Source organism: Alishewanella sp. HH-ZS (assembly GCF_001704375.1).
Taxonomy (GTDB): domain Bacteria; phylum Pseudomonadota; class Gammaproteobacteria; order Enterobacterales; family Alteromonadaceae; genus Alishewanella; species Alishewanella aestuarii.
The window spans coordinates 1-115,343 of record NZ_LZEJ01000002.1; the positions used below are offsets into that span (position 1 = coordinate 1).

The following is a 115,343-nucleotide window of genomic DNA, read 5'->3' on the forward strand; positions in this document are numbered from 1 at the left end:
TGTACTAGCTCAGACTTGATCTGACAGTTACCAGTTTTTCACGGTGTCTGTCAGATTAGATTTGAGTCAGATTTTTCTGCACCCAAACCTGCTTTCCATCCAGCAAAGTATCCATTGGCGTTCTGCCATTGCACATCTTGCCTTGATGAGTTCGTTCATTGTTGTAATAAACCAGCCATTCGTCCAGATCTTTTTGTAGCTCGGCTAGGTCTCCATAGAGCTTTTTACGGAACGTAACCTGATAGAACTCCTGCAATATCGTCTTGTGGAACCGTTCGCAGATCCCGTTAGTTTGCGGCGACATGGCCTTGGTTTTGGTGTGGTCGATGTCGTTAATCGCCAGATATAGCTGATAATCGTGCTGTTCTACTTTGCCGCAGTATTCTGTACCCCGGTCAGTCAGAATGCGCAGCACAGGCAAGCCCTGAGCCTCATAGAATGGCAGTACTTTGTCGTTGAGTAAGTCTGCTGCAGTGATCGGCGTCTTGGTGGTATACAGCTTACAATGCGCGACTTTACAGTAGGTATCGACGTAAGTTTGCTGGTAAATCCGGCCAACACCCTTCAGGTTGCCAACGTAAAACGTATCTTGTGACCCCAGGTAGCCAGGATGGGCAGTCTCAATCTCACCACAGGCTTCATCGTCGTGTTTTTTCTTCTCAAGGGCGGCAATTTGCGCATCTGTCAGGAGTATACCTTCATCGGCAACCTTGGCTTCCAGCGCCTTCAAACGCTTCTTAAAGTTCTCCAGATCGTGTCGTAGCCAGATAGAACGAACACCGCTGCCAGAGACAAACACGCCTTGTTTACGCAGCTCATTACTGGTGCGGTGCTGGCCATGAGCAGGATACTCGATAGCATAATCAATAACCGCCTTTTCTATGGTTTCATCCACACGGTTTTTGAGGTTTGGTGCTCTACGGCTTTTATCGATAAGAGCATCGACACCACCTTCAGCGACAAGCTCCTGATAGCGGTAAAACGTGTCACGTGACACGCCCATAACCTTGCAGGCTTTTGATACGTTATTAAGCTCCTGAGCTAAATTCAGCAGCCCAGCCTTGTGTTTAATTATCGGATTGTTAGTATGCAGCATGAGAGTTACCTTTTGTTTTTGATTACGGATTCGACACCCATATCAAAACTGGTAACTCTCATCTTTTCAAGTAGATGTGTCAGATTAAGTCGAGACTAATTCACATCAGGAATCAGTGGCCGCGCAGTTTGCGGCCCGCTTCCTTTCTACGACCTCACTTTTTTCGCCCCAGCTTGTTTCGCTCCAGCTTTTTAAACCCAAATATACGCTAGTATTTTTTTCAGCTAATACCAGATACCTTTCTGGCCGTTTCGTTTTCGCCTGCCTTTGCACACCCGTGCCTGGCGCAACAGTTCCGCTGACAGATAAAAAAACCCCGCAGCTTTCACCACGGGGCGTCAAATTCAGACAAAGGACAAGGATAGACGTGTTTAGGTGGTTCAGGTTTAGTGGGGATTGCCGGTTAGCGGTGCTAACAGGGTTTCGCCCACAGGCTCCCGCAACGTGCCACCTGCACGCTGCGGGCTGCTTACTTTACCGAGGCGACAAATTCAGGATAGGCTTCGATACCACACTCTGAGCTGTCGACACCCTCGTATTCGGCTTCTTCACTAACCCGGATGCCGATTACTAATTTCAGGACAAACCACACCAGTAAACTGGTGGCAAATACCCAGCCGAAGATGGTCAGGGCACCAATGATCTGGCCGCTAAAGCTGCTATCACCATTGGTAATAGGCACTAATAACAAACCATATAAGCCCACTACGCCGTGCACTGAAATCGCACCGACCGGATCATCGATTTTAATTTTATCCAGCGCAAGGATAGAGGCGACCACTAACACACCGGCAATAGCGCCAAACAGTGATGCTTGCAGCGGTGTTGGTGTAGCAGGTTCTGCGGTAATAGCAACCAGACCGGCTAAGGCACCGTTTAGCGCCATGGTAAGATCAGCTTTACGGAACAGGATCACCGAGGTAATCAGGGCGGCGACCACGCCTGAAGCGGCGGCAGCGTTGGTATTCAGAAACACCACAGCGACACTATGCGCATTGGCAATATCACCCAGCTTTAATACCGAGCCGCCGTTAAAGCCAAACCAGCCCATCCACAGGATCAAAGTACCCAAAGCTGCCAGCGGCATATTGGCACCCGGGATCGCATTGACTTTACCGTCTTTACCATATTTGCCTTTGCGGGCGCCTAACAATAACACCCCGGCTAACGCTGCAGCGGCACCAGCCATATGCACTATGCCTGAGCCGGCAAAGTCCGAGAAACCCAGATCGCCTAAGTTATACAAGCCAAACACTTCTTTACCGCCCCAGGTCCAGCCACCTTGGATTGGATAGATAAAGCCGGTCATTACCACGGCAAAGGCTAAAAAGGCCCACAACTTCATCCGCTCCGCTACAGCACCAGAGACAATCGACATCGCTGTTGCCACGAAAACGACCTGGAAGAAGAAGTCTGACGCACCGGAATAGACGGCGTCACCGGTAAAATCATTCTGTTCTGCAAAGGAGGCTAAAGTGGCATCAACGTCAATTTCAGCAATACCTTGCAGGAAAATACCGCCATCGTACATAAAGTAGTAACCACAGATTAAATACATTATGCAGGCAATCGAGTAGAGCGCGATATTCTTGGTCAGAATTTCTGTGGTGTTCTTGGCCCGCACCAAACCGGCTTCCAGCATCGAAAAGCCCGCCGCCATCCACATCACTAACACCCCACACATCAGGAAGTAGAAGGTGTCCATCGCAAACTGTAAATGATAAATTTGTTCTTGCATGGCAAGGCTCCTTAAATCGCTTCAGCGTCAGTTTCGCCGGTACGGATCCGCACCGCCTGCTCCAGGTCGTAGACAAAGATCTTGCCGTCACCAATGCGGCCGGTATAAGCCGCTTTCTGGATCGCTTCCAGTAAGCGTTCTACCTGATCGTCCTGGGTCGCAATTTCCAATTTTACTTTCGGCAGGAAATCAACCTGATACTCGGCTCCGCGATAGAGCTCGGTGTGGCCTTTCTGGCGGCCAAAACCCTTTACTTCGGTAACCGTTAAACCTTCTACCCCAATGTCCGCAATCGCTTCCCGGACATCATCCAGTTTGAACGGCTTGATGATGGCACATACAAGCTTCATGATGGTTTTCCTTATCGACTAATTATGCTGTTCGCTTAAAAAGATAAGAAAACCTTGTGCCAAGATTTTTATTTGATATAAAACACAGACTTAGGCTTGGCAGCTTACAGTTGGCGAAAAAAAACGCACCAGTTTAGTGCGTTTCTCCCCGCCTGAGTGCAAGCCAGTATCCGCGCCGGCGACCCGAAAAGCATCATATCGGCATGACGTTATGTATCAGATTATTCCGGCAGAAATTCCTGCCAGGCTTGCAGCAACAGCAGCAAGTCTGCCAGCCCGCATTCGCTACTAAGCCCGCTTTCATCCAGCTGTAAATCGTCGTCAAGCTCCTCCGGCAGCGCTTGTCTGGCCAACGCGCTACTCTCCGTTGCCAACAAACTATTATGGCAAACCCACACTTCCTGCTGCTGCACCAGTAAGCTAAATTCACGCCCCTGATACTGCCAGTCCTGATAAGGCTTTAGTGTCTGCAGCTGGCTTAGCAGCGGCTGGTAAGCACTGGCCCGGTGAGCAAACTCATCCAGCAAAAACTGCTGTAGGGCGGCTTGCTCGGTCGCCAGCTTTAACCGGTAACGCCGGCTGTCGCGATCATAGATAAAGTCGTATTCCATCTTTGCCAACTGTTTGCTTTATTACGGCGGTAAAAACAACAACGCCTGCATAAGGCAGGCGTTGTTAGTCGTTACTAAGTGCTTACACCGCTTGCTGGATAATCACATTATCCGCTTTTTTGGTGTACTGCGGCATCTTATGGAAGTTCAGGTAGCGATAGGTATCGGCTGCCGTGGCATCGATTTGCTTCGCATATTCCATATATTCTGCCACTGTCGGTAATCTTCCGATAATTGAAGATACCGCAGCCAGCTCCGCTGACGCCAGATACACGTTAGCACCCTGACCTAAACGGTTCGGGAAGTTACGGGTAGAAGTAGACACTACCGTTGACTTCTCAGCCACCCGCGCCTGGTTACCCATACAAAGTGAACAGCCTGGCATCTCGGTGCGGGCACCCACTTTGCCGTAAATACCGTAGTAACCTTCTTCGGTCAGCTGGGCCTGGTCCATCTTAGTCGGTGGCGCGATCCATAACCGGGTTGGTAACTGACCTTTGAACTTATCCAGTAACTTACCGGCAGCACGGAAGTGACCAATGTTAGTCATACAAGAACCGATAAACACTTCATCAATCTTGTCGCCGGCAACTTCAGACAGTAAACGGGCATCGTCCGGATCATTTGGCGCACACAGCACTGGCTCTTTAATGTCGGCCAGATCGATTTCGATCACTTCAGTGTATTCCGCATCGGCATCGGCTTCCATCAGCTGTGGATCTTTCAGCCAGGCCTGCATCGCATTGATACGGCGCTCGATAGTGCGCACATCACCGTAACCTTCAGCGATCATCCACTTCAGCATCACGATATTCGATTCCAGATATTCGGCAATCGACTCTTTTGACAGCTTGATGGTACAACCGGCTGCTGAACGCTCCGCAGAGGCATCAGATAATTCAAACGCCTGCTCTACGGTCAGATTCGGTAAACCTTCGATTTCCAGAATGCGGCCAGAGAAGATGTTCTTCTTGCCTTTTTTATCAACAGTCAGCAAGCCTTTCTGAATGGCAACATAAGGAATGGCATGCACTAAGTCGCGCAGTGTAATACCAGGCTGCATTTCACCTTTAAAGCGCACCAGTACCGACTCTGGCATATCCAGTGGCATTACACCAGTCGCTGCGGCGAACGCCACTAAACCTGAACCTGCCGGGAACGAAATACCAATCGGGAAACGGGTGTGAGAGTCACCACCGGTACCCACAGTATCTGGCAGCAACATGCGGTTTAACCAGCTGTGGATAATACCATCGCCCGGACGCAGTGAGACACCGCCACGGTTCATAATAAAGTCTGGCAGAGTATGATGCGTATCCACGTCAACCGGCTTCGGATAAGCGGCAGTGTGACAGAACGACTGCATCGTCAGATCGGCAGAGAAACCTAAACAGGCTAAGTCTTTTAACTCGTCACGGGTCATAGGGCCAGTGGTGTCTTGCGAACCTACGGTAGTCATCTTCGGCTCACAGTAAGTACCCGGACGTACACCTTTCACGCCGCAAGCTTTACCGACCATTTTCTGCGCCAGCGTAAAGCCTTTGCCAGTATCAGCTTTGGCTTGTGGACGACGGAATTTGTCAGAGGCCGCTAAACCTAAGAACTCACGGGCACGGTCAGTTAAACCACGGCCGATAATCAGTGGAATACGGCCACCGGCACGCACTTCATCAATTAATACGTCAGTTGCCAGGCTGAATTCAGCCAGCACTTCGCCACTGCCATGACGCACGATTTTGCCTTCGTACGGCAGAATGTCGATCACATCGCCCATCTCGAGCTTGCTGACATCAACCTCAATTGGCAGTGCACCTGAGTCTTCCATGGTATTGAAGAAAATCGGCGCAATTTTACCGCCTAACACAAAGCCGCCACCGCGCTTGTTCGGTACGTATGGAATATCGTCGCCCATAAACCACAGCACTGAGTTAGTCGCTGATTTACGTGATGAACCGGTACCGACTACGTCACCGACATAAGCCAGTGGGAAACCTTTTTGTTTCAGCTGTTCCAACTGCTTGATCGGGCCAACAGTACCAGGCTGATCCGGCTCGATACCTTCACGGCTGTTTTTCAGCATGGCTAACGCATGCAGCGGGATGTCAGGACGTGACCAGGCATCCGGTGCAGGTGATAAATCGTCAGTGTTGGTTTCACCGGCGACTTTAAATACGGTAACAGTAATTTTCTGCGCCAGCTCTGGCTTGGCTTCAAACCATTCGGCGTCAGCCCAGCTTTGCAGTACTTGCTTGGCGTACTGATTACCGGCTTCGGCTTTCTCAGTGATATCGTGGAAAGCATCAAAAATCAGTAAGGTGTGTGACAGCGCCTTGGCGGCAACTGGCGCCAGCTTGGCATCGTCCAGCAGGCTGATCAGTGGCTCAATATTGTAACCACCCATCATGGTGCCTAACAGCTCAACGGCGCGCTCGGCGCTGATTAACGGGCTCTTCGCTTCGCCTTTGGCGACTGCCGCCAGGAAACCGGCTTTAACATAAGCGGCTTCGTCTACACCAGGCGGTACCCGGTTGACCAGCAGATCTAATATAACCTCTTCCTCGCCTTTTGGCGGGTTCTTTAATAATTCAACTAAGGCAGCAACTTGCTCAGCATTTAAGGGCTTAGCCGGGATACCCTGGGCGGCGCGTTCCGCCACGTGTTCACGATATTCTTGTAACACAGTTATGTCCTCTTGGTCGTTGCTTGCAGTCTGGTCACTGCAACGTCATTCCGGTGAATGAATGGGCTCAATTATAAGAAAGATCAGAGCAAAAGCATATTAACACTAATGCACACACACTTATAATGGTTATAAATTTGCTGAATACAAAGCGTCAGGCAGGTAATTTTAATTTATAGTGGTCTGACCAAGGCAGCAAAAAGCCGTGGCACCTTGCGATTTCCAAGCAAGGTAACCACGGCTTGATTATAGTGACAGCGTGCTATGGATTACCAGATCTTAACGCGCTGCTCGACCGGTAAATACATCGCATCACCTTCTTTAATATCAAAGGCGGTATAAAACTCCGGCATATTGGGCAGCACACCAATGACCCGATAATGGGCTGGCGAGTGCGGGCCAGTGCTAAGCTGGCGACGCAGCGCTTCTTCGCGGAACTTGGTGCGCCAGATTTGGGCCCAGCTGATAAAGAAGCGTTGTTCACCGGTAAAACCATCCATCACCGGTGCTTGCTGACCATTTAGTGATAACTGATAGGCTTTCAGGGCTACCGTCATCCCGCCGAGATCACCGATATTCTCACCCAGTGCCACAGCGCCGTTTACATTAACGCCTGGCAGCGGCTCAAAGCGATTGTACTGACCAATCAGCTTGGCACCGCGGGCCTGGAACTGAGCCTTATCTTGCTCGGTCCACCAGTTACGCAGGTTACCGTCACCATCGTATTTAGCGCCCTGATCGTCAAAGCCATGGCCGATCTCATGGCCAATTACTGCACCGATACCACCGTAGTTTACCGCATCATCGGCCGCCATATTAAAGAACGGTGGCTGTAAAATCGCGGCCGGAAACACGATTTCGTTGTTTACCGGGTTATAGTAGGCATTGACCGTTTGCGGCGTCATAAACCATTCGTCTTTATCGATTGGTTTGCCCAGCTTGCTGACCATCTCATCATAGCCCCAGTGACTGGCACGGACAAAGTTACCCACTAAATCGTCGGCTTTGATCTCCAGCGCAGAGTAATCTTTCCACTTGTTCGGATAACCAATTTTCGGCGTAAACTTGCTCAGTTTTTCCAACGCCGCCACCTTGGTGTCTTCGCTCATCCACTCCAGTTCTTTGATCGACACCTCATAGGCTTTAATCAGGTTAGCGACCAACTCTTCCATCCGTGCTTTGGCGGCAGGGCTGAAATGACGCTCGACATACAGCTTACCAGTCAGCTCACCCAGTACCTGATCGGCAGCATCGACAGCGCGCTTCCAGCGCGGTTGTTGCTCCTGGATACCGCTTAGGGTAGTGCCATAGAACGCAAAACGACGATCAGCAAAGGCACTGCTCAGCTTATCGGCGTAGCTGTTAACCGTTTTAATGGTCAGGTAATCCTGCCAGCTTTGTAGATCGCTACCGGCAATCACCTGGCCTAAACCAGCAAAGTAACTTGGCTGACGCACAATAATATCGCTGACCTGAGCCAGTTTTACGCCCTCAGCATAGGCTGCCCAATCAAAAGCGCCCAGGCTATTATTCAGCTCTGTACTGCTGAGTTTATTGTAGGTCTTATCGGCATTACGGCTATCGAGACGAGTCCAGTGATGTTCTGCCAGCGCTTTTTCCAGCTGATACACCCGCTCTGCCGCGGCAGCCGCATCGCTATGGCCAGCCAGCGCAAACATATCCTGCAGATAGGCTTTATATTCACTGATAATTTTCAGTGAGGCTTCATCATCTTTAAAGTAGTAATCGCGATCCGGTAACCCCAGGCCGCCCTGATTTAAATACACCGCATACTGGGTAGAGTTTTTCGCATCGTTATTAACAAACCAGCTAAATGGAATGGCAATGCCATCGCGTTGCAAACGCGCGAACAGCGCAGGTAACTGGCCTTTATCAGTCAGACCCTTAATTGCCTCAAGCTGCGGTTGTAGTGGCGTTAAACCACGCTGTTCAATCGTCGCTTCATCCATAAAGCTGTTAAAGAAATGCCCCAACTTCTGCTCATCCGAACCTGCGGCTAAGTTAGTTTTCGCTGCCACTTCGTCAATAATGGCTTTTACCGCCTGCTGCGATTGATCAGCCAGAATATGGAAAGAGCCATAAGTGGCTTTGTCGGCAGGAATTTCAGTTTCAGCCAGCCATTTGCCATTTACCGCCAGGAAGAAATCCTGACCAAAGGCCACGCTTGAGTCAAAGTACTGGGTATCAATACCTGATACCAGAGCAGCCTGTTGCTGGGTAACTGCAGGTTTGGCCGCCGCACTTTGCTCGGGGGCATTTTGCTTACCACAGGCACTCAGGCCAAGAGCCAGGGCTACTGCACTGGCCACTAAGGTGATTTTTTTCATTGTAATATCCTGTTATACGCGGGGAAAAAAGTTAACGCTTCATCTTACGCCCTCTGTCTGGCCTTGCCAATTTGTGCCAGGCATAAAGTTGTAACAAAGTATGAGAAAGGCCTTAACTGCCGCGTTCCAGCGTAAAACCATGCTCGTCCTGCTCAAAAATGACATTGGCCCGCCCCACCAGCAGCGGATCGGGGATCCCTATCGCCGCCGCATCTTTGTTCTCGTATGGCAGGCGCTGTAACACGTAACGCATCGCATTAAGGCGGGCACGTTTTTTACAATCGGATTTAATCACCGTCCAGGGCGCATAGCTGGTATCAGTTGCAGCAAACATCGCTTCTTTGGCCTGAGTGTAGTGATCCCATTTATCCAAGGATGCCAGATCGATTGGGCTTAACTTCCACTGCTTTAACGGATGCGCTTCACGCTCAGTAAAGCGGCGCCGCTGCTCGTCGCGACTGACCGAAAACCAGAGCTTAATCAGATGAATGCCGCTACGCACCAGTTGGCGCTCAAAGTCTGGCGCTTGCCGCATAAATTCCTGATACTCCTCATCACTGCAAAAACCCATTACCCGTTCAACCCCTGCTCTGTTGTACCAGGAGCGGTCAAATAATACGATTTCCCCCCGGGTGGGTAGCTGTGCCACATAACGCTGAAAATACCACTGCCCCTGCTCAACCGTAGTCGGCTTCTCGAGCGCGACCACACGGGCGCCACGCGGATTAAGATGCTCCATAAAGCGCTTGATGGTACCGCCTTTGCCTGCCGCATCCCGCCCCTCAAACAGGATCACCAGCCGCTGGCCGCTGGCTTTAACCCAGTGCTGTAACTTTAATAGTTCGACTTGCAGCTGATATTTCTGCTGTTCGTAGCTTTTGCGACTTAAGCGGTTTTGGTAAGGGTAGCCGCCACTGCGCCAATCAGCGGCCAATTGCAGGTCGGCTTTCAGACGGCGTTTTTCTGACTGCGCGGATTCGCCCTTAAGTAATGCCTTACTCAGCTGAGTCAGATCGTCAGGTGACAAGCCTTCCAACATCGCCAGTAAATGCTCGGATAACTGGTGCAAATCGCCAGCCGCACGGGCGGCAATAATGTCTTCAAGCGCCACTGCCTTGGCCTGCTGACTGGCGCTAAGCCTTTGTGTCACCCGTTCAGTTTGCGGATCCTGCACTGTCGTCTCAGCCTGGACTTTCTCGGTCATCATATCTCCTACGCGCTGTGTTAAGTGGCAACCTCGCATTGATAACAACTGGGTGAGCGCGGGCAGCTGCCGCCCCGGGCGCAAATCAGTTGTGCGGGTTTATTCATGCTACGGCTAACCCAGTTGATATTCAGAATATTGGCCACCCGCTTCAAGGTGGTTTGAATATTTTGCGGCACAGTAGCAGCGCCACCATAACTGATACAACGCGCCTTCATCTCCTGCGCCAGCGCATCGGCATCCAGCCCCTGGGCCGCCAAAGCCGGATTCAAATCAATACCAGCACATAATACATGGTCATTACCGGCCAAATCTTTGACCTTGGTCGACTCACAGCAATAAATTCTTGGTTGTCCCTGCACATCCAGTAAAGATAGCTGCGCCGCACTCCCCGACTCTTTTACCTCAAACATCCGGAATACCGCCCAGTGTTGGCAGGGGTCCTGGACCTGTCGCATATTGCCCCAGGGCAGCGGGATACCATTGCCGCGATACACTGCCTTTAACTTACCGGGGCTGTAAGCATCAAAATAGTGCCAGTGCGGATAGGGTGACACCGCCGTCATTCGCCGCATCGCCACCGAAGCCGACACTTCAGCCTGCAAGTGACTGGCAATTTCGTAGCCACGCCGCTCCAGCAACTGCCGGAATGGCTGTTTCGGGCACAGCAGCGCACCGGCAAAAAAGCTCGACTCAAAGTCGCGCCAGGCATGCAAAATGTCCTGCGGTGCCATGCTACTGCTGTCAGCAAACACATCGTCATGCGCCCCGCCGACTGCCATGGAGCTTTTCACGCCATCTTTGTTATGCAGTACCGCATGGCCAATGTGCACCGCCAGTTCATATTTTAGCCGGGTTGGCCATTGCTGCAGGATGCGGTGCAAATGCAAACTCTGCGGTGGCACAAAAAACGAGGTCTGAATATTATTCGAGCGGACGCCCAATTCGTCGATTAGCTCACGCGGCGCTTCATCAAACCAGTGAATACTCAGGCCCAGTTGTTTGACAATGGCCAGCAATTCGTCAACCGATAACGGTAGCCGCTTTAAACCCACTTCTTCAGCGGCCCGCTCCAGCTCAGGAAAGTGATTCTGGTGATGCTCCTGATGAGCACGAATTAGTAACTGTGCAAACTGCCGGCCACTGGTGCCGGTTTGCGACAACAACTCTGGAATGGCAATTTGCAGAATATCGCCGCTAAACAAGAAGCCTGGCTCCAACGGCATACCATTTAAGCCACCTTTGCTTTGCTTCGGTAGCACCAGATCCTGCTCCTCCGCTTCGCCATCCAAAAACCAGTGCAGCTCTTTTTGAAACACCTGCGCAATAACTTCCAACATCTCGACGGCCGGTACCCGCTTACCACGTTCGATCATCGATAAATAAGACACCGAGGGCGCCGCCTCCGGATTCAGCCGCACACAACGGGTCGATAGGTCTTCAATAGTTAAGTTATTGCGTTTACGCAAGTTTCTTATTTTAGTGCCCAAAAAATGGGACTTACGCAGCAGGCTTTTGTTGATTTTCATTTTGTAAAATTCACAGTGTAAAATTTTTATTGTGAAATTATGCTTAAAACTAATCTAGACTAGATTTCAAGCAATAGCAAAAGCTAGTGCCAAAACTAAGCCTTATCAGAGGCAAAATACCGACCCTACCCGATGAGGAACACAAGATGACAACTTTAGCTAACCCACTGCAGCAGGAGCTGCATATCCAGCAGCAAATCCAATTGATCACCGAGCTGAACCAACAGCATGTGCGCCAGGTCATGGATTACTCAAAAGGTTTTCTGGACAAAACCTTCCCACTGGCCCGGGGTTCGCATAAAGATGTCGCCAGCTATGTGGTGTACTACCAGCAACTACTGGCGTTTTTTCAGGATGGCAGTACCAGCGGTTTAAAAGAACCGGCACAATTTATTGCCCTGATTGGTCACCGCGAAGCACCGGAAGCGCTGTTGCTGCAGAATGAAGAGCGCCATGTTGAATTGATCCTGAACCGGCGCGGGCTACAGGGTAGCCAGGATCCGGCTGGCATTGACGATATTCAGCTGCAAACCACCACGCCGGACTGCAATTGGTTCAGCCTGATCAGTGGTCGGCAGATCAGCTGCCGCAGCCGGGCGGAAAAAAGCTTTACCGCCAAAGACGGTCAACCCTTTCAACTTTAAGCTGCTCCGGCAACCTGCGGCGGTTGCCGGCGTCTTACTCCGGGGTTAAGCTGTGTGCATCTGCTTGACGTGAGATCTGGCCTAACCCTGAATGCTTGAACTTAAACACCTGAAAACACTAACAACACTGGCAAAAACCGGTAGTTTACAGGCGGCGGCGTTGGACCTCTGTGTTACCCAATCCGCCCTCTCCCATCAACTAGGACAGTTAGAGCAACGGCTTGGACAGACGTTATTTCAGCGTAAAAGTCAGCCGCTGCAGTTTACGGCCAGCGGCCAGGCATTACTGGAATTGGCACAACGGGTGCTGCCTGATGTGGCAAACACACTCAGACAGTTACAGCAGCCTGGCGACACAAACGCCACTTTAGTACTAAGTGTGGAGTGTCATGCCTGTTTTCACTGGATCCTGCCGGCACTGCGTCTGTATCGCCAGCAAAATCCGGCACTGACCATCACCCTAAGCCATGAAATTGAGCATGATGCTGTCTCCAGTTTATTAACTGGCGAGCTGGATATTGTGCTAACCACCGATCTGCGCCAAGCCGACAAGTTACAGGTTTATCCGTTATTTGAGTTGGAGTTAGTGTTGTTGGTGAGCCCGGATCATCCGTTGGCTCAGGCAGAGCAGATTACACCGGCGCTGCTGCAGCACGAGGTGATCCTAAGCTATCCGATCCCGGCTGAGCGGCAGGACTTATTCCGCTGTTTTATGCCGGATCTCAGCTTTAAAGGTCAACTCAAAGCTGTCGCCCAAGGCAGCCAAATTGTGCAATTGGTCGCAGCGGGCCAGGGCATTGCTGCCCTGCCGCGCTGGATGGCAGAACCCTTTGCCAGTCAGGGCCTGTTGGTAAGTAAAACCCTGGGTACTGCCGGCTTATGGCGCCCGATGTATTTGCTGCACCGACCTAATCAGGCCCCTGCCAGCGCACTTGCTGCTCTGGCAGAGGTGCTGCGGCAAGCCGCACCAGAGTCAACCCGCCCGGTGCAACTCCCAATATAATTCAGGCTCCCGCAGGAGCCTGATTGCTGAGCCGGTTATCACAACAGGTGTTATTCCGCAGCCTGCTGCGCAACCTGAGTTGACGCAATACCATTGATGCTCATGGTCAGGCGTTGCAGATTTGCCACCGTCAGCTCTGAATTGTCCAGCTTAACCGCCAGCATCAGATCCTGCAGCGCAGCCACTTTGTCACCGGCCATCAGGTTCATTACGGCTCTGTTATTCAGTGCCAGTGCCCGCATCTCGCGTTTAGCGGAGCGCGGCACGGCCTGCAAGGTACCGGCACGCTGCACGGCTTCAGTACAGGCTGCCTCGGCTGATGCGAAGTCAGCTGTGCGGCTGTACGCGACACACAGGCTTAACTGGCGGAAGAACGGATCCGTATCGGCCTGACGGGGGCTCACCGCCTGTTCGATCCCCGCTTTAAACTGCCCGGCTTTAATTAACTCGGCGCCCGGTGCTTCTTCCGGCAATCCCATCTGGTACGCATTACCCGCCGCAGAAGCGAGCAATGGACTTGACGACAACATTACTACCGCCAAACCGGCTAATAATTTACGCGTTGAAAAAGTCATGTCTGGTCTCTCCTGCAAAATTGATTTAAGTGCCTGCTTAGTGGCACGTAATAAAATTACAAGATCACGCTATTTCTGACAAACGAGAAGAACTAAACGAATAGGTTAGAAAATTTAACTTATCAGACCACTTGGCGCAAAAGCAACAAAGGCAAACAACAACAACACAAGAAAATCAAATGCATATGGCACTTCAGCCCAGAAAGAATGGATATACAGCACGCTAAACAAAGCAATACAAACTGTAATTTTATTACAAAAATAATAGTAGCAAGCGTCAGTGATGGCGCTCAGACGCTTGGTCAGGTTGCTTTTACTGGCTACTCTGCTATGGTATGCGCAAGCTGGCACTCTGCCAGCTGTACTTTAACGGAGTATCGTCTTGTTCAGGCCCATCCGGTCGTCTTTAAAGAGTTTTAGTACCGCCTTCCAGCTTTAAGCCGGGTGCGCGCTGTCGCGCCCGGATCCAATACCAGCTTGTTAGCCCATACCCTTATTCGCCAACAAATTTGATCTATGGAGAGCCCGATGACAGGTCGTGCCACCCTGAAGAATTTTCCATTATCCCGCCTGGAACGCTATTTACTCAGTGCCAGCTGGTTCCCGCTGCACAAAGCACGTAAACCAACCACTCTGTTGCGGACACTGGGTACACCTCAGGTGCCACGCGGTATTAAAGGTCAGCTTAGCGCCGCACCCGGCCATTCAATACAACTGATCGCGCTACCAGAAGGCGAAAGTTGCTGGCTAACACTCAGCACAGAGCATACGGCCAGCTCAGATGATAACCCGCTGTCGATTTGGTCGCCACTCGGGCAGGCCCTACTGGGCAAAACCTGTGGTGACCTGGTGCAGGTAAAAGTATTTCGCCGTACTTTAACGTTTATCGTCGGCGACATTCTGAGAGTCAAGCAAACCGATCGAGGTTAAGATTGGGGGGCGGCTGCCTGGAGGCAGCCTGGCTTTAATCCAACAATAGTTGCAGCTCTGGTGGTAAAAACGGCTTACCGGCTGAATTAACGGCGGTACCGGTAATAAAGGCATCCAGCATCAGCTTCTGATCGCGACTGCGCCACACTTGTTGCTTAAAACCAAAGCGTAAGCGCGATACCGGCTGATACTGAGTAGTGATATAAAATTGATCGCCACTGGTCAACGACGCCTTATAGTCCAGTTCGGCACGCACCACTACTAAATTGACCTCGGCTTTGGCCAAGGCCGCAAAATCAATCTGCCGGCTGGCTAAAAACTCATGCCTGGCATGCTCCAGATAATTAAAATAGACGGCATTATTCACTATGCCCTGCATATCGCATTCGTAATCGCGGACTTTAAACTCGGTTTTATGCATCAGCAGCTCCCTGGTTGCAAAAGCTGCATGCTAACAGCCAACCGCACAATCTCCAAGTCAGGCCAGTTTGGGTGACAAGCCAACCGGCGCCACCGGCAGAAACAGCTGCGGTAATTTACGTGGCACTATATCCAATGCCGTTTTATAGCCCTGCAGATACAGCAACTGCTTCTGTGCCACCGTCAATTCAAAGTTCACCGCTGATACCTCACCGGTATTTACCACCACTGTATTGTGCCAGTATTCGGCATGAACATATTCACGTGACACGGCATTCATAAAGGTTTGGATCAGCATCTGCATATAGGACACGACCGGCAGGTAGCGGCTGGTGTGGATCGGCCGGGTTTCAGATTCACTTTTCAGCCGGAAACAAACCAGTGGCAGCCCCTGCCCCGACCAATCGCGGTGTAGCGCATCCTCAGACAGGATCACGCCATCAGTCAGCACCTTGTCCCGATAACTTTTAAACGAGAAAAACAGCGGGATCGACATCGAATAGCGGATTGCGGCCGATACTCTGACCTCCGGCGTCAACTGGCGGTTAAAAATCACCGGTCCACCGCCACTGATATCCGTTGCCAGCACATGCAAATCCAGCTCCAGATCGGCAAAGGTACGCTGCTCTAAACGGGTATCCAGCCACTGCTCAAAGCGGTTGCCATTACAGAGGCCGCCGGTGCGTAATAAGGTAGTAAGCGAGATCCCTTTGAAGTAACGAAAGTCCGTATCCAATGCCAGCTGTTCAATCCGCTTTAACGGCCAGCCGGCGGCATAAAAAGCCGCCACGATACTGCCACCCGATACGCCGACTAAATGCCGGTAACTGAGATTCAGTTCATTCAAGGCTTGCAGAATACCGATATGGCAACTCAGGCGGGTACCACCACCAGACAAAATAGGAACAATTTCTGACGCGTTCAGCACTGACATCAAAGCCACCTTAGCAGCAGTATTTCCTCAAGTATGGTGAAACATTGAAAGCTGTCCAGTAACAGATATTTTTGCAGCCACTAAACCTTTTCCTTAAGGCGGACGACTAAGCAAGAAACCCATAATTAGTAACAGGCATGCCTGCAACAGAACAAACGTTATTACAACGAGCTCAACGAGGCGACCAAAACGCCTTCGCTCAACTCTACCAGCAGAGCGTTGGCCGGGTTTATGCGATCGCCTGGCGTTTACTGGCAAACCGCGCCCGGGCAGAAGAGGCGGTGCAGGAAACCTTTTTAAGGGTCTGGCAACAATTACCTGGCTTTCGGGGCGAGAGTGCTTTTAGCAGTTGGCTACACCGCCTGGCCGTCGGGACCAGTATCGATCTGTGGCGCAAGGATAAAGGCTTAAGGCTGGAAGACGGCGAGTCGCTGCCGGAGCTCGGTTATTGCCCCGCCGAACAAGGTGAGCAGCAACAGCAATTGGAAAGTGCGATTCAACGTTTACCAGCTCAGGCCAGAGCCGTTTTTGTGTTGTACGCATTGGAGGGTTATCCCCATCAGGAGATTGCCACCTTAATGAATATTGCCGAAGGCAGCAGTAAAGCCCACTACCACCGCGCCCGGCAATTATTGCAGGAGTATCTGAATGAGCACTAAGCAACTCGATGATTTGCTTGCCACTCTGCCACATGAGCGGCAACCCGAACGGGATCTGTGGCCTGAAATAGCCGCCAGGCTTGCACCACGGCGACAGTCGCGTCACTTCGGCAAACTGGCAATAGCCGCGTCGGTACTGCTGATGCTGCTCTTTAGCTGGCAATGGTCAGAGCGCACCGAGCCTGTGCTGGCCTGGCAGCAGCAGGAACAGCAATGGCAACAGGCGCTAAGCCAACAACTGGCAGAGCTGCAACAGGTCAATCCGGCCTTTGGCGACTGGCAATGGCAGCTGCAGCTGTGGCAACAAGCCATTAATCAGGTGAAAGTGGCACTGAATTTTTACCCGGACGATCCCGGTTTGCAACACAAACTGGCCTCACTCTATCAACAACAGCTGTCTTATGTTGACTGGCTGGCCTCGACATCTTACTAAAGGAGCACACCATGAAATTAATACAACTCGGCGCAGGCCTTTGTTTACTATTAGCCAGTAGCCTAAGCCTGGCCGACGGCCGGCAAAGTATCAACGAAGTCCGCACCGTCAGCCCGAATGAGCAGATCAGCCTGGAGGTAATGCGCGGCAAGGTTGAGATCCGTGGCACCAATAGCAACCAGTTCCGGGTGTCCGGTAAGCTGGATGAAAAAGCGGAAGGCTTTACCCTCGATTCCAAGGGCGGCTTTACCGGCTTTATCGTGCAGATGCCCCGGCAGTTACGGGAGCAATATCAAGAAAAAGCCCAGGGTTCAGAGCTTGTTATCGAATTACCGCTGGGCAGCTCCGTATCCTTTAAAGGCGTGAATGTCGATGTCAGCCTGACCCAGGTGAACGGCGGCGTGGAAATCAATACCGTCAATGGCGATATTACAGCAGCGCAATTGGATGGCCGGGTCGAGTTGGCGACCGTAAACGGTGCCATTAAAAGCCAGGCATTAAATGGTCAACTGCGCCTGCGGTCGGTAAACGGTAAAATTAGCGATCAAGGCGCGACCGGGCGTCTGAGTGTGGAATCCGTAAACGGCGAAATAACGCTCAAGAGCAAACCACAAGAGCTGATGGTAACCGTCGTGAATGGCGAAGTGGATTTGGAATTAACCGATACCGCGCAACTGGAGATCTCTTCGGTAAACGGTAACGTCGAATTGGAGCTAAAAAACCAGAATGCGCCGCGTATTAAAGGCTCTTCAGTTAGTGGCAAATTCGAGCTGAAGCTAGCCGCCAATCTGGATGCCGCAGTCAGCCTGAAAACATCTGCTGGCGGCAGTATTAAAAACAGCCTGACCGCCGATCAACCGAGTCGCGCGAAGTACGGTCCAGCCAGCAACTTACAGTTTACCAGTGGTAAGGGCCAGGGCGTGATTGATATTAATACCGTCAGTGGCCGGATTGAGCTAAAGAAAAACTAAGTTCGTTTAGTATTTCTAACGCCCACTAAACATCTTTCTTGCAGGCCTAACCCAAAACGGTTAGGCCTGTTATGACAATCATCCTACGACAACAATACTTTTTAAAACATTTTAGAAATAAGATATAACTTTTAGCTATATGTAAAAACTGTACAGCTAAAGTGACATCGCTTATTACAGCGAGGTTAGCGGCTGATGATGCTTTTTTGAGCGGAATGAAAAAAACCTTTTTCAGAAACGCTGTGCCGATCATGGTACTAAACAGCCCACCATGCTAAGTCTTTATCCATTTACAGCCCACCACCTTTTCTCTTAAAACTAGTAACAGATGTTGCTGTGGTTTTACAGCATGTGGTCATCCGTCCAGGGAACTCATAACAAGAAACAAGGTAATACTATGCCGAAGAAATATTTCAAACTAAATGCGTTTGCACTGCTGTGCCTACCCGCAGCATTGTTAACAAATGCCGCAAACGCAGACGATAACAACCAATATCAGGATGGCCCGGTTACCCGGGTTATTGTTAAGTATAAAGAAAGCCAGACCGATAATCTGACACGCAGTCTGCCGGCAGCCGTCGCTCAACAGCGCCGGGCTGAGCGGATGCAGGCCAAAGCTGAGCGTTTTAGTCAGCGTGCCGGCAAGTCAGTGAAGTTTGTGCGGGAAACCGCATTGGAACGCCATGCGGTATTTAGCGCCGATCGTCGCCTGTCGGCCAAGGAAACAGCGGCACTGCTCAGTCAACTGGCAGCAGATGATGAAGTAGAATTAGTCGAAGAGGATGTGCTGCTACAAGCAGCTCTGACTCCAAACGATACCCAGTATGCCAACCAATGGCATTACTATGAGAATACCGGCGGTATTCGCGCCCCGGCAGCCTGGGACAGAGCCACAGGTCAAGGTGTAGTCGTGGCGGTACTGGATACCGGCTACCGGCCACATGCGGATCTGAATGCCAATATTCTGCCTGGCTACGATATGATCTCCGATACTTTTATCGCCAATGATGGCGGCGGCCGTGACAGCGATGCCCGCGATCCGGGAGACTGGACCAATGCCGGCGAGTGTGGCGGCGGTCAACCAACCTCCTTCCGCGCTTCCAGCTGGCACGGTACGCACGTGGCCGGTACCATTGCAGCTGTTACCAACAATAACACCGGGGTTGCCGGCGTTGCTTATAACGCCAAGATCGTACCGGTGCGGGTATTAGGTAAGTGCGGTGGTTATACCTCTGATATTGCTGACGGTATTATCTGGGCAGCCGGTGGCACTGTGTCGGGCGTACCGGCTAACGCGAATCCAGCCAGTGTCATCAATATGAGTCTGGGTGGCTCTGGTAGCTGCTCCAGCACCACTCAGAATGCGATTAACCAGGCGCGCAGCCGTGGTGCTGTCGTTGTTGTTGCCGCCGGTAACAGCAACTCAAATGCGAATAACTTTAACCCGGGTAACTGTGCCGGCGTGGTTAACGTCGCCGCAACCAACCGTCAGGGCGGTCGCGCCAACTACTCTAATACCGGTACCAGCGTTGATGTTGCGGCCCCGGGTGGTCAGATGACCTCAGCCAATGACCCAAATGGCGTACTGTCTACCTATAACTCTGGCAGCACTACACCGGGCAACGACAGTTACGGCTACAGTCAGGGTACCTCTATGGCCGCGCCACACGTTGCCGGTGTTGCTGCACTGATTAAGCAGGTGAAACCCTCCGCCACTCCGGATGAAATTGAAACCATCCTGAAAAATACCGCCCGTAGCTTCCCGGCAACCTGCAGTGGCTGTGGTACCGGCATTGTCGATGCCAATGCCGCTGTACAAGCTGCTCAGGGGTCTGGCGGCTCCGGCGGTGGCGGTACTGTGCCCAATCTGTCTGCCACCACCAATAACTGGCTACACTACACTGTCACGGTACCTGCTGGTATGCGGACGCTCACCGCCAGTATTTCCGGTGGTACCGGCGATGCTGATCTCTATGTTCGTCGCGGCGCCAGACCGACTACCACGACTTACGATTGCCGGCCCTATCTGCAAGGAAACAATGAAACTTGCAATATAAGTAACCCAGCTGCTGACGTATGGCACGTTAGTATCCGTGCTTACAGCAGTTTCAGCGGTGTGACCCTGACAGTGAGTTACAATCCGTAACTTAAGTCAGTACCAGATAAGTACGTGACAACGGTAGCGCAAGCTACCGTTGTTTTTTAAAGCAAAGGTAAAGGCTCCCTAGTCAGCAAAGCTGATTTTACCCATAGTAATGGCTGGCATCGCACGACTGGTCGCGGTAAAGGTGTCAGAGCTTCCGGCAACACTTTCATTCGCCAGCAAGGCAAATAACACGGCTTCTTTGGCGTCAGGCAAAATCGCCAGTTCAGCAGTGGTTCGCAGCGGAAACTGTGGCAGTTGCTGCTGTATTTGCCGCATTAACAGCGGGTTATGGATACCGCCGCCACTGGCGTAAATAACTGTAGGCGCTGTTGATGCCGATAGCTGCTGTACTAAACGCACAATGGCTGTCGCACTAAAGCAGTTTAACGTGGCCAGCACATCTGCCGGGCTTAGAGCAACACAGCCACTTTGTTGCTGCGCGCACTGCAGGTACTGCAAATTAAACACTTCAGGCCCGGTGGTTTTAGGCAAACTCAGGCTGAAAAACGGATGCTGCAGTAGCGCCGCTAATAATGCCGGCGCCACCTTACCACTGCTGGCGATTCTGGCATCGGCATCATATTGCAAGGCAGGGTAATGCTGCCGGACATAGGCATCCATTATGGTATTTCCCGGTCCGAGATCCGTACTAAATACTTTGTTCAGATCGGCATCTGCCGGCAAATAGGTAAGATTAGCAATACCACCGATATTCAGCAGAATACGGTTTTCCTGTGCCGAGCCAAAGAGTAAATAATCACCATAGGCCGCCAGCGGTGCGCCTTCGCCGCCAGCCGCGATATGCTTTTGCCGAAAGTCACTGACGGTAATAATGCCGGTATGCACCGCGAGATGATCACCATCTCCCAGTTGCAAGGTAGCATTGCCCCACTCCGGGTCCTGATGCTGCCGCAACGGGCAGTGATAGACGGTCTGACCGTGACTGGCGATCAGGTCCACCTCTGATGCCGGTATCTGCCAGTCGCGTAACGCCTGATTGATCATAGCCGCATGCTGCAGGGCAATCCACGGATGTAATAGCGTCAGTTGCTGTAAATCAACCTGCCGTTTGGCGAATACCGCCTGCACCCGGCTGCGAAATTCATCCTGATAAGGCACGGTGATAAACTGCTCGACGGTGACGCTGGTATGCTGGCCGCTACCACTAATTAAGCACAGCGCAATATCCAGCCCATCTAACGAAGTCCCACTCATTAAACCGATAATGCGGCGGCTGGGTTTGGCGGCCAGTTGATATAACTTGGTTATGTGACTATGCATGCGTAGCGCATCCTTAATTTTTTTCTAAAACAACAACACCAGGCGCCGCTTTCGTTCGTATACTTACGCCGTACACTGTTATCACTCAGTGCTAACCCATACTACCCCAGAACCATGAACGGAGAAAATGATGATTAGTTATGTAACCTTAGGTGTCAGTGATATTGCTGCAGCCCGCAAGTTTTATGGTGATTTACTGGGTGAGCTTGGGGCCAAAACCTTGTTGAATATGGATCGAATCACTTTTTTTGGTAAGAGCATGAAAGAACCCATGCTGGCTGTCTGTATTCCGTTCAATCAGCAAGCCGCAACGCCAGGTAATGGCAATATGGTGTCTTTGGCTCCAGGCTCAAAAGCAGCGGTTGATCAGCTGTATCATAAAGCCATTGCGCTGGGTGCCACTTGCGATGGTGCACCGGGTCAACGCATTCCAAATACCTTCTACGGTGCCTATGTAAAGGATGCCGATGGTAATAAACTTTGCTTTTGCCATTTCGGTTAAGCATGCAGATTAACGCCGATTTTAGTGCCCGGGTAGTGCTGTTGCCGGGCCAACAACAGTTTGTGCCATCCCCTCTGCCCGGTGTAAGCCGGGTGATGTTAGACCGTGCTGGTGACGAAGTCGCACGCGCTACCAGCCTGGTACGTTATGCAGCAGGCTCAGGTTATAGCAGCCACCGCCATGATGGCGGTGAAGAAATATTGGTGCTGGACGGCATCTTTTCAGATGAACACGGCCACTATCCGGCTGGCAGCTACCTGCGCAATCCGCCTGGCAGTAACCACCAGCCCTACTCTGAGCAGGGGTGTCTGCTGCTGGTAAAACTCTGGCAATTTGCCGCTGACGATCACACTAAGCTGGTCATTGATACCAATAATAGGAGCTGGCTCCCCGGTTTAGTGCCTGGGCTAAGTGTACTGCCTTTACATGAGCATAACGGTGTTAACACCGCCTTAGTGCGCTGGGCCGCCAATACCCAATTTAACCGCCACACCCATCCCGGTGGCGAGGAAATCCTGGTGCTGGACGGTGTTTTCCGCGATGAGTTTGCGGAATATCCCAAGGGTACTTGGTTGCGCAATCCCCGCTATAGCAGCCATACCCCTTTTACTGGCGAGACTGGCGCCCTGATCTATGTTAAAACCGGACACTTAGGCGCCAATTTACTGGGTGACAAATTTATCGCTGCCTTTAGTTAAGGTCGTGATTGCCAGCTGTTGCTTTTTTGTGCTAGATTTTGCGCCCTTTTCTGATAAAGCTAGCCTGTGATGGATTTGTTAACACTCACTATTGTCAATGCCTTTATCGCGCTGGTGGCAACCGCCGTGCTGGTATTGCAGGATAGTGCAGATCGGCAATTCCGTTACCAGCGCTATTTTGTGTTGGCCGGCCTGTGCATGCTGCTAAACGCCAGTTTCAGCGCCTTGCGCTATGCCGGTTACCCCCTGCCGTACTGGTTGTTTCCAGCCCTGACCAACAGCCTGAGTGTTGGCGCCAGCCTGGCATTGGCTGCAGGTATTCACCGCCATTTGCAAAAACCCGGTAAACGCTTTGGTTTATTGCTGGTGTTTATGCTGATTTATGCCCTGCATTTTGTCGACTATATCAGCAACAACCTTGGGTACCGGATGCTTCTCAATATCCCGATAGTACTGCTGGTTAATTTCTGGTGTATTGCCATGCTTTGGCAGGCCCGGCATTCAGAACTGGGTAAGGTCTATCTGGCGTTTATGGCGACCTTTATCTTTAATATCCTGCAATTTGGAGGGCGATCTACTTACCTGCTACTGGAGCAAACCCAGGTTCTTAATACAAACTATAGCGCTCTGGTGCATAGCATAGGTTTTTTCTGCCTGACGGTTTTCGCCATTCTGATTTTTTGCTGCATTATTATGCTTAGCCACCGACAACAAAAACTGATGTTACAGCAACTATCTGAGCGCGATGCGCTAACCGGCTTATTAAACCGCCGCACCCTGGACCTCAGGCTGGCAGCCGAATTTAATCGTTGTCAGCGCAAGGGCAGCAGCTTAAGTTTGCTGTTGCTGGATGCTGATCACTTCAAGAAAATTAACGATACCCTTGGCCATGCTGCCGGCGATCAGGCAGTACAGCATATCGCGCGGATCGCCGATCAACAGCTACGCGATTATGATCTGTTGTTTCGCTTTGGTGGCGAAGAGTTCTTACTTTGCTTACCGGATACCGACCATTCTACAGCGCTACAGATCGCTGAGCGGCTGCGTCACAGCATCGAAAAGCAAGCAGTGCAGGCAACAGAGCCCTTTACGCTCACCGTGAGTATTGGCGTGGCCAGTAGCCCGGGAACGGCAGATTGGCAAAGCTTGCTAAAGCATGCCGATCAAGCGCTTTATATGGCAAAGTTCCGCGGCCGCAATCAGGTACAAAGCTTTTCCGCCGTCAAATTAGAACATGCCACTGCTATCTCGGACTAATCACAGCCAAAATCCAGCAGCAAATGTTTCTTTTTTAGAAAAATGAGCTAAGATACCTCTTATTAAGCACAGCATTAATTATCTTATTCTGTTAGTCTTGGATTGATCTAACAGGGGTACTACGTATATGGACATACTCACCCTCGCCATGGTGAACCTTTTTATCGGCCTGGCCGCCGCCGGCAGCTTGCTGCTGTTGTGTTACCAATATCCTGCCGCACGCTATATCCGTTATTGGTTTTGCGCCGCCTGTTGCCTGGTTAGCAGTGCACTGTTAGGTAGTCTGCTGCAATTAGGCGTGGCTGTACCGTACTGGCTGCTCCCGGCTGCCAATAATGTCGCTGTTGCTGGCATCCATTTATTTATACTGGCCGGACTGGCCAAGCTGCTGCATTTAAGACTACCCCTATTTGTTGTGCTGTCGGTTTGCGCAGCCTACTATTTGTTTCATTTCAGTCTGTTCGCCCAAGCGGCTCTGAGCAATCGGTTGCTGGTCGCATTTCCGCTAATTATAAGCGTGAACCTTGCAGCGCTTTGGGTGATTTATCGCCGTTTTGATACGAGTCTAAAACTACCATTAACGCTTTTTACTGTCGCTTTGGTATTTAACATCGTCCAAATCAGTATCCGGTATTCGCTATTACTGGCAGAACCATTGCAGCTGCCCTTACCCTTCTCTACTCAGCACATTCATAGTCTGGGCTTTTTTGCCCTGACAACTTTTGCACTACTTAGCTTCAGTGCTAGCTTACTTACTGTGTACCGTAAACAACAACTACTGTTAGAGTACTATTCAGATCATGATGCTCTGACCGGCTTACTTAACCGTCACCATATGGAGCAGCGACTAAAGGGTGAAATTCAGCGCTGCGTTCGCGCTAAGGATCGCTGTAGCTTTTTACTGTTCGATATCGATTTCTTCAAACAGGTAAACGATACCTACGGCCACCTGACAGGTGATACGGTGTTGCGCCATGTGGCGGCCCTGGCCAAAAGTCATTTACGCCCTTATGACAGCCTGTTTCGTTATGGTGGCGAGGAGTTTTTACTCTGTTTACCGGGCACTGCCGCCGACGAGGCACTAAAAGTCGCAGAGCGTTTGCGCCAACATATCGACAATAGCATTATTGACGAGGTACCAGCGCTCAAACTCACCGTCAGTATTGGCATTAGCACCCTGGTTTCAGGGCAAAATTTCCACGAGCTGGTACAACAGGCAGATCAGGCTCTATATAGCGCCAAGCAACAGGGGCGTAATCAGAGCCTGCACTTTCAGGCAGCAAACAGTGATTAATCGCAAAGAACGGCAACAGGGTGGCGTACGGCCGCCTGAATTAAAGTTGACCGCAAGACAATTTAGGTTAATTATTAGGCAACGCGCACTGTGCCGCGCCCCTCTTATCAGGCGGATAACTATGCAAAAATACGCCTTACTTGCGCTGTTGCTATTATGTCGGCCCGTCTTTGCTCATTCCCCTTTGCTGCTCTGTTATGAATTACAGGAAAAATCGACCGTAGAAACCAGCCTGGGGATTGGACTAGAACAGATTTTTGAGTTTCAGGCTAAGGTTGTGGCTGATGCCTTACAAAGCCTGGCCGTGCCCTATCAATTACAACGACTGCCCTGGCGCCGCTGTCTGGCGGCGGCAAGCCGCGGTGAGCTAGATGGCGTGATCGGTGTCGGCTGGACTGCAGAACGCGATCTGGCATACCACTTCCCAAGATCAGAGCTGGGCCTGGACCCAAGCAAGCAATTACTGCATCTGAATTATTCTATCTATACCCGCACTGACAGCGTTCTGCAGTGGGACGGCCAGCAACTCACCGGAGTAGAACATGGCTTAGCAGCTCCCAAAGGTTATGTGGCAGAGCTGCGCCTGCAGCAGCTGGGGGTTTTGCGAGAGCTGGATGCAGCTCTGGAATCCGGCATTGATTTGGTTTTAAAGCACCGGCTGGATGGTTATGTCCTGCCGGATGAGGTGGCGGTAACGCAACTCAAAGGCCATCCCGAGGCCGACAAGATCCGTAAGCTCGAACCGCGGTTTATGGCACAGCCGCTTTTTTTGGCGTTAAGCCGCGAAAGTAGCAAGCTTAACGCAGAGCGACGCGCCCAGCTCTGGCAACAAATTGAATTGTCGCGGGAAAAGTTACTCAGTCAGGAATCGCAGTAGGCTGCAGCTGACACAAGTAGTGCCAGCCGCTAGCGACTGCGCAACCAAAGCCCCAGCGCTGTACTGTAGCCCAAGGATTTCGCCGTGACCTGCCCCTGAGCATCCAGCACATAGTAGGTTGGAAATGCCTGGATCTGATAATCGACCGCTAGTTGTTGATTACCCAACAATACCGGCACCTGTAAATCCAGATCGGCGACAAAGTCTGCCACCTGCTCTGCCGAATCATACTGTAAGGCAATGGCATAAACGGCCAGTCCGTCGTTATCGGCCTGCAGGTACTTCAGGTTAGGCATACTTAAGCGGCAGATGCCGCACCAGGGCGCAAAAAAATATAACAGGGTTTGCTTACCCTCCAGCTCAGCAGAGCGGAACAAAGCGCCGTCGGCCGCAATGGCAATAAAGGCTGGCGCGGGCGTACCGCTGGCTAATAATGGCCGCTCTTTATACCAGCTTAGGCCAAAAAAAATCGCCAGCGCTAATACGATACTTAGAATCCAGGATTTCATGCACAACTCTGCCAGACAACAATCATAGGCAGACTGTAGCCTGCTTTGCTGATCAAGATCCAGCCTGCCCCTGACAATTGGCTGAAGGCAATAGCAGTGCGACATATTGTCGCACCCGCTGGCTCATCACTTGTCAGGGTGCCGCTTTATCGCTACCGTAGGCAGGATATGGCTTACTCTATCAAGGACCTGTTATGCGTTTTCTGCCCGCTTTGATCTTGCTGCTTGGTTTCACGTCACCCCTTGTTGCCGCCGCACCCTTAGTATTAAAACAGGGCGAAGTACGGCTGCCGATGCCGGGCAGAACCGTCACCGCCGGTTACTTTACCGCAGAAAACAGTGCCAGCCATGAAGTGGAGCTGGTTAAGGCCAGCAGCCCGGCCTTTGCCCGGGTGGAATTGCACCAACATATCCGCCAGGACGACGTGATGCGGATGGTGGAAGTCGAGTCGATTAGTCTCGAGCCCGGTGCTACCCTGGTGTTTCAACCCGGTGGTTTGCATCTGATGCTATTCGAACCTCAGGTCGAACTGCGCCTCGGCGACAGCGTCCGGGTTTCGCTGTACTTCGCCGATGGCAGCAGCCAGGACTTTGAGCTGCCGCTGGCCGAAATGCCGCGCCGCTAGACATTTTAACGCCCAAGGCCCTCTTTCGCGCCGCAGGATGCCGCATGCTTAAAATTTGCCGTTGGCTACATAACTGGCTGGGCCTAATCCTGGTCATTCAGATTATCTGCTGGTTTTTGAGCGGCCTGGTGATGGCCATTATGCCGATTGAACAGGTGCGGGGTGAACATCTGCGCCAAACCCTGGCCAGCGACTGGCAAAGCGCTGCACTGGCTCCCGCCGCTGTGTTGGCGAAACATCAGGCCGGTGCCGGCCTGACGCTGAGCCAACGACTTATACTGCAGGAGCAGCAACTCGCCGCTATACCCGTCTATCTGGTGGCAGATCAGGGACAGTTATATCGCTATCACGCGGCCACAGGTGCCATGCTGGAACCATTAACCGAGCCGCAGATCCGGCAATTGGCAGCCGCCCAATATCTTGGCGCTGGCCAGTTACGACAAAGCCATTTTCTATCGCAGCTGCCAGCAGAAGTGAAAAATCTGACACCACCGCTGTGGCAGGTACAGTTTAGCGATGCCGACCACACCACCTTTTACCTGGATCCGGCAACCGGCCTAGTGCAGCGGGTCAGAACCCAGGGCTGGCGCATCTTCGACTTTTTCTGGATGCTGCATATTATGGATTACCGCGACCGCAGTAATTTTAATAACCCGCTGTTAATTAGCAGCGCGGCCGCAGCTTTGCTATTTACCCTCACCGGTCTGGTACTACTCTGGCAGCGGCTGCGCCCAAGACGGCGCTATACCGCATAGCACCCGGGCGTTTTACCGGCACCAGTGCGCTTATCCGGGCTGATAAATATACTTCTCGTCTTTCAAAATGCACGGGTGTTGGCTGCGTTCGTGAACTGGAGCGCCAGCCCGGCCCAATCACTTAGTATGGCTAAGCTCATGGGGATTCACGGCCTTGCCGCCTACGTGCATTTTGAAATCCATTGAGTATAGGCTTGAGTGCGCTGCCGGCATTGCCTACAATGCCGCATCGCAATTTTAACGGCAGAATCAAGATGACCGACAGCAGCACCCGCCCGACCTTACCAGACCGTTTATCAGTAAATCCACGCAGCAAATTCTATGATGCGGCAATTTTTGAGCATGAAGTCGGCATTAAGCTCAACGGTAAAGAGCGTTTTGACGTGGAAGAATATTGCATCAGCGAAGGCTGGGTAAAGGTCGCCTCCGCCAAGGCACTGGATCGCCGTGGCCAGCCATTATTACTGACCGTAAAAGGTACCGTAGAAGCCTTTTACCGCTAACCAGCTGTTGCTAACTGCTGCGCCAGCTCCTCCGGGCGCAGCGTTAATACCTCTACCCCGTTTTCTGTTACCGCCACGGTATGCTCCCACTGTGCCGATAATTTCTTATCGCGTGTGACCACAGTCCAGCCATCTTTTTTGGTTTTCACCTTGGCGCTGCCCTGATTAAGCATCGGCTCAATCGTAAATACCATGCCGGGCTTTAACAGCATACCGCTGCCGGCGGCACCATAATGCAACACCTGCGGCGCTTCGTGCATCTCGCGGCCAATGCCATGCCCACAGTATTCCCGCACCACGCTATAGCCGCGGCTTACGGCAAACTGTTCAATGGCAAAACCAATATCCCCCAGCCGGGCGCCTGGCTTAACCGCTTTAATACCCAGCCACAGCGCCTGATAACAGTCGGCCACCAACTGCCGGGCCGCCGGTGCCACCTCGCCAATCAGATACATCTTGCTGGAATCGGCAATAAAGCCATGTTTTTCCAGCGTAATATCGACGTTGATAATATCGCCGTTTTTTAAGCGTTGACTGGCCGACGGCACGCCGTGACACACCACCTCATTCACCGAGGTATTTAGCACATAGGCAAAGCCATACTGGCCCTTGCTGGCCGGGCGGGCTTGTAACTCATCGACGATATAGCGCTCAGCCAGTTCATTAATTTGCAGGGTTGAAATTCCGGCCGTGATCGCAGTATCCAGCATCGCAAACACCCGGGTTAACAACCGGCCAGCCTCACGCTGTAATGCCAGCTCGGCTGCCGTTTTAAGCTGAACGCCGCTCATCCAGGCCCCCCGCCCATTTCACATCAGCCTGCTGTAACAACATCACCACCAATTGCTGATAATTAAGGGTCGGATGCAGCTCAGCCAGCATGCCCATTTTTAGCCAAAACTCCGCCTGCGCATTAATCGAGCGCGACATAGCGCCACTGGCTTTGCGGATTTCTTCGTGTAGCTCATCGGCAATTTTTACAATACCCAAGTTCCTGACTCCTGCAGTTCGCAATATACGAATTATATATGAAGTATATATTCATTCCTAGCGCAATAATCGCAAGCGCCTTAAGCCGCGATCCAACCGGATACAGATCCGCGCTGCCTGCGCCAAAAGTCGCTATTATGATGTAAAGGCCGCTCTGACATCGCGCGGTCAGCCTGGGCCAGAAAAATCGTCGCCGTTATAGGTAAAGACTAAGGAGCCAGGATGCGGCCACTAAAGCGCAAAGTAGTTATGCGCAAAGTAGTTATGCATAAAATAGTTATGCACAAAATACTTATGGGGAGAGCATTGATGCAGAACGTTTTGATACAAAGAGTGTTGATACTGTTAATTTGCTTACCCTTGCTGCTAGTAAGCGGCTGCAGCGCCACCATTAGCTTGCCGGCACAGGTGGCAGAGCCGCGTGAAGTGCAGTTACTGCTGCATGGTCGCCACAGCTCTATTCTGCTGACCGCCGCCGATCAAAGCCGGCTGCGTTATTCCTTTGGTGACTGGGCCTGGTATGTTGCGAACGAGCAAAGCCTGGCCAGTGGCAGCCGGGCGTTATTTCTGGATAGCAAAGGCGCACTGGGCCGGCAACAGATCGCCCCGGCCAGCACCGGAGAAAACCTTGAAGCGCAAATCGGCGTTGGTATTAGCCAGCGCTGGCAATTTCAAGTTGAAGCCGCCAAAGTCGATGCCCTGATCCAAACCCTGGAGCAACAATTTCAGCGTAGTCAGATCGCGCCTTTTTATAGCCCTGAGCGCCATCTTAGTTTTATCCCCAGCGATAAGCCCTATACCATGCACTATAACTCCAACCATCAGGCCGCCGACTGGTTAAGAGCGCTGGGGCTTAAGGTAAAGGGTAACCCGGTATGGGGCAATTGGCAGGTTAAGAATGCGGAACCTACACAGCGTTAGCCGTTATCGTAACGCTGCACTGGCGAGCTGAATAAACTGAAAGACCTGTAAAAATTGCCGCTGCACTAATACCCGCTGCAATACATCGACGCTAAAATTTAAATAATCGTGCACCAGCGCACTTAACCAAAGTGCCTCTTATGGTAAAGATAATCAATTTCCCACTTTGACAGCGTGCGGCGTTCAAACTCCAGCCGGGCAAAATCATCGCGGCAATACAGTAAGGTATTGTCGCTTACTACAGTAAAAGCCAGTGGTAGTGGCACTTGCTGCACATCAAGCACAGATAATTGAATATCCGGTAGCTCGCTTTGCCAATCCAACGCCAGTAACTCCGGCGCCAAACGACGCTCAACCGGATCGTTTTGATAGTCAGCAAACAGTACCGCCAAATCGTAGTCACTGGCGTCACCAGCAGTGCCCCGCGCACGCGAGCCGTATAGCCACAATGCCGCTATCTGAGAATTGGCGGCTGCCAGCGATACTAAACGATTAAGCACAGCGGCTTGCTGCATAAAAACACCTTAAAAATCACGCATCAGGTTTATGTATAAGTTAACATACTTTCAGCAAAATGGTGAGCAAGGCCCCAGCGAGCTAAGGCAAGGACAACCGCTATGAAATATCTGATTAAACAAAAACTGCTTAGCCTAAGCGATAGCTTTAGCATTGAAGATGAGCGCGGCCGTGCGGCCTACATGGTAAAAGGTAAAGTCTTTAGCTTTAGCAGCAGCCAAACGCTATTTAATGCCAGCGCCCAGCCACTACTAAAGATCCGCCGCAAATACCTGACGCTGTTACCCGCCTGCCGGATTGTTAATAACGATGGCAGCGAATGGCTGGTGCGCAAGCGGCTCTGGGCGTTGTTAAAAAGCCGCTTTGTGGTGGAAACGCCGCACGGGCAACTAGAGATGACCGGCAATTTCTGGCAACACGAATACGAAATCCGCCAACAGGGCCAGCTGATTGCCAGTATTTCAAAAAAATGGTTTAGCTGGTCTGATACCTATGCGGTGCAGATCCTAAAACCGGAGTGGACAGCGCAACTCTTGGCCGTAGTAATAGTGATTGACCGCTTGCAGCATAGTGATCGTAATTCGGGTGTGGGGGATTAAGAGTTTGGCGAATCCCCACTGACACATTTGACTGCGCAAGCCTGAATGCTACAATTTGTGTTAATTAATCATACAGGAGCTACTCATGGCCAGAACAACCAGTGTGACTATTGGCACGCAGCTAGACGACTTTATTAGCGAATTGATTGCCACAGGTCGTTACGGTTCTACCAGTGAGGTAGTTCGCTCTGCGCTAAGGTTGCTGGAGCGTCAGGAAAAACAAATGGTCGCGCTACGGCAGGCTGTTTTGGCCGGCGAACAAAGCGGGGCAAGTGATTTAACACTTAGCCAGATCGCCGCTCAGGTAAAACAAAAACACAATGTATAAGCTCTCGCGGCTGGCCGCTGCACGTCCTTCGCATACTGCACCAGCAAATGGCAGCCACACAGCATTTGTTTGAATAGCCAAAATAGGATCCTCGATACAGCGCTTCGGTATCTGCCCCCGGTCAAAGGTCAGGTTAATCCAAATCCCATAACTCATCATCAGCCGCCCACAACGCCAACAACTGCGCCTGACGACTAAGTTGTTTCGCCTTGGCGGCCAAATCGCCGCTAAGCTCCGGGCTGCCTTGCCAGCCTATACCTTTATTGGCGGCTGCGGCGAGCGTGGTCCATTTACGCGCAAAAGCAGCCATCGCATCACGGGGTTCGGGTAAATCGGTGGCGCTAAGATGATCAAATGGCACGGGTTGGGGCTGTGCGCCGGTGCTATCGCCGGCTAGGATCCAGTGCCCAACAAACCCCGGATCCTCTGGGTTTTCTACTGCCCATAACCCAACATAAGGCGCGGTATACCATTCCGGCCAGTCGCAAATCATACCATGCGGGATTTGCTGGGTTTTTACGTAAGTTTCAATGGCCGCAAACTGGCTGTCACACCAGGCCCAGTCTTGCGCATCGTCTAAATCCATCTTCAAGCTCCAGCATTGAATACAGTTGTTACCTATGGCTATGGTAACAACTTCTGCCAAACTTTACTGCGCAAGCTAACGATGTCTGGAGCGCATTTCGCCTAATTGGACAAGTTACCCTGGGTTACAGCTATTCCAGCATTTTGCTGTGGGTTTCTTGGATGTATGAGCCGAACCACAGGTGCCCAGTTTAGAGGCCTTGGTATCTGGCTCCGAAGGTCCCATCTTTTTTGCATACAACCATTCACAAAACTATGTACATAGTTATGGTGGTTCAAATTCCAGATTGCCAGAAATGAGGTTATCGAAAACACTAAAGTGATGACAAAAGAAAGAAAATAAGCGAGCATATTCGATGTTAATAGCTGCAGATAACTTTAAGCTAAGAGATGACAAATCTTAAATTTTTCCTATACTTTTGATTTTCAAGTGTTTATGAGTCTATTTGCATCAATCAGCGATATTAGGCTTGGAACCCCTAGCAGAGGTTAAAGCTCTCGGCTACCGCAATAGTCTTCCAAAACAATAAGGTTTAATAAGTATGAGCAAACATGACTCTAGAGAAATTCAATTTATTGATTTGTCTAAACTTACTTTTGATCCCGAAAATCCAAGATTTTCACGATTATTCGGTGATGAGAAGCAGCCTCTAGCAGAAGTTCTCGAACGAATGGTCACCAATGAAAATGTTCAGGAATTAATGGGGTCTATCGGGGAGCAAGATTACTTTCATGGGGAACCTTTACTAGTCGCTGAGGGTGAGAATGGTGAATACACAGTCGTTGAAGGTAATCGTCGATTAGCAGCATTGAAACTACTTAATGGTGATTTTGGTGATGGACAATTACCTTCTATCCAAGCACTAAGAGAAAGCGCTACACACAAACCTCAACAGATTCCATGTATTGTCTTTCACAAACGTCGAGACATATTACGTTATCTAGGATATCGTCATATTACTGGTGCAAAAAAATGGGATTCTCTATCAAAAGCTCGTTACATCGAACAGTTAAAAAATGAATTTTTTAATTCAACTGATGACGAGACTATGCTCCGTGCAATAGCAAAAGAAATTGGTAGTAGAAGAGATTACGTTGCGCAGATGCTTACAGGTTTGGCTGTTTATGATGATGCGAAAAATAAGTCTTTTTATGGCCTGCAGCATGTTAGCGATGAAGATGTAGATTTTAGCTTACTCACTACGGCACTCTCCTATTCAGATATTTCGACTTATATAGGATTAGAGAGTAGAACTGATATAAATATCAAAGGTCTCCAAGAAGATAAAGCAAGAGATATATTTAGTTGGATTTATGCTCAGGATCAACAAGGAAACACAATTTTAGGAGAGTCTAGGCATCTTAAAAAACTTGCAGCAGTCGTACGGAGTCCAGAATCTGTTATTGTTTTGAAAAAGGAGTCTAATCTAGACCTTGCATACATATATAGCGAGGGCCCATCTGTCGCTTTTACAAAAGCTCTGGTTGATGTTGAAAGAAAGATCAAGGCGGCGTACCAGATATTTCCTGAAGTCCCCATTATAGAAAATTCACATGCTGACCAAGTCGCCAAAATTTTAGACATATCTGAAGACTTACTCTCATCAATCAGAAGAGCGCTTCGTCGCAAAATCAGCGAGTGAATATATGGGCAATAATTCTGATTTTTTAATCAAACTTGGTGACCCTCCAAGAATGAGCAATATTCATGTCTGGGCTGATTATATAGAACTTCTGGCTCTGACCAATGAAGATAAGCTTTATTCTGCAGGAGCATTAGAAGATGTTTTAGGTGAAATTGAAGATTTAGCCATTGACCAAGAAGAATTGGATGATGGACCACTTGATGATGCTATCAGTAGAAGATGGGCGGATATTAAAAACTGCTTGATATCGAGAAAACATCGCTTCGGCGATAGTTGGCCATTTGAGATACATGATACTGTATTAAAATGTAGGTTGGATAAAACACCTGATAATTACAAGTTTAAACTTTATATTGCTTTACTGATTGCATCATGCCTGCGCTATGTTGAAAAAAAGGCTTATCCTGAAATAACATCTAATCTTGAACTCATAGGATATCATATTTTCAGGAAAATGATGCCGGAGCCATGGATAATCAAGCCTTTCGGTGCTAACCAACAGATCGGCGACGGATATAAAGGTATTTTATTTGAAAAATTCAAATCACTTTCTAAGGACTTGAATGCGGATCTAATTTTGAAAGAAGGCGAGTTACGTCCAGGAGACTCAGGTGACGGCGGTATAGATCTTGTGGCGTGGCACCCTATGGGAGATACACTAGGAAATATACCGATTGCATTCGCTCAATGTGGAGCATCGCTAACAGATTTATTCCATAAGCAATTTGAAGCACATCCTGCTAATTTGAGTAATAAAATTTTACCACAACACCCCGGTATGAATTATTATTTTGCTCCTCATGACATAAGAAGAGCTAACGGCATCTGGGACAAAAAGCCTGCGCAAGTTATTATGATTGATCGAGCTCGCATAATAGGATTAGCGGGAAGGTACAATCTAAACGAAAAAGATATTGTTGAGGCGCCTCACATAAGTTACTTAATCAATATGCGGCGCGAAAATGTTTAGACTATTTTGATATAAAGTTACCAAATGTCGGGTAAAGCAGAAGCAACCACTTTAAAAAGCGGTGGCGGCACTGCATTACCTATAACAGTATACTTGTTATTTAAGGAACTATTTTTAGTTTCTGGAAATACCAAATTTTTATCAAATCCTTGTAGCCTAGATGCTTCTTTATAACTAAATCGTCTAGCGGGAGAATCATTTTCAAAACGCCAGACATTATGCTCAACTTTTATAAGTTTGGGGCTAATTGGGTGAAGCGGCATATGACGAGCATTACTAACGATAGTTTTAGATGGCTCGTCCCAGCCTCTGCGTCTATCTCTTGACAAATAATACCAGTGAAACTCTCTGTCATAAAACTCTCCAGCAGGCCAAGCTGGCAACCCTTCAAGGGCTTCTTTGATAGTCGTAAATTCTAATTCATTTCCTGGTCCATGAGTAGGCTGAGGAAACTCGAACTCCACTCCAAAATCTTTTCTGATGCCTACAATAAAAATACGTTTTCTTTCTTGTGCTACACCAAAATTTGCCGCATTCAGTACACTTACCTTGACGTTATATCCAGCCTCACTAAAAGTTCTAATTTGATCATCTAAAAGATGCTTGAAATTAGACCTAATCATCCCGGACACATTTTCAACAATAAAAGCCTTTGGCATAATTGAACGTAGTGCTCTCGCAAATTCAAGATACAAATAATTTATTGTTCGACTAGCCTCTCTAACTCCTCCTTGACTGAAACCTTGGCATGGGTAACATCCGATCAAAAGATCGGACGAAGGAAAATGCTCGATTTTTCTTATATCCTCAAGAACGTAATCTGTCTCTGGATGGTTGGCAAAATAGACATCTTTGGCATATGGAATAATGTCATTAGCCATAATGACATCAAAGCCAGCACCTATAACCCCTGCGTCTGAGCCACCACAACCAGAAAAAAGTGAAACAACATTTGGCATAATAATCTCCATCTGGACGCGATTATAACTGAAAAAACAATGTGTGGCCATCCTAGTTGTCAAGCAACCTCACCTTCTGATTTTTAAATTCGCTTAATGACTGTCAACAGAGGGGCTTTGGTTAGAACAACTAAAACTTATTTTTTTCTGTATTTTGAGGATGACTGAGCCGTTTTATTCTGTTGTTAGCTAAGACAAAGGCCGCATTTGCGGCCTTTGTTTCAAACACTCAACTCAGAAAAATTACTTCTTCTTCGCTTTTGGATTTGGCAGGTCGGTGATTGAACCTTCGTAGATCTCTGCTGCTAAGCCGATAGACTCGTTTAGCGTTGGGTGAGCGTGGATGGTTAATGCGATGTCTTCAGCGTCGGCACCCATTTCTACTGCTAAGCAGATTTCACCCAGCATTTCACCGGCGTTAATACCAACAATGGCGCCACCTAAAATACGGTGAGTTTCTTTGTCGAAGATTAACTTAGTGAAGCCTTCAGTGCGGGCTGACGCGATAGCGCGGCCAGAGGCGGCCCATGGGAAGGTGGCAGTTTCTACTGCGATGCCTTTCTCTTTTGCTTCTTTCTCGGTTACACCCACCCAAGCCATTTCTGGATCGGTATAGGCGACTGATGGAATGCAGCGTGGATCGAAGAAGTGCTTTAAGCCAGAGATCACTTCAGCCGCTACGTGGCCTTCGTGTACCGCTTTGTGCGCTAACATTGGCTGACCGATCACGTCACCGATAGCATAGATATGCGGTACGTTGGTGCGCAGTTGCTTATCAACATTGATAAAGCCACGCTCATCGACGTTAACACCGGCTTTCGCCGCGTCTAACAGGTTGCCGTTTGGCTTACGGCCAACCGCAACTAAGATCTTGTCGTAACGTACCGGGTTAGCCGGGGCGTTTTTGCCTTCAAACGTCACATATAAACCATCTTTCTTGGCTTCTACTGCTGTTACCTTGGTTGACAGCATAATATTGAAGTTTTTGCTGTTGTACTTGGTGTAGGCTTTAACGATATCGGCATCAGCGGCTGGTACTAACTGATCAGCAAATTCTACTACTGATACTTTAGAACCCAGCGCACGGTATACAGTACCCATTTCCAGGCCGATAATACCACCACCTAATACCAGCATTTCGCCTGGGATATCTTTTAATTCCAGCGCGCCGGTAGAGTCGATTACGCGGTCATCTTTTGGAATAAATGGCAGCGCCACTGGCTCTGAACCGGCTGCAATAATAGCGTGTTCGAAGGTAATGGTAGTATCGCCAACCTGTAAGGTGTTCGCGCCGGTAAATTTACCGTAGCCGTTAACTACCTTAACTTTACGCATTTTCGCCATGCCGCCCAGGCCGTTGGTCAGCTGACCAATTACCTTGTCTTTCCAGGCACGGATTTTATCTAAATCAATTTCCGGTGCGCCAAAGGTTACGCCGTGTGAGGCCATTTCTTTGGCATCGTCGATCACTTTTGCAACGTGCAGCAGTGCTTTAGATGGGATACAACCCACGTTTAAGCACACGCCACCTAAGGTGCTGCGTGCTTCAACCAGTGTTACTTCTAAGCCTAAGTCTGCGGCACGGAAGGCTGCAGAGTAACCGCCAGGGCCTGCGCCCAGCACTACCACTTGGGTTTTGATTTCGTTGCTCATCATTTTACCTTTTATCATCAGTAAATTTTTCCAACAGCCAAGTGTAGGGCAAGGGCTGTCAGGCGAAAAAATTGGCGGAATTTTAACATCAGAGCCGCCGCTCTGTAACCATAGATTGCATGGCTGAGTGAAAATTACGCCACTTTTCGTGGCGTAATGGCTTTTTTACATAATAATTTGCCGGATGTCGGCCAGATAACTGGCTAAGGTGGCAGTAAAGCGCGCCGCCAGAGCACCGTCAATTACCCTATGGTCGTAGGATACCGATAACGGCAGCATCAGCTTAGGCTCAAACTCTTTGCCATTCCATTTTGGTTTGATGTCAGATTTCGAGACACCCAAAATGGCCACTTCCGGCGCGTTAACAATAGGGGTAAAAGCAGTACCGCCGATGCCACCCAGGCTGGAGATAGTAAAGCAGCCGCCCTGCATATCGCTGGCAGTCAGTTTACCTTCGCGCGCCTTCACCGAAATGTCCTGCAGCTCGCGGGATAATTCGATAATGCCTTTTTTGTTAACATCCCGTACTACCGGCACCACCAGGCCATTTGGCGTATCAACGGCAATGCCTAAATGCACATACTTTTTCAGGATCAGGCTGGCGCCATCTTCTGATAAAGAGCTGTTAAAGGTTGGGAACTCTTCCAGCGCCTTGGCCACCGCTTTCATAATAAAGACCAGCGGGGTGTATTTAACGCCCATCTTTTTCTTATCCGCCAGCGCATTCTGCTCTTTGCGGAAGTCTTCCAGGCCAGTGATATCGGCTTCGTCAAACTGGGTGACATGCGGAATGCGTACCCAGTTGCGATGCAGATTGGCACCAGAGATTTTCTGGATCCGTGACAGCGGTTTCTCTTCTACGGCACCAAACTTGGCAAAATCGACTTTTGGCCAGGCCAGTAAGTCAAAGCCCATATTGTTACCACCGGTAGAGGCTGAGGCAGCAGCCGGTGCCGCACCGCTTTCTACCTGCTTCACTAACTGCTTCACGTAGTTTTGCACGTCTTCTTTCACGATGCGGCCTTTACGGCCAGTGCCTGTTACCTTGGCCAGGTTAATGCCAAACTCACGCGCTAAGCGGCGGATCACCGGCGAAGCATGAGCATAGGCACTATTGGCCACAAAGCCATCAGCCGCTGCCGTTGTTGCTGGCGCAGCCGCTGGGCTGGCGCTAGCTGTTGGTGCGGTAGCAGTGGTAGCAGCTGCACTGGCAGCGGCAGGCGCGGCCGCTTTGGCGGCACCAGCCACTTCGAATACCATAATCAGGCTGCCGGTTTTCACCTTGCTACCGGTTTGTACCTTAATTTCTTTTACCACACCGGCGAACGGCGCTGGCACTTCCATTGAGGCCTTGTCACCTTCAACGCTAAGCAGTGACTGATCAGCCGCAACGGTATCGCCCACCTTGACCATAATCTCGGTCACTTCAACTTCGTCGCCACCGATATCCGGTACCTTAACGTCTTTTTGCTCTGTGCTGGCAGCAGCCGGCGCAGCCGCAGCTGGTGCACTGGCTGGCGCCGCAGCGGCCGGTGCTTTGCCGCTGCCGGCAACGTCGAACAGCATGATCAGGCTGCCGGTTTTCACCTTACTGCCGGCCTGTACTTTGATTTCTTTTACCACACCGGCGAACGGCGCTGGCACTTCCATCGAGGCCTTGTCACCTTCGACGCTGAGCAGTGACTGATCGGCCGTGACGCTATCGCCAACTTTAACCATAATTTCGGTGACTTCGACTTCATCGCCACCGATATCCGGCACCTGCACTTCTTTTACCTCGGCGCTTGTAACCTCGGCACTGGCCGCTGCTGCGGGAGCCGGGGCGGCTGGCGCTGGTGCCGCCTTGGCTTCGGTTTTGGCCTCGGCACCAGCACCATCACCGGCAAAGACCATAATCAGGCTACCGGTTTTAACTTTATCGCCTACCTTAACCTTAATTTCCTGCACTGTGCCGGCCACGGCAGCAGGTACTTCCATTGAAGCCTTGTCACCTTCTACGCTTAACAGCGACTGGTCGGCAGCAACAACGTCACCCACCTTTACCAGGATCTCGGTCACTTCTACTTCATCGGTACCAATATCTGGTACTTTAATTTCAATCGTCATGACAAATCCTCTTATGCGTACAGCGGGTTGGTTTTGTCGGCGTCAATGCCAAACTTCTTAATCGCTTCGGCCACTACCGCTTTTTTCAGCTCGCCTTGCTTCGCCAGTTCGTTCAGCGCTGCTACCACGATATAGCCGGCGTTAACTTCAAAATGGCGACGCAGGTTTTCGCGGCTATCCGAGCGACCGTAACCGTCGGTACCCAGTACCTTGTAGCTATTGGCCGGGATAAAGGCACGGATCTGTTCGGCGTAGTTTTTCATATAGTCGGTGGCGGCAATCGCCGGCGCTTTGTTCAGCACCTGCGCCACAAATGGCACCTTCTCGGCCGCTTCCGGATGCAGCATATTGAAACGCTCGCAATCCTGACCATCGCGCGCCAGCTCGTTAAAGGAAGTCACAGAGTAAACATCTGAGGCAACATCGTAGTCTTTACTCAGAATGTCGGCTGCTTTACGCACTTCGTTCAGGATGGTACCTGAACCCAGTAACTGCACCTTACCGCGACCACCGTTGTACGACTCCAGCTTGTAGATACCCTTGCGGATGCCCTCTTCGGCGCCTTTTGGCATGGCCGGATGATGGTAGCTTTCGTTCATTACGGTAATGTAGTAATAGATATTTTCCTGCTCCGGACCATACATGCGACGGATACCGTCTTGCAGAATCACCGCCAGCTCGTAAGCATAGGTCGGATCATAAGAAATACAGTTCGGTACTGTGCCGGCCAGAATATGGCTGTGACCATCTTCGTGCTGTAAGCCTTCACCGTTTAGCGTAGTACGACCGGCAGTGGCACCTAGCAGGAAACCACGCGCCTGCTGATCACCGGCCAGCCAGGCCATATCGCCAACCCGCTGGAAGCCGAACATCGAATAGTAGATATAGAAAGGGATCATCGGCAGATCATTGGTGCTGTAAGACGTCGCCGCCGCTACCCAGGACGACATCGCACCCAGTTCGTTAATACCTTCTTGCAGTACCTGACCCGCGGTATCTTCTTTGTAGTAAGACACCACCGAGCGGTCTTCCGGCGTATAGTTCTGACCATGCGGGTTATAGATACCGATCTGACGGAATAAGCCTTCCATACCAAAGGTACGGGCTTCGTCGGCAATAATTGGCACGATGCGCTGACCAATATGCTGATCTTTTAGCAGGATATTCAGTGCCCGCACATAAGCCAGCGTAGTGGAGATTTCGCGCTTTTGCTCTTCCAACAGTGAATTAAAGGCTGGCAGCTCTGGCAGCGTCAGGGTTTCGCTGAACTTCGGCAAGCGCACTGGCGTGTAGCCATGTAAGGCTTTACGGCGATCATGCAGGTATTGCAGTTCCGGCGAGCCTTCCGGCAGCTTGATATAAGGTAAATCGGCAACCTGCTCTTCGCTGATATAGTCTTCTAAACCCAGGCGGGTACGCAGCTGTTTAACATGCGTCAGGTCCATTTTCTTGACCTGGTGCGCAATGTTCTTACCTTCGGCGGCGTCACCCATCCCGTAACCTTTAACGGTTTTCGCCAGAATAACCGTTGGCTTATCGGTACAGGCCTGGGCTGCTTTAAAGGCCGCAAACAGCTTCGAGGGTTCATGACCGCCGCGTTTTAAGGCGAAGATCTCTTCGTCAGTCATGTCGGCAACCAGTGCCGCCGTTTCCGGGTAACGGCCAAAGAAGTGCTCGCGCACATAGGCGCCATCTTTGGCTTTATAAGTCTGGTAGTCACCGTCTACGGTTTCATTCATCAGCTGCAGTAACTTACCGGTGGTATCCTTGGCCAGCAGCTTGTCCCAACCACGGCCCCACACCACTTTGATCACGTTCCAGCCGGCGCCGCGGAATAACCCTTCCAGCTCCTGGATAATCTTACCGTTACCCATTACCGGGCCATCCAGGCGCTGCAGGTTACAGTTGACCAGGAAGCACAGGTTGCCCAGTTTTTCACGGGCAGCAAACGAAATGGCGCCGCGTGATTCCGGCTCGTCCATCTCACCGTCACCGAGGAAGGCATAAACGCGCTGCGCGCTGGTGTCTTTTAAACCACGGCCATTTAAGTACTTTAAGAAACGCGCCTGATAAATGGCGGTAATTGGGCCTAAACCCATCGATACGGTCGGGAATTGCCAGAATTCCGGCATCAGTTTCGGGTGCGGGTAGCTCGACAGGCCCTTGCCATCCACTTCCTGACGGAAGTTATCCAGCTGCTCTGCAGTTAAACGGCCTTCAACAAAGGCACGGGCATAGATACCCGGTGAAATATGACCCTGATAGTACACCAGATCGCCGCCGTCTTTTTCGTTCGGCGCGCGGAAGAAGTGGTTAAAGCAGGTTTCATAGAAGGCGGCAGAAGACTGGAACGACGCCATATGGCCACCCAGTTCCAAATCTTTTTTCGAACCACGCAGCACGATCATAATGGCGTTCCAGCGGATCACCGAGCGAATACGCCGCTCCAGGTTCACATCGCCCGGATAGGCCGGCTCTTGTTGCGGTGGAATAGTATTGATGTAGTTGGTGGTGACACCGGTCGGCATATCGACGCCTTCCAGCCGGGCCTGCTCCAGTACCTGCTCCAGCAAAAACTGCGCCCGCTCTACCCCTTCGGTACGCACCACCGACTCCAACGCTTCCAGCCACTCTTTGGTTTCCAGAGCGTCGATGTCAACCTTACTGACTTCAGACATATCGAGGTTTCCTTTGGTTAATCACGCTAAGGCGTGCTGCAAAAATAATTATGCCTGCTGCGACCGTCGCAACGAGCGCTCAATACGGGAGCGCTCTTTGCTCACTTCCAGCAAAGCTTCTTCTATATAAGCTAAATGCCCGTTACTGGCCTGACGGGCCAGTTCGGGCTCCCTGCTAATTACCGCCTGCATTAACCGGCGCCGATGCTCATTTAATTTGTCGGCGTAGCCGTCACGCTGTTGCAAGGCGGCTAAGTTTAAGCGGATATTCTGTTCGGTCAGCGGCGTCAGGCTTCTGACCAAATGTAACAACACGATATTGTGTGACGCTTCCGCCACCGCCAGGTAAAACTGGGTCACGGCTTTGGCTTCGGCATCACTGTCCTGCAACTGCTGCTGCAGGCAGATATCCTCATACGAGGCTTTAATCTTTTTATGATCGGCTTCAGTGCCGCGAAGCGCCGCATAATAGGCGCAAATACCTTCCAGCGCGTGGCGAAATTCCAGAAAGTCGAACTGCGAGTCCGGATATTGCGCCAGTAGCATAAACAGCGGATCAGTCAGCTGTTTGACCATATTGTCGCAAACGTAAGTGCCACCGCCCTGGCGCCGGTTGACTAAGCCCTTGGCTTCCAGCTTTTGGATAGCTTCCCGCAGCGATGGACGCGATACCGCAAAGCGCTCAGCCAGCTCGCGCTCCGAAGGTAGCTTCTGGCCAGGCTTAAAGCTGCCCTCCAGCAGTAAATGTTCCAGCTGCGCCACTATCTGGTCGGATAATTTGGCAGGCTTAATTTTTAAATCAGCCATAATGGGTGGCAGAGATCCTTAATTTGCATATCAGGCTAGTGGCCATTTTGCCCAGGTAAATTGGTCTTACCAATTTCATGAATTTGGGCAGCAGGCTAGCATTTTCTGCACAGCTTGTAAATAAAGCAGAATTTTTCGGGGCTGGCAAGCGCGATTTTGTTAGAGTAATTACTCAGGAATTGGCGAATGTTTCAATACTGAAATAAATTGGTCTGACCAATTATAATGAATACTTATCTACTGACTGCTGCTAACCAATGCAGTTCTTTACGCCAGCGGCAATAAAAAAGGCGCCAAACGGCGCCTTAAGCAAGAGATAACACTGAGGAGCTACAGTAAACCCGCCAAATTAACCGAGCCAGCCGCTCAGCGTTAAGATCGCGGTAAAGGCCAGGAAGAACAGCATATTGCGTTTGGCCAGTTGTACCATGCTGCTGGTATCTTCAATACCGTTAACGACTTCTTCCGGTAAGGGTTCAGCGGCGCGCGCCACATCCTTTACCACCTGCTCGTTGCTGGCGGTAAAATCCAAAAAGTAACCGAGCAAGGCATTCGAGGCGCGGGAGAAATGCCCCACCAGCGCAAAACCCAAACCAAATAACCGTGCCGGGAACCAGTCCGCCCAATGCAGCATGCAGTTAAGTGCATCCCGGGCGGCAGGCGCTGACACTGGCTCAGCACTCAGGCTCTCGGTATCGCTGTCGATGGCAGCATCCATAGTGACCGGCTCAGCACTGTTATCGGCGCCACTGTTCTCAGCACTAATGTCATCGCTAATGTCATCGGCAGTGCTGTAGTCAGCTTGGCTGTAATCCGCACTGTAGCCCGCAGCAGTTTCACTTTCTGCCAGCGGATCGCTATGCTCGTCTACCACCTTAGCCGCTGCCGCTTGTTCGGTTGCGGTTTGTTCATTCAGATGCCGGAGCAAGGCATAGGTAATGACCCCAAAGGCGCCCAGAATTAAGAACCAGAACACCACAGCGGCATAATAGCGGAAGTTTAACCAAACCAGGGTTAGCCCCTGACTGCTGTCTACCGTGCTGCGGCTATCCTGACTGATCTGCTGCATGGCCAGGTGCGCCGCCTCGGCATCGCCGCGCTCCTGCGCATTTAAATACTGTTTATACAACTGCCGGTAATGCCAGCAACCAATCCCCACCAGCAGTACCAGTGTATTCACTACTAATGTCAGCAGGCGGTTATCCAGCAGATGCAGTAATACGGCCACCAGCAGGCCGGGCAGCAGGATCCACAGGTAACGGCCATATTGATGCTCAGCCAGTTGTTTCAGGCCGGAACCAGCGGTCAGTTTCAGATAGGCCTGACAATAAGGGCGGGCTTGCCAGGCGTCACTACGCACCGCTAGTCGCTCAATAATTAATGCCAGTAACATACTTATCAGGGTCATGCCTTGTTCTCCTTTAGCGCCGTTTTATAGCGGGCCCAATCAAAAGCCGGGCCGGGGTCAGTTTTGCGACCGGGCGCGATATCGCAATGGCCAACAATCCGCTCCGCGGTGATGGCAGGGTACTGCGCCAACAAATAACGGCTTAGCTGAAGCAAGCTGCTATATTGTTGTTCAGTATAGGGTATATTGTCGGTGCCCTCTAACTCAATACCGATCGAAAAGTCATTACAGCGTTCGCGACCAGCAAACTGGCTGACACCGGCATGCCAGGCGCGTTTTTCAAACGGCACATACTGGAAGATCTGACCATCGCGCCAGATCACACAATGCGCCGCGACTCTGAGGTTGGCTAAGTCACTAAAACTCGGATGCGCGCTGCAATCCAGCTGGCCGCAAAATAGCGCATCAACATAACTCTGCTCCGGGCGGGCCGCAAATTCACCGGCGGGTAAACTGATATTGTGGATCACCAGTAAACTGATATCGGTGGGATCAGGGCGCTCATCAAAATGCGCACTGGGGCGAAGGATCAGCGGTGGCTTGGCTGCAATCATCGGGAATTTTGCCGTAGCGCTCTGGTCTTAGTACACTGTAAGCCTATTGTCGATGCTGGGGATCTTTTATGCAAGCACCTGAAGTCAGTTCTTCCTTTGGTCGGATCTTTCATATCCTGGCCTGGATAGTGCTGGTTGTCGTGCTGTTCTGGTTCTTTCAGGATTATCTGGGCAAGCAGCAAAACCCGAATCAGCAACTGCAAAGCAGCCGCGGTAATGGCGAAATTATTACCCAGCTAACCCGCAATCGGGCTGGCCATTATCTCGGCGTAGCGCTGATTAACGGTCAGCGCGCCGAGTTTTTACTGGATACCGGCGCCACCACAGTCGCGGTCTCAGAGCGCAGTGCGGCCTTACTCGGCATGCAAAAGGGCCAGCCAATTCGGGTCGCCACTGCCAATGGCATCAGTAACGCCTGGCGCAGTGAAATCGCCGAGCTGCAGCTGGGCGATATTGTGCTGTATCAGGTACCGGCCAGCATAGTGCCAAATTTAGGCGGCACTGAGATTTTGTTAGGTATGAGTGCCCTAAAACAGTTAGAATTTCGCCAGCAAGGAAATCAGTTAACGCTGATCCAACGTTTGTAGCCGCGTCGCATTGCTCAAGTCAGATTGTTCAAGTCGCATTCAGCTTCGGCGTTGTATACCCTTTTCTAAACCGGATAGTGACCTAAACCATGAGTAACCCTGTTACCCCTTTTCAGCATCCTTTGTTAGCCGATGAGCTGCGCCGCGCTGTTGCGGCTGCCCTGGCTGAAGATCTTGGCCAGCAAAACGCTGAACTTGGCGATATTACCGCTTCTCTGATCCCGGCCAGCCAGCAGGCGGTGGCAACCATTATTACCCGCGAAGACTGTGTGCTGTGCGGCAGCGGCTTTGTTAATGAAGTCTTTCTGCAGCTGGGTAATCAGGTCAGTATTCAGTGGCACGCCACTGATGGCGATCGCTTAAGCGCGAATAGTGTGATCTGTACCCTGCAAGGACCGGCAAGAGCGCTGCTCACCGGTGAGCGTACCGCACTGAATTTTCTGCAACTATTAAGCGGCACAGCTACCACCACCGCTCATTATGTGCGCTACCTGGAAGGCAGCAACACCCGGCTGCTGGATACCCGTAAAACCCTGCCCGGCTTGCGCTTTGCCCAGAAATATGCCGTTAGCTGTGGCGGTGGCCTGAATCATCGTTTTGGCCTGTTTGACGCCTTTTTAATTAAAGAAAATCATATCGCAGCGGCCGGCTCAATCAGTCAGGCGGTGCAGCAGGCGCGGCAAAACTTTCCCGGCAAGCCGGTCGAGGTGGAAGTGGAAAACCTGGACGAGCTGAAACAGGCACTGACTGCCGGCGCCGATATTATTATGCTGGATAACTTCGCTACGCCGGAGATCCGTCAGGCGGTACTGCTAAATCAGGGCCGGGCTAAGCTGGAAGTATCGGGCAATATTACCAGTGAGCGGCTTAGTGAACTGGCGGCGACCGGCGTCGATTTTATCTCCAGTGGCGCCCTGACCAAGCATGTCCAGGCCATCGATTTATCGATGCGCTTACAGCAAAGAGGCTAAATATGTACCAACGCTCTGCTACACTTAAACCTTGGGTGCACCGGGAGTGTAGCAGATGCAGCTGACGGGTAAGGTCGTATTCTGGCAGGATAAAAAGGGCTTCGGCTTTTTGCTGTGTCAGCAAACTGAGCAGAAGCTGTTTTTTCATATCCGGGATTTTACCGACAGTAAAAGCCGCCCGGCCGAAGGCGATGAGCTACAGTTTAGTATTGGCACCGATAAACAGGGCCGGCCTATTGCCACTCAGCTGAAGATCCTAAGCGCCAACCCGGCGGCCCGGCAACACCCTTTACCACGGCTTAGCAGCGTTGATTTGGATTATACCCAGGATGTGGCACTGTATTTTCGCGCCGCCTTTTTGATGCTGGTGATTATTGCGCTGCTATTCGGTACCCTGCCCTACCTGTTACCTATCTTATATCTGGAAGCCAGCCTCTTTACCTACTGGTTGTATCAGGCCGATAAAAATGCCGCTGTGGCCCGGCAAACCCAACGCCTGCCGGAAGAAAGTCTGCAAATGTTTAGTCTGATTGGCGGCTGGCCCGGCGCTCTGGTGGCGCAGAAAAAACTGGCGCATAAGCGCAGTAAAGCTTTGTTTCAACGGGAGTTCTGGTTAGTGGTACTGGGTAACTGCCTGTTACTGTTATGGCTGATGTCGCAACACGGCCAGCAGTTTTTAAGCCGGCTGGCCTTATTCAGTTAGCTGCTACACCTTAAAAATCCAGCCGCGACGATAGCAATAAAGCATACCGATATAAGACAACAGCAAAAAGCAGATGGCGTAAGCTAACGAGCCGTTATAGTCACCAAACAGTGGCTGGAAAGCACTGCGGTACAGCCAGTTTCCCAGCGTGGTGCCGGCAACTGGTACCATCGATAACACCCGCGCCGCCACCCCGGCCAGCATAAAGAATAAAATGGCATTAACACCAAATACCAGCAGCGGCGCCGTCCAGAGCCGGTAGCGCTTCATTTCCGTTAACCACAGAAACAGCGCCAGCATTAACGCAGTGAAACCGCTACTAAGCAGCACAAAGGTTGGCGTCCACAACATCTTATTAATCGGCAAGGCCGGATGTGCCAGCTCAGCAACCCAGATTGCCGCTAAACCCGCTAAAAATAATACCCGCAGCTTAAATGCCAGCTCCGCCTTACTCTGTAGCAGCTGCGCCATCAGTACCCCGCTTAAACAGCTGGCGATGGCCGGCAGGGTGCTCAGAATGCCCTCAGGATCGAAGGCAAAGGGGGTGGCGCTACGAAAGAACACATGGTTTGGGCCCAGCAAATGATGATCAAGCCAGGCCGCCAGATTATTGCCATGCTCCCACAAGCCAACAAAGGTATGGCCGTAGTTATCGCGGTAGGGCACAAACTGCATCAGCAAAAAATAAAACAGGCATAACCCGCTTAACCACAGCACACGGCCACGGGTACCGCTGTACAGCACAATCAATAAGGTACAGAAATACACGATACCAATGCGTTGTAGTACACCGGACCAGCGCACTGTCAGCAGTTTCTGTTGCAGGTAGCTGTAATTGGGGTCACGGAAATTATAGTAAAACAGCACCAGAAACAGCCCCAGCAGATACAGCTTCAAAGCGCGAATGGCACCCTGGCGGATCAGCTCCGCTTTGGGTAGCATCTGCCGGCCTGCCAGGCTGTAGGGGATCGCCATCCCCACCATCACCAGAAAAGCCGGGAAAATCAGATCGGTGGGCGTCCAACCATGCCACTCGGCATGTAATAACGGCGGGTAGACATACTGCCAGCTGCCCGGATTATTCACCAGTATCATCGCCAGGATCGCCAGCCCGCGCAGCGCATCCAGCGCCAGCATGCGGTTGGCCGGTTGTTTGGCTAAGATCTGCTGACAGTGTTGCAATAGCATCTCAGTTTTCCGGTTGCGTCACCAGCGTCACCGGTAAGCGGCCGGTTGCTTTACTCTGACCTAATAACACCTCGGCTAATGCCTGATACACCGGGCTAACCCAGTTACCTTTTTCATCCTGCCAGCCGTGATAGGCGTAGGTTGCCAGTGTCCGCTCTGCATAGGGAGCATACAGGCTGATCTCATAAGGCGAGCGCAGACTGACAAAGGTTTGCGGTTTCTTCAGCGCCGCACCGTACTGCAGCAGTTGTAAAAAATACTGCTGCTGTTGTTGATAAGCCTCGCCCAGATTGCGAATGCCGGATAAATCATCCATACCACCAATTTCTGCTAAAGATTGCATTGGCGAGATAAAACCGGCAATCACCTGATCGGCGGCGGCAATTTGCTGCTTCGCCTGATCCAAATTTAGTCGTTGCAGACTAATCAGCTCAATGTTACCGGCATTGGGAGCGAGCTGCTTAAGGTAATTTTTCAGCAAGGTGCCCTTGCTCAGATCCGGCATCAGCAGCACTGTGGTTTTGTTGGTTAAATTCAGCGGCAGGCTGGATTCGCCTTTCACCACGGTCACGGCGGCCCGCGCCAATGCCAGTTCACTGGCCCGGTGTAACGGATTAGCCAACACAGTGCGGGCCAAACGGGCATCCGGCCTGGCCTGGCTTTGCAGCGGCTGCTTGGTAGCGACTATCCGCTGATAGGAGGCGTACAGTTCGCGCTGCGACAACTTGCCGCTTTGTACCGCCGCCTCCAGCTCGTCCAGTAACGCCGCCAGATTGGCCAGCTCCGCCGGGCTTTGCAGCTTTACCGGCATCAGGGCAATATCCGCCCCGGCAGCGAAGGTTTCAATCACCGCCTGTGGCACAGTAAAGAAATGGCTGATCCCGGCCATATCCAGTGCATCGGTCACAATCAGGCCCTGATAATTCAGCTGTTCGCGCAGTACGCCGGTCAGGATGCTGCGCGACAAGGTTGCCGGCTTGACCATCTGTTCGCCGTTTTTGCTGCTAAAGGTACTGCTATCCAGCGCCGGGAACTGAATATGCGCGGTCATAATCATCGCCGGCGCAGCTTCTTTGATAATCTGGGCAAAAGGCAGTAAGTCGACGCGGGCGATCTGCTCTTTACTGTGATCGACCCGCGGCAAACCGAGATGACTATCAACATGGGTATCGCCGTGGCCGGGGAAATGTTTCAGTGATACCAGCAAGCCTTTTTGCTGCATGGCTTTGGTCATGGCGCTGCCCAGTACCGCGACCTTATGCGGCTCTTCACCAAAGGAGCGCACATTAATTACCGGGTTCTGTGGATTCACGTTGACATCAACAGTGGGCGCAAAGTTAACGTTAATGCCCAGGCTCAGCAATTCTGTGGCTAGGATTTGCCCCACCTCAGTGGCAAAGCGGTTGCCGTGCTGGGCAAAGGTTGCGCCTATTGCCATATTGCCGCTAAAGGAGGTGGATTGTTGCCGTGGTAAGCGGGCTACCCGGCCCCCTTCCTGATCAATCCCAATAAATAACGGCAAAACGCCGGCTTTGGCGGCAGCCTGCTGTAATTCCAGATTCAGTTTAACGATTTGCTCCGGATCCTGCAGATTCTCAGCAAACAGGATCACCCCGCCGATATGATGTTGCGTAATCAACTCTGCCAGCGCTGGCGGTAACTGGGTTAGCGGGGTGCGACAGGCTCCGGGCGCCACCGGCTGCTCGCAATAATAACGCAGATCCAGCATTAATTTCTGGCCCAGCATCTGCCGCACTGGCGGCGTTTTTTGTTTGGCAGCGGCCTCTGTCAGACTACTGGCGCCAAGACTACAGATCATCATTACACTCCCCAGCCATTTACCTAAGCCAGCTTTGCTTACTACCGCCACAGTTATGCTCCCTGTGTAGAAAGTTGAACGCCGTCCAACATAATTTATTCATGAATTTTTCGCAAACACGAATAGTTTACACTGTTCATCGCTTAGCAGTTATGCTTTACTGCTGCTTAAAAAACTGCCCCTCAGCCGACGGGGCCCGGTAAAACCACGGACTTGCCGCTTATGCAGCTCACCTTAGTAGATTGGCTGGTCTTTTGCAGCTATTTTTTTGTGCTCGCCCTGCTTGCCTGGTGGGTTAATCAAAAGCGGGCGCAAAATAGCAGCGATTACTTTCTGGGTGCCAACACCATGCCTGCCGCCCTGGTGGCCATTTCAGTGCTGGCGACCTCACAATCTGCCGCGACCTTTCTGGGCGGCCCGGATCTGGGCTTTCGCGGCAACCTGAGTTATCTGGCCTCGAATATCGGCGCCGTGCTGGCAGCGTTCTTTGTGATGCGCTTTCTGATCCCGCGTTATTACGCCCTGAAAGTCACTACCGTCTATGAATTGCTGGAACAGCGCTTTAGTGCCAGTGCCAAAAGTCATGCCGGTCAGATGTACTTATTCGGCCGGGTCTTTGCCAGCGGTGCCCGCTTATTTATGGCGGCGCTGGCGGTCTCTATGCTGCTATTTAACCATATCGACGCCAGTGGTGTAATGATCTCGGTGGCGCTGCTGGCTGGCATTGGCCTGCTGTGTACCATGGCGGGTGGTATCCGCTCGGTGATCTATACCGATGCGCTGCAATGTTTGGTCTATGTTACTGCTGCGCTGGTGGTGCTGGTATATCTGTACAGCAGTTTAAGCCTGCCCTGGCCGGTATTACTGGAGGCCCTGCGTCATCCGCTGGAGCAGGACGGTTCGAAATTATTGCTGTTGGATTTTTCGGTCGATTTTAGCAGTAGTGGCGTCTTTAATATCTGGTCGGCACTGACCGGCTTTGTGCTGCTGAATATTGCCGCCTTTGGTCTGGATCAGGATATGACGCAGCGGGTGCTAACCTGCAAAACCCCGCAGCAAGGTGCTAAGGCGCTGCTCTCTTCCGCCTTGCTGGTGATCCCGGTGATGCTGGTCTTTATCTTAATTGGCTTTTTGCTGTATATCTTTTATCAGCGCGCCGATCTGCATCAGGGCAGCGCCCTGTTAGCCGACAGCTTTCAGGGCGAGAAGGTTACGGTCTTTATGTACTATGTGCTGAACGAACTGCCCTCCGGCCTGCGCGGTCTGGTCGTAGTGGGCGTGATAGCGGCAGCACTGTCGACCATTACCTCGGGCTTAAACTCCATGGCCTCGGTACTGGTGGCGGATCTTTATGCCCCCTGGTGGCGCAAACGGCAAAGTACGGGCGTTGCACAGCAAAGCGCTGGCAGTGAGCGGCATCTGGTGCGGGCCGGGCAGCTGGCAATGTTGCTCACCGCCCTGGCGCTGTCGCTGATGGCGGTGCTGTGTTACTACTGGCAGCAATATTCCGATATGCCGCTGCTGGCCTTTGCGTTAAGCGTGATGGTGTTTTCCTACAGCGGTTTACTTGGCGTGTTCTTTACTGCGCTCTTTACCCGTCGCGGCAATAGCCGTTCGGTAACTGCGGCGCTGCTAACCGGCTTTGGCGTGACCTTGTTGCTACAACCTTATGTGTTGCAGCAAATCAGCCCAACGCTGGCTGCGCTGGATCTCGGCTTTACCTGGCAACTCTGCCTCGGTAGTCTGGTCGCCTTTTTAGTTTGTGTCAGTGGTTCGCCCGCCAAAGTGGCGGCGGATGCGCTGACAACCTCCCGTTAAGAGGAATCTGTATGTCGTATCTTCTGGCCATCGATGGCGGTGGTACCAAAACAGCCGGTGTGCTGCAAGCTGTAGTTAGTGGTCAACGCTGGCAAGCCGTCAGTGGCCCGGCTCAGTTGACCAATGATTTACAACAAGCGCTGATAAATGTGCGCTCACTGGTGCAGGATCTGTGTCGTCAGGCCGGCATCAGCCCGGCCGCGATCACGGCGGTAATTGGTCTGGCCGGTGCCGGCAATCCGGCACTGCATAAAGCCTTTAGTCAACAACTGGCCTTACCCTTTGCCAGATGGCAGCTCACCACCGATGCCCGTACCTCATTGTATGGCGCTAATCAGGGCAAGCCTGTAGCGGTGGTCGCTATCGGTACCGGTTCAGTGGCGATGCGCTTAGAAGCCGATGGCACTGAACTGCAGGTAGGTGGCTGGGGTTTTAATATCGGTGACGAAGGCGGCGGCGCCTGGCTGGGCCGGGAATTGGTGCGGGAACTGTTATGGCAACTGGATTGGCAAAAGCCGTTCACTCCGCTGTTCTCGGCAGTAGCCGCGCGCTGCGGCAAAGATGCTGCCAGCCTGCTGCCCTGGCTGAAACAAGCGACGGCCAGTGACTTTGCTGCCCTGGCGCCGCTGGTATACCAATATGCCAGTGAGCCGGCAGCCCAACGCCTGCAGGCCCGTCAGGCCGATGCCATTAATCAGCTGGCATTATGTTGCCTGGCTGGCCAGGACTTGCCCCTGGTGTTGCTGGGCGGGCTGGCAACCGCCTGCACGGCGCAGCTGTCACCCTTATTACAACAGCGGTTACACGCCGCCAGCGGCGATGCCCTGACCGGCGGCCTGGTGCTGGCACAAGCCTTAGCAACTGCACCTTCGGAGGCCTGATGAGTACCAGTACCTTGCTTGCCCAATTAGCCACAATGAGCACAGAAGCCCGCAATGCCGCAAGTCGGAACCTGGATCAGCTCAGTAGCCTGCAGCTGGTTCAACTGATTAATCAGGCGGATCAACAAGTAGCCAACAGCATTACACCGGCACTACCGCAGATCGCTCAGGCGGTAGAACAGATAGTGCAGGCCTTTGCCAAAGGTGGCCGGTTGATTTATCTGGGGGCCGGCACCAGCGGCCGGCTCGGCATTCTGGATGCCGTTGAATGTCCGCCGACCTACAGCGTGCCAGACTCCCAGGTCATTGGCCTGATCGCCGGTGGCGCCAATGCCATTTATAAAGCGGTCGAAGGTGCCGAAGATAATCCGCAACTGGCGGAGCAGGATCTGCAGCAGATCAGCTTTCAGCCGCAGGATATTCTGGTTGGTATCGCAGCCAGTGGCCGCACACCTTATGTGATGGGCGGCCTGGCCTACGCCCGCCGCTGTGGTGCGGTAACCGTTGCCATCAGCTGCAATGCCGGTGCGCCTATTCTGGCTGCCGCTGATATCGCGATCTGTGCCGAAGTCGGCCCGGAAGTGGTGACCGGCTCTACCCGGATGAAAGCCGGCAGCGCCCAGAAAATGATTTTAAATATGCTCAGCACCGCTGCTATGGTGTTAAGCGGCAAGGTCTATCAGAATTTGATGGTTGATCTGCACGCCAGTAATCAAAAACTGGTGGCGCGCGCCGTGCGCATTGTGATGCAGGCCACCGACTGCGATCAGCCAACTGCCGAGCAGGCACTGGCGCGTTGTGAACAGAGTGCTAAGCTGGCGATATTGCATTTACTCAGCGGCCAGCCGGTCGAGGCCTGTCGGGCACAACTGCTGGCAGAGGGAGGTTTTGTGCGTAAAGCTCTGGAGGCGCTGCAATGAAACAGCTGCTATTGGTCCTGTTATGGTTAGTGCTATGTAGTGGCCAGCCGGCGCTGGCTGACAGTGCAGCCATTCGCACCGGTGCCGAGCAACCGGAGCGCTATTTGCCGCTGCTGGCCGGTAAAAAAGTGGGCTTACTGGTTAATCAAACCTCCAGAGTCGGCGAACAGCATCTGGTCGATTTCCTGTTACAGCAACAAGTGCAGGTGGTCGGCATCTTTGCACCTGAACATGGTTTTCGCGGCGATTACGACGCCGGCGCCCGTGTCGGTGATAGCCGCGATCCCCGCACCGGCCTGCCGATCTGGTCGATGTATGGCGCCAGTAAAAAACCGGATCTGAGTTTACTGCAGCAACTGGACCTGGTGATCTTTGATATTCAGGATGTCGGGGTGCGCTATTACACCTACATCAGCTCAATGCACTATATGATGGAGGCTGCCGCCGCTGCCGGGGTTGCGATGCTGATCCTGGATCGGCCAAACCCGAATGGTGCTTATCTGGACGGCCCGGTGCTGGATTTGAAATTTCAGTCCTTTGTTGGCATGCACCCGATCCCGCTGTTACATGGCATGACGGTTGGCGAGCTGGCACTGATGATCAAAGGTGAGCAGTGGATTGCCAATGCGGAAAAGCTGCAGTTAACGGTGATCCCAAATGCAAACTATCAGCGCGATCTGCCATACGAATTACCAATCCCACCCAGCCCGAATTTACCCAATGCCCAGGCGGTCCGGCTCTACCCTTCGCTGGGCTTTTTTGAAGCCACACCCCTGTCGGTCGGGCGCGGTACCCCCTTTCCGTTTCAGGTGCTGGGTTATGATCAGTTTGCCAGCGACGAATTTAGCTTTGTACCGGTAAGCACGCCGGGTGCAGCATTAAATCCGCCGTTAAAAGATAAAAAAGTCTATGGTGAAGATCTGCGTCAGGTCAGCACAGACGGCTTAACCCTGAGCTATCTGATGCGCTGGCAACAGTTGTTTGCCAGCTACGCCAAAGTGATGTTCACGGCACCGGACTTTATGGATAAGTTGGCCGGCACCGATCAGTTGCGGTTACAAATTGAACGTGGTGACAGTGAACCACAGATCCGTGATAGCTGGCAAAGTGCGTTGCAGCAGTTCAGGCTGCAACGCCAGCCATATTTGCTGTATCCGGAATGATTATTCCGCCGCCGCTGTTAAGCTAAAGCGTGCCAGCGGCGCCATCCGGGCTTTGTTCAGGCTCAGCTCGCCATTTGCCAGCGAATAATTATCTGCCAGCGCCAGCTGCGCTAAAAACGCCTGCTCCAGTGCCATTTTATCTTCGGCACAGGCCATCATAGTACCGGCAAGCTGCCCCACTTGGATCCGATAGGCTGACCCCTGCCAACTGCCACTAAAGCGGTTACAACCAGAGCGGCCCCAGACTTTGCCATCGGCCGTAAAATGGATAAAGGCGCCACTATCGGCAGCCACTGCCTGCCCCTGCAGCTCTGTCAGTTGCCAATCGCGGTCAAGCAAATCTGGCTGCACGGCTTCACCGGCCGTCACCGCTGCCACCTCTGTCGCGACCTTAGCCAAACGATAATGCTCGGCCAGGTCGCCAGTAATCAGCTCACCCTGCTGATCCAACTGCCGCACCGCATTTTCTTCAACCCGAAACCAGCGATTTTCCTGACTTTCGCTCTCCAGCCGGATTTTGCCGCCACTGGTATCCCAGCTAAAACGCCCCGTTTCGTTAAATTCATTATCCGGCTCTTCACCAAGATAAATACTTTGCAGCTGGAATTGACCATCGGCGCTTAGCGTCAGCGTGGTTTTAATCCCTTCACAACTGGCGCAGGGTAAGATCCCCTGATAGCTGCCGGCCCAGTCCAGCGAGTCACGGCTATTACTGCTCAGTTGCATGCTGCCGGCTCCCGGTTGCGGGGCGGTGTTGACCGGCTCAGGTGAACAGGCCGTCAGAAGTACCAGGCTGCTGGCAAGTAACAGTGGTAAATACAGGTATGGTTTGCGCATAGTAAGTTCCTTTTTTGGCTAGTTAACGCCCTAGGTCCCCAGAGGATTCTTTAATTCCAGGTTGGCTAAGTGTAGCAGCTGGCCGTTTAACAGTACCTGAACCACCTCACCCTGGCTATTCAGTAGTAAAAAGGTCGCACCTTGCCGCAACTGTGGCGAACTTTGCGTTGGCCGCAGCGGATTAACCAGTACCGGTAACCGGGTTTGTCGCTGCAGCAATTTGGCGTCACCGCTAAAGTGGGTATAACCTTGCCGTAATAGCTGCTGATAACGCTGATCGTCCAACAGTAATGGCTCGCTCAGCGGATAGGCACGGCCTTGCTGATAACGCAGCCCCGTCACGTCGAACAGGTGGTAGGCGCCGTAGCCACTCAGATCGCCCAGCTCATGGATCCGGGCATAGCTATCGCCTTCGGTATGAAAATTCACGCCGATATCCAGCACCGCCTCAGTGTCCGCAACCCGGACCTGCAGATTTTTCAGGATCAAATCTTTTAAGCCACCACTGCGGTTAAAGGGGATCGCTTCATAATCACTGAGTGGGGCCGCACGATAACTGCCGCTGGCAATCGCATTTAACCAGGCCACATACAACTGGAAATTCAGCCGCCGTGCCACCTGGCGATTATCGTCGGCACGATGGCCTCCGGCCTCGACTAACACCGTACTGATGCCCATACCGGCAAAGGTATCGCCAAAGGAGCGTGGCGACCAGGTATCGTTATAGCGGCCCAGATGTTCCGGGATCTGAGTATCCAACCAGGGTTTGATATGCGCAATCAGCTGCATCGCACGCCGGCGGCTGTCGTTAATGTCGCGAGCTGCGTTATAGGCCGGTGCCAGCAGTGAAATGGTTGCCGGGTTCGGAGCCTCACCGGCGGCATGAAAGCGGTTCTGGTCATGCAAGTTAAAGCCATAATCTGGCTGGATTTGCCGCGCCAGCTGCATCAGCAGGCGGCCTTCCGGACTCTGTAGCGCCAGCGCATCACGGTTAATATCTATGCCCTGGGCATTGACCCGGCTGTTCCGGGCGGCACCATCAGGGTTCAGCATGGGCACCAGATACAGGGTGATTTCGGAAAACCACTGCTCGCGCCAGGCCTGTTGCTCTGGTGCCAGCGTATAGCGCAATAAATCAAATAAGGCAGCGGTTGCGGTATGTTCATCGCCATGCATCTGCGACCAGGCCAGCACGCGTTTTTTGCCTTGCCCGAGCTTAAGTAAATAGATTGGCCGGTTTTCCACCGAGCGGCCCAGCTCGGTCACCGTTACTGCCGGATCGCTGGCATACTGCTTAATTAAAGGTTCAATATCAGCCAGTTGCAATCTGGGCTTATCGAAGCCTGGTTGCAGGTAAGGTTGATAATGTTCAAGTGTCGTTGCCTGTGCCATCGTCATGCCAGCCACCCAGAGTAAGATCAGTAACCATTTATTCATAATAAACCCCTTGCCGCTGCAATACTTATTCAGGCACAAATACAAAAGGTTGTAAAGACAATAACCTGGCAGCACCAAATGTCTGACAGACAAGCCTTGCAGCGCCGTCGTTTCCCCTGTATAAAATCTTAACAAAAGAAACTGTCAGCGCCAGGGTACCCTACCCCACTATCGGCTCAGTACCCCGGCAAATAAGGCAGACCGACCCCGCCAACGGAGGATTTCGTGTCAGACTGGCTTACCCTGTTACCGGCAATCGTCGCTATTGCCGTGGTGTTGTGGCGCAAGGAAGTGATCCTGGCGCTGTTGTTGTCGCTTTGTACTGCCGAATTGCTGATCTTTATCCAGCAGGGCCAGGGACTGGGCGCCAGTTTACTGTTAAACGGCAGTATCCAGACTCTGGAGCGGATTGTCGAGGTTACGGCGGATGCCGGTAATGCCCGTATTCTGATGTTCTCGTTGCTGGTCGGCGGCTTACTGGCCTATTTACGCTATTCCGGTGGCGTAACGGCGACGGTGGAGCTGTTGATCCGCAAAGGGGTAGCCCGCACCGGACGCCAGGCCGGTTTGCTGACCTTTGGCATCAGCTTCTTTACCTTTATTGAATCGAATTTAAGCTCGCTGACCAAGGGGATCAGTACCCGTGGCCTGTTTGATAAATTTGGCATGAGCCGGGCCCGGCTGGCTTATATTATCGACAGTACCAGCTCGCCAATTTGTATCATTATTTTGCTCAATGGCTGGGGCGCCTATGTACTGGGGCTGCTTAGCACCTATGAATTATCGGTGCCGGCTGTGTCTGTACTGCTGGGCACTATTCCACTGAACTTTTATGCGCTGTTTACGCTGGCAGTGGTGCTGTACACCATTATTAGCGGTAAGGTGTATGGCCCACTGCGCCGCGCCGAAAAACAGCAAAACCGGCTGGCCGATCATACCGAAATTGACACCCCCGCCAGTCACCCGTCTTATATGTTGGTGCCGTTATTAACACTGGTGTTTTCGATGGTCGCCTTTATGCTGCTAACCGGTAACGGTAATCTGGTGCAAGGCTCAGGTTCCAAATCGGTGCTGTATGCGACTGTGCTGGCGTGTCTGGTAGCATATAGCATGATGCTGTTTAGCCGGCGCTTTCAGCACCAGCAGTTGGTGAATATCGGTTTTAAAGGCATCTCAGAGCTATTACCTGTGGTTACCATAGTACTGCTGTCAATGGCGCTGGGTACCAGTTTAAAGATGCTGGGCACCGGCGCCGTGATCGCTGGCATGGTTGATCAGAGTGTGCCGCATTTTCTGATCCCGGCATTGCTGTTCCTGGCCGGTTCACTGATCTCCGTCACTACCGGCACCAGCTGGGGGACCTTTGCGATCCTGGTACCCATTGGTATGCCAATGGTGACCCTGCTGGAGTTACCACCCCAGTTGGTGTTAGCGGCCATTTTAAGCGGCGGCATTTTCGGCGACCACTGCTCGCCAATCTCCGACAGTACCGCAGTCAGCTCGGTTGCTGCCGGCTGTGATCTGCTGGAGCATGTAAAAACCCAGCTGCCTTATGCGCTGTTTTGTGGTCTGCTGGCCCTGCTCGCCTTTACCCTGACCGGCTGGATGATGATCTAAGCTGTGCCGCGCCCCGGTATTAGTGTCCGCCACGACAACGTGCTACACTGCCGGGGCCGTTGTTAAAAAGTCAAGAAGTCCTGTCTATGGCCCGTAAAACCAAAGCTGAAGCCGAAGCCACCCGCGAACTGATTCTGGATGCGGCTGAACAGTTGTTTTTTCAGCATGGCGTATCCCGTACCACGCTGGAAAAAATTGCCGCCGCTGCCGGCGTTACCCGCGGTGCTATTTACTGGCATTTTGAGAATAAATCAGCACTGTTCAGCGCTATGCTGGAGCGGATCCGGCTGCCCTTTCAGCAAATGCTCGGCCAGCTCGATATGCTGCAGCAGGGCGATCCGCTGGCACAACTGCGCGATTTTCTGATCCAATCGTTAACGTTGATCAGCAGCAGTGAACGACACTTCCGGGTCTTATCGATCGTATTCTTACGCTGTGAATATATTGATGAGCTAAATCCCGCGGTGTCGCGCCAGGAGGAGCTGGACAAAACAGCCAATGCCATTATCAGCCGCGCCTTACAACGTGCCCGGAGTGCTGGCATGTTGCAAGCCGATGTCGATCCTGATCTGGCGGCCTGTGCCATTCATGCCTATCTGGGTGGTCTGATCCGTAAATATCTGCTGAAACCCGATTTCTGCGATCTGAAGCAGGCTGCGGCCTTTATCGATCTGATGCTAAACGGCATAAAAAAGCCAGTCTGAAAGCTGGGAATCCTTCCCGCTAAACAGACTGGCAAAGGTACAAACCTTTAAGTCGTGACACGCTTTACGCGAGACGCGGCTTAGCCGCAAAGAAGCGCATCACCACGTAGTAAAATATCGGCACCAGAAACACCGCCAACACAGTCGCAGAGATCATACCGCCGAGTACACCGGTACCAATCGCATTGCGACTGGCAGAGCCGGCGCCACTACTGATCACCAACGGCAGTACCCCTAATGAGAACGCCATTGACGTCATAATAATGGGCCTTAAGCGTAAGCGGACAGCTTCGATAATGGCGGCTTTTAGTTCACGGCCCTGTTGCTGCAGCTCGCGGGCAAACTCGACAATCAGAATGGCGTTTTTCGAGGCCAGCCCCATAGTGGTTAATAACCCGACCTGAAAATAGACATCATTGCCCAGACCACGCAAATAGGCGGCACAGAGCGCACCGAAAATCCCCAGCGGTACCACCAGAACAACGGCGAAAGGCACCGACCAACTCTCATACAGCGCCGCCAGACAGAGGAAGACCACCAGGATCGACAGCGCATATAAGGCCGGTGCCTGCGAACCAGACAGCTTTTCCTGATACGAGGTTGCAGTCCATTCAAAGTCGATACCGGCCGGCAGTTGCCGCACCAGTTGCGCCATGGTCGCCATCGCATCGCCTGAGCTGACGCCAGGCGCCGGCTCACCCTGAATTTCCATGGCGCTGACCCCGTTATAGCGTTCCAGACGCTGCGGACCATACTCCCAACGGCTGCTGGCAAAGGAGCTGAAGTTCACCATCTGGCCCTGCTTATTGCGGACATACCATTTGTTCAGATCTTCCGGCGTCATCCGGAATTCCGGATCGGCCTGTACATAGACCTTTTTCACCCGGCCGCGGTCGACGAAATCATTGATATAGGCCGAGCCCCAGCCAATAGCCAGCGTTTGGTTGATTTCACTTAGCGATACACCCAACGCCTGAGCTTTTAGCTGATCCACGTCAATTTGTAACTGGGCCGCATCTTCCATACCATTTGGCCGCACCTGCATTAACGTCGGCTCTTTTGCCGCCATGCCCAATAACTGATTACGGGCATTAAGCAGCGCTTCATGGCCAAGGCCACCACGGTCCTGCAGGTACAGGTTAAAACCGGTCGCCCGCCCTAACTCTGAGATCGGTGGTAAGTTAAAGGCAAACACCTGCGCCTCTTTAATGGTGCTGAAAAAACCGTAGGCTCGCCCTATTACTGCCTGCACACTATCTTCCGGCCCACGTTCTGACCAGTCTTTTAACCGTACGAAGGCTAAACCAACGTTCTGCCCCCGGCCGGCGAAACTAAAGCCGCTGACGGTAAAGGCAGAAATAACGGCCGGATCCTGCTGATAGTGTTGGCTGATTTTGTCCATTACCGCCTCGGTGCGCTCCAGGCTGGCACCTGTAGGTAACTGCACTATGCTAAGAAAAATGCCCTGATCTTCCTCCGGCAAGAAGGAGGTAGGTAAGCGTATAAACATTACCGCCATAATGGCCACAATGGCGCCATATACCAGCATCGAGCGACCGGGCCGCTGTAACATGCCAGCCACGCCGCGCTGATAGCCTTTGTTACTGCGTTCAAAGTTGCGGTTAAACCAACCGAAGAACCCCTTACTGGGTGGTAAATGGCCGGCTTTGAGCATGGTCGCGCACAGCGCCGGGGTAAAGATCAACGCTACTAGTACCGACAGCGCCATTGCCGTCACTATGGTAATGGAGAACTGCTTATAGATAGCGCCGGTGGCGCCACCAAAGAACGCCATCGGCACGAAAACTGCCGACAATACCAGACCAATGCCAATCAATGCGCCGGTGATCTGCCCCATCGATTTACGGGTTGCTTCTTCCGGTGGCAAACCTTCTTCAGTCATTACCCGCTCAACGTTTTCCACCACCACGATTGCATCATCAACCAGCAAGCCGATGGCCAACACCATACCAAACATGGTCAGGGTATTAATCGAAAAGCCAAAGGCGGCCATCACGCCAAAGGTGCCGAGTAACACCACCGGCACTGCCAGGGTTGGGATCAGGGTCGCGCGGAAATTCTGCAGGAACAGATACATCACCAGGAATACCAGGATCACCGCTTCAATCAGGGTTTGTACCACTGAGGTAATGGAAATTTCGACAAAGGGCGTAGTGTCATACGGAATTTCGGTGACCAGGCCAGCCGGAAAGTAAGGTTTTAACTCTTCCAACCGCTGCCGCACGGCTGCTGCCGTATCAAGGGCGTTAGCGCCGGTGGCCAGCTCAATCGCAATACCGGTGGCTTCCTGACCGTTAAAACGGCCCATGACAGCGTAGTTCTCGCCACCCAGCTCAACCCGGGCCACATCACCAAGTTTCACGGTGGAGCCATCAGCATTCACCCGCAGCAGAATATCGGCAAATTCTTCGGCTGAGGTTAAGCGGGTTTGCGCCAATATTGGGGCATTAAACTGCTGACCGGGCAATGCCGGTGCACCGCCTAACTGGCCGGCAGTGACCTGATTATTTTGCACCCTCACCGCCGCCGTAACATCAGCCGGTGTCAGATTAAACTGGTTTAACTTAGCGGCATCCAGCCAAATCCGCATCGCATACTGGCTACCAAATACCGTGACATTACCGACGCCCGGGGTACGGCTGAGCGGATCCCGCACGTTAGCGACCACATAGTCGGCAATATCATCGCGGCTTAAACTGCCGTCAGCCGAGATAAAGGCCACCACCATCAAGAAGGCGCCATTGGATTTAGCGACCCGCACCCCTTGTTGCTGTACTTCCTGTGGCAGTAACGGAATAGCCTGCTGTAACTTGTTTTGTACCTGCACCTGCGCGATATCGGCGTTGGTACCGGTTTCAAAGGTCAGAGTTAAACTGATATTGCCGGACGAATCACTTTGCGCCGACATATACATCAGGTTATCTAAACCGGTCATCGACTGCTCGATGACCTGGGTCACCGCATCTTCTGCTGTTTGTGCCGAAGCACCTGGATAGCTGGCAGAAATGGTTACCGCAGGCGGCGCAATACGCGGGTATTGCTCTACCGGCAGCTGCATAATCGACAAGGCACCGGCCAGCATAATAACGATGGCGATAACCCAGGCAAAAATCGGCCGGCTAATAAAGAAATTCGCCATCTGTTACTCCTGTACCGCTACAGCATTAACCTGCGCACCCGGCTGCACTTTTTGCAGGCCGGCAACGATTACCCGTTCACCGGCGGCCAGCCCATCCTGTACTACCCAGTACTGCTGATAACTGCGGCCAAGGGTAACTTGTCTGGCTTCAACCTGTTGCTGATTATTCACCACTAATACCTGAGTTGCACCCTTAGGCAAACGCTTTACTGCCGCTTGCGGTACCAGTACCGCATTCGTCTGCCCGGCCTGTGCCAGACTGGCGCGGACAAACATGCCGGGTAATAGCAGCCCATCCGGATTGGGGAATACTGCCCTTAAGGTCACCATACCGCTGCTGGGATCGACACTAGCTTCGGAGAACTGCAATTCGCCCTGTGCCGGATATTGACTACCATCTTCCAGCTCCAGGCTTACGCTGACAATCTGCTGCCCGTGATGCTGAATTTGTCGCCGCAATTGCAGCAGTTCACTACTTGATTGCGTTAAATCAACGTAGATAGGCTCAAGTTGTCGGATAGTAGCTAATACTTCGCTCTGATTTGCCGTTAACAGCGCGCCCTCGGTGACCAGCGAGCGACCAATTTGACCGGCAATAGGCGCAGTAATGCGGGTGTAGTTCAGGTTAATCTGTGCCACCTGCCGCTGCGCTGTTGCGGCTTGCACTTCGGCCGCAGCTTGCAATAAGGTGGCGCGCGCATCATCGACATCCTGCTGACTGACCACTTGCGAAGCGAGCAGCCCCTGTAACCGTTTCAGACGCTGCTCAGCGTTGGTTGCTGCCGCCTGTGCCCGGCTTAAATTAGCCTCTGCGGTGGCAAGTGCCGCCTGATAAGGCGCCGGATCAATCTGATATAACAGTTCACCGGCAGCCACCTGCTGGCCCTCTGTAAAGTGCCGTTTTTGCAGAATACCGCTGACCTGCGGCCGGATTTCTGCCTGTCGGAAGTCGGTGGTACGGCCGGGTAATTCCGTAACTTGCGCTAATGACTGCGATTGAACCTGATAGACCCCAACCTCCGGTAACCCGGGAGCGGTTAGCGCTTGCGGAGCCGGTTCACTGCAACCAGTTAACAGGCCAATTAGGATCGCGAAAACGCTGCTGTTGCGCAGAATAACTTGAAATTGCCGCATGCTTGCCCTTGCAGATGGAAGAATTAATCAATGGTAGGTTTTACCTGCCCTGGTTTGCTTAACAATATACATACAGGCTTGTATGTTTTCAAGCGCAGAAAATCCGTGCTGCGTTTAATGGCGTTAAGTGCGGGATAAAGTGTAGCAGCGAGTCTGTTGACCCGCTGTACGACCTTAGGCCAATGAACTGACTAAGCGGCGTTGCTCCGCCAATCCCATGCTAATGACAAAGGGGGATTCTGCCTGCTGCGCCAGACTAAAATCGGCTTTGCTTTGCCAGTTGTGCCAGTTAACCGCAATCAGACTTTGTGCGACGGCGCTACCAAGGCTACTGCCAGGGCCCAGTAAGATCAGGTGATCCGGCGCAAACTCTTTTACTGCTACCTCAATAGCCTTACTAAAGTGATAGGTCTGACAGACCTGATCGCCAAGGGTATAGGCTTTTAGTGCCGCGGCCTGGGCTAAACCAGCCGGCCAAATCTGGCCGCGGCCATCAATCAGCGGGAGTTGCGGTGGGTGAAACAGTTGCTCGGCAAAGCGACTCATCGCCTGATCTGAGGCCGGTTGCATCAGGGGGCTATGAAAGGCGGCATGGCCGGGTAATAACAGCGGAAAACGCTCATCACAGGGCGGCAGGGCCTGCATCGCGGCATGCACCGCCTGCTGTGTGCCGGCCAGCACCGCATAACCGCCATACACAATCGACATAAAGAGCGCACCCTGATGTTGCCATAGCTGCTCTGCTACAGCGCGTTGCTTTGCGGCATCGGGCTGCCAGTCGCTATTAACCAGCGGATAGATAAACTGCGCCCCGGCCGCCTCGGCCGTCAGCTGCGCCATACCGGTGACCAGCTGCATCTGACTGTCACCCTGCCAGACACCGGCACAGCCAAGCGCAGTATACCAACCCATAGAATTGCCGGTTACCGCCACGATCTCCACATGTTCGCGATCAATGGCCGCAAAATCAGCGATACCACAGCTATAAATCAGCGCTGCCGCATTCTCGGCTTTTAAATGCTCGCGACTACTAAAGGCCGGCGCCTGATCCAGTGCCGTTACCGTGCTTAACCCGAGCTGCTCCCGCACCGCATCAAATTGCTTAAGCCAGCTACTGTCGGCGGCGACCTGCTTCAGATAGCCCAGCTCAGTGCGGTTATAGCTGCCACGACCGGGGCAAACGACGACGGCGGTTTTTTTACCACTCATACTAACACCTCCGCAGTGAGTAACTGCTGCATGGCAGCGCTGATTTGCGCTTTCGATGGCAGTACCTGATAGGCGGCTGCCCCCAGTGGAATAAAGCTGTCTTCAGCGGTAATACGCTGGATCTGATACAACCCGGGCCGCGCTTCATGTAGCAGTGTAAACAGCTCTTCGCTGAGTGAACCGCGCCGGCGGCATTCATCCACCAGCAGAATTTTGCGACAAGGGCCAAGCGCCTGAATAATGGCATCGATATGCAGCGGCACCAGACAGCGCAGGTCAAGTAAACGGATGTCCGCTGTTTGCTGCGGTAATTCCGCTAACGCCTGGCGACTTAAGTAATAACCATTGGCATAGCTAATGACCGCCAGCTGCTCCCCCTCACCATACACTGCCGGCTCGCCGAGCGCAGGCAACGGCTGATCTGGCTCTGGGTATTGGCAAAGCCATAAGCCATCGCCCGGGTTTAGCAGATCCCGCGTCATATAGAGCGCGATCGGCTCAAGCAGGATCACCAATCGCTTTTGCTGGTAGGCCAGCTGAACCGCCTGGCGCAGCAGCAGCACCGCATCAGCGCCGTTAGACGGACAGAGCAGAATAATGCCCGGAATGTCGCGAAACACAGCAAAGGAATTATCATTGTGAAAGTGACCACCAAAGCCGCGCTGATAGGCCAGACCCGCTATGCGGATCACCATCGCATTATGGTACTGGCCATTGGAGAAAAACGGCAGCGTTGCCGCTTCACCACGGATCTGATCCTCGGCATTATGCACATAGGCCAGAAACTGAATTTCCGGAATCGGCAAAAAGCCTTGCTGCGCCAGACCAATCGCCAGCCCGAGAATACTTTGCTCATCGAGCAGAGTATTAATCACCCTGTTGGCGCCAAATGCATGGACCAAATGCTGTGATACGCCATAAACACCGCCTTTTTTGCCGACATCTTCGCCAAATAGCAGAGTTTGTGGATATTGCGCAAAGAGATCGTGCAGCGCCCAGTTTAACAGCTTGGCTAAATGCTGGCCTTTACCCAGGTTATGCTGATCATAGGCAAACAACGCCTGTCGCACAGCTGGCAGCGGCAATGGCGGTGTCGGTAAAGCGGGATAACTCGGCGCAATCGAGGCCATTACGGCGGCAGCGCTGGTCAGTTTGGGCCGGCTACTGGCCACAGCAGCCACGCGGGCAATTTGCGCCGCCAACTGCTGCACACTTTGTAACAGCGCGGCCTGCGATAAGATACCACGACTGAGTAGCATGCCGCTGCTGGCTAATAACGGGTCCTGCTCCAGCTCGGTTTCAATTTGCTGTTTGCTGCGATAGGCCACTTCCGCATCGGCGCCGGCATGACCAAATAAGCGTACCGTCGATAGATGCAGCAGCGCCGGTGCGCGTTTGCTGCGGACATAGTGTGCGGCCGCCTTGGCGACGCGCAGTGTTTCGGCTAAATCACTGCCATCAGCAGCAAAGTAGCGCAGCTCTGGCCGCTCAGCCAGGCTTTGTTCGATCCAGCCTTGCGGTGTCGGGGTGGAAATCCCCAGGCCATTGTCTTCACAGACCAGCAAAATCGGCAGCGGCACATGCTGATAGGCCGCCCAACAGGCTGAGTTAATGGCGCCCTGTGCCGTCGAGTGGTTGGCCGAAGCATCACCAAAGCTACAAACCACTATCGCATCTTCCGGCCAGTTACCGGGCTGGCCAAGCCGCTTACTAAGATCAATGGCAAAGGCAGTGCCGACCGCTTTCGGTAATTGCGAAGCAATGGTACTGGTTTGCGGCGGAATATTCAGTGCCAGGCTACCCAGCACCTTATGCCGGCCGCCGGAGATCGGGTCTTCACTGGAAGCACAAAACGACAATAACATATCGTACAGCGGCGTACTGCCAGATAGCTGCTTGCTACGCTCAATAAAAAAGGCGCCGCTACGGTAATGTAAAAATGCCGGATCGCTCAGGCGCAGCGCAGCGGCCACCGCAGCATTAGCCTCATGGCCCGCACTGCCAATGGTATAAAAACTTTGGCCTTTGGCTTGCAGTAAGCGCGACTGTAAATCCAGCAGCCGGCTACAAAGCTGGCTGTGCCACAGCCGGTACAGATCGCTATCGCTCAGGCTGTCCGGCCAGTGTGGTGTGGGTAAGGCGCCTTGTTCGATGCGCGCCAAAAACCCCTGCAACCAGGGGTGCAAGGCTTCGGTCATGCTGGCCTCCGGCTTAGCTAAAGGCTTGCAAGCCGGTCTGGGCACGGCCCAGAATCAGCGCATGCACATCATGGGTACCTTCGTAGGTATTCACCGCCTCGAGGTTCATCACATGGCGAATAACATGGTATTCATCGGCAATGCCATTACCGCCGTGCATATCGCGGGCGATGCGGGCAATCTCCAGTGCCTTACCACAGGAATTACGTTTAATCAGCGAAATGGTCTCGGGTGGCAGCAAACCGGCATCCATTAAGCGACCAGCCTGTAAGCAGGCCAGTAAGCCAATGCTAATCTCGGTTTGCATATCGGCCAGTTTCTTTTGTACTAATTGGGTTTGCGCCAGTGGCCGGCCAAACTGGATCCGATCCAGCGTATATTGCCGCGCCGCATGCCAGCAGAACTCGGCCGCACCCAGCGCCCCCCAGGCAATGCCATAACGGGCTTTGTTCAAACAGCCAAAGGGGCCTTTCAGGCCACTGACATTGGGTAATAAAGCCTCTTCCGGCACGGCGACATTATCCATCACGATTTCACCGGTAATGGAGGCGCGCAATGAGAACTTGCCTTCAATTTTTGGTGCCGACAAACCGGCCATGCCTTTTTCCAGCACAAAGCCGCGAATTTCACCGTCCAGCTTAGCCCAAACCACAAACACATCGGCGATCGGGCTATTGGTGATCCACATCTTGCTGCCGTTAAGCAGATAACCGCCGTCAATCCGTTTGGCGGTAGTGCGCATACTGGCCGGATCGGAGCCGGCATCCGGTTCGGTTAAACCAAAGCAGCCGACCCACTCACCGGTCGCTAACTTGGGCAGATATTTCATGCGCTGTGCTTCGGTACCGTATTCATGAATGGGATGCATCACCAGCGAGGATTGCACACTCATGGCACTGCGATAACCGCTGTCCACCCGCTCCACTTCGCGCGCGACCAGGCCATAGCTGACGTAGTTAACAGCTGAGCAGCCATATTTTTCCGGTAAGGTCGCGCCAAGCAAGCCGAGTTCGCCCAGCTCATTCATAATTTCACGGTGAAAATGTTCTTCGCGGTTGGCCATTAACACCCGGGTTTGTAAGCGTTCCTGACAATACTGATGGGCGGTATCACGAATGAGCCGCTCTTCTTCGGTTAACAGTTGGGAGAATTGAAACGGATCTTGCCAATCAAATTGTGGACGCGCCATCTTACACCTCATTATGTCATGGGAAACGCCTGACATTCGCTGTAATAACCGACAGTTAACGCCAAAACGTCTTACTCTGTTGCTCACTCTACTGCGGCCTGATATAAAGTTAAAATATATTAATTCTGTAGATGCTATAGCTTTTAACTATGGATATTCGCCAACTCAAATACTTTGTTGCGGTCTATGAACAGCGCAGCATCAGCGCCGCGGCGCGCCAATGCTGTGTCGCCCAACCTTCGTTATCGGCGGCCCTGTTGCAGTTAGAGCAGGAGCTGGGAGTGAGTTTATTTCTGCGCCTGCCCAAAGGGGTTACGCCAACGGAGGAAGGCGATAAGCTGTATGGCCATGCCGGTAAGTTACTGGCGCAGCTAGCCTCGCTAAAAGCCTCGTTTCAGGCCCCGGCCGCGAAGGTGCGTTTTCGCCTCGGTTTAATTCGCGCCTTAGGCGTCGAACGAATGAGTGCGCTGCTGCGTGAGTTTAGCCAGCAGGTACCGGGGCTGGAGCTGCACCTGGTCGAGCCGGATGCGCCTTGCGACGCACGGATTATTACCCCGGCGCAGCAACAAGGGGGGGAGGTATTACAACCGATCTGGCGCGACCGCTATTTATTGGCATTGCCACCGGCCTGGCCGCTCAGCCTGCAATCGCAGCTGACGCTGGACGATTTTCAGGACCTGCCACTGATTAAACGTACGCCCTGTGATGCCTGGGATCTACTGTATCCGCAGCTAAGCCGGCGCAATATTCAGCCGGCGATCCGTGCTGATATTCAAACCATAGAGTATGCGCTGGGCCTGGTGTCGGCCGGCGTGGGGTGTGCGCTGGTACCGGATTTTGACAGCTTACTGCAGCGTAGTGATGTGGCGTTAAAACCGATTGCCGGCCTGCAGCTGGAGCGCACCATTGCCCTGGCCTATCGCAGTGACAACGCCCATCCGGCCTTGCCGGTACTGCAGCAGCTTTGTAGCCAGAGTAGTGCGCTTTAAAAATAACTTAACTTCGGTAAGGCGTTAAGCAGTGGTCTTTGCAGCAAGAGGCTTTAACCAACGCTCAGCAAACTGATCGGCCGGTACCGGTTTACCAAAATGGTAGCCCTGTGCACGGGCACAGCCGAGTTGCAACAGATAAGCCGCCTGCTCTGCCGTTTCCACCCCTTCGGCAATGGTCAGCATATCCAGACTTTTTGCCATCGCCAGAATGGTTTTTACCACCATATTATGATGGTGATCACCGGGGATATTATTGATAAAGGCTCGGTCAATCTTTAGCGTGGAGGCACGAAAACGGGTCAGATAAGCCAGCGAAGAGTAGCCAGTACCAAAATCATCAATGGCCCAGCTAAAGCCCATCGCTTCCAGCTCGGCCATTTGCCGCAGTGACTGCTCCGGATTACGCATAATCAACGATTCTGTCACTTCCAGTTCAATCTGGGTGGGCGCAATACCGCTGCTACAGACTGCAAAGTCACTGACTAATTGCTCATTATCGAGCTGGCGGGCCGAGACGTTGACCGATAACCGGCCCGGCAAACGATAGCCTTTTTGCTGCCACAGATTCAGCTGTCGGCAGGCAGTTTGCATTACCCAATTTCCCAACTCCGGCATCAGGCCACGCTCTTCGGCCAGCGGAATAAAGGTATCCGGACTGACCCAACCCCATTCATCGTCGTACCAACGGCAGAGTGCTTCTGCGCCTGACAACTGGCCGCTCGCCAAATCCAGTTGTGGTTGATAGTTTAAACTGAGCTTACCACTGCGTAGCGCCAGCATAAACTTTTCTAATACCTTTTGCCGTTCGCTAAGCGCCTGGCTCATTGAAGGCTCGAACACCTTTAAGCCACTACCACTGCTTTTTGCCTCGGCCAGTGCAATACTGGCAAAACGCAGCAATTCCGGGCCATTCAGCTCTTCGGCAGTGACCAGGGCGCAGCCCAGATTCACATTCAGCGCGAAATCTCTGCCGGCACAATGAAAGGGCCACATAAACAGCTTTTGTACCTGCCGGCACAGTTGCTCCAGCTCACGGACTGAATACACCGGGCTTAAGAGCGCAAATTGATCGGCAGAATAGCGCGCCAGGTAGCAGCTCTCTGGTAAATCATCGCGCATCCGCTTGGCGGCAGCAGTCAGGATTTCATCGCCCACTTTAAAACTAAAGAGATCGTTTAATTCCTTAAACCGGCTGATATCAATCAGCGCTATGCCCAAACCGGCTCTGTTGCCATCGACTCTCGGCCAATTTTGCAACTTTTCCAGCAAATGGGCACGATTTGGCAACTGGGTGACCGCATCACGATAGGTAAGTTTGCGAATAAAGCGCTCACTCTGGCTGCGCTCCAGCTCGGCACCGACCTGAGCTGCAGCGATACGCAATACCTCACGGCTGATATCCGGCCGCGGCAAAGCCTTGGCCGCCATAATGCTTAAGATACCCAGCTTTTGGCCACTGGTATTCAGAATAGGCATGCCAAGGTAACTTTCAACCCCCAGGTCTACCAGCAACTTATCGTCCGGAAACGCCTGACATACGCCCTGCTGATACAAACAGGGCTCGCGCTCCGGCACGGTTTCGCAGGGCGTGCCTTTCAGCGGGTAGGTGATATTATCGAGCAGTTGGCCCTGGCCCCACAGCGCTATGGTGCGGGCTTCGGTTGAGGTCGCTGAGGCTTCGGCAATCAGGCAGTATTCAACGTCAAGAATTTCGGCCAGCCGCTGTACCAAGGTGGGTAAAAAATCCGGATAGCCGCTCTGTGTTAACACATCGGCTAATTGCCGGAAAATTTCCTCGGTACTAAAGCGTGCTTGCATGGTTTGGCTAACTGCTGCCTGTTGATTACCACATATTAGACATCGCACTACACCAATGCAAGCACAGTGTTAACTGACTATTTCGATGCAATCAATCGGGCAAACTTCAATACAGGTCGGTTTGTCGTAAAACCCAACGCACTCGGTGCAGCGCGATGGTTCCACCTGATAATGCAACGGCCCCATGCTAATGGCCTCGTTTGGACACTCCGGCACACACATATCGCAATTAATGCAACTTACCTCGATAACGGCCGTCATCTCAGACAATCTCTGTTGCTAAACCGGCTGCTGCCGCACTAGTAACGGGTAGCTGTTTTAGCAACATCGCATGCTGCAATAGAACCTGTGCCGGCAGCTTTACCTTTAGCTGATAACAGGCACCGGGCGCAAGCAGCAGATCCTGATCCTGCTGATTACGCAATGCTTCAAGTCGGAACGGCTGATTGCCCCGTGGCGTCATTAAAATCAGCTGATCACCAACCGCAAATTGGTTTTTCACCTCAAGTAACGCAAAGCCCTCGCTATCTTGCTCACCAATAAACTCGCCAACCAGTAACTGCTCACCCACGCTGTGACTGGTAGCATAATTTTGCGTCTCCTGTGGCTTATGGCGACGTAAAAAGCCCTCCGTAAAACCACGATTAGCCATGCCTTGCAATTCACTTAACAGCTTGCTATCAAAAGCCTTGCCGGCCACCGCATCATCAATCGCCTTGCGATACACCTGAGCGGTACGGGCAACATAATAAGGTGACTTGGTGCGGCCCTCAATTTTCAGGGAATGCACGCCCATAGCGGTTAACGCCTGCACATGCTCAACCGCGCGTAAGTCTTTTGAGTTCAGAATATAGGTGCCATGCAGATCTTCGTCGATGGTCATCAGTTCACCGGGCCGCCCTTGCTCTTCCAGCAGCGCCGGGGTACTGATCGGCTTAAATTGCCCGACCTCATCTTCTACTGCGGCATGCACCTGATAGGGCCAGCGGCAGGAGTTAGTACAGGTGCCCTGATTCGGATCCCGCTTATTGATATAACCCGAGAGCAAACAACGCCCGGAATAGGCCATACAGAGCGCGCCATGCACAAAGACCTCCAGCTCCATTTCCGGCACTTCACGGCGGATTTCAGCAATTTCCTCGACAGATAATTCGCGTGACAGAATCACCCGCTCCACCCCCTGCGTTTGCCAGAACTTTACCGCCGCCCAGTTAACAGTATTGGCCTGCACCGATAAATGTAGCGGCTGCTCCGGAAAATGCTGCCGCAGCAAATAAATCACGCCAGGATCAGACACAATCAGCGCATCCGGCTTTAACGCCACCACCGGCTGCATATCGCGGACAAAGGTGGTCAACTTGCTATTATGTGGTGCGATATTCACGACCACATAAAAGCGCTTACCCAAGGCATGGGCTTCGTTGATCCCTGTCTCCAGCGCCGCTAAATCAAACTCATTATTGCGTACCCGCAAGCTGTAACGTGGCTGGCCGGCATAAACGGCATCGGCACCATAGGCAAAGGCCAGCCGCATTGCTTTTAAACTGCCGGCGGGTGATAAGAGTTCAGGTTTAAACATCAATAGGGTCTCAGTCAGGATCAGGGCGCCGATTTTAACCGGCTATTTTCACCTTGCATTGATCCAGCGCAAGCTTCACCAGCTGACTAAATCACTCTTTCTTCATATACTGGTCAGTCCAATCTCTGTGTTCACTTCTTAAGCAGCCTTGTTCCAGATCAATAACCCTTAAACTGATACTTTTATACTACCGCCATCTTACTGCTACATTGAGCAATCTATGTCTGAGCTGTTATTAGGTACTGAAAATACCGACGCCGAGCCGACCATCGCTGAGCTGATTAAAAAGCCCTTGCTAACCTGCCCGCCACAAACCAGCCTGCAACAAGCGGCAAAGCTGATGCGCAGCCATGGCGTCAGCTGTATTTTGGTAGAAGAGCAAGGTCAGATCACTGGCATCTGGTCCGAAGCTGACACCCGGAAACTAGACTTTGCCGGCAGCAAACCGTCAGAGATCAAGGTTGGCTCAGTGATGTCATCACCGGTGATCAGTGCCAGTGGTTTGACCCGGGTTAGCGGTGCAGCCAGTTTAATGCTGAATCATAATATCCGCCGCTTGCTGGTAGTGGACCCACAACAACGGCCGATAGGGTTACTGACGCAAAGCGATATTATCCGCCAGCAAAAAATTGAATTTTATCTGCGCTTTCGGGACGTTGGCAGCTGTGTTGACAAGGCACCGCTGCATTTGGCTGCCGCCTTGCCTTTGGCTGAAGCAGTGGCGGAAATGCGCCATCACCGCGCTGACGCCGCCATTATTTGCTTTGGCGCTGATGATTACGGGTTGGTCACTGAACGCGATTTGGTGCGTTTACTGGCAGAGAACTGTGACGTGTCATCAATAGGCGAGCTGGCCAGCCGACCACTACTAACGGTAGCGCCGGAATTGACGCTGCTGCAAGCGGTAGAACAGTTAACCGAGCATGGCATTCGTCATCTTGGCGTCACCAAAGATGACAATATTTGTGGTTTACTGTCTTTTAGTGCCATTCTGCGCAATGTTGAATATGCCTATATTGAACAGCTAAAAACGGAGCTACGCGATCGCGATAACGCACTACGTACTTCGGCCGACTATTTACGGCTGGCACATAAAGTGATTGATGCGTCGATGGACGGCATTATGATCACCGATCAGCATGGCTTTATTCAGTCGGTGAATCCCAGCTTTACTAAGCTGACCGGCTACAGCAAGGAAGAGGCAATGGGTCAAACCCCACGCTTGCTCAGCTCCGGTTTGCATACTACCGATTTTTACCGCCGCATGTGGCAGACTCTGCTCGAGCAAGGCCACTGGCAAGGTGAAATCTGGAATAAGCGTAAAAATGGCGAGCTTTATCCACAGTGGCTCAGCATTACGGCCATTCGCGCCGAAGATGGCCAGATTACGCAATATGCGTCAATTTTTAGCGATATTACCGAGCGCAAACAGCAGGAAGAAAAAATTCACCAACTGGCCTATATGGATGAGCTTACCGGCTTGGCGAACCGGCGGATGTTTTTCGATCGGCTACAACTGGCACTGGCCAATGCCCATCGCCATCAACACACGCTGGCGGTGATGTTTCTCGATTTAGATTTATTTAAACGGATTAACGATACGCTGGGGCATCTGGCCGGCGATCAGGCATTAAAAGAAGTAGCAAGGCGCTTACAGGCCACGGTGCGCGAAGGAGAATCGGTGGCGCGTATTGGTGGTGATGAATTTACTATTTTGATCCCGGAAGTCAGTTGTGTGAAATCGCTGGAGCGGCTGGCACAGCGACTGATTTCGCAGTTTGAACGGCCGGTGCAGTTGCTGGAACAAGAGTTTTTCTTAACCACCAGTATTGGCATCAGCGTTTATCCGAAAGATGGTCATAATGCCGAGCTGTTAGTCAAACATGCTGATGTTGCCATGTATCAGGCAAAAAGTGCCGGCCGTAATCAGTTTAGTTTTTATCAGGCCAGTAGCGGCTTACAAAATGAAGAAGAACTAAAACTGGAGCAAGCCCTGCGCCTGGCACTGCGTCAGCAACTGCTACAGGTCTATTATCAGCCCAAATTTGCGTTACAGAGTGGCGATATTATCGGCCTGGAAGCGCTGGTGCGCTGGCAGGATGCGGAGCTGGGGATGATTTCACCAGCGCTGTTTATTCCACTGGCGGAAAAACTTGGGCTAATTCATCAATTGGGCGAACAGGTATTACGTCAGGTTTGTCATCAACTGAGGCGCTGGGGTGAGCGGGCGCTGCCGGTGGCAGTTAATATTTCGGCATTACAGCTGGCTGAAAGCGATTTTCTGCCCCGGCTACGGGCAATTTTGCAGCAAAGTGATATCAACGCGTCCCTGCTGGAGCTGGAGCTAACCGAAAGCTGCTTAATTCCGGAGCACGCCGACTATACCTTAAGTGTATTGACGGAACTCAAAGCCCTGGGCTTGCGGCTGTCGATTGATGACTTTGGTACCGGCTACTCGTCATTATCTTATCTGCGCCGCTTACCGCTGGATGCGCTAAAAATTGATCGCAGCTTTATCCGCGATTTACCGCAAAGTGAAAGTGATAGTCAGATCACCCTGGCCATTATCGCTATGGCCAAGGCATTGGGCTTAGAAGTCATTGCCGAGGGTATCGAGCAGCAGGCGCAGCGCGACTTTCTGCTGGCGGCCGGCTGCGACACCGGTCAGGGCTTTCTGGTTTCACCGGCGGTGCCGGCGACAGAGCTGGCACCATTACTAGCGCAGAGCAGCCAGCTCGCGGCAAGCTAATCCGCTACCCCCAAAGGGGTAGCCAAACGCTCCTTCATGGCAATAACAAAAGCTGCTTCACTACTTTAAGCTTACTACACAACGCCGAAGCCACCGGCTCTAACCCTGCCTGCAGGTATGAACGGTGTGCCGTGGTAATAATACCACCGGGTGTGGCGGGAAACGGCCTCACCTCCCAACCTGGAAAGGTGTCATTAGTATGCTTATTGATGCGTATCAGCGCCGTTTTACCTATTTACGGCTCTCCGTAACCGAAAGCTGTAACTTTCGCTGCACTTACTGCCTGCCCGATGGCACTGATTGCGACTCCCGGGCCGGCGAGCTGACACTGCCGGAAATCCGCCGCCTGGTTACTGCCTTTGCCCGCCTCGGCACCCGCAAAGTGCGGATCACCGGTGGTGAACCTTCGCTCCGTAAAGATTTAACGGAAATTATCGCCACCTGTAAGGCCGTACCCGGCATCGAAAAAGTCGCCCTGACGACTAATGGTTATCGCTTAAAACGTGATGCCGCCGCCTGGCAAGCTGCAGGGTTGGATGCAGTTAATGTCAGTATCGATAGCCTGGACGCGGCAACCTTTCATCTGGTTACAGGCCAGGACAAACTGGCCGACATCCTGGCCGGTGTCGCCACAGCCAAAGCCGTTGGCATTCAGCAAGTCAAAATCAATACGGTGCTGTTAAAGCAGCATAATGCGTTGGCGTTGCCGGATTTTCTTAGTTTTGTAAAACAGCAGGACGTGTCGCTGCGCTTTATCGAGCTGATGCGCACCAATGACAACCTCAACTTCTATCAGCGACAGCATTTAAGCGGCGCCAGCATTCAGCAGCAGTTGGAAACCCAAGGCTGGCAGTTACTGCCAAAAGGCCTGAGTGATGGCCCGGCGCTGGAATATGCTCATCCGCACTATCAGGGCCGCATAGGCCTGATTATGCCCTACAGCAAAGATTTCTGTGCCGATTGCAATCGCCTGCGGGTGTCCAGCAAAGGCCAGTTATATCTGTGCCTGTTTACCGACAGCTATCAGGATCTACGCAGCTTACTGCAAAGTGAGCACAGTGCGCCCTTGGAGCGCTTTCTGCAGCAAGCAGTAGCCGGTAAAGCCGAGAGCCATCAACTGCAACAGCAGCACAGTGGCAGCACCCGGCATTTAGCGCAAATTGGCGGCTAACACGCGTTTTTGACACTAGACTAGCGGAGTAACTGATGTCATTTAGCGCCCTGATTTTAGCCGGAGGCCAATCCCGTCGTATGGGACAGGATAAAGCCGAGCTGCGCCTGGGTAAGCTCAGCTTGCTACAACATATGCAGCAACTGGCACTGCAAGCCGGCGCCAGGCAAATTCTGCTTAGCCGCAATCAGCCCGGCACCACTTATATTCAGGATCTCCGGCCTGGTCAGGGACCGCTGGCCGGTATCGCTGCCGCCCTGCCTTACTGTACGGAGCCGGTGTTGCTGGTACTGCCGATTGATTTACCGCTGCTTAGCGCCAGCAGCCTGCAACTATTAATGCCCGGCGACAACGAACAAGCAGTTTGCTTTCGCGATTGGCCGCTGCCACTGGCGCTGCGCCCCGCCCCCAAGCTGGCGCTCCTGATCGAACAGCAACTGGATGCCGGTGAACGCTCAGTTAAAGCACTGCTGGCAAAACTGCACTGCACAGTACGTCCGGCGCCCGCGGCTGAACTATTTAATACCAATACCCCGGCAGAGTGGCAGCAGTGCCTGAGCGCACTGCTGCAGGCTGCCGTTTTGGAGGAACCATGTCATGACTAAAATTGCCCGGCAATTTTATCCGCTACAACTGGCGGTATTGACCGTCTCCGACAGCCGTACAGCGGAAAATGACAGCAGCGGCGATCTGCTGTGTCAGCTGTTAACTCAGGCCGGTCATCAACTGGTAGAGCGTGCGGTACTGCCGAATAACCTCTATCAGCTGCGCGCCCTGCTCAGCCGCTGGATCGCCAGTGCTGAGGTACAGGCTATTCTGATTAATGGCGGTACCGGTTACGCCGCCGATAATTGCACCGTTGCTGCTGTCACACCGTTATTGGATCAAACGGTACCGGGCTTTGGCGAGCTGTTCCGGCAATTATCCTGGCAGCAACTCAGCTCGGCGGCAATGCAATCCGGCGCTTTAGCTGGGCTGGCTAATGGCACCTTAGTATTTGCGATGCCGGGCTCAGGCTCCGCCTGCACCCTGGCGATGCAACAACTGATTTTGCCACAGCTGGATGGCCATACCGGCCCCTGTAATTTTATTCCACACCTGAAAAACAGCCCGGCCAGCGGCTGTACTACTGCGGAGACCGGCGCATGAATACCCTAACCCATCTCGATCAACAAGGTGCGGCGGCGATGGTTGATATTAGCACTAAAGCCGACAGCCAACGCCTGGCCCGCGCCGGCGCCCTGGTGCAAACCCGCCCCGAGGTAATTCTGCTGATTGAACAGGCACTGCTAAAAAAAGGCGATGTGCTGGCCACTGCGCGCATTGCCGGCATTATGGCGGCCAAAAAAACCAGCGACCTGATCCCGCTCTGTCATCCGCTGCTGTTAAGCAAAGTCAGTGTCGATTTTCAGCTGGATGCGGCCGCCGGTCAGATCCGTATCGAAGCCTGCTGTCAGCTTAGCGGCAGTACCGGTGTCGAGATGGAAGCCCTGACCGCCGCCAGTGTCGCCGCCTTGACGATTTACGATATGTGTAAAGCGGTAGATAAAACAATGACCATTAGCGATTTACGTTTGCTGGAAAAAACCGGCGGTAAATCCGGTCACTATCAATATCAACCTGAGTTGCAGCAGAACCAATCTGCATGGGAGAGCGCCGATGCTTAAAATTTTGTTTTTTGCCGCGCTGCGCGAACGTTTAGCTTGCGCCAGCACCACACTGGATATCACTGGGCAGCACCTGACCGCGCGCGAGGTGCTGAACAAACTCGCCAGTCAATCTGCGCACTGGCAGCAACATCTAGCCAACGCCGAGCTGCTGTGTGCCGTTAACCAACAATTGGTCGATTTATCACACCCGGTTGCTGCCTGCGATGAACTGGCCTTCTTTCCGCCGGTGACCGGAGGCTAGCATGACGCTGCGAATACAGGTACAACAACAGGACTTTTCGGTTGCCAGCGAATACGAGCTGCTGCGGCAAGATGCCCGCTGCGGCGCCGTCGTCACTTTTACGGGTCTGGTAAGGGAGTTGGCAGAGGCAGAGCTGCTAAGCATGACACTGGAACATTATCCGGGCATGACCGAGCAGGCGTTAACCCAGATCGCAACCGAGGCACAGCAGCGCTGGCAACTGGGCGCGGTTACCATTATCCATCGGGTCGGCACCCTGTTACCCAACGAGCAAATCGTGTTTGTCGGCGTCGCCAGTGCGCATCGGGCCGCAGGCTTTGCGGCTGGCGAATTTATTATGGATTACCTGAAAAACCGCGCACCGTTCTGGAAAAAAGAACACACGTCCAGCGGCGAATACTGGGTTGCAGCGAAAGTCAGCGATCAGGCCGCATTAAAGCGCTGGCAATAAGCTGTATGCTAAAACCATGACGAGGGCAAACTGATGCAGCTGATGTTCCGCTTTATCCTAACCCTGCTCTGCTGGATATGGGCAACCCCTGTCAGCGCGGCAGAGCAGCCAACTACAGAACCACTGCGTATCGCCGTGGCGGCTAACTTTCACGGCACTTTGCAGCAACTGATTAGCCGCTATCAGCAACAACAGCCACAGACCTTTTTACTCAGCGCCGGCTCCTCCGGCGCGCTCTACACCCAAATCCGGCAGGATGCGCCCTTTCATCTGTTTTTTTCAGCAGATAGTGAGCGGCCGGCAAGCCTGGAACAGGCCGGGCTCACCCGGTCCGGCTCACGTTTTACTTATGCCGAAGGCGTGCTGGTACTCTGGTCTGCCGATCCGACACTGATCGATGCCAGGGCCAATATCCTGTTTAGTCAGCACTTCCGGCATCTGAGCATGGCAGAACCGCGCCACGCGCCCTATGGTCTGGCGGCACAACAAGTGCTGACTGCACTGGAACTGTGGCAACCGCTGGCACAACAACAAAAATTGGTGCGGGCCCAGTCGATTGCTCAAGCCTATGGTCAGATTGCCTCTGGTGCCGCAACGTTGGGGTTTGTCGCGCTGGCGCAGCTTAAAGACAGTGCCGGTCAAATCAGCGGCTCTTATTGGTTGCCGCCGGCAGAACTATACCAACCGATAATCCAACAAGCGGTGATCCTGAACCGTGCAGCAGCCGATCCACAACTGCTGGCCGCCGCCGAACACTTTGTTACCTGGCTACAAAGCGTTGAAGCCGTTGCCATTATCGAAGCTGCCGGCTACCGTGTTACTAAAACGGCACACTAACGCTTCGGGGAGTAACCAATGCTATCAGCCGATGATCTCAGTGCTTTATGGGTTACCTTTAAACTGGCACTGATCAGCACCGGCCTGTTGTTAGCGCTCTGTACGCCGCTGGCCTGGTGGCTGGCGCACACCCGCTGGCGGGGTCGCAGCATCATTGAAGCGATGATTATGCTGCCGCTGGTGCTGCCACCGACAGTATTGGGCTTTTATCTGTTGTTGCTACTTGGCCCCCATGGCTGGGTTGGCGGCAGCTTGCAAGCCATGGGCTTTAACCATCTGGCTTTTACCTTCAGCGGGCTGGTCATCGGGTCGATGATCTATTCACTGCCATTTGTGATGCAGCCGCTGACTGCAGCGTTTCAGGCAGCAGGTGGCCGGATGCTGGAAGTGGCCGCCACCTTAAGGGCATCTCCGCTGGATCGCTTTCTATACGTGGTGTTGCCATTATCACGGCGGGGGTTTCTCACCGCTGCCGTGTTATCCTTTGCCCATTCCCTCGGAGAATTTGGCGTCATTATTATGATTGGCGGTAATATTCCGGGTCAGACTCAGGTTGCTTCTATTGCCATCTACAACCATGTTGAGGCGATGGACTACGCCGCCGCCCATACTCTGGCTGCCATTCTGGTGGCATTGTCCTTTGCTTTGCTGCTGCTGGTATACGGGCTTAACCGTAAATTTAAAGTGGTGAGTATCGCATGAGTATTGAAGCCAGGCTGCAACTGCAACAGGGCAATTTTGAACTGGACGTGACGCTTGATCTGCCCGGCAGCGGTGTGAGTGCGCTGTTTGGCCGTTCCGGCTCCGGCAAAACGACTATTCTGCGATGTCTGGCCGGGCTGGAACGGCATGCCGGCATCGAGCTGCGGGTCAATGGAGAAATCTGGCAAAGTCAGCAACACTTTGTGCCGGTACATCAGCGCCCGCTGGGTTATGTCTTTCAGGAAGCCAGTTTATTTCCGCATCTGACGGTCGCTAAAAATCTTGAGTTTGGCTATCGCCGCCTGCCCCCCGCCCAGCGCAAGGTCGCACTGGACGAAACCATCAGCCTGATGGGGCTGGAAACACTGCTCGCACGCTACCCGCAACAACTGTCAGGCGGACAACGGCAACGGGTAGCGATGGCGCGTGCCCTGCTAACCAGCCCACGCTTACTGCTGATGGATGAACCGATGGCGGCTCTGGATCAGCGCAGCAAAGCGGAAATTCTGCCTTATCTGGAACGTCTGCACCAGCATCTGGCTATTCCAATCATTTATGTCAGCCACGCCATCCATGAAGTCTGCCGGCTGGCCGATTATCTGGTGTTACTGGAACAAGGCAAGGTTCAGGCGCAGGGGCCATTGCAACAACTGCTGACCCAACCCGACTTACCACTGGCGCAGGATGCCGATGCCGCCTCGATGCTACTTGCCACCGTATTGCAGCATACCGATGATGAAATGAGTGAATTACAGCTGCCTGATGGCCAGCGGCTCCTGATTTCACGCTTGCAACTGGCCGAGGGCCAAAATGTCCGTACCCGGATCCTGGCCCGTGACGTGGCAATCAGTCTGGTACAACCGCAATTTTCCAGCGTGAATAATTGCTTAAGGGTAGAACTGGAACAGATTGAGGCCGATCCTCATCCGGGGCATCAACTGTTAGTACTGCGTTTGGCCGGGCAACCCTTATTGGCCAGGTTAAGCCGCCGCTCCGTCAGTCGCCTGCAATTACAACCCGGCCAACAGCTGTTTGCCCAAATTAAAGCGGTGGCGCTGGATTAAGCACTATTGCAGCAGCTTCCCAAAAGGCTGAATAGTCACCATTTCGCCGCTGGCGATACTGCCACTCTGTTGCGGCAGCACGATATAGCAATTGGCATTGGCGATGGAGCTAAGCATACCTGAGCTTTGGCTGCCCAAGGTTTTTACAAACAGCCCCTCGGCAGTGGCCCAATAGTAACCACGCTGATAATCCGCGCGACCTGGCTGTTTTTTTAAGGTCACAGTCGTCACTGCTGTGAGTTGGTTAGCTGGCGAGACCGTAGCACCGGCCAGCTTTTGTAGCACCGGCTGAACCAGTTGATCCAGCGTCACCACAGCCGCCACCGGATTACCGGGCAAACCAAAAAACCAACAGTTTTCCAATTTACCAAAGGCAAAAGGTTTGCCGGGTTTAATCGCCACTTTCCAGAAATTCACCTGGCCCAGTTCAGACAGCATTTGCCGCGTATAGTCGGCATCGCCAACCGAGACGCCGGCACTGGTAATCAGCGCATCCGCTTCCCGCATTGCCCTTTGAAAGGCCTGGCGGATCGCCTCTGGCTGATCCGGCAATAAGCCCAGATCCAACACCTCGACCCCAAGGCGTTGCAGCATGGCGCGCAATACTACCCGGTTGCTGTCATAGATATGACCTTCCGGTAAAGGCTGTCCCGGTAACACCAGCTCATCACCCGTGGAGAAGATCGCAATCTTAAGCTTACGCCTGACCGTCACTTCGGCAATACCCAGCGACGCCAATAGGCCTAATTGTGGCGCAGTTAACCGGCAACCAGCACTAAGCACCTGCTGCCCATTTTTTAGATCTTCGCCAGCTTTCCGTACATTTTCACCCACTTTCGGCACAAAATCTGCGATAACTTTGCCATCTTGCAGCCGTACCTGCTCCTGCATAATGACCGTATCGGCACCCGCCGGCAGTACGGCACCGGTCATAATCCGCACGCAGCTTTGTGGCGCTAACGCAGCAGCAAAGGCATGGCCAGCCAGCGCCGAACCTTGCAGTGTTAACGCTTGCCCGGCTTTGACCTCAGCCGCCCGCACCGCATAGCCATCCATCGCTGAGTTGTCGTAGCCCGGCACATCAAAACTGGCCAGTACCGGCTCTGCCAGTACCCGATCCAGTGCCTGCGCCAGTGGCACCTGCTCAGTCTCACTGACAGTGCTGACCTGTGCCAACATCTGCGCCAGGGCATCTGCCACCGGCAGCAAAACGCTTGCTGTCATAGCTTGCCGCCCTGCTGGTTAACCATCCAGACGGCGGCCTCAACCCGTGAGCGTAAGCCCAGCTTTTTCAGCAGATGTTTAACATGTACCTTCACGGTACCATCAGAGATATTCAGTTCGCGGGCAATCACTTTATTGCTCATACCTTTGGCAATCAGATGCAAAATCTCATATTCGCGGTTGGTCAAACTGTTTAACTCAGCCGGCGTTTTCGCCTGTGGCCGACGCAAGGCGGTGGCCAGCACCTGGGTAATGGCTTCACTTAATACCATCTTACCTTCCAGTGCTTTTTTAATTTGATCCAGTAACACTTCCGGATCGGTATCTTTTAATAAATAGCCATCGGCGCCATTACTGATGGCTTTGACAATATCTTCATCGGCATCTGATACCGTCAGCATCACAATGCGTGACGTCACGCCCTCATCGCGCATCCGCTTCAGGGTTTCCAGCCCATCCATACCTTGCATATTCAGATCAAGAATAATCAGGTCCGGATCCAGTTCTGCCGCCAGTTTAATTGCATCCTGACCATTACTGGCTTCCGCTATCACCTCTAATTCGTCTTCTAACGCCAGCAACTGCTTTAAGCCTTTGCGTAATAAAGGGTGATCATCAACCAGCATTACGCTGGAAATTTGCTCTGACATAACTAGCTCCTGACTGCCGGCCCTGCGGCTCTACCCATATTAGCCTAGATCCAACGGCTTGATACTTTGATGTACATCATACTAATGGCGGCTACCACCTGTAGCCAAGGTTGGTACTAGTGGAGTAGCCCCTGGCAAAACTCTATCTATATTATTGTTTTTAATCAGATAACTGTATTGATTTTCACCGCACTACCACTTTTGAGGTACCCCCATTAAGCTGGCACAGCTGCCTGGCTAACTCCTTAGGCACATTGTGTCAGTCGCCGTCGCCAATCACACTTGCAACAGTAAGCACTCTGCCGAAAAACAGGAGTTAACTGATGTCAGATTTAAAAAGGTGGCAACCGGAAGATGAAAACTTCTGGCAACAAAGCGGGCGTGGCATCGCTACCCGCAATCTATGGATCTCTATACCCAGCCTGCTCTGCGGGTTCGCGGTCTGGATGATGTGGAGCATCATTAGTGTTCAGATGCTAAATCTTGGGTTTCCGTATTCCGCCTCGGAGCTCTTTACCCTGGCAGCAATCGCTGGCTTAAGTGGCGCGACCTTGCGCATTCCTGCCAGCTTCTTTGTCCGGCTCTGTGGTGGGCGCTATACCATTTTCCTTACCACCAGCTTATTGATGATCCCAGCGTTTGGCACCGGCATCGCATTACAGGATCCCAATACACCGTTCTGGGTGTTTCAGTTGATGGCCTTATTGTCCGGCATCGGTGGTGGTAACTTTGCCGCTTCAATGTCGAATATCAGCTTCTTCTTCCCGAAAAAACAGCAAGGTTTAGCGCTGGGCATGAATGCCGGCTTGGGTAACTTTGGTGTCACCACCATGCAGATCCTGATCCCGCTATTTATGACCTTTGGTGCCTTTACCCTGGTCGGTGGCGGTGAGCCAATGATCCTGCAAAAGGCCAGTGGTACCCTGATTGGGAGTATCCCGGCTGGAAGTGAAACCTGGATCCAGAATGGCGGTTTCTTATGGCTATTGCTGTTAATCCCGCTGGCCTTTGCCATCTGGTTTGGCATGAATAATATCAATACTGAAGAGGTAACACCTAAGCTACCGAGCGCCGTCGGTTCCTTCTCCATTCAGCTGGCGATGTATGGCATTGGCTTGATCGCCTCGGTAATTGGTTTATGGCTGATTCTACCGGCCAGTGCCAATGGCTCTGGCTTTAGTATTCCGAAAGAACTGGTATTAGTGCTGGTGCCAATGGCCACAGTACTGGCGCTGAAAGTATTGCCGGGCGCCATCCGTGCCAGTCTGGACCGGCAGTATAAGATTTTCAATAATAAGCACACCTGGGTCATGAGCATTCTGTATGTTATGACCTTTGGTTCCTTTATCGGTTTTGCCGCCGCGCTGCCGTTGTCGATCCAGGTGATCTTTGGCTACAGCCACCTGATGGTAGATGGCGTGATGACCCACAACACTCCGAATCCGAATGGTCCCAGCGCCCTGACCTATGCCTGGATCGCCCCCTTTATCGGCGCCTTAATCCGGCCGGTGGGTGGTTGGATCTCAGACCGTTTAGGTGGTGCTCTGGTTACCCAGATCTGTGCCGTGGTGATGGTACTGGCAGCCTTAGGTGCCGCCTTCTTTATGCAGCAGGCTTATCAATCGGCAACACCAGAGCAGTACTTTATGCCGTTTTTCCTGATCTTCCTGCTGTTATTCGCCGCCAGCGGCATTGGTAATGCATCAACCTTTAAAACCATTGCCGTGGTGTTTCCAAAAGAACAAGCCGGGCCGGTGCTGGGCTGGACCTCTGCCGTCGCCGCCTACGGTGCTTTCTATATTCCACAGGTATTTGGTGAGCAGATCAAAGCCGCAACCCCAGAATATGCGATGATCGGCTTTGCCATCTTCTATGCGCTGTGTCTGGTATTAAACTGGTTCTTCTACCTGCGGAAAAGCGGCGAGTTTTATAACCCTTAAGCTTGTCTGCGAGCATGCAAGGCGCAGCCCTCAACAGGGCTGCGCTTTTTTTCAGGCTGTTTTCGGTTGCTGCAGGTATTCCGGTAAGAAGCGGAAGTATACCCCAGTGCCGCCCTCTGACCGGCGTCGGATACTGATCTCGCCGGCCAGATGTTTGCTTCGTTCCTGAATAATGGCTAAACCATAATGATTAAGTTTTTCGGCTTTATCCGGGATCCCGACACCATCATCCTCCACCGCCAGTAAAATATACTTTTGCCCATCCTGCTGCAGGCTAATGGTCAGGTTCTGCCCCTGACTGTGGTGCACCGCATTCTGGCTGGCTTCGCGGATAATCTGCAGTAAATGAATTTCTTCATGCGGCGCCAGCGGCACATTCGCCAGCTGATAATCCAACCGGATCTGTAAGCCCGACTGTTCGCTTAACTGGCTGACGGTGGTCTGCAGCGCACTGAGCAAGCCAGCTCCATCGACTTTCAGACGGAAAGTGGTTAACAGCTCGCGTAACTGCCGGTAAGCGGCATCGAGGCCACTTTTCAGCTCTGCTGACACATCCTGCATCACCAGACGGTCATCCTTGTTAATGGCTTTATTGAGCCGGGTCACCTGAATTTTCAGATAGGACAAGGCCTGCGCCAGTGAATCATGTAACTCGCGCGCTATGACCGTACGCTCCTGCATCAGCGCCAACCGCCGCACCTGCTCCTCTTCTGATTTTAAACTCAGCGCCAAAGCCAGTTGATCGGCAATGGCCATCACCAGCTGTTGTTGCCATAACAACATCTTCTCTGAGGCGTTCAGCCGTACGACCAGAACGCCATATTTATGTCTCTCCCGCTGCAACACAAAGTTGTGCACCTGACACTGCTGCCGGCTCAATGTCTCAGTTAAACAGTCGCCACAGTTTTCAGCCACACAGGGATCCGCCAGGCTATCGGCATGAATTTGCAGGTAAGGTTGATTTCCTTGCTCAGTAAACAGACAGAGCTCGATATCTGCCAGGCCGGTAATACTGCGCAGTTGGCTGATGATCTCGGAAAAGTCCTGATACTCTGAGGTATGTTCGCTGATCCGCTGCGCGGTGTTATATAGAAATTTCAGGGTCGTATTGGTTTGGGTCAGCTCTGCCGTTTGCTCTTCCACCCGCTTTTCCAGATTGCCGTACATATAACCAATGGCCGTATTCATCTTATTAAAGCTGGTGGCTAACATCCCGAGCTCATCCTGATGCTGCGGCGTGATACGGTGAGTAAAGTCGCCCTGCGCAATACGCCGGGCACCGCGGATCAACTCTTTTAACGGCTCCTCCACCATCACCTTCAGCCAATACATGACGATGATCGACAGCAAGATGGTGGCCATCACCGCAATAACCTGCACCGAGCGAAATGCCTTAACCTTTTGCTCTGCATCCTGCTGGATCACCAGCACCAGCTCATCCAACAATCTGACCTGCTCGGCCAAGCCGGCTTCCAATTCGGCTGGAGGGACGGCGCCAGACTCCAGCGCAGGCGCCAACTGTTGCCAGTGCTGAAAAGCACTCTGGTATTTTTGCAGAATGTCTGGCTGATGCAAAAAACGCTGAAAAACGGGATGCTGCCAACTGCTGGCAAATTGCTCATTGGCTCTTTGCAGTTTAGTGACGTCCTGTTGCAGCGTTAACCAGGCCAGGCGATAGCTTTGCATCCGCAGCGAGCCGGCAACATTAACTGCATGCGCATCGCTGTCAGCCTTATCCGACAACCAATACGACACCATCATCGTTGATAATGCCAACGTCACGATACAGGCCAGAGCGATATTGATCCGGGTAACAATTGAAAAGGTGCGCATCTGAAACTCCCACTACTGTCTGTTCTAAGCTTAACCCGCCAGCGCCTTTCCTGCAGAAAAATCCGCTTACCAAATCTACGGGGATACTTGGGCTACCCCCTTTTTCCCAGCCAGAGTACACCTTCAGACAAAGTGAGTAGACGCCTGCAGCCAAGGCCTGCATTTTCAAGCATTTAGCCAATTAGCGCACTACCACCTTTGGGGTATTTTTCTTAATTTTCAGCAATTTAGCAGCATGGCAACCTTGATCTGAATCAAGCAGAATTGAGTGGTAGTTTCTATAGTGTGCTTACTGAAAAAGCAAAAACCTCTGTTCATGCAGGACAGGACCAGGAGTCAAGTATGAGTCATCTGTTAGATAAACTGCGGTTTTTTAAAACCCGCAAAACCCCCTTCGCCAATGGCCACGGGGTGACCACCAATGAGGACCGGACCTGGGAGCAAGGCTACCGGCAACGCTGGCAGCACGATAAGGTGGTACGTTCCACGCACGGTGTAAACTGTACCGGCTCTTGTAGTTGGAAAATCTATGTCAAAGACGGCCTGGTCACCTGGGAAACCCAGCAAACCGACTATCCGCGTACCCGTCCGGATCTGCCAAACCATGAACCCCGTGGCTGTCCGCGTGGCGCCAGCTATTCCTGGTATATCTACAGTGCCAACCGGCTGAAATATCCGAAAGTGCGGCAGCAACTGATGAAGCTGTGGCGTGAAGCCCGGGTGCAGCATAAAGATCCGGTGAAAGCCTGGGAATCAATCGTCAGCGATCCACTAAAAGCCAAAAGCTACAAAGAACGCCGCGGTTTGGGTGGCTTTGTCCGTGCCAGTTGGGATGAGGTGAACGAGCTGATTGCCGCTTCTAACGTTTACACCACTAAAACCTATGGCCCGGATCGGGTAACCGGTTTCTCGCCTATTCCGGCTATGTCGATGGTGTCCTACGCCGCCGGTGCCCGTTATCTGTCGCTGATTGGCGGTAACTGTTTAAGCTTTTACGACTGGTACTGCGACTTACCCCCGGCCTCACCGCAAATTTGGGGCGAGCAAACCGACGTACCAGAATCCGCCGACTGGTATAACTCGAACTACATTATCGTTTGGGGCTCGAATGTGCCGCAAACCCGGACCCCGGATGCGCACTTCTTAACTGAAGTTCGCTACAAGGGTACCAAGACCTGTGTTATCACCTCGGACTACTCGGAAGCCTCGAAATTTGGTGATACCTGGCTGCATCCACGTCAGGGTACTGACGCGGCACTGGCCATGGCCTTTGGCCATGTGATTTTAAAAGAATTCCACGTCAACAACCCCAGTGCTTACTTTACCGACTATGTACGCCGTACTACCGATATGCCGATGTTGGTCATGTTGGACAAAATCGTCGGGAACGATTTTGGACGCGGGAGCAACGCGACGGCGGCCGGCGCAGCCGGTGAGCCCCAGGGAGGGGGCGAACAAGAACAGAACGGCTTCTATACCACCGGCCGCTTCCTGCGCGCGGCCGATCTGGTCAATAACCTGGGTGAAGACAATAACCCGGATTGGAAAACCATTGCTGTTAACAAAGATGGTCGCCTGACCAGCCCGAATGGTGCCATTGGTTATCGTTGGGGCCAGGCCGGCAAATGGAACCTGGAGCAAAAAGACAAAGACGGTGAGCTGGAGCTGCAGCTGAGTTTAAAAGACAACCGCGACGAGCTGGTGGATGTTGGCTTCCCGTATTTTGGTGGTGCACCACACGAGTACCAATACTTCCAGCATACCGATCATGCTGATGTACAAATGCGCAAAATTCCTGCTAAACGCGTCGAGCTGGCCAGTGGCGGTACCGCGCTGGTCGCTACCGTATTTGACCTGATGCTGGCGCAATATGGTGTGGATAATGGTATTGGTGATGAAAGCCGGGCGAAATCCTATACCGATAACGTGCCTTACACCCCGGGCTGGCAAGAAGCCATTACCGGCGTGAAGCCGGATGATGTGATTCGGGTCGCGCGTGAGTTTGCCCGTAATGCCGATAAAACCCGAGGCCGCTCCATGGTCATCGTCGGCGCCGCGCTGAACCACTGGTACCACATGGATATGAACTACCGAGGCCTGATCAATATGCTGATGATGTGTGGCTGTATCGGTCAAAGTGGTGGCGGCTGGGCGCACTATGTCGGTCAGGAAAAACTACGGCCACAAACCGGCTGGACCCCACTGGCCTTTGCGCTGGATTGGCAACGGCCACCACGCCATATGAACGGTACCTCGTTCTTCTACAATCATTCCAGCCAATGGCGTTACGAAAAGCTGGATATGACGGAAGTCATTTCGCCACTGGCCAATAAAGACAAATGGTCTGGCAGTATTGTCGACTATAACAGCCGCGCCGAACGCATGGGCTGGTTACCTTCAGCACCACAGCTGGGCACGAATCCGCTAAAACTGGCGGCCGCAGCCAAAGCTGCCGGCAAAGAGCTGAAAGACTATGTGGTGGAGCAATTAACCTCGCGCAATATTAAATTTGCCTGTGAGCAACCGGAAAACCCACAAAACTTCCCACGCAATATGTTTATCTGGCGCTCTAACCTGCTGGGTTCCAGCGGTAAAGGCCATGAATATATGCTGCGGCACTTACTGGGCACCAAACACGGCCTGCTTGGCAAAGATTTAGGCGGTTTTGGCGGTAAAAAGCCGGAAGATGTGGAATGGACCGATCAGCCGGCTGAAGGTAAGGTCGATCTGTGGGTGACGCTGGATTTCCGCATGTCTACCACCTGTCTGTATTCCGACATCGTACTGCCTACCGCCACCTGGTATGAAAAAGACGATATGAATACCTCGGATATGCATCCTTTTATTCACCCGTTAACCGCGGCCATTGATCCGGTGTGGGAAGCCCGCAGTGACTGGGAAATCTTTAAAGGCATCGCTCAGGCGTTCTCTAAAGCTGCCGTTGGTCACTTAGGCGTGGAAACCGATGTTGTAACCACACCGATGCACCACGATACGCCTGCCGAGCTGGCACAGCCTTATGGCGTAAAAGCCTGGTGGAAAGGGGAATGTGAGGCCATTCCGGGCATCACTATGCCACACATTAATATTGTAGAACGCGACTACCCTAATACCTATGCCCGCTTTACTTCAGTGGGTCCACTGCTGGAGAAAATCGGTAACGGCGGTAAAGGCATTAGCTGGGATACCAAGGATGAAGTGGAGTTTCTGCGTAAGCTGAACCGGGTACATACCGCTGACGGCGTGAATAAAGGTATGGCGAAAATCGATAGCGCTATCGATGCCGCAGAAATGATCCTGACGCTGGCACCGGAAACCAACGGCCACGTGGCGGTAAAAGCCTGGGGCGCACTGAGTAAAATCACCGGCCGCGACCATACCCATCTGGCGACCAAAAAGGAAGAAGAGAAAATCCGCTTCCATGACATCGTGGCCCAGCCACGCAAGATCATCAGCTCACCCACCTGGTCAGGGCTGGAAGATGAGCATGTGTCTTACAACGCTGGCTATACCAACGTGCATGAACTGATCCCTTGGCGCACCATTACCGGCCGTCAGCAGTTCTATCAGGACCATGAGTGGATGCGCGACTTCGGTGAGCAGCTGTGTAGCTACAAGCCGCCGATTAACCTGAAAACAGTGCAGCCGGTGCTGAACAAGAAGTCGAATGGTAACAAAGAAATTGTGCTGAACTGGATCACGCCACATCAGAAGTGGGGGATTCACAGTACTTACTCTGACAACCTGTTAATGCTGACCTTATCGCGTGGCGGTCCCATTGTCTGGCTCAGTGAAATTGATGCCAAAGCAGCCGGTATTGAAGATAACGACTGGATTGAAATCTTTAACGTTAACGGCGCTATCGCAGCCCGTGCCGTGGTGTCACAGCGGGTACCAGAAGGTATGAGCATGATGTATCACGCCCAGGAGCGGATCGTTAACGTGCCCGGCAGTGAGTTAACCGGTACCCGTGGCGGTATCCATAACTCAGTCACCCGCGCCGTGATGAAGCCGACGCATATGATTGGTGGTTATGCCCAGCAGGCTTACGGTTTTAACTACTACGGTACCGTTGGCTGTAACCGGGACGAGTTTGTCATTGTGCGCAAGATGAGCAAAGTCGACTGGCTTGATACTAAATAAGGTTGGAGTAAGTAAGATGAAAGTTAGAGCCCAAATTGGCATGGTGCTGAATTTAGACAAGTGCATAGGTTGCCACACTTGCTCCATCACCTGCAAAAACGTCTGGACCTCACGTGAAGGGGTCGAATATGCCTGGTTTAACAACGTCGAGACCAAGCCTGGTATCGGCTTTCCGAAAGAGTGGGAAAACCAGCAAAAATGGAATGGCGGCTGGGTCCGCGAAAACGGCAAACTGCAACTGAAAATCGGTGGTAAACGCCGCATCCTGGCAAATATTTTCGCCAACCCGGACTTACCGGAAATTGACGACTATTACGAGCCGTTCGATTTCGATTACCAGCATTTACATAATGTGGGTGATACCAAGCACCAGCCGGTGGCCCGCCCGCGTTCGCTGATTAGCGGCCAGCGGATGGAGAAAATCGAATGGGGTCCAAACTGGGAGGAAATCCTCGGCACCGAGTTCGAGAAACGGAAAAAAGATAATAACTTCAACGAAGTAGTGCAGAAGGACATCTACGGTCAGTTTGAAAAGACCTTTATGATGTACTTACCCCGGTTGTGCGAGCACTGTTTAAACCCGGCTTGCGTGGCGGCCTGCCCGTCTGGTGCCATCTATAAACGGGAAGAAGACGGCATAGTGCTGATCGATCAGGACAAATGCCGCGGCTGGCGGATGTGTGTCTCGGCTTGTCCGTACAAAAAAATCTACTACAACTGGAAGTCCGGCAAATCCGAAAAATGTACCTTCTGCTTCCCACGGATTGAAGCCGGTCAGCCGACCACCTGTTCGGAAACCTGTGTCGGCCGGATCCGCTACTTAGGCGTACTGCTGTACGATGCCGACCGCATCGAGTCAGCCGCCAGTGTCGCCAACGAAAAAGATCTGTATCAGGCACAGCTGGATATCTTCCTCGATCCGAACGACCCGGCGGTAATTGCTGCGGCGCGTGCTGAAGGCATCAGCGATAACTGGATTAAAGCAGCCCAGCGTTCACCGGTGTATATGATGGCGATGGACTGGAAAGTGGCGCTGCCACTGCACCCTGAGTACCGTACCCTGCCGATGGTCTGGTATGTACCACCACTGTCACCGATCCAAAGCGCAGTGCAGGCCGGTCATGTCGGCATGAATGGCGAAATTCCGGATCTGAAGTCGCTGCGTATTCCGCTGCGTTACCTGGCCAATATGCTGACCGCTGGCGACGAAGCACCGGTAGTTCGCGCCCTAGAGCGGATGATTGCGATGCGCGCCTTTAAACGTTCGCAACAGGTTGATGGCGTCGAGGATCTGGATGTGCTGAAGCAAGTGGGTCTCAATGCGCTGCAGGTAGAAGAAATGTATCGCTATATGGCGCTGGCCAATTATGAAGATCGCTTTGTGATCCCAACCAGCCACCGTGCCTATGCCGAAAATGCCTATGACCTGAAATCCAGCTGTGGCTTTACCTTTGGTAATGGCTGTGGCGATGGCAATAACGACGTTAACCTGTTTGGCACTAAGGCCAAAGGTGTACGCCAGGTTATTCCGGTTGAGCTAAAGGATTAAGGGGGTTTTATGCAAATTCTACAGTTAATTTCCGTGCTTTTGGATTACCCCAGGCCCGAGCTGGTTGCCGCACAGGATGAGTTACTGGCCGTGGTTGCGGCCAGTGAGTTACCGCAGAGCAAGAAAGACAGTCTCAGTGCCTTTATCAGTCAGCGCTGCGGCGCTGAGCTGATGGACTGGCAATCTGAATACGATGGTCTGTTTGAACGTGGTCGCTCCTTATCGCTACTGATTTTTGAGCATGTGCATGGCGAATCACGTGCCCGTGGTCAGGCCATGGTTGATTTACAGGCGCAGTACAAAGCAGCCGGTTTAGATATCGGGGTCAAAGAATTACCCGACTACCTGCCACTCTATCTGGAGTTTTTATCTACCCAGGGCGCGGAAAATGCGCAAATTGGGCTGGAAGAAATTGCGCCTATCCTGGCGGTATTGACCTGCCGGCTGGAACAGCGCGACTCGAATTACGCCGCTTTGTTCCAGGCCCTGCTGGCGCTATCGGCAGCAGAGGTCGACCTGGCCGATATCAAGGCACAGATCGCTAACGAAAAACGCGACGACAGCCCTAAGGCGCTGGATAAAGTCTGGGAAGAGGAAATGGTGACCTTTATGAGCGCTGAGCAATCCAACAGCGCCTGCGGCACCGGCAATAAACCGAGTGAATCACAACGGCGCGATCAATTTGTACCGCTGAGCACGGATTTATTGCATACCGACGCCCTGGCACAAGAACTATTTCACGAAGCCGCCGCGAAGCGCGCTTAAGGAGCATTTACATGGCACACTTAAACCTGTTTGCCTTTGGGATCTACCCCTATATTGCCATCGCCATTATGGTGATTGGCAGCTGGATCCGTTACGACCGCGAACAATACAGCTGGAAAACCAGCTCATCCCAGCTGTTGGAAAGCCAACAACTGCGTAAAGGCAGTATTGCTTTTCATATCGGTATTCTGGGGATCTTTTTAGGTCACTTTGCCGGCCTGCTGCTACCAAAAGAGCTTTGGTATCTGTTTGGTATTACCAGCTCAATGAAGCAAATGATCGCTATCGTTGCCGGTGGTATCTTTGGCCTGATCTGTTTCTACGGCCTGACTATTCTGATTAAACGCCGGCTGTTTAACCCACGCATCCGAGCCACCAGTAACCCGATGGATATCGCTATCCTGCTGTTACTGTACGCACAATTGATCCTGGGCTTACTGTCTATCTTTGTCTCGATGGGGCATTTGGACGGTACTGAAATGCTGAAATTAATGGCTTGGGCACAAAACACTGTCACCTTTAATTCCGTTGCCGCGGCAGAGTCAATTAGCAGCGTGCATTGGATCTTTAAGCTGCATGTGTTCCTTGGCTTAAGCTTGTTTGTAGTATTCCCGTTCAGCCGCTTAGTGCATATGTTAAGTGTGCCGGTACAGTATATGCGCCGGCAGCACCAGATAGTGCGGCAGCGGTTTGTGCGGTAAAGGTGGGATGGTTTAATCGTGTTTGCGGCAGTGCTTGCGACCATTCATCCGGTGGTAAGCACTCCGTACAACTTTGCCGGGGCACGCCGTAAATACATCCCTGTAGGCTCCCCTTTCGCATCCATGCGAAAGACGTCCCCGGCCAAAGTGTACTGCGCGCTGACCACCTCGTTTCAGACTGAGGTTAAGTTCGCCAACAGTATTTGGCTTCCGAGGTTAATATGATTCAAGTAAATAACATCCCAATTAGCGAAGCCGCCATTATGGCGGAAATGCAGTACCATCCGGCAGACAGCAAACGTACGGCGATGTTAAAAGCCGCCGAGTCGCTGGTGATTGGCGAACTGCTGCGCCAGCGTGCGACCGCGCTGGGGCTGGAAATCAGCACCGAAAATAATGTGGTTACCGAAAATAACTATCTGGATGCGTTACTGGCGCACGAGGTGGTGATCCCCACGGCCACAGATGCCGAATGTGAGCAGTATTACAAACTGAATCCGCAACGCTTTACCAGCTCACCGCTGTTAGAGGTACGGCATATCCTGTTGGCCGCGGCGCCGGAAGATGATGCTGCCCGGGTTGAAGCTAAAACCCTATCGGAGATACTGATCCAACAGTTGCACCAAGGCACACCCTTTGTCGAGGCCGCCCGCACCTACTCGGCCTGCCCGTCGAAAGAAACTGGCGGCAGTCTTGGACAAATCAGTCGTGGTCAGACCGTGCCGGAGTTTGAGCGGCAGATTTTTAGTGCTGAACCCGGTTTAATGCCGCAGGGCGTCGAAAGTCGGTATGGGGTGCATGTGGTCGAAGTGATGCGTAAGGTACCAGGTCAACCCCTGCCTTATAGCGCCGTTAAGCAAAAAATTGCCGATTACTTAAATGAAAAGGTAAGGCGTAAAGCCATTGCCCAGTACATTCATCAACTGATCGTTCAGGCCAACATTGATGGCTATGACTTCCAGTTATCTGACTCACCACTGATGCAGTAACAGGCATTCCTGGCTCCACAACCAGCATCCGTGCTGGTCTCTCCGCGCCGCCACTGGTGTTCAGCTGGCGGTTTTTTCTTACCGGAATACGGCCTGGTTTAAGTGCAAACCGTTAATTAGCGTCTGGGTAGATATGCATAGGCATCGCGCAGAATGCGATCGCGCTGGCGATCAAAGCGGTCATGCTCGCGTTCCACTTTTACCGCAAATTTGTCGTAAGCCCGATCCACCTTGCGCTGAAATTTCTCCCGCTCTTTATGATGTGGCCGGCCTTTCCCTTTGCGGGTATCGTGCCGGTATTCACGGGCCAGTTTGTCCAGCTCCCGATCCAGCTCACGCTCATAACTGGCCAGTTTACGCTGATGCTCAGCCGCTAAACGACGTAGTTGCTGACGGGTACGATCGTCAAGACGTGGTGGGGCATGCCGGATTTCATAATGCCGGCTATAACCCTGGTACACCGGATCAATCCGCGCCACCCTTAACAACTCGTCTGCCGCCCGTTGCAGCGTAAAGGCGACCACATCCTGTGCCACCTGCTCGACCGGATCATAGCGCTGCTGATGCGCACTCAGCGGCCAGGCCGTTAAGGTTAATAGGGTGGCAATTACCAAGCTTTTATTGATACCTGTTTTCATAGCAGGCTCCATTTCTGGCTAAACACCTGTTGATTGTGGCCCACCGGCCTTAACCGACGCTGAAGCAATTTCCCCTGTACCACCGATGGGGTAACAACTGCTGTAATGACGCGACCTGGCAAGCCAGCCTGGCGGTTACAGTTAGCAAAATTTGATCTGGATCAACCTTTCACCGCGCTAAGCATCTAAGCTAAACCACAATATCTAGTGATAATTAACAATACCAACACAAGATAGAGGGTTTTATGCTGTATTACACCGCTGAACAAGTTGTCTGGCAAGAAGTACCCGGCGAAGTGTCGCTGGCATACACCTTCAGTGGCTGCCAGCTGGGCTGTAAAGGTTGCCATAGCGCCGATAGCTGGGATCCCAAACAAGGACACCCCCTTAGCCCGGAGCATTTTCAGCAACGTTTGCAGGATTATCAGGGGTTGATTAGCTGTGTGCTGTTTTTAGGCGGCGAATGGGCAGCGCCAGCATTACTAAAACTGCTGACGCTGAGTAAAACCGCAGGCTTAAAACGCTGCCTCTATACCGGGCTGGAACTGGCTGAGCTAAGCCCATCCATCCGCAGTGAGCTGACTTTTGTGAAAACCGGGCGCTGGTTTGCCGCGCGCGGCGGTTTGCAAAGCCCAACCACCAATCAAAGATTTATCGATTTGCGAACAGGCCAGTGTCTGAATTCGCACTTTCAACAACGCAACTAACACAATGCAAGAGGGAATGGCTATGGCGGCGCTTAACACCGAACAACTACAAAAGAAACTGAGTTTTATTGAGCAATATTTACTGGCACCTAATGCTGCCGATGGTTCGAAACTGGATGCCAATGCCAATGTCACCCAGAAAAATATTGCGACCCTGGAGGCTGAGCTGATGAAAGATCAGTTTATTCAGGTTAATCGCGCTCTGGTCAGCAATAAGATCCGCGAATTATTTGATGCTAAGCTGGCGAAGGAGTATCTGCGCCAAATTGAGCAACATGAAATTTATGTGCATGACGAAACCAGCCTGAAGCCCTATTGTGTGTCGGTTACCATGTATCCGTTCTTACGCGATGGTCTGACGAAACTGGGGGGCGAGTCGCAGGCTCCGAAACATCTGGAGTCCTTTTGCGGCTGCTTTGTTAACTTTGTATTCGCCGTGTCCAGCCAGTTTGCCGGGGCCGTGGCCACAGTCGAGTTTCTGACCTACTTCGACTACTTCGCACGCAAAGATTATGGCGACAACTATCTGCAGACCCATCGCAAACAAATCGAAAACCATCTGCAGCATGTGGTGTATGCACTAAACCAGCCGGCAGCAGCACGCGGTTATCAGAGTGTATTCTGGAATATCTCAGTGTATGACCAACACTATTTTGCCAGCATGTTTGGCAACTTTGTGTTTCCGGACTTTGTAAAACCAGAATGGTCTTCGGTGTCAGCGTTACAGCAATTTTTCCTAAGCTGGTTTAATCAAGAGCGCGAGAAAACTATCCTCACCTTCCCGGTGGTCACCGTCGCCATGCTGACTGAGAACGGCCGCTGCAAAGACCAGCTGTTCGCGATCGACATAGCCCGCGAAATGGCAGCCGGGAATTCGTTTTTTATTTATCAGTCTGATAATGCCGACTCACTGGCAAGCTGCTGCCGGCTGCGTAGTGAAATCAGCGATAATACCTTTTCTTATTCGTTAGGCGCTGGCGGAGTAGCGACCGGCTCCATTAATGTGATTACTCTCAATATGAACCGGCTGGTCCAGGATGGCCGTGATTTAGCAACAGAGGTCAGCAAAATCCATAAATATCAGGTTGCCTACCGCAAACTCCTGGAAGAGTATAAAGCGGCCGGCTTGCTCACCGTATACGATGCCGGCTTTATCAGCCTGGATAAACAATTTCTGACCATTGGCATTAACGGCATGGTTGAAGCCGCCGAATCCCAGGGCCTAAGCGCTGGCAATAATGCCGCCTATATCAACTTTGTGCAGCAACAGCTAAAAGTGATTTTTGAGGCTAATAAGGCGGCAAAAGCCGAATACGGTTATCTGTTTAATACCGAGTTTGTGCCAGCGGAAAATCTGGGGGTAAAGAACGCCAAGTGGGATCGCGAAGATGGCTATGTTGTGCCGCGTGATTGCTATAACTCCTATTTTTACGTGGTAGAAGACGAGCAAAGCAATACGCTGGACAAGTTTCAACTACATGGCCGTCAGCTACTAGATTATCTGGATGGTGGCTCAGCGCTGCACCTGAACCTGGAAGAAAAGCTGGATCTGCAGGGCTATCTGCAACTGCTGAATATTGCTGCTCATACCGGCTGTAATTATTTTTGTGTTAACGTCAAAATCACTATCTGTAATCAGTGTGACGCCATTGATAAGCGCACGCTGTGCCGCTGTGCCCAATGTGGTAGCCCGGATATTGATTACGGCACCCGGGTCATTGGCTATTTAAAACGTATCTCCGCCTTTAGCGCCGGCCGCCGGCAGGAACATAGCCTGCGGCATTATCAACGTCAGGCCAGTAACCGCTTACAGAAAACCGGTTAAGGCGTTCCTGGCCCCTTGCGCAATTAGGCGGAGGCGGTTTGGGGGCTTGCTGGCCCCCTTTTTTCTTAGCTTAGCTACTACTGTGGAGGCATAGCGCGCAGGCCTTACCCGCCGTAAACTGCGTTATCAGTCCCAGCGGAGGCGCAATGAGTAACAAACCCAAGCTGCAAACCGCCATGCAGCAGCTGATTAGCGAAGTCAAAGCCACCTTGCCGCTCTACGAACCGGCAACCTATGTTTGCGGCATTACCAATAGCGATTGTCAGGGCTGTCCAAAGAAAATGCTGGAACTGGTCGATTCTGAACTCTGCTTTTGGGAAAGCGCGCTAAAACAAGGCCGCATCCCTAAGTTTGATGAATTGCGCCGCTTTGGCAAGCTATGCCAAAGCGTGCATCGTAATTTGGTGCGAAATAGAATCCTACCCACTGCTTTATAGGTGAAAGGTACCCACTTTCGTTCGATGCAAAGTAGGCTACCCCATCAGAGGTAAGGCGCCCCCTCCTTTGCCGGATAGCGGCACCGCCCCACTGTTGTTAGCATAGCGACCAGATCATCCGCTTGGAGCCAACAGCATGAATATTCAGTCATACCAGGACTTACTGCAGGCCGCAGCAATGCAACCCGAGCCACAACGGCTGTTATTTGTGTTTGCTAAAGCTGAACTGCCTAATGGCTATACCGATAGCCAAAAACAAAACTTTGAGCAGGGTCAGGGCGGCGCTCTGGCGCCGGTACTCTGTGTCGATAAATTACCAGAAGAGGTTAGCGCCTTTCAGCAATTGGTAGCAGAATCGACTCACACCGGCATCGACTGGGATATTGCCTTTGTCTCGGCCTTGGGTGGCCGTGGCGGCTTTCCGCCGAATAGCGACGAGGCCGTACAGCCATTACAAATGATGATGCAGAAAATTCAGGGCGGTATGATTGCCGATTTTCTGACATTTGATAGAAATGGCGACCTGGTGGCACTGTATTAGGGAATAGCTCAACGCTGCGGTCGGCCTTTGGCCGGCTGGCGCACGCTACAGAGTAAATAGCCGTTCATGCACTCGCTATGCTGCGCGGAATCTTAACCGTAAAGCAACTGCCCACGCCAGGCGTACTCTGTACCTCTAATAACCCTTTATGTTTTTCCACAATACTGCGCGATAACGCCAAGCCGAGGCCAGTACCCTGACCTTTTGGCTTGGTGGTATAAAAAGGCTGAAAGATTTGCTCTAATTGCTCTGCTGCTATGCCCGGTCCGGTATCGGCAACACTAAACCACACCCACTGCGCGTCGCAGCCGGTACTGATGGTAATAATGCCACGATCGACAATTACCTGGGCCGCATTCAACAGTAAATTCAGCAATACCTGATTCAGCTGCGACGGGATACAAAATACCGGCGGCAATTCGGTAAACTGCTTCACCACTTCAGCCTTATATTTAATTTCATTGGCAACAATATTCAGGGTGCTCAGGATCCCCTGCTGCAGATCGGCCATGACAAACTCGGCCTGATCGATATGCGAAAAGTCTTTTAAATCGCGGATAATTTCAATCACCCGTTGCAAGCCCTGCTCAGATTGCTGCAATAAATTGGGTAAATCCTCGCAGATATAATCAAAGTCAAACTGGCTTTTTAGCAACTGACTTTGCGCCGGCGGTAGCTGCTCGCTTAAGCGCTGCACCAACAACGTCAGGCTATTGGTATAGTCTTTTAGTACTGCCAGATTCGAAGCGACATAGCCGATAGGATTATTAATTTCATGCGCGACGCCTGCCGCCAGCTGGCCAATTGAGGCCAATTTTTCAGAGCGTACCAATTGCTCGGTAAGCTCAGCCAGCTGCTGCTGTAATACCCTGATGTCCTGATCTGCCACCTTGCCTGCTCCATTACTCGCCAGTACTCTGCAGATGCTGCTCGCGATAGCGCCGGAACGCCGCAGCAATCTCCGTTTTTAACTCATCATCCTGCCAGGGTTTAGTCATAAACTTATAGATAGCGCCGCGGTTAATTGCTTCGGTAACCGAACGTAAATCAGTATAACCAGACAGCACGATCCGCACCGTATCCGGATACATTTCTTTGACCCGGCTTAAAAACTCAGTGCCATTCATCTCCGGCATCCGCTGGTCCGAAATAATCACCTGTACCTGATGTATTGCCAGCAATTCCAGGGCTTCTGCGGCACTGCTGCAACTGAGTACCTGATACGGCTCTTTGCGCAGCAACCGTTTTAGCGAGTGCAAAATATTTTCTTCATCATCAACCAGCAACAAGGTTTGTTGCGTTGCAGCAGTATTATGACTTACCGGGGCATAGCAGATCAGAAACTGCTCTAACTGTGGCCCCGGCATTGGCCGGGCAAAATAGTAACCTTGTAACTCGTCACATAAACTTTTGGCCAGGAAGCTGGCCTGGGCTTCGGTTTCAACGCCTTCCGCTACCACCCTGACGCCCAGCTGATGCGCCATCGCAATAATGGCGCGGCTGATGGCGGCATCGCGCTGATCAGTCACTAACTCGCGGATAAAGCTGCGGTCAATCTTCAGTTTATTAATCGGTAACCGTTTTAGATAACTGAGGCTGGAGTAGCCGGTACCAAAGTCATCAATGGCAATACTTACCGCCAATTTCTTCAGTTGCTGTAACTTGGTCACCACCTGCTCAATATTTTGCAGTAACAATGACTCCGTTAATTCCAGCTCAAACCAGCGCGGTGCCAACTGCTGCTGTTGCAGTGTTTGCTGTAACTGTTCGACAAAGCCAGGGCGCTGGAATTGCAGTGACGACAGATTCACCGCCATCACCAGATGCGCAATACCACGTTGTTGCAATGACGCATTAAAGGCCGCCGCTTGCTCAATCACCCACTGCCCGATTTCCACTATTAACCCGGTTTCTTCGGCTACCGGAATAAACTCATCCGGGCCTATCATGCCATGCTCTGGGTGTGGCCAGCGCAGCAGGGCTTCTAAACCAATTAAGCGGCCGCTGCCTGCTTCAACCTGCGGCTGGTAATACAGTACAAACTCCTGATTAGCGACCGCCTTTTTCAACATAGCGCGTAAATTCAGGCGCTTATTCAAGCTGGTTTCCATTTCCGCCTGATACCACTGATAGTTATTACGGCCTTGTAATTTGGCCTGACACATGGCTAAGTCGGCCTGTTTTACCAGCTGCATCGGCTCGTCAAAGTTATTATCGGTCAGGCTGATACCAATACTGGCAGTGATTTGTAACTCCTGCTCCTCGACAAGGATCGGCTGTGCAATAACAGTCAGTAAATGCTGCGCCAATTCATTAAAGCTCTCGGTTTCCTGCAAATCGGGTACCATTAATACAAATTCATCGCCGCCCAACCGCGCCAGCGTATCACCAGCGCGCAGTTCAGCCTGCAGACGGCAACTGATTTGCCGTAACACCTCATCGCCTACGGCGTGGCCTTTACTATCGTTAATCAGTTTAAAACCATCTAAATCAATAAACAGCACTGCCACCTTTTCCTGATGCCGGGCACTGATTTTACAACTTTGAGTCAGACGCTCTTTCAGCAGGCTACGGTTGGGCAAACCCGTCAGTAAATCGTAGGAGGCATTATAGGCAAGTTCCTGCTCATAATTTTTTTGCGCGGTAATATCGGTTTGAATGCCAATATAGTGGGTGATGGCGCCTTGCTCATCCGGTACTGGCGCCAGGAACAGGTTATTCCAGAAAATACTGCCGTCTTTACGGTAGTTTTTTAACACTACACTGCATTCCTGCCGGCCTGATATCGCATTACGAATTTGCTGAATGGCCAGACTATCCCGTTCTGAGCCCTGTAAAAAACGACAATTTTTACCGATTACCTCTTCACTGGTATAACCGGTTAAGCGCTCAAAGGCGGCATTCACATAGATGATAGGCATATCCGGCCAGGTAATATCGGCAATCACCACCCCGCTGGAGCTGGCATCAACCGCCCGTTTATATAACCGTAGTTGCTTTTCGGTTTGCAGCCGTTGCGTTACGTCCTTGGCCATGCCAATTACCCCGGTAATCCGGCCATCAATATAGGTTGGTACGATAGTGCTCTGCAATTCCAGTTGCTGGCCGCTATGATTTAGAATACTGACCTCAAAGCTTACCGCTTCACCGGCCAGCGCCCGGGCGAAATAGCCGGTAACTTCCGGCAACTGTTCTGGTAAAATTACCCGGCTAAAATGCATGTGCTTCAGCTCTGCCTCGGTCCACTCTAATAACCGGCAACCGGCAGCATTGATCTGGCTAAAATAACCGCTCTCGCTCAACACATACACCGCATCCGGGTTATATTGGTATAGCGAGCGAAAACGCTGCTCACTCTCGGTTAATTGGCGTTTCTGTTGTGCCCGTTCAATCGCCATAGCTGCAAAGCGGCTGCAGCTAAGAATCAATTCTAACTCCTCACTAGACGGTGCTCTGGTTTCAGAACAATAAACGGCAAAGGTGCCCAGTACCTCATCCTGTAGCGAAACCATCGGCAGCGCCCAACAGGCTTGCACTTGCTCCGCCAGTGCCACCGCTGCGACCGTTTGCCACTTGGGATCAGTAGCGATATTTTCGACAATCACCAGACTCTTTTGAAAAGCCGCGGTACTACAGGAACCAAAGTTATCGGCTATCGGCAGTCTGGCAAAAGCCTTACGGAAGGACTCACTGAATGAAGGTGCAGCCAGTAATTCCAGATGGTCACCGACTTTTAGCATGAAGCTGGCCCGGAATGCCGGATTTTGGCGTTCGGCCAATAAACAAATCTGCTGGATAATCTCTGCCAGCGGTTGTTCATTAGAAATTAACCGTAGTACCTGCTGCTGTGCCTGCTGTAGCTGCTCAGCTTTGACAAGATCAGTGACATCGCGAGCTATCCCATACATGATGCCAAGACTGGGCACATAACGCGCCGACCACATTAAATAGACAATGCTGCCATCTTTACGCAGATAACGGTTACGGAAATACTGGGTATGCTGGCCATTAATAATATTGTTAGCTTCCTGCTCGGTAATCACATGGTCATCGGGATGCACAAAATCCATATAGGCGCGGCCGGTCAGCTCTGCTGGCGTATACCCTAACACCCACTCACAGGATCGACTTAACTCCAGAAAGTGCCCCTGTTGGTCAACCATACAAAGAATATCGCTGGAGTTATCCATAATCTGTTGATGCTGTAACTGCAAACGGCGCTGGATGCCAAGGTTATGCTGAGTACTATGGTTTAACGTTATTAAGCGACGTTGCTGGCGTTGTAATAAGCGCTGATATTGTTGGCTGAGCAGAGCCAGCACTACCACTAACCAACCGGCCAGTAGCACGACTCCGGCAATCTGCCGCATAAAATCCAGTTTACTGTCTAACTCGCGATAAAGTTGCAACCGCCAGGCTAAGTCGCCGAATAACACTACCGGATACTCGCCAAGTAAAAAATATTGCCGCTCAGCCTGACGCTGGTCGATTAACGGCTCTGGCAAGTCCTGGTATGCCACCTGCACCGCATAATCCGGCGCAACCACCACCGGCAACAATTTGGTCATCACATCACGAAAATTCAGACTGGCCACGACTTCACGCAGCGCCGAGGCATTGGGCTGTGGCAGCAAAGCCCGCACAAAAGTATGGTCAACCCGGCTATCGTAATAAAAGCTAACTTCTGGCCGGGGGCTGTTGCTGGCAAAGGCTGTGGGTACTGGCTTAGCAACACTTAGGTATTGATCAAACCAGCGCCGATCTTCATCACTATCGCTAATCGATAATTGTAATTCGCCATTCGCATTAATAATTGCCAGATAATCGAGATAGGCGAAATCTCGCAGATAACTGCGTAACTCCAACTCAAGTTGTTTAGCACTGTAAGGGGTTTCTGAACTGGCCAGGCGATCGGCTAAGCGATAGATCAAGCCTTGTTGCTCATTAAAAACCTGATTCAATTGCTGTTGAAAGGCAGACAAGGTGTTATCAATCACCTCTCTTTTTACTTGCCCTAACTGGTGCATAAAATTCAGCCAGAGTAAGACCGCAAAACTGGCTAATAGCAGTGCCAACCAACTGCCCGGATTACCACGCTGTTCCTGCCAACGAAAGCGGCCACTAAAGCGCGCACTTAAGCCAGCAATAGCCGCAAATAGTAATAAAGTAGCCGAGTTCATCGCAACAGAGGGGGAAACACCAAAGGCGTAACCGAATAAGTTACCCGTGTCTTGCCAGATCACGGCAACCACTAAGATCAGTAATAACGTATGACACAGCAGCGCCAGATACGCACTCCAGCGTTGCTTTTTACCCAGCCAGCCCAGCCAACCCAGAAGTAATAAGCCCCAGGCCAGGTATTGCAAGGGCGGAGTTTCCAGCTGCTGTGCCGGCTCAGCAATCAGGCTCTGACTCAGCAGGTAAGCCAGCAACAGTAGCCAGCACACTGCAACCCATTGCCGTTTTTTGGCAATTACCGCCACTAGCAATAAGACCAAATAGGAAAACAGCAGCAGTGAAGAAAAAGGTAAAATCACGGTGTAGTTGTCGGCGTCGGCATGAAATAGCTGATCGAGAATAGCCGTTAACACGCTGAGTAATAATACTGCGGTACTGGCATAAAATAAGCTGTAACCCAGCATGGGGCCAAAAAAGCGGGCAGACCGATTTTGCATTAATCCTCTCATGCAGGCTCCATTAACGCCTGTAAGGTTGAGAGTAATACCGCTTTACTAAAGGGTTTCTCCAGCAAACGGTGGGCTGCCACCCTGGCAGCCGGCTCTACCAAGTTAAGGTTGCCACTGATTAATACCCGCTTAATCGCCGGATATTTTTTAACCAACTGCTGTAACAGCGCGCCTCCGCTCAGGGTCGGCATCAATTGATCGGCAACAACGATGTCTACCGGCTGCTGCGCTAAAAAATCCATTACCTGAGCACTGTCGGTCAGGGTATGACACTGAAAAGGACTCTGGCGCAACATACGACGATAGGCCTCCAGCAATAATGGCTCGTCATCAACAAAGAGTACGTTAAACATCAGCTGCCCTTAATTGCTTGAGTTGTTGCCAGCAGTCTGAAAAAGTGACCAACAACGGTGCCAGCGCGTGTTCGTCAGCATTCCGGGCGGCCAGCTCCAGCTGCCAGCAAAGTGAAGCCAGCTGAGTGGCGCCGGTAAGAGCGGCGATCCCTTTCAGGCTATGGGCTGCAGCGGACAAGGCCGGAAGATCTCGTACCTTACCCGCTTCTTTGATCGCGTTAATATAGAGCGGTGCCGCCGCAGCAAAACCGCTTAGGGCGCTCTCTAACGTCTCCCGACTATCGTCACCGTACATCTCGATCAGGATGGCAAGATCGAGAATAGCCAGCTCAGTGCAGGCTTGACTCATCTTCTGCCTCCGTCTTATTAATCAAGGGTCGGTTACAGGTTTGCATCCACCAATAGGCCAGCTTCTTTAGTAAGGCCAGCACCTGCTTGTGATGCTTTACATTCACTTCGGCCAGCTCCGCCATTAACGCCTGCAGCTTTTGTAGCCGCTGCTGTAACATACTCCAGAACTCCGGGCGCTGCTCGCGTTGCTGCATGGTTTTAGCGATATGAATTAAATAGTCAGCGGCGGCACAGGCACGCTTACGCTCGGCATCAATGGCAACCGTTTTGCAGTTATTGATAAACACATTATGAAAACAGCTTAGGTTATAGGCTAAGTTCTTTAAACGCCGATCCAGCTGAAAATAGCCAGTGGTCGCATCCTCTGGCCAGTGCAGAAAATCGCGTGTTTCGACTTTATTACCCTGCTCATCCAGCTCTTGCTCTTCTTGCTCAGCCTTTTGCTCCAGCTCCCGCACTATCGCTACCCGAAACCGACGCTGGCCTTCTTCATCATCCGTCGCTTTCGGCGCCTCCAGCCGTTGTTTCATATCGGCGTAATGAGCCGCTGGCTGGATTAGCTTTTCATGCTGCAGATGATGCTGAATTTTTTTACTTAGCTGCACCGCCGAAACCGGCTTTGCCAGAAAGTCGTTGACGTCAAACAGAATACATTGCTGAATCAGTTCCCGGTAAGCATTGCCAGAGAACACAATAATCGGGATATCGTGGGCTGTAGCGGTAAAAGCACCGGAGCGGACCCGAGACAGCAAGTCGAGCCCACTCGGCCCTTTTAGCTCTATATCGGTGATTAATAAATCGATGGGTTCGCGTTCCAGGATCTCGCTGGCAGTTTTGGCATCCAGCGCTTTAAACGCTTTGCAGCCCGGTACTTTATTGGCCACGCCATAGAGAAAGTCGCACATCAGAATAACGTCATCTAACACCAGGACGTTAAAGTTCTTTAGTAGCATAAAAGGGTGTCTATCCTTGTCGGGATCATACAACGAAGCATTTCGGACCATAGCGCTGCACCAGGCAGCTATCCTTGATAACAAGTATATACCCGAAACAGAGTTTATGTCGGCACAGACTGCATTATGTTACAGGCGAAGCTTCCGGAATGGGAAAGCTTTGAATGCGAATAAATTATATTTGATTAAACAGTATTTTAGCAACAAGAATGTAGTAGTAAAGTATTATACAACTTTTGAGTACCTTTGCTGCCCTTGCTGCAGATAGGCATCAAAACAGGCACAGATACTGCGCACCCAGAGCCGGCCGGCGTCTGTTACCCGGATCTGCTCGGCATAGACTTCTACCAGACCATCCTCCATAAAGGGCTTAAGCAAACTCAGCGCGCTGTCAAAGTACTGCCAAAAGCTCTGCAACTGCCACTGCTGACTTAAAGCGATAATATCCAGCTCGAAATGGCAGATTAACTGGCTAATCAGCGCCGCGCGTAGCCGATCATCTGCCGATAATACAAAGCCGCGCTCAACCGCCAGCTGCTGCTGGTTTATCGCGGCATAATAGGCCGGCAAGTCTTTGCTATTTTGCCACAGCACGCCGTTTACCTGGCTGATACTGGATACGCCCAGACCGAGCAACGCATCCTGCCCTGCCGTGGTATAGCCCTGAAAGTTACGCTGTAATTTGCCGGCTTGCTGGGCTTTGGCCAGCGCATCATCTGGCTTGGCAAAGTGATCCATACCGATAAACTGATAACCGGCTGCCACCAGTTGTGTGATCGCCAGCTGCATCAGCGCCAGCTTGGCTGGCGCATCCGGCAAACTGCAATCCGGAATTTTGCGCTGCGCGGCAAAGCGCTCCGGTAAATGAGCATAGCTAAATAATGAAATTCGATCCGGGTCAAGCCGGATAATTTCAGCGACCGTCTCGGCAAAGCTGGCTGGCTGCTGATAGGGTAAACCATAGATCAGGTCCAGATTGACCGAACTAAACCCCAATTCGCGACATAATGCCACCTGATGTCGGATCAGCTCAGTGTCCTGCACCCGGTTAATCGCAATCTGCACTTTTTCGTCCAGATCCTGCACGCCAAAACTAACGCGGTTAAAACCCAGTTGTTTTAAATGCCGCAGTTTGTCGTCGCTGCAACTGCGCGGATCAATTTCAATACTGATTCCGGCAGCCGGCAAAATCATAAAGTGCTGGTGTAACAACGCCATTAAGCGGCTAAGCTGTGCTTCGGTTAAAAAGGTTGGGGTACCACCGCCCAGATGCAGCTGATTAATCACTTTCTGCTGCAGATGCGGGCGATACAGTGCCATTTCTGCAGCCAGGGCATCGAGATAGGCATCGGCTTTATGCTGATGGCGGGTGACAACTTTATTGCAGCCGCAGTAGTAACACAGCTTATGGCAGAACGGGATATGCAGATACAGGCTTAACTCAGGGCCACTGCTGGCCAGCGCCTGAAACAATGCCGCCTGTGGAAAGGCCGTGTTAAGCGCCAGCGCGGTTGGATAAGAGGTATAACGCGGCCCGTTAATATTGTATTTGGCGATTAACGCCGCGTCCCACTGTATGCTTTGCATCTGCTGTCTCCGGAAAACTCAGGACAATTATAAGCTGCCAGGTACTGTAGCAGTTTGATCTGCCGCAACCTCTGCCGTTGCCAACAAACTTTGCCAGCTTAGCAGCAAGGCCGGCAGTGGCGGCGGCAAGCGGCTTAACTCAATAGTATCGAGCAGATTCTTGCAGTACAGTCCCAGCTCGGTATCCCCTAACATACTGAGGCGACGCCGGAAAAATAAGGTATCCGGATCGACTTTGCCGCAGATCAGATCCAGAAAATCCTGACTGCTGGCTTTAATCAGCAGATCCTGCTGCACAGATGCCAGTTCAACCTGTAATTTGTTGTTTTTTAACGTTATGGCAAAGTTCAGTTGCCAGTCGCTTACCTGTAACACTAAGTATCGCTGTGCCAGAAAATCCAGACTGCCGGCAGTTAGCTCTGGCTGAAAAAACTTATTTAGCAGCAGCGTTAAGCCCTGCTGCTGCACACGCTTGGGCGTCAGCTGTTGCACCCGCTGCGCCAAAGTAGGTAGCAACGCTACCAATTTATGACTAACCCTTTTAATATCAAACATATAGAAGCAACCCAGCAGCTAAATTCCCTATAATAAAAGCATAGTTCTACGGCGCTGCCTATAGCCTTTCCGGGGTACAGCAGGCAGGGCCACAGTAATGAGGCTGATATGGAGTTACTCTGTCCGGCTGGCAGTATGCCGGCAGTCAAAGCAGCAATTAGTCAGGGGGCCGATGCGATCTATGTCGGCTTAAAAGATGACACCAATGCCCGGCACTTTGCCGGCTTAAACTTTACTGAGTCGCAACTGACTGAGGTTGCCCGCTATGTGCATCAGGCGGGGCGTAAATTGCATGTGGCCATTAATACCTTTGCTCACCCCGCGGGTTGGTCGCGCTGGCAGCAGGCGGTCGACAGTGCAGTACGGGCTGGCACCGATGTACTGATTCTTGCCGATATGGCAGTGCTGGCCTATGCCGCTGAACGCTATCCGCAGGTTGAATTACATCTGTCGGTGCAGGCTTCGGCCACCAATGCCGCCGCCATTGAGTTTTACCGGCAATTTAATATCCGCCGGGTGGTGTTACCACGGGTGCTTTCGATGCAACAGGTGCGCGCGCTGGCCCGCAGCTGTGATATCGATTTGGAAGTCTTTGCCTTTGGCAGCTTATGCATTATGGCTGAGGGGCGTTGCTATCTGAGTTCTTACTTAACCGGGCAGTCACCGAATACCGCCGGCGCCTGCTCACCGGCGGCCTTTGTTCGCTGGCAAGAGCAAGACGGCGTACTGGAGTCGCGCTTAAATGAAGTATTGATTGACCGCTTCGCCGCGGATGAAACCGCCGGCTACCCGACCCTCTGTAAAGGACGTTTCAGAGTCGATGCCGATACCTACCATGTGCTGGAAGAGCCAACCAGCCTGAACACCCTGGATTTACTGCCACAGCTCTATGCCGAGGGCATTAGCTCACTGAAAATTGAAGGCCGGCAGCGCAGCCCGGCTTATGTAACCCAGATCACTCAGGTTTGGCGGGCGGCTATTGATGCGGTAATGCAGGATCCAGCGCATTTTCTGGTGCAACAACACTGGCAGCAGGTGCTGAATAATCTGGCCGAGGGCAACCAAACCACCCTCGGTGCCTATCATCGGAAATGGAAATAACCTATGCAATTCTCACTTGGCCCGGTACTGTATTTCTGGCCCAAAGCACAGATGCTGGAGTTTTACCGCCAGGCTGCCGACTCGGCCGTGGATATTGTTTATCTCGGCGAAACCGTTTGCAGCAAAAGACGCGAGCTAAAACTGGAAGACTACCTTAAGCTGGCGCATATGCTGCGCGAAGCCGGCAAACAGGTGTGTTTATCTGGCATGACGCTGTTGGAGTCGCCGTCTGAACTGCGCGAGCTGCGCAAGTACGTCGATAACGGCGACTTTATGCTGGAAGCTAATGATGTTGGCGCTATTGCTATGCTGTACGAACAGGGCCTGCCCTTTGTCGCCGGTGCCGCCATTAACTGCTATAACCAGCATAGCCTGCGCCGCTTAATTGGTATGGGACTGCTGCGCTGGGTGATGCCGGTTGAACTATCCGGCGACTGGCTGCAACAGGTGTTAAACGAGGGCATTATTCAGGATATCCGCGATTGCTTTCAAACCGAGGTGTTTGCCTTTGGCCATTTACCTCTGGCCTGGAGTGGTCGCTGCTTTACCGCCCGCTCTGAGAATCGCGCTAAAGATCAGTGCGAGCTCTGTTGCATTAAATATCCGCAGGGGCGCACTGTGTATAGCCAGGACGGTACTCAGGTGTTTGTGCTAAACGGCATTCAAACCCAGTCTGGCTATCGCTATAACCTGATTAATCAGCTACCGGCTATGCAAGGGTTGGTTGATGTAGTACGGTTAAGCCCCGAGCCCGAGGGCACCTTTGCCTGGTTGACTAAATTTAAGGCCAACCAGCATGGCGCCGCGCCACAACAACTGAGTGATACCGACAGTAATGGTTATTGGCTAAAGCTTGCAGGGATGGCGACGGGCTGACGTTGAATGATGAGTGTTGAATGTTGAATGTTGAATTGTAATCCGGAGCGCAGATGACGCAGCAACAGGCAAAAATTGGCATTGTTACGGTAAGCGACCGCGCCAGTGCCGGTATATATGAAGATTTATCCGGCAAGGCGATAATCGATACCTTAACAGAGTATCTAAGCAGCGACTGGCAGGCCGAGTACCGCTTGATCCCGGATGAACAACTACTGATTGAGCAAACCCTGATAGAACTGGCCGAGCAACAGGGTTGCTGTTTAATTGTCACCACCGGTGGTACCGGGCCGGCCAAACGCGATGTCACGCCAGAAGCCACTGAAGCCGTCTGTGACAGGTTGATGCCGGGCTTTGGTGAGCTGATGCGCCAAGAGTCGTTAAAGTATGTGCCAACCGCTATTTTGTCACGGCAAACCGCTGGCTTACGTGGCAACTGCCTGATTATTAACTTACCGGGCAAACCCAAGGCAATCCGCCAGTGTCTGGATGCGGTGTTCCCGGCGGTGCCTTACTGCATCGATCTGATGGACGGCCCTTATCTGCAGTGTAACGAAGCAGTGATGCAGGCCTTTAGACCAAAAAGTTAGTGCCAGCCTCTACCCCAGGCTTCGACTCCGTTAGGCAAGACTACCGGAGCCGGAGTGCAGAGTCGCTGCCGGCTAAGCAGTTAACGTTGGTATTCGCCGGCGCGTTCTGGTTGATATAGCACGTCGAGAATTTCAACGGTGCGGCTTTGGCCATGTGGCATCGGCCATTCCAGTGCTTGCCCCACCGCTAACCCGAGCAGAGCACTGCCAACCGGAGCAAAAATCGAAATTTGCTCATCGTTTTTCAGGTCATGCGGATAAACCAGGGTTTTCTCAAACACCTTGTTATCGCCGGCAAACTTAAAGCGCACCGTCGAGTTCATACTGACCACATTCGCAGGTAAGGCAGTAGGCTCAACTACGGTAGCCCGATCCAACTCTGACTCCAGCTTTTCCAGCTCCGGCGTCAGCCGGGGCATCTTCTCAAGTAAGGCTTCAATCCGATCCATATCTAAACTGGAAACGACGATAGGTGTAGCTGACATATGACACTCCCAAGTAAAAAAGAAAAAAGCCCGCAGGCTAACGCCGTCGGACTTTTCAGAATTTAGGCAGTTATACCCCTGCAACCGCGAAAAAGCAAGCTAACGGCGTAGCAGAAACAACCAGATCACCAACAGCAGGGTAATAAACCAGAAACCGGACAGCAGTTGCCAGAATAGCAGTGGATTGGATTTATTCTGCTGTTTGACCTCTTCATGCAAAAACGCCGGGTTGGGTTGCTGCAAATCGGTCAGTAACTGGCTGATACTCTGATAGCGGTAACTCAGATCCAAACTCACTCCCTTTTGCAAGGCCCGGTCAAACCAGGTCGGGATTAGCGGGTTAAACTGACTGGCACTGCGATAGCGCAGCCGGTCATAATCGCTCGCCACCCGGCATTCTTCTACCGCCGGGCCATAGGGTAAATGACCGCCACTAAACAGCTCATAGGCAATGGTCGCCAAGGCATACACATCACCCTGCACGCCGGAATTATGCCCCAGCAGATAGTGCGGATCGGAATAGGTCGCGGTGCCCAAAGCGCCTTCGTGGTGCAGTGGGCTGTAGATTTCCGCCAGACCGGCAACAAACACCGAACCAAAATCCACCAATTTCAGGCTGCCATCGGCCAGACGCATAATATTGCCGGGTTTCAGGTCCTGATGAATGGCGCCCATGCGGTGAAACGCCTGTAGGCCTTCGGCTATCTGTTTCACCAGTTTAATTGCCAACGCGGGTTTAAGCGGCTGTGGCTGCTCTGCCAGCCAGTGCTCTAAACTCTGGCCCTGCAAATGCTCCATTAAATAGTACAGAAAGGTCCGTGGCCGGCTTTGTCGGATCACCTTAACTACGCGCGGCGACTGGATCCGCAGGCCAATCCACTCTTCGCGGATAAAGCGATCGATATAAAGCACATCATCGGCATAATTCTGCGATGGGCTCTTAAGCACCAGCTGCTCTGCGGTGGCTTCATCTTCCACCAGATACAGGTGGCTGCGGCTACTGGCATAGAGCTCTCGCACTACCCGATAACCATCCAGCTTCATACCTGGGCTTAACGCCGGCGGGAAGGGTAACCGGGTCAGCTCGGAGCTTAAATCATCCAGGCTCTGCTCAGGTAACTGCGCCACATCTACCACTATCGCGCTGACATTATCATCGCTGCCATGCGCTAATGCCTGCTCCAGTAATTGTCGGCTGCATTGCTCCGGATCCGTTACTGTCGTCAGCAGCTGAGTTAATTCGGCCTCGCTTAAAAAGTCGTGAATGCCATCCGAGGTTAGTAAAAAACGATCACCCGCTTGCAACGCCAATGCACCTTGCTGCGCTGCGACCTTGGCATCCATGCCCAGTGCCCGGCCTAAAAACTGCCGCTGCTCCGACAATACCGTAATATGATCCTGCGTCAGCTGCTGCAAACTGGCGTTACGCAACAGATAGATACGGCTGTCACCGATATGGAAGAAATGCGCAGTCCGCGACTTCAGCACCAAAGCACTAAAGGTACATAAATAGCCTTTTTGTTCATGGGCAAACTTATGACTGAATTGATACAGCTGGTTGTTGATGGTGGCCAGTAACTGCTCGGCACTGTAGGCCACCGACCAACTATCCGGAGTTTGCGGATATTCCTGACAAAAACGCTCGGTAGCCAGTTTACTGGCCTGAGCGCCAGCTTCAGCGGTACTGACGCCATCGGCCAGCACGAAACAGGCACCCTTATGTTGCAGTAAGTAGGCAGAGTCAGGCAACTGACAGGCAACCGCATCCTCGTTGGCCGCTTTTACGCCGGCCGCAGTCTGAGCGCCATATTGTAACTGCAGTGCTAACTCTGCCACAGCGGCACGCCCTTATTTAACCGACATTAATTCTATGTACTGTACCATCTTCCGCCACCTCGACAATATGTCCCTTAGGATCGTCGAGGAACATCACCGCTACCAGGCCAATCAATGCTGAGGCGGCAATCACATAGAAGAAGGTACTAAAATCGACATAACTTAGTACGGTCAGGTACACCACAGCCCCCACATTACCGTAAGCACCTGCCATCCCGGCGATCTGGCCGGTCATACTGCGCTTGATCAGTGGCACTATCGCAAACACCGCACCTTCGCCGGCTTGCACAAAGAAGGAGCAGGCCATTACCGCTAATACGGCCAACGGGATCCACCAGTGGCTGTCCATCAAGCCCATCAGAAAATAGCCGGCAGCCAGACCACCAATCAGGATCACCATACTCTTACGCCGGCCAAATTTATCAGAGAACCAGCCTCCCATTGGCCGCGACACCAGATTCATAAAGGCGAACGCAGACGCTAGCAAACCCGCTTTTACCGCCGTCATCCCCTCGAAGGTTTCCAGGAAATACAGTGGCAGCATTGATACCACCGCCAGCTCAGAGCCAAAGGTCGCAAAATACGCCACATTTAAAATACCGACCTGCTTAAAGCTGTATTTGTCATGCTCCGGCACACCTTCGCGCAAATGTTCGGCGTTGATTTTCCAGGTTTGTTGCGTCTGGAAGATAAACAACACCACCAGCGCGCCCCAGATGCTGTACATGGCGGTTTCGGAGAACAAATTCACCCCTGCTGGTGATAAACGCCAGGCCAGGATCCCCAGTGCCAGGTGCATTGGGATATTCATCAGAATCAGGGCCCACAATGCGCCCCAGCTGGTAACCACCATGGCGCCAGTTTTCTTCGGTTTAAAATAGGTCGAGCCTTTGGGCGTATTACGGGCAAATTTATAGAAAATCAG

General features: G+C 52.2%; 103 protein-coding genes and 1 riboswitch (1 of these 104 running past the window's edge). Of the genes, 53 read left to right on the forward strand and 50 right to left on the reverse strand.

Going from position 1 to position 115,343, the window contains the following annotated elements:
* Positions 1-55: 55 nt before the first annotated feature.
* The 8 genes from A9165_RS01210 to A9165_RS01245 all read right to left on the reverse strand — a co-directional run bounded on the left by A9165_RS01210 (position 56) and on the right by A9165_RS01245 (position 11,556).
* Positions 56-1,096 carry an IS481 family transposase gene (locus A9165_RS01210; protein WP_065954629.1) on the reverse strand — a complete coding sequence of 347 codons (1,041 nt, stop codon included), beginning with the start codon at positions 1,094-1,096 and terminating at the stop codon, positions 56-58.
* A gap of 469 nt (positions 1,097-1,565) precedes the next feature.
* Complete coding sequence (locus A9165_RS01215; protein ID WP_065954630.1) at positions 1,566-2,834, reverse strand: ammonium transporter; 1,269 nt, start codon at positions 2,832-2,834, stop codon at positions 1,566-1,568.
* Between the two features lie 11 nt (positions 2,835-2,845).
* Positions 2,846-3,184 (reverse strand): P-II family nitrogen regulator, encoded by a 339-nt coding sequence (gene glnK, locus A9165_RS01220; protein WP_008609277.1) that lies wholly within the window; start codon positions 3,182-3,184, stop codon positions 2,846-2,848.
* Positions 3,185-3,405: 221 nt separating this feature from the next.
* Positions 3,406-3,795, reverse strand: coding sequence for a YacL family protein (locus A9165_RS01225; RefSeq protein WP_065954631.1), 390 nt, complete (start codon positions 3,793-3,795; stop codon positions 3,406-3,408).
* Positions 3,796-3,877: 82 nt separating this feature from the next.
* Positions 3,878-6,475: a bifunctional aconitate hydratase 2/2-methylisocitrate dehydratase gene (acnB, locus tag A9165_RS01230; RefSeq protein ID WP_065954632.1), complete on the reverse strand. Its 2,598-nt coding sequence runs from the start codon at positions 6,473-6,475 to the stop codon at positions 3,878-3,880.
* A gap of 269 nt (positions 6,476-6,744) precedes the next feature.
* Complete coding sequence (locus A9165_RS01235; protein ID WP_065954633.1) at positions 6,745-8,823, reverse strand: M13 family metallopeptidase; 2,079 nt, start codon at positions 8,821-8,823, stop codon at positions 6,745-6,747.
* Positions 8,824-8,935: 112 nt separating this feature from the next.
* On the reverse strand, positions 8,936-10,027 hold the full coding sequence (gene ppk2 / locus A9165_RS01240) for a polyphosphate kinase 2 (protein WP_065954634.1): 1,092 nt from the start codon (positions 10,025-10,027) through the stop codon (positions 8,936-8,938).
* Positions 10,028-10,047: 20 nt separating this feature from the next.
* A complete protein-coding gene (locus A9165_RS01245; RefSeq protein ID WP_065954635.1) occupies positions 10,048-11,556 on the reverse strand; it encodes a DUF3612 domain-containing protein in 1,509 nt (502 codons plus the stop codon).
* A gap of 146 nt (positions 11,557-11,702) precedes the next feature.
* On the opposite strand from A9165_RS01245, the gene A9165_RS01250 reads away from it, so the two are divergent.
* Positions 11,703-12,200, forward strand: a complete 498-nt coding sequence (locus A9165_RS01250; RefSeq protein ID WP_065954636.1) for a malate synthase — start codon at positions 11,703-11,705, stop codon at positions 12,198-12,200.
* Positions 12,201-12,291: 91 nt separating this feature from the next.
* Positions 12,292-13,203 carry a LysR substrate-binding domain-containing protein gene (locus A9165_RS01255; RefSeq protein ID WP_065954637.1) on the forward strand — a complete coding sequence of 304 codons (912 nt, stop codon included), beginning with the start codon at positions 12,292-12,294 and terminating at the stop codon, positions 13,201-13,203.
* Between the two features lie 50 nt (positions 13,204-13,253).
* Here the strand turns inward: A9165_RS01255 and A9165_RS01260 are convergent, their stop codons facing one another.
* Complete coding sequence (locus A9165_RS01260) at positions 13,254-13,778, reverse strand: hypothetical protein (RefSeq protein ID WP_065954638.1); 525 nt, start codon at positions 13,776-13,778, stop codon at positions 13,254-13,256.
* Between the two features lie 528 nt (positions 13,779-14,306).
* Between A9165_RS01260 and A9165_RS01270 the strand changes: the two genes are divergently transcribed.
* Entirely contained in the window at positions 14,307-14,708 is a 402-nt protein-coding gene (locus A9165_RS01270) for a GreA/GreB family elongation factor (RefSeq protein WP_065954640.1), read from the forward strand.
* Between the two features lie 34 nt (positions 14,709-14,742).
* Here A9165_RS01270 and A9165_RS01275 read toward each other — a convergent pair whose 3' ends face one another.
* Together A9165_RS01275 and A9165_RS01280 are read right to left on the reverse strand one after the other, a co-directional pair.
* Positions 14,743-15,132 carry a thioesterase family protein gene (locus A9165_RS01275; RefSeq protein WP_218060726.1) on the reverse strand — a complete coding sequence of 130 codons (390 nt, stop codon included), beginning with the start codon at positions 15,130-15,132 and terminating at the stop codon, positions 14,743-14,745.
* A 54-nt stretch (positions 15,133-15,186) separates the two neighbouring features.
* Complete coding sequence (locus tag A9165_RS01280) at positions 15,187-16,062, reverse strand: patatin-like phospholipase family protein (protein ID WP_065954642.1); 876 nt, start codon at positions 16,060-16,062, stop codon at positions 15,187-15,189.
* Between the two features lie 137 nt (positions 16,063-16,199).
* Between A9165_RS01280 and A9165_RS01285 the strand changes: the two genes are divergently transcribed.
* From A9165_RS01285 to A9165_RS01300, 4 genes are all read left to right on the forward strand, one after another.
* Positions 16,200-16,721 carry an RNA polymerase sigma factor gene (locus tag A9165_RS01285; RefSeq protein ID WP_065954643.1) on the forward strand — a complete coding sequence of 174 codons (522 nt, stop codon included), beginning with the start codon at positions 16,200-16,202 and terminating at the stop codon, positions 16,719-16,721.
* Positions 16,711-17,154: a hypothetical protein gene (locus A9165_RS01290; RefSeq protein ID WP_065954644.1), complete on the forward strand. Its 444-nt coding sequence runs from the start codon at positions 16,711-16,713 to the stop codon at positions 17,152-17,154. Before A9165_RS01285 ends, A9165_RS01290 begins: the two co-directional genes overlap by 11 nt.
* An 11-nt stretch (positions 17,155-17,165) precedes the next feature.
* Entirely contained in the window at positions 17,166-18,125 is a 960-nt protein-coding gene (locus A9165_RS01295) for a DUF4097 family beta strand repeat-containing protein (protein ID WP_065954645.1), read from the forward strand.
* Positions 18,126-18,522: 397 nt separating this feature from the next.
* The gene (locus A9165_RS01300; protein ID WP_065954646.1) at positions 18,523-20,271 is read left to right on the forward strand and encodes a S8 family peptidase; all 1,749 of its coding nucleotides are present in this window, start codon (positions 18,523-18,525) and stop codon (positions 20,269-20,271) included.
* Positions 20,272-20,349: 78 nt separating this feature from the next.
* On the opposite strand, the gene A9165_RS01305 is transcribed toward A9165_RS01300, so the two are convergent.
* The gene (locus A9165_RS01305) at positions 20,350-21,552 is read right to left on the reverse strand and encodes an anhydro-N-acetylmuramic acid kinase (protein WP_065954647.1); all 1,203 of its coding nucleotides are present in this window, start codon (positions 21,550-21,552) and stop codon (positions 20,350-20,352) included.
* A 130-nt stretch (positions 21,553-21,682) separates the two neighbouring features.
* On the opposite strand from A9165_RS01305, the gene A9165_RS01310 reads away from it, so the two are divergent.
* The 5 genes from A9165_RS01310 to A9165_RS01330 all read left to right on the forward strand — a co-directional run bounded on the left by A9165_RS01310 (position 21,683) and on the right by A9165_RS01330 (position 26,180).
* Positions 21,683-22,054, forward strand: a complete 372-nt coding sequence (locus A9165_RS01310) for a VOC family protein (protein WP_065954648.1) — start codon at positions 21,683-21,685, stop codon at positions 22,052-22,054.
* Positions 22,055-22,056: 2 nt separating this feature from the next.
* Positions 22,057-22,752: a cupin domain-containing protein gene (locus A9165_RS01315; protein ID WP_065954649.1), complete on the forward strand. Its 696-nt coding sequence runs from the start codon at positions 22,057-22,059 to the stop codon at positions 22,750-22,752.
* Between the two features lie 69 nt (positions 22,753-22,821).
* Positions 22,822-24,009, forward strand: coding sequence for a diguanylate cyclase (locus A9165_RS01320; RefSeq protein WP_008609305.1), 1,188 nt, complete (start codon positions 22,822-22,824; stop codon positions 24,007-24,009).
* Positions 24,010-24,136: 127 nt separating this feature from the next.
* On the forward strand, positions 24,137-25,303 hold the full coding sequence (locus A9165_RS01325; RefSeq protein ID WP_065954650.1) for a diguanylate cyclase: 1,167 nt from the start codon (positions 24,137-24,139) through the stop codon (positions 25,301-25,303).
* A gap of 121 nt (positions 25,304-25,424) precedes the next feature.
* Positions 25,425-26,180: an ABC transporter substrate-binding protein gene (locus A9165_RS01330; protein WP_065954651.1), complete on the forward strand. Its 756-nt coding sequence runs from the start codon at positions 25,425-25,427 to the stop codon at positions 26,178-26,180.
* A gap of 29 nt (positions 26,181-26,209) precedes the next feature.
* Here the strand turns inward: A9165_RS01330 and A9165_RS01335 are convergent, their stop codons facing one another.
* Positions 26,210-26,689 carry a TlpA disulfide reductase family protein gene (locus A9165_RS01335; RefSeq protein ID WP_039925489.1) on the reverse strand — a complete coding sequence of 160 codons (480 nt, stop codon included), beginning with the start codon at positions 26,687-26,689 and terminating at the stop codon, positions 26,210-26,212.
* A gap of 194 nt (positions 26,690-26,883) precedes the next feature.
* Here A9165_RS01335 and A9165_RS01340 point away from each other — a divergent pair, with 194 nt between their 5' ends.
* The 3 genes from A9165_RS01340 (at position 26,884) to A9165_RS01350 (ending at position 28,573) form a co-directional block, all read left to right on the forward strand.
* Positions 26,884-27,315 (forward strand): copper chaperone PCu(A)C, encoded by a 432-nt coding sequence (locus tag A9165_RS01340; protein ID WP_008950982.1) that lies wholly within the window; start codon positions 26,884-26,886, stop codon positions 27,313-27,315.
* 44 nt (positions 27,316-27,359) lie between these two features.
* Positions 27,360-28,070: a PepSY domain-containing protein gene (locus tag A9165_RS01345; protein WP_065954652.1), complete on the forward strand. Its 711-nt coding sequence runs from the start codon at positions 27,360-27,362 to the stop codon at positions 28,068-28,070.
* Positions 28,071-28,324: 254 nt separating this feature from the next.
* Positions 28,325-28,573, forward strand: coding sequence for a DUF3297 family protein (locus tag A9165_RS01350; protein WP_008950980.1), 249 nt, complete (start codon positions 28,325-28,327; stop codon positions 28,571-28,573).
* On the opposite strand, the gene map is transcribed toward A9165_RS01350, so the two are convergent.
* Entirely contained in the window at positions 28,570-29,364 is a 795-nt protein-coding gene (gene map, locus A9165_RS01355) for a type I methionyl aminopeptidase (RefSeq protein WP_065954653.1), read from the reverse strand. The genes A9165_RS01350 and map overlap by 4 nt on opposite strands.
* Positions 29,345-29,563 carry a ParD-like family protein gene (locus tag A9165_RS01360; protein WP_008609322.1) on the reverse strand — a complete coding sequence of 73 codons (219 nt, stop codon included), beginning with the start codon at positions 29,561-29,563 and terminating at the stop codon, positions 29,345-29,347. The genes map and A9165_RS01360 overlap by 20 nt, the downstream gene beginning before the upstream one ends.
* A gap of 309 nt (positions 29,564-29,872) precedes the next feature.
* Between A9165_RS01360 and A9165_RS01365 the strand changes: the two genes are divergently transcribed.
* On the forward strand, positions 29,873-30,484 hold the full coding sequence (locus tag A9165_RS01365; RefSeq protein ID WP_065954654.1) for a DUF2459 domain-containing protein: 612 nt from the start codon (positions 29,873-29,875) through the stop codon (positions 30,482-30,484).
* A 122-nt stretch (positions 30,485-30,606) separates the two neighbouring features.
* On the opposite strand, the gene A9165_RS01370 is transcribed toward A9165_RS01365, so the two are convergent.
* Positions 30,607-30,999 (reverse strand): nucleotidyltransferase domain-containing protein, encoded by a 393-nt coding sequence (locus A9165_RS01370; RefSeq protein ID WP_008609325.1) that lies wholly within the window; start codon positions 30,997-30,999, stop codon positions 30,607-30,609.
* Between the two features lie 102 nt (positions 31,000-31,101).
* Here A9165_RS01370 and A9165_RS01375 point away from each other — a divergent pair, with 102 nt between their 5' ends.
* Both A9165_RS01375 and A9165_RS01380 read left to right on the forward strand, forming a co-directional pair.
* Positions 31,102-31,599 (forward strand): LURP-one-related/scramblase family protein, encoded by a 498-nt coding sequence (locus A9165_RS01375; protein WP_065954655.1) that lies wholly within the window; start codon positions 31,102-31,104, stop codon positions 31,597-31,599.
* 85 nt (positions 31,600-31,684) lie between these two features.
* Complete coding sequence (locus A9165_RS01380) at positions 31,685-31,927, forward strand: type II toxin-antitoxin system ParD family antitoxin (protein ID WP_065954656.1); 243 nt, start codon at positions 31,685-31,687, stop codon at positions 31,925-31,927.
* 133 nt (positions 31,928-32,060) lie between these two features.
* Here A9165_RS01380 and A9165_RS01385 read toward each other — a convergent pair whose 3' ends face one another.
* Positions 32,061-32,513, reverse strand: coding sequence for a DUF4826 family protein (locus tag A9165_RS01385; protein ID WP_065954657.1), 453 nt, complete (start codon positions 32,511-32,513; stop codon positions 32,061-32,063).
* A 541-nt stretch (positions 32,514-33,054) separates the two neighbouring features.
* Between A9165_RS01385 and A9165_RS01390 the strand changes: the two genes are divergently transcribed.
* Positions 33,055-34,155 carry a ParB N-terminal domain-containing protein gene (locus A9165_RS01390; RefSeq protein WP_065954658.1) on the forward strand — a complete coding sequence of 367 codons (1,101 nt, stop codon included), beginning with the start codon at positions 33,055-33,057 and terminating at the stop codon, positions 34,153-34,155.
* Between the two features lie 4 nt (positions 34,156-34,159).
* Positions 34,160-35,128, forward strand: a complete 969-nt coding sequence (locus tag A9165_RS01395) for a hypothetical protein (protein WP_065954659.1) — start codon at positions 34,160-34,162, stop codon at positions 35,126-35,128.
* A 17-nt stretch (positions 35,129-35,145) separates the two neighbouring features.
* Here A9165_RS01395 and A9165_RS01400 read toward each other — a convergent pair whose 3' ends face one another.
* The 7 genes from A9165_RS01400 to ampD all read right to left on the reverse strand — a co-directional run bounded on the left by A9165_RS01400 (position 35,146) and on the right by ampD (position 45,293).
* Entirely contained in the window at positions 35,146-36,087 is a 942-nt protein-coding gene (locus tag A9165_RS01400; RefSeq protein ID WP_065954726.1) for a DNA cytosine methyltransferase, read from the reverse strand.
* Between the two features lie 243 nt (positions 36,088-36,330).
* Positions 36,331-37,740: a dihydrolipoyl dehydrogenase gene (gene lpdA, locus A9165_RS01405; RefSeq protein ID WP_008985401.1), complete on the reverse strand. Its 1,410-nt coding sequence runs from the start codon at positions 37,738-37,740 to the stop codon at positions 36,331-36,333.
* Positions 37,741-37,905: 165 nt separating this feature from the next.
* On the reverse strand, positions 37,906-39,846 hold the full coding sequence (gene aceF / locus A9165_RS01410; RefSeq protein ID WP_065954660.1) for a pyruvate dehydrogenase complex dihydrolipoyllysine-residue acetyltransferase: 1,941 nt from the start codon (positions 39,844-39,846) through the stop codon (positions 37,906-37,908).
* Positions 39,847-39,857: 11 nt separating this feature from the next.
* On the reverse strand, positions 39,858-42,524 hold the full coding sequence (gene aceE, locus A9165_RS01415; RefSeq protein ID WP_065954661.1) for a pyruvate dehydrogenase (acetyl-transferring), homodimeric type: 2,667 nt from the start codon (positions 42,522-42,524) through the stop codon (positions 39,858-39,860).
* 48 nt (positions 42,525-42,572) lie between these two features.
* A complete protein-coding gene (gene pdhR / locus A9165_RS01420) occupies positions 42,573-43,331 on the reverse strand; it encodes a pyruvate dehydrogenase complex transcriptional repressor PdhR (protein WP_008609336.1) in 759 nt (252 codons plus the stop codon).
* Between the two features lie 349 nt (positions 43,332-43,680).
* A complete protein-coding gene (gene ampE, locus A9165_RS01425; RefSeq protein ID WP_065954662.1) occupies positions 43,681-44,739 on the reverse strand; it encodes a regulatory signaling modulator protein AmpE in 1,059 nt (352 codons plus the stop codon).
* Complete coding sequence (gene ampD, locus A9165_RS01430; protein WP_008950961.1) at positions 44,736-45,293, reverse strand: 1,6-anhydro-N-acetylmuramyl-L-alanine amidase AmpD; 558 nt, start codon at positions 45,291-45,293, stop codon at positions 44,736-44,738. The genes ampE and ampD overlap by 4 nt, the downstream gene beginning before the upstream one ends.
* A 68-nt stretch (positions 45,294-45,361) precedes the next feature.
* Here ampD and A9165_RS01435 point away from each other — a divergent pair, with 68 nt between their 5' ends.
* From A9165_RS01435 to A9165_RS01445, 3 genes are all read left to right on the forward strand, one after another.
* Positions 45,362-45,880: a TIGR02281 family clan AA aspartic protease gene (locus tag A9165_RS01435; RefSeq protein WP_065954663.1), complete on the forward strand. Its 519-nt coding sequence runs from the start codon at positions 45,362-45,364 to the stop codon at positions 45,878-45,880.
* An 89-nt stretch (positions 45,881-45,969) separates the two neighbouring features.
* Positions 45,970-46,851 carry a carboxylating nicotinate-nucleotide diphosphorylase gene (gene nadC / locus A9165_RS01440; RefSeq protein WP_083216206.1) on the forward strand — a complete coding sequence of 294 codons (882 nt, stop codon included), beginning with the start codon at positions 45,970-45,972 and terminating at the stop codon, positions 46,849-46,851.
* Between the two features lie 55 nt (positions 46,852-46,906).
* Complete coding sequence (locus A9165_RS01445) at positions 46,907-47,554, forward strand: cold shock and DUF1294 domain-containing protein (protein ID WP_008950958.1); 648 nt, start codon at positions 46,907-46,909, stop codon at positions 47,552-47,554.
* A gap of 3 nt (positions 47,555-47,557) precedes the next feature.
* Here A9165_RS01445 and A9165_RS01450 read toward each other — a convergent pair whose 3' ends face one another.
* Positions 47,558-48,742 (reverse strand): acyltransferase family protein, encoded by a 1,185-nt coding sequence (locus tag A9165_RS01450; RefSeq protein WP_065954664.1) that lies wholly within the window; start codon positions 48,740-48,742, stop codon positions 47,558-47,560.
* Position 48,743: 1 nt separating this feature from the next.
* The gene (locus A9165_RS01455; RefSeq protein ID WP_065954665.1) at positions 48,744-50,612 is read right to left on the reverse strand and encodes a glycoside hydrolase family 3 protein; all 1,869 of its coding nucleotides are present in this window, start codon (positions 50,610-50,612) and stop codon (positions 48,744-48,746) included.
* A gap of 171 nt (positions 50,613-50,783) precedes the next feature.
* Here A9165_RS01455 and A9165_RS01460 point away from each other — a divergent pair, with 171 nt between their 5' ends.
* From A9165_RS01460 to A9165_RS01475, 4 genes are read left to right on the forward strand one after another with little or no spacing between them, the layout of a single operon-like run.
* Entirely contained in the window at positions 50,784-52,379 is a 1,596-nt protein-coding gene (locus tag A9165_RS01460) for a sodium:solute symporter (protein WP_008950955.1), read from the forward strand.
* Positions 52,380-52,390: 11 nt separating this feature from the next.
* Positions 52,391-53,260 carry a BadF/BadG/BcrA/BcrD ATPase family protein gene (locus tag A9165_RS01465; RefSeq protein ID WP_008950954.1) on the forward strand — a complete coding sequence of 290 codons (870 nt, stop codon included), beginning with the start codon at positions 52,391-52,393 and terminating at the stop codon, positions 53,258-53,260.
* Positions 53,260-54,180, forward strand: coding sequence for an N-acetylmuramic acid 6-phosphate etherase (murQ, locus tag A9165_RS01470; protein ID WP_008950953.1), 921 nt, complete (start codon positions 53,260-53,262; stop codon positions 54,178-54,180). The genes A9165_RS01465 and murQ overlap by 1 nt, the downstream gene beginning before the upstream one ends.
* Positions 54,177-55,343 carry an exo-beta-N-acetylmuramidase NamZ domain-containing protein gene (locus A9165_RS01475; RefSeq protein WP_065954666.1) on the forward strand — a complete coding sequence of 389 codons (1,167 nt, stop codon included), beginning with the start codon at positions 54,177-54,179 and terminating at the stop codon, positions 55,341-55,343. The genes murQ and A9165_RS01475 overlap by 4 nt, the downstream gene beginning before the upstream one ends.
* Here A9165_RS01475 and A9165_RS01480 read toward each other — a convergent pair whose 3' ends face one another.
* Positions 55,344-56,180 (reverse strand): copper resistance protein NlpE N-terminal domain-containing protein, encoded by an 837-nt coding sequence (locus tag A9165_RS01480; protein WP_065954667.1) that lies wholly within the window; start codon positions 56,178-56,180, stop codon positions 55,344-55,346. It lies immediately after the preceding gene.
* A gap of 30 nt (positions 56,181-56,210) precedes the next feature.
* Entirely contained in the window at positions 56,211-57,617 is a 1,407-nt protein-coding gene (locus A9165_RS01485; RefSeq protein ID WP_008609356.1) for a M14 family zinc carboxypeptidase, read from the reverse strand.
* Positions 57,618-57,842: 225 nt separating this feature from the next.
* Between A9165_RS01485 and A9165_RS01490 the strand changes: the two genes are divergently transcribed.
* Together A9165_RS01490 and A9165_RS01495 are read left to right on the forward strand one after the other, a co-directional pair.
* A complete protein-coding gene (locus A9165_RS01490) occupies positions 57,843-59,234 on the forward strand; it encodes a Na+/H+ antiporter NhaC family protein (RefSeq protein ID WP_065954668.1) in 1,392 nt (463 codons plus the stop codon).
* Between the two features lie 86 nt (positions 59,235-59,320).
* A complete protein-coding gene (locus A9165_RS01495) occupies positions 59,321-59,938 on the forward strand; it encodes a TetR family transcriptional regulator (RefSeq protein ID WP_008950948.1) in 618 nt (205 codons plus the stop codon).
* 64 nt (positions 59,939-60,002) lie between these two features.
* Here A9165_RS01495 and A9165_RS01500 read toward each other — a convergent pair whose 3' ends face one another.
* The 5 genes from A9165_RS01500 to A9165_RS01520 form a co-directional block, all read right to left on the reverse strand.
* Positions 60,003-63,098 (reverse strand): efflux RND transporter permease subunit, encoded by a 3,096-nt coding sequence (locus tag A9165_RS01500; protein WP_065954669.1) that lies wholly within the window; start codon positions 63,096-63,098, stop codon positions 60,003-60,005.
* A 3-nt stretch (positions 63,099-63,101) separates the two neighbouring features.
* The gene (locus tag A9165_RS01505; protein ID WP_065954670.1) at positions 63,102-64,232 is read right to left on the reverse strand and encodes an efflux RND transporter periplasmic adaptor subunit; all 1,131 of its coding nucleotides are present in this window, start codon (positions 64,230-64,232) and stop codon (positions 63,102-63,104) included.
* Between the two features lie 174 nt (positions 64,233-64,406).
* Positions 64,407-65,441: an ACP S-malonyltransferase gene (locus A9165_RS01510; protein ID WP_065954671.1), complete on the reverse strand. Its 1,035-nt coding sequence runs from the start codon at positions 65,439-65,441 to the stop codon at positions 64,407-64,409.
* A complete protein-coding gene (locus tag A9165_RS01515; RefSeq protein WP_065954672.1) occupies positions 65,438-67,639 on the reverse strand; it encodes a thiamine pyrophosphate-dependent enzyme in 2,202 nt (733 codons plus the stop codon). Before A9165_RS01515 ends, A9165_RS01510 begins: the two co-directional genes overlap by 4 nt.
* A 13-nt stretch (positions 67,640-67,652) precedes the next feature.
* A complete protein-coding gene (locus A9165_RS01520) occupies positions 67,653-68,828 on the reverse strand; it encodes an acyl-CoA dehydrogenase (RefSeq protein ID WP_065954673.1) in 1,176 nt (391 codons plus the stop codon).
* Between the two features lie 149 nt (positions 68,829-68,977).
* On the opposite strand from A9165_RS01520, the gene A9165_RS01525 reads away from it, so the two are divergent.
* Positions 68,978-69,817, forward strand: coding sequence for a LysR family transcriptional regulator (locus A9165_RS01525; protein ID WP_065954674.1), 840 nt, complete (start codon positions 68,978-68,980; stop codon positions 69,815-69,817).
* 24 nt (positions 69,818-69,841) lie between these two features.
* On the opposite strand, the gene A9165_RS01530 is transcribed toward A9165_RS01525, so the two are convergent.
* The 3 genes from A9165_RS01530 to yegQ form a co-directional block, all read right to left on the reverse strand.
* Complete coding sequence (locus A9165_RS01530) at positions 69,842-71,638, reverse strand: sensor domain-containing phosphodiesterase (protein ID WP_065954675.1); 1,797 nt, start codon at positions 71,636-71,638, stop codon at positions 69,842-69,844.
* Between the two features lie 69 nt (positions 71,639-71,707).
* Positions 71,708-71,899 carry a YfhL family 4Fe-4S dicluster ferredoxin gene (locus A9165_RS16550; RefSeq protein ID WP_083216207.1) on the reverse strand — a complete coding sequence of 64 codons (192 nt, stop codon included), beginning with the start codon at positions 71,897-71,899 and terminating at the stop codon, positions 71,708-71,710.
* A 1-nt stretch (position 71,900) separates the two neighbouring features.
* Positions 71,901-73,217: a tRNA 5-hydroxyuridine modification protein YegQ gene (gene yegQ / locus A9165_RS01535; RefSeq protein ID WP_065954676.1), complete on the reverse strand. Its 1,317-nt coding sequence runs from the start codon at positions 73,215-73,217 to the stop codon at positions 71,901-71,903.
* 220 nt (positions 73,218-73,437) lie between these two features.
* Here yegQ and A9165_RS17175 point away from each other — a divergent pair, with 220 nt between their 5' ends.
* The 10 genes from A9165_RS17175 (at position 73,438) to modC (ending at position 82,102) form a co-directional block, all read left to right on the forward strand.
* Positions 73,438-75,966: an EAL domain-containing protein gene (locus A9165_RS17175; RefSeq protein WP_057786786.1), complete on the forward strand. Its 2,529-nt coding sequence runs from the start codon at positions 73,438-73,440 to the stop codon at positions 75,964-75,966.
* A gap of 70 nt (positions 75,967-76,036) precedes the next feature.
* Positions 76,037-76,173: riboswitch (molybdenum cofactor riboswitch) on the forward strand.
* The gene (moaA, locus tag A9165_RS01545; RefSeq protein ID WP_057786784.1) at positions 76,166-77,137 is read left to right on the forward strand and encodes a GTP 3',8-cyclase MoaA; all 972 of its coding nucleotides are present in this window, start codon (positions 76,166-76,168) and stop codon (positions 77,135-77,137) included. Its footprint overlaps the riboswitch before it by 8 nt.
* Before the next feature lie 35 nt (positions 77,138-77,172).
* Positions 77,173-77,742 carry a molybdenum cofactor guanylyltransferase gene (locus A9165_RS01550; RefSeq protein WP_065954677.1) on the forward strand — a complete coding sequence of 190 codons (570 nt, stop codon included), beginning with the start codon at positions 77,173-77,175 and terminating at the stop codon, positions 77,740-77,742.
* On the forward strand, positions 77,735-78,286 hold the full coding sequence (locus A9165_RS01555) for a molybdenum cofactor synthesis domain-containing protein (protein WP_057786780.1): 552 nt from the start codon (positions 77,735-77,737) through the stop codon (positions 78,284-78,286). The genes A9165_RS01550 and A9165_RS01555 overlap by 8 nt, the downstream gene beginning before the upstream one ends.
* A complete protein-coding gene (gene moaC / locus A9165_RS01560) occupies positions 78,283-78,804 on the forward strand; it encodes a cyclic pyranopterin monophosphate synthase MoaC (RefSeq protein ID WP_057786777.1) in 522 nt (173 codons plus the stop codon). The genes A9165_RS01555 and moaC overlap by 4 nt, the downstream gene beginning before the upstream one ends.
* Complete coding sequence (locus A9165_RS01565) at positions 78,797-79,048, forward strand: MoaD/ThiS family protein (RefSeq protein WP_065954678.1); 252 nt, start codon at positions 78,797-78,799, stop codon at positions 79,046-79,048. Before moaC ends, A9165_RS01565 begins: the two co-directional genes overlap by 8 nt.
* Position 79,049: 1 nt before the next feature.
* Positions 79,050-79,499 carry a molybdopterin synthase catalytic subunit MoaE gene (gene moaE / locus A9165_RS01570; protein ID WP_065954679.1) on the forward strand — a complete coding sequence of 150 codons (450 nt, stop codon included), beginning with the start codon at positions 79,050-79,052 and terminating at the stop codon, positions 79,497-79,499.
* A gap of 33 nt (positions 79,500-79,532) precedes the next feature.
* Entirely contained in the window at positions 79,533-80,336 is an 804-nt protein-coding gene (gene modA / locus A9165_RS01575; RefSeq protein ID WP_083216208.1) for a molybdate ABC transporter substrate-binding protein, read from the forward strand.
* 18 nt (positions 80,337-80,354) lie between these two features.
* Positions 80,355-81,038 (forward strand): molybdate ABC transporter permease subunit, encoded by a 684-nt coding sequence (modB, locus tag A9165_RS01580; protein WP_065954680.1) that lies wholly within the window; start codon positions 80,355-80,357, stop codon positions 81,036-81,038.
* On the forward strand, positions 81,035-82,102 hold the full coding sequence (gene modC / locus A9165_RS01585; RefSeq protein ID WP_065954681.1) for a molybdenum ABC transporter ATP-binding protein: 1,068 nt from the start codon (positions 81,035-81,037) through the stop codon (positions 82,100-82,102). The genes modB and modC overlap by 4 nt, the downstream gene beginning before the upstream one ends.
* 3 nt (positions 82,103-82,105) lie before the next feature.
* Here the strand turns inward: modC and moeA are convergent, their stop codons facing one another.
* Positions 82,106-83,326: a molybdopterin molybdotransferase MoeA gene (gene moeA, locus A9165_RS01590; protein WP_065954682.1), complete on the reverse strand. Its 1,221-nt coding sequence runs from the start codon at positions 83,324-83,326 to the stop codon at positions 82,106-82,108.
* Positions 83,323-83,976 (reverse strand): two-component system response regulator NarL, encoded by a 654-nt coding sequence (gene narL, locus A9165_RS01595; protein ID WP_065954683.1) that lies wholly within the window; start codon positions 83,974-83,976, stop codon positions 83,323-83,325. Before narL ends, moeA begins: the two co-directional genes overlap by 4 nt.
* A gap of 323 nt (positions 83,977-84,299) precedes the next feature.
* Here narL and A9165_RS01600 point away from each other — a divergent pair, with 323 nt between their 5' ends.
* Positions 84,300-85,916, forward strand: coding sequence for an MFS transporter (locus A9165_RS01600; protein ID WP_065954684.1), 1,617 nt, complete (start codon positions 84,300-84,302; stop codon positions 85,914-85,916).
* Positions 85,917-85,967: 51 nt separating this feature from the next.
* On the opposite strand, the gene A9165_RS01605 is transcribed toward A9165_RS01600, so the two are convergent.
* Positions 85,968-87,749, reverse strand: a complete 1,782-nt coding sequence (locus A9165_RS01605) for an ATP-binding protein (protein WP_065954685.1) — start codon at positions 87,747-87,749, stop codon at positions 85,968-85,970.
* 342 nt (positions 87,750-88,091) lie between these two features.
* Between A9165_RS01605 and A9165_RS01610 the strand changes: the two genes are divergently transcribed.
* The 5 genes from A9165_RS01610 (at position 88,092) to A9165_RS01630 (ending at position 95,896) form a co-directional block, all read left to right on the forward strand.
* Complete coding sequence (locus A9165_RS01610; RefSeq protein ID WP_065954686.1) at positions 88,092-91,892, forward strand: nitrate reductase subunit alpha; 3,801 nt, start codon at positions 88,092-88,094, stop codon at positions 91,890-91,892.
* A 16-nt stretch (positions 91,893-91,908) separates the two neighbouring features.
* A complete protein-coding gene (gene narH / locus A9165_RS01615; protein WP_065954687.1) occupies positions 91,909-93,441 on the forward strand; it encodes a nitrate reductase subunit beta in 1,533 nt (510 codons plus the stop codon).
* A 9-nt stretch (positions 93,442-93,450) separates the two neighbouring features.
* Positions 93,451-94,206 carry a nitrate reductase molybdenum cofactor assembly chaperone gene (gene narJ / locus A9165_RS01620; RefSeq protein ID WP_065954688.1) on the forward strand — a complete coding sequence of 252 codons (756 nt, stop codon included), beginning with the start codon at positions 93,451-93,453 and terminating at the stop codon, positions 94,204-94,206.
* 11 nt (positions 94,207-94,217) lie between these two features.
* A complete protein-coding gene (narI, locus tag A9165_RS01625; RefSeq protein ID WP_065954689.1) occupies positions 94,218-94,907 on the forward strand; it encodes a respiratory nitrate reductase subunit gamma in 690 nt (229 codons plus the stop codon).
* Between the two features lie 221 nt (positions 94,908-95,128).
* On the forward strand, positions 95,129-95,896 hold the full coding sequence (locus A9165_RS01630; protein ID WP_065954690.1) for a peptidylprolyl isomerase: 768 nt from the start codon (positions 95,129-95,131) through the stop codon (positions 95,894-95,896).
* 116 nt (positions 95,897-96,012) lie between these two features.
* Here A9165_RS01630 and A9165_RS01635 read toward each other — a convergent pair whose 3' ends face one another.
* Positions 96,013-96,534: a hypothetical protein gene (locus A9165_RS01635; protein ID WP_237709347.1), complete on the reverse strand. Its 522-nt coding sequence runs from the start codon at positions 96,532-96,534 to the stop codon at positions 96,013-96,015.
* Positions 96,535-96,779: 245 nt separating this feature from the next.
* On the opposite strand from A9165_RS01635, the gene nrdG reads away from it, so the two are divergent.
* From nrdG to A9165_RS01655, 4 genes are all read left to right on the forward strand, one after another.
* On the forward strand, positions 96,780-97,241 hold the full coding sequence (gene nrdG / locus A9165_RS01640) for an anaerobic ribonucleoside-triphosphate reductase activating protein (protein ID WP_008950918.1): 462 nt from the start codon (positions 96,780-96,782) through the stop codon (positions 97,239-97,241).
* 22 nt (positions 97,242-97,263) lie between these two features.
* Positions 97,264-99,066: an anaerobic ribonucleoside-triphosphate reductase gene (gene nrdD, locus A9165_RS01645; protein ID WP_065954729.1), complete on the forward strand. Its 1,803-nt coding sequence runs from the start codon at positions 97,264-97,266 to the stop codon at positions 99,064-99,066.
* A gap of 146 nt (positions 99,067-99,212) precedes the next feature.
* Positions 99,213-99,503, forward strand: a complete 291-nt coding sequence (locus tag A9165_RS01650; RefSeq protein ID WP_065954691.1) for a hypothetical protein — start codon at positions 99,213-99,215, stop codon at positions 99,501-99,503.
* 136 nt (positions 99,504-99,639) lie between these two features.
* A complete protein-coding gene (locus A9165_RS01655; protein ID WP_008950909.1) occupies positions 99,640-100,044 on the forward strand; it encodes a ribonucleotide reductase subunit alpha in 405 nt (134 codons plus the stop codon).
* 64 nt (positions 100,045-100,108) lie between these two features.
* On the opposite strand, the gene A9165_RS01660 is transcribed toward A9165_RS01655, so the two are convergent.
* The 7 genes from A9165_RS01660 to A9165_RS01690 all read right to left on the reverse strand — a co-directional run bounded on the left by A9165_RS01660 (position 100,109) and on the right by A9165_RS01690 (position 109,530).
* Positions 100,109-100,933, reverse strand: coding sequence for an ATP-binding protein (locus tag A9165_RS01660; RefSeq protein WP_065954692.1), 825 nt, complete (start codon positions 100,931-100,933; stop codon positions 100,109-100,111).
* 13 nt (positions 100,934-100,946) lie between these two features.
* A complete protein-coding gene (locus tag A9165_RS01665) occupies positions 100,947-105,719 on the reverse strand; it encodes an EAL domain-containing protein (RefSeq protein WP_065954693.1) in 4,773 nt (1,590 codons plus the stop codon).
* 8 nt (positions 105,720-105,727) lie between these two features.
* Entirely contained in the window at positions 105,728-106,084 is a 357-nt protein-coding gene (locus A9165_RS01670; protein ID WP_065954694.1) for a response regulator, read from the reverse strand.
* Positions 106,077-106,433, reverse strand: a complete 357-nt coding sequence (locus A9165_RS01675; protein ID WP_065954695.1) for an Hpt domain-containing protein — start codon at positions 106,431-106,433, stop codon at positions 106,077-106,079. The genes A9165_RS01670 and A9165_RS01675 overlap by 8 nt, the downstream gene beginning before the upstream one ends.
* Complete coding sequence (locus A9165_RS01680) at positions 106,414-107,388, reverse strand: response regulator (protein ID WP_065954696.1); 975 nt, start codon at positions 107,386-107,388, stop codon at positions 106,414-106,416. Before A9165_RS01680 ends, A9165_RS01675 begins: the two co-directional genes overlap by 20 nt.
* Positions 107,389-107,613: 225 nt before the next feature.
* Positions 107,614-108,975 (reverse strand): oxygen-independent coproporphyrinogen III oxidase, encoded by a 1,362-nt coding sequence (hemN, locus tag A9165_RS01685; protein WP_065954697.1) that lies wholly within the window; start codon positions 108,973-108,975, stop codon positions 107,614-107,616.
* Positions 108,976-109,002: 27 nt separating this feature from the next.
* Complete coding sequence (locus tag A9165_RS01690; RefSeq protein ID WP_176714587.1) at positions 109,003-109,530, reverse strand: SCP2 domain-containing protein; 528 nt, start codon at positions 109,528-109,530, stop codon at positions 109,003-109,005.
* Between the two features lie 108 nt (positions 109,531-109,638).
* Here A9165_RS01690 and A9165_RS01695 point away from each other — a divergent pair, with 108 nt between their 5' ends.
* Genes A9165_RS01695 through mog form a run of 3 tightly spaced genes read left to right on the forward strand, consistent with a single transcriptional unit; the run spans position 109,639 to position 112,097 of the window.
* Positions 109,639-110,631 (forward strand): peptidase U32 family protein, encoded by a 993-nt coding sequence (locus tag A9165_RS01695; protein WP_008950901.1) that lies wholly within the window; start codon positions 109,639-109,641, stop codon positions 110,629-110,631.
* Between the two features lie 3 nt (positions 110,632-110,634).
* Positions 110,635-111,507, forward strand: coding sequence for a U32 family peptidase (locus tag A9165_RS01700; protein ID WP_065954699.1), 873 nt, complete (start codon positions 110,635-110,637; stop codon positions 111,505-111,507).
* 53 nt (positions 111,508-111,560) lie between these two features.
* Positions 111,561-112,097, forward strand: a complete 537-nt coding sequence (gene mog / locus A9165_RS01705) for a molybdopterin adenylyltransferase (RefSeq protein WP_065954700.1) — start codon at positions 111,561-111,563, stop codon at positions 112,095-112,097.
* Positions 112,098-112,177: 80 nt separating this feature from the next.
* Here mog and rnk read toward each other — a convergent pair whose 3' ends face one another.
* The 3 genes from rnk to A9165_RS01720 all read right to left on the reverse strand — a co-directional run.
* On the reverse strand, positions 112,178-112,582 hold the full coding sequence (gene rnk / locus A9165_RS01710) for a nucleoside diphosphate kinase regulator (protein ID WP_065954701.1): 405 nt from the start codon (positions 112,580-112,582) through the stop codon (positions 112,178-112,180).
* A 99-nt stretch (positions 112,583-112,681) separates the two neighbouring features.
* Positions 112,682-114,418 (reverse strand): bifunctional protein-serine/threonine kinase/phosphatase, encoded by a 1,737-nt coding sequence (locus tag A9165_RS01715; protein ID WP_008609418.1) that lies wholly within the window; start codon positions 114,416-114,418, stop codon positions 112,682-112,684.
* A gap of 16 nt (positions 114,419-114,434) precedes the next feature.
* Positions 114,435-115,343, reverse strand: partial view of a NarK family nitrate/nitrite MFS transporter gene (locus A9165_RS01720; protein ID WP_065954702.1) — the 3' portion only. 588 nt of this gene lie beyond the right edge of the window; 909 of the gene's 1,497 nt are visible here — the last part of the coding sequence; its start codon lies off the right edge, out of view; its stop codon occupies positions 114,435-114,437.

Bases quoted from the DNA above. Each gene is read 5' to 3' on its own strand.
- A9165_RS01210 (WP_065954629.1), bottom strand. From the start codon at position 1,096: ATGCTGCATACTAACAATCCGATAATTAAACACAAGGCTGGGCTGCTG.
- A9165_RS01215 (WP_065954630.1), bottom strand. From the start codon at position 2,834: ATGCAAGAACAAATTTATCATTTACAGTTTGCGATGGACACCTTCTAC.
- glnK (WP_008609277.1), bottom strand. From the start codon at position 3,184: ATGAAGCTTGTATGTGCCATCATCAAGCCGTTCAAACTGGATGATGTC.
- A9165_RS01225 (WP_065954631.1), bottom strand. From the start codon at position 3,795: ATGGAATACGACTTTATCTATGATCGCGACAGCCGGCGTTACCGGTTA.
- A9165_RS01235 (WP_065954633.1), bottom strand. From the start codon at position 8,823: ATGAAAAAAATCACCTTAGTGGCCAGTGCAGTAGCCCTGGCTCTTGGC.
- ppk2 (WP_065954634.1), bottom strand. From the start codon at position 10,027: ATGACCGAGAAAGTCCAGGCTGAGACGACAGTGCAGGATCCGCAAACT.
- A9165_RS01245 (WP_065954635.1), bottom strand. From the start codon at position 11,556: ATGAAAATCAACAAAAGCCTGCTGCGTAAGTCCCATTTTTTGGGCACT.
- A9165_RS01250 (WP_065954636.1), top strand. From the start codon at position 11,703: ATGACAACTTTAGCTAACCCACTGCAGCAGGAGCTGCATATCCAGCAG.
- A9165_RS01255 (WP_065954637.1), top strand. From the start codon at position 12,292: ATGCTTGAACTTAAACACCTGAAAACACTAACAACACTGGCAAAAACC.
- A9165_RS01260 (WP_065954638.1), bottom strand. From the start codon at position 13,778: ATGACTTTTTCAACGCGTAAATTATTAGCCGGTTTGGCGGTAGTAATG.
- A9165_RS01270 (WP_065954640.1), top strand. From the start codon at position 14,307: ATGACAGGTCGTGCCACCCTGAAGAATTTTCCATTATCCCGCCTGGAA.
- A9165_RS01280 (WP_065954642.1), bottom strand. From the start codon at position 16,062: ATGTCAGTGCTGAACGCGTCAGAAATTGTTCCTATTTTGTCTGGTGGT.
- A9165_RS01285 (WP_065954643.1), top strand. From the start codon at position 16,200: ATGCCTGCAACAGAACAAACGTTATTACAACGAGCTCAACGAGGCGAC.
- A9165_RS01290 (WP_065954644.1), top strand. From the start codon at position 16,711: ATGAGCACTAAGCAACTCGATGATTTGCTTGCCACTCTGCCACATGAG.
- A9165_RS01295 (WP_065954645.1), top strand. From the start codon at position 17,166: ATGAAATTAATACAACTCGGCGCAGGCCTTTGTTTACTATTAGCCAGT.
- A9165_RS01300 (WP_065954646.1), top strand. From the start codon at position 18,523: ATGCCGAAGAAATATTTCAAACTAAATGCGTTTGCACTGCTGTGCCTA.
- A9165_RS01305 (WP_065954647.1), bottom strand. From the start codon at position 21,552: ATGCATAGTCACATAACCAAGTTATATCAACTGGCCGCCAAACCCAGC.
- A9165_RS01310 (WP_065954648.1), top strand. From the start codon at position 21,683: ATGATTAGTTATGTAACCTTAGGTGTCAGTGATATTGCTGCAGCCCGC.
- A9165_RS01315 (WP_065954649.1), top strand. From the start codon at position 22,057: ATGCAGATTAACGCCGATTTTAGTGCCCGGGTAGTGCTGTTGCCGGGC.
- A9165_RS01320 (WP_008609305.1), top strand. From the start codon at position 22,822: ATGGATTTGTTAACACTCACTATTGTCAATGCCTTTATCGCGCTGGTG.
- A9165_RS01325 (WP_065954650.1), top strand. From the start codon at position 24,137: ATGGACATACTCACCCTCGCCATGGTGAACCTTTTTATCGGCCTGGCC.
- A9165_RS01330 (WP_065954651.1), top strand. From the start codon at position 25,425: ATGCAAAAATACGCCTTACTTGCGCTGTTGCTATTATGTCGGCCCGTC.
- A9165_RS01335 (WP_039925489.1), bottom strand. From the start codon at position 26,689: ATGAAATCCTGGATTCTAAGTATCGTATTAGCGCTGGCGATTTTTTTT.
- A9165_RS01340 (WP_008950982.1), top strand. From the start codon at position 26,884: ATGCGTTTTCTGCCCGCTTTGATCTTGCTGCTTGGTTTCACGTCACCC.
- A9165_RS01345 (WP_065954652.1), top strand. From the start codon at position 27,360: ATGCTTAAAATTTGCCGTTGGCTACATAACTGGCTGGGCCTAATCCTG.
- A9165_RS01350 (WP_008950980.1), top strand. From the start codon at position 28,325: ATGACCGACAGCAGCACCCGCCCGACCTTACCAGACCGTTTATCAGTA.
- map (WP_065954653.1), bottom strand. From the start codon at position 29,364: ATGAGCGGCGTTCAGCTTAAAACGGCAGCCGAGCTGGCATTACAGCGT.
- A9165_RS01365 (WP_065954654.1), top strand. From the start codon at position 29,873: ATGCAGAACGTTTTGATACAAAGAGTGTTGATACTGTTAATTTGCTTA.
- A9165_RS01370 (WP_008609325.1), bottom strand. From the start codon at position 30,999: ATGCAGCAAGCCGCTGTGCTTAATCGTTTAGTATCGCTGGCAGCCGCC.
- A9165_RS01375 (WP_065954655.1), top strand. From the start codon at position 31,102: ATGAAATATCTGATTAAACAAAAACTGCTTAGCCTAAGCGATAGCTTT.
- A9165_RS01380 (WP_065954656.1), top strand. From the start codon at position 31,685: ATGGCCAGAACAACCAGTGTGACTATTGGCACGCAGCTAGACGACTTT.
- A9165_RS01385 (WP_065954657.1), bottom strand. From the start codon at position 32,513: ATGGATTTAGACGATGCGCAAGACTGGGCCTGGTGTGACAGCCAGTTT.
- A9165_RS01390 (WP_065954658.1), top strand. From the start codon at position 33,055: ATGAGCAAACATGACTCTAGAGAAATTCAATTTATTGATTTGTCTAAA.
- A9165_RS01395 (WP_065954659.1), top strand. From the start codon at position 34,160: ATGGGCAATAATTCTGATTTTTTAATCAAACTTGGTGACCCTCCAAGA.
- A9165_RS01400 (WP_065954726.1), bottom strand. From the start codon at position 36,087: ATGCCAAATGTTGTTTCACTTTTTTCTGGTTGTGGTGGCTCAGACGCA.
- lpdA (WP_008985401.1), bottom strand. From the start codon at position 37,740: ATGAGCAACGAAATCAAAACCCAAGTGGTAGTGCTGGGCGCAGGCCCT.
- aceF (WP_065954660.1), bottom strand. From the start codon at position 39,846: ATGACGATTGAAATTAAAGTACCAGATATTGGTACCGATGAAGTAGAA.
- aceE (WP_065954661.1), bottom strand. From the start codon at position 42,524: ATGTCTGAAGTCAGTAAGGTTGACATCGACGCTCTGGAAACCAAAGAG.
- pdhR (WP_008609336.1), bottom strand. From the start codon at position 43,331: ATGGCTGATTTAAAAATTAAGCCTGCCAAATTATCCGACCAGATAGTG.
- ampE (WP_065954662.1), bottom strand. From the start codon at position 44,739: ATGACCCTGATAAGTATGTTACTGGCATTAATTATTGAGCGACTAGCG.
- ampD (WP_008950961.1), bottom strand. From the start codon at position 45,293: ATGATTGCAGCCAAGCCACCGCTGATCCTTCGCCCCAGTGCGCATTTT.
- A9165_RS01435 (WP_065954663.1), top strand. From the start codon at position 45,362: ATGCAAGCACCTGAAGTCAGTTCTTCCTTTGGTCGGATCTTTCATATC.
- nadC (WP_083216206.1), top strand. From the start codon at position 45,970: ATGAGTAACCCTGTTACCCCTTTTCAGCATCCTTTGTTAGCCGATGAG.
- A9165_RS01445 (WP_008950958.1), top strand. From the start codon at position 46,907: ATGCAGCTGACGGGTAAGGTCGTATTCTGGCAGGATAAAAAGGGCTTC.
- A9165_RS01450 (WP_065954664.1), bottom strand. From the start codon at position 48,742: ATGCTATTGCAACACTGTCAGCAGATCTTAGCCAAACAACCGGCCAAC.
- A9165_RS01460 (WP_008950955.1), top strand. From the start codon at position 50,784: ATGCAGCTCACCTTAGTAGATTGGCTGGTCTTTTGCAGCTATTTTTTT.
- A9165_RS01465 (WP_008950954.1), top strand. From the start codon at position 52,391: ATGTCGTATCTTCTGGCCATCGATGGCGGTGGTACCAAAACAGCCGGT.
- murQ (WP_008950953.1), top strand. From the start codon at position 53,260: ATGAGTACCAGTACCTTGCTTGCCCAATTAGCCACAATGAGCACAGAA.
- A9165_RS01475 (WP_065954666.1), top strand. From the start codon at position 54,177: ATGAAACAGCTGCTATTGGTCCTGTTATGGTTAGTGCTATGTAGTGGC.
- A9165_RS01480 (WP_065954667.1), bottom strand. From the start codon at position 56,180: ATGCGCAAACCATACCTGTATTTACCACTGTTACTTGCCAGCAGCCTG.
- A9165_RS01485 (WP_008609356.1), bottom strand. From the start codon at position 57,617: ATGAATAAATGGTTACTGATCTTACTCTGGGTGGCTGGCATGACGATG.
- A9165_RS01495 (WP_008950948.1), top strand. From the start codon at position 59,321: ATGGCCCGTAAAACCAAAGCTGAAGCCGAAGCCACCCGCGAACTGATT.
- A9165_RS01500 (WP_065954669.1), bottom strand. From the start codon at position 63,098: ATGGCGAATTTCTTTATTAGCCGGCCGATTTTTGCCTGGGTTATCGCC.
- A9165_RS01505 (WP_065954670.1), bottom strand. From the start codon at position 64,232: ATGCGGCAATTTCAAGTTATTCTGCGCAACAGCAGCGTTTTCGCGATC.
- A9165_RS01510 (WP_065954671.1), bottom strand. From the start codon at position 65,441: ATGAGTGGTAAAAAAACCGCCGTCGTCGTTTGCCCCGGTCGTGGCAGC.
- A9165_RS01515 (WP_065954672.1), bottom strand. From the start codon at position 67,639: ATGACCGAAGCCTTGCACCCCTGGTTGCAGGGGTTTTTGGCGCGCATC.
- A9165_RS01520 (WP_065954673.1), bottom strand. From the start codon at position 68,828: ATGGCGCGTCCACAATTTGATTGGCAAGATCCGTTTCAATTCTCCCAA.
- A9165_RS01525 (WP_065954674.1), top strand. From the start codon at position 68,978: ATGGATATTCGCCAACTCAAATACTTTGTTGCGGTCTATGAACAGCGC.
- A9165_RS01530 (WP_065954675.1), bottom strand. From the start codon at position 71,638: ATGCAAGCACGCTTTAGTACCGAGGAAATTTTCCGGCAATTAGCCGAT.
- A9165_RS16550 (WP_083216207.1), bottom strand. From the start codon at position 71,899: ATGACGGCCGTTATCGAGGTAAGTTGCATTAATTGCGATATGTGTGTG.
- yegQ (WP_065954676.1), bottom strand. From the start codon at position 73,217: ATGTTTAAACCTGAACTCTTATCACCCGCCGGCAGTTTAAAAGCAATG.
- A9165_RS17175 (WP_057786786.1), top strand. From the start codon at position 73,438: ATGTCTGAGCTGTTATTAGGTACTGAAAATACCGACGCCGAGCCGACC.
- moaA (WP_057786784.1), top strand. From the start codon at position 76,166: ATGCTTATTGATGCGTATCAGCGCCGTTTTACCTATTTACGGCTCTCC.
- A9165_RS01550 (WP_065954677.1), top strand. From the start codon at position 77,173: ATGTCATTTAGCGCCCTGATTTTAGCCGGAGGCCAATCCCGTCGTATG.
- A9165_RS01555 (WP_057786780.1), top strand. From the start codon at position 77,735: ATGACTAAAATTGCCCGGCAATTTTATCCGCTACAACTGGCGGTATTG.
- moaC (WP_057786777.1), top strand. From the start codon at position 78,283: ATGAATACCCTAACCCATCTCGATCAACAAGGTGCGGCGGCGATGGTT.
- A9165_RS01565 (WP_065954678.1), top strand. From the start codon at position 78,797: ATGCTTAAAATTTTGTTTTTTGCCGCGCTGCGCGAACGTTTAGCTTGC.
- moaE (WP_065954679.1), top strand. From the start codon at position 79,050: ATGACGCTGCGAATACAGGTACAACAACAGGACTTTTCGGTTGCCAGC.
- modA (WP_083216208.1), top strand. From the start codon at position 79,533: ATGCAGCTGATGTTCCGCTTTATCCTAACCCTGCTCTGCTGGATATGG.
- modB (WP_065954680.1), top strand. From the start codon at position 80,355: ATGCTATCAGCCGATGATCTCAGTGCTTTATGGGTTACCTTTAAACTG.
- modC (WP_065954681.1), top strand. From the start codon at position 81,035: ATGAGTATTGAAGCCAGGCTGCAACTGCAACAGGGCAATTTTGAACTG.
- moeA (WP_065954682.1), bottom strand. From the start codon at position 83,326: ATGACAGCAAGCGTTTTGCTGCCGGTGGCAGATGCCCTGGCGCAGATG.
- narL (WP_065954683.1), bottom strand. From the start codon at position 83,976: ATGTCAGAGCAAATTTCCAGCGTAATGCTGGTTGATGATCACCCTTTA.
- A9165_RS01600 (WP_065954684.1), top strand. From the start codon at position 84,300: ATGTCAGATTTAAAAAGGTGGCAACCGGAAGATGAAAACTTCTGGCAA.
- A9165_RS01605 (WP_065954685.1), bottom strand. From the start codon at position 87,749: ATGCGCACCTTTTCAATTGTTACCCGGATCAATATCGCTCTGGCCTGT.
- A9165_RS01610 (WP_065954686.1), top strand. From the start codon at position 88,092: ATGAGTCATCTGTTAGATAAACTGCGGTTTTTTAAAACCCGCAAAACC.
- narH (WP_065954687.1), top strand. From the start codon at position 91,909: ATGAAAGTTAGAGCCCAAATTGGCATGGTGCTGAATTTAGACAAGTGC.
- narJ (WP_065954688.1), top strand. From the start codon at position 93,451: ATGCAAATTCTACAGTTAATTTCCGTGCTTTTGGATTACCCCAGGCCC.
- narI (WP_065954689.1), top strand. From the start codon at position 94,218: ATGGCACACTTAAACCTGTTTGCCTTTGGGATCTACCCCTATATTGCC.
- A9165_RS01630 (WP_065954690.1), top strand. From the start codon at position 95,129: ATGATTCAAGTAAATAACATCCCAATTAGCGAAGCCGCCATTATGGCG.
- A9165_RS01635 (WP_237709347.1), bottom strand. From the start codon at position 96,534: ATGAAAACAGGTATCAATAAAAGCTTGGTAATTGCCACCCTATTAACC.
- nrdG (WP_008950918.1), top strand. From the start codon at position 96,780: ATGCTGTATTACACCGCTGAACAAGTTGTCTGGCAAGAAGTACCCGGC.
- nrdD (WP_065954729.1), top strand. From the start codon at position 97,264: ATGGCGGCGCTTAACACCGAACAACTACAAAAGAAACTGAGTTTTATT.
- A9165_RS01650 (WP_065954691.1), top strand. From the start codon at position 99,213: ATGAGTAACAAACCCAAGCTGCAAACCGCCATGCAGCAGCTGATTAGC.
- A9165_RS01655 (WP_008950909.1), top strand. From the start codon at position 99,640: ATGAATATTCAGTCATACCAGGACTTACTGCAGGCCGCAGCAATGCAA.
- A9165_RS01665 (WP_065954693.1), bottom strand. From the start codon at position 105,719: ATGCAAAATCGGTCTGCCCGCTTTTTTGGCCCCATGCTGGGTTACAGC.
- A9165_RS01670 (WP_065954694.1), bottom strand. From the start codon at position 106,084: ATGTTTAACGTACTCTTTGTTGATGACGAGCCATTATTGCTGGAGGCC.
- A9165_RS01675 (WP_065954695.1), bottom strand. From the start codon at position 106,433: ATGAGTCAAGCCTGCACTGAGCTGGCTATTCTCGATCTTGCCATCCTG.
- A9165_RS01680 (WP_065954696.1), bottom strand. From the start codon at position 107,388: ATGCTACTAAAGAACTTTAACGTCCTGGTGTTAGATGACGTTATTCTG.
- hemN (WP_065954697.1), bottom strand. From the start codon at position 108,975: ATGCAAAGCATACAGTGGGACGCGGCGTTAATCGCCAAATACAATATT.
- A9165_RS01690 (WP_176714587.1), bottom strand. From the start codon at position 109,530: ATGTTTGATATTAAAAGGGTTAGTCATAAATTGGTAGCGTTGCTACCT.
- A9165_RS01695 (WP_008950901.1), top strand. From the start codon at position 109,639: ATGGAGTTACTCTGTCCGGCTGGCAGTATGCCGGCAGTCAAAGCAGCA.
- A9165_RS01700 (WP_065954699.1), top strand. From the start codon at position 110,635: ATGCAATTCTCACTTGGCCCGGTACTGTATTTCTGGCCCAAAGCACAG.
- mog (WP_065954700.1), top strand. From the start codon at position 111,561: ATGACGCAGCAACAGGCAAAAATTGGCATTGTTACGGTAAGCGACCGC.
- rnk (WP_065954701.1), bottom strand. From the start codon at position 112,582: ATGTCAGCTACACCTATCGTCGTTTCCAGTTTAGATATGGATCGGATT.